Raw genomic sequence first — 113,910 nt, 5'->3', positions numbered from 1 at the left:
TCTATAAACATGGCGACACCTCGCCCGTAACGCCCGAAGACGTTGCCAATTGCGCGCCGCTGACATCAGAAGCGGGCATTGACGACGCGCTTGATATTGTGGCGGAAGGGCGGTTCGGCGAGATCGGGCCAATTCTTGCCAAGCTGGAAGGTCAAGGCGTCCAACCGGTGCGTTTGTGCATCGGGGCCAACCAACATTTCCGCAAGCTCTTCAGCGCGGCCAGCGACCCCGGCGGTCCGGAAGCGGGCCTCGCTCGGGCGCGGCCGCCGGTGCCCTATATGCGCAAAGACCGGCTGGCCCGACAGGCGCGCGGCTGGGGGGCGCCGAAGCTGGAACAGGCCCTGAAACTTCTCACCGACACGGATTTGCAGCTGCGGTCGTCCCAGCCGATCCCGCAGATGGCTTTGGTAGAACGCGCGATGATCCGGCTGGCGATGATGGCGCGCAGTTAGCGCTTGGCATAGTCCGCCGCCGCTTGCCCGGCCCATGCGCCCGTCGCCAGGCATGCGGTGATCAAATAGCCGCCGGTTGGCGCGTCCCAGTCCAGCATTTCCCCGGCGACAAACACACCCGGCTTGGCTTTTAACATCAGCTTGCCGTCAACGGCCGACCGCGCAATGCCGCCGGTCGTCGAAATCGCCTCGTCAATCGGCCGTAAGCCGTGGGTAGCAATCGGCAGTGCTTTGATGACGCCTGCGAATTCCGCCGCTTGCGCGGGGAAAGGTCGCGAGAATTCATTCAACAACCCGATTTTGGCGGGGTCCAGTTTCAGCGTTTTGCGCAAGTAGGTCCCAACGCTCATTTTTCCGCGTGGTTTAGCCAGACGCCCTGCAACTGCCGCTTCTGACAGGTCAGGCATAAGGTCCATGCTCAGCGCCGCGCCGTCCCGCAAAGCGGCGCTCAACGCGTAGATCCCGCCGCCTTCAATCCCTGTCTTTGACAATACAATCTCGCCCCGACTGCGCAGCGTGCCGGCGCGAAGCTCAATGTTTTTGACCGGTGACCCCAAATGCCGCTGCATGTGGTCAGACCATCCGACGGAAACGCCGCTGTTAGAGGGCGCAAAATCCACCAAATCCACGCCCTCGCCCTTCATCGCGTCAGACCAGGCGCCATCAGACCCCAGTTTTGACCAACTCGCCCCGCCCAACGCCAATACGACCACATCCGCGGCCACGGTTTGCAGGCCCTCCGGCGTATCAAACGCGGCGCTGTCATCGCGAAACCCCGTCCACCTCCAGCGTAGTTTCCGGTCCACGCCCAAACCATCGAGCCGTTGCAACCACGCCCGCAAAAGCGGCGATGCTTTCATGGCTTTCGGAAAGACCCGACCGGTAGAGCCGGTGAATATCTGTTGATCCAGATCCTCCGCCCAGGCCATGACCTCGGCCACGCCAAACTGCGCAATCATAGGGGCAAGCCAGTTGGCGCTGTCGCCATAAGCCGCCAGAAATGCGGCGTCCTTTTCGTTTTTGGTCAGGTTCAGGCCCGACTTCCCCGCCATCAGGAACTTCCGCGCAACAGACGGTTTTTGGTCGGCCATCGTCACCGATAGCCCGGCCTTCGCCAAAACCTCGGCCGCCATCAAGCCCGCAGGTCCCGCCCCTATGACCAAAGCGCTAGGCATCAATCATCCGCTTGATTGCTGCCACATGGCTGGCGTCAGCGGCCACGCAATCCGCCGCGAGCTGATGCGCGGTTTCCATCAGGTGCTCAGGGTCGGTAATCCGGTCAATCAGTCCCCATTCCAGCGCTTCCGCCGCCTCGATCTTCTGGCCGGACATCAAGATCATCTTGGCCCGCGCTGGGCCAACCAGCGCCGCCAATCGTTTTGGGTCACTTGGTTGTGGCAAAAACCCCAACCGCATCACCGGGTAAAACACCTTCGCCGTCGGCACTGATATGCGCAGGTCACAGGCCAAGGCCATTCCGCAAGCGCCACCTGCCAAGGTGCCATTTAGCGCGGCAATGCTCAGGCCTTTGAAGCCGGTAATCGCAGATGATAACCGCTCCCAAACCGGATCGGTGGCCAGCCCGGCCTTGGCCGCCTCAAGGTCGGCCCCGGCGCTGAACACCTTGCCACGGCCGGTCAGGATCAAGACTTTCCCGTCGCATTCTTCTATGGCGTCGGCAAGCTCAGCCAGCATGTCGCGGGTCAGGGAATTGGCCTTGTCGGGCCTGTTGATCGCCAGCGTCAGCACGTCCCCGGTCTGGTCAATTTCGATCATCGGTCTCTCCTGAAAAGGTTGCGGCCAGCCTAACACAATGCGGCACCACTTGCGCCACCCCACGCATGGCACTACCTCATCACTACCATTGATACAGGAGGCCACATGGCCCACTCCCTCTCTGACTTATCGCAGCAGCTTTTGAAGATGGCCAAATCCGCGGGCGCGGATGCGGCCGACGTGCTGGCGGCTGATGGTCGCTCGGTCTCAATAGACGTGCTTGGCGGCAAGCTGGAACACGCGGAACGCTCGGAAGGGTTGGAGGTCGGGTTGCGGGTTATGGTCGGGCAAAGGCAGGCCTGCGTGTCCTCCTCCCTGATCGACCCTGACACGCTGCAAAATATGGCAGAACGCGCCGTGTTCATGGCCAGCGAGGCGCCTGAGGACCCCCATATAGGGCTGGCGGATGCCGCACAGCTGTCGCAGATCACGGACGCCGCGGCGCTTGATCTCTATGACGCATCCGCTGAGCCCGAGGCGCAGGCGCTGGAAGAAGATGCCAAACGCGCGGAAGCGGCAGCCCTTGCCGTCAATGGCGTCTCGCAGGTTCAATCTGCAAGCGCGGGATACGGCACCCGCCGCATCCATCTGGCAGCGTCCAACGGGTTTGCGGGCGGGTACCAACGCTCCAGCCGGTCCACGTCTTGTGTTGCCATCACCGGGGAAGGCACGGCGATGGAACGGGATTATTTTGGCGAAGCTCGCATCTATCAGGCTGACCTGCCCGATGCCGCGGATATCGGCCGCATAGCAGGCGAGCGCACGGTCAAACGCGCCGGCGCACGAAAGCCCAAGACAGGCGCCTACCCGGTGATCTTTGACGAACGTGTCGCGTCCTCCTTGATTTCCCACCTGCTTTCCGCTGCCAACGGCGCGATGATCGCACGTGGGTCCAGTTGGCTAATGGATGCGATGGGCGAGATGGTGTTGCCCAAGGGCCTGGACCTCATCGAGGACCCGCACCGGGTGCGCATCTCAGGCTCGAAACCGTTCGACGCTGAAGCGCTGGCCACAGCCAAACGCGACATCATCAAAGACGGTGTTCTGCAAAGCTGGACGCTTGATTTGGCCAACGCCCGCAAGCTTGGGATGCAAAGCACCAGCAGCGCGGCGCGCGGCACGTCCAGCCCGCCTTCGCCATCGATTTCGAACATCAGCCTGACGCAGGGCGACATGACATTGGACGAGATGCTGAAGGACATGGGCACGGGGCTGCTGGTGACCTCGATGATCGGCTCCACCATCAACCCCAATACCGGCGACTATTCGCGCGGGGCATCAGGCTTCTGGGTCGAGAACGGCGAACGCGCCTACCCCGTCAACGAATGCACCTTGGCGGGAAATCTGCGCGACATGCTGCGCTCTATTCGTCCTGCCAATGACGGGCGCGCCCACCTGTCGCGCGTTGTCCCTAGCCTCGCGGTTGAGGGGCTGATCCTTGCCGGTGAATGAAGACCTTCAACTGCTGATCGACGCCGCGCATGCCTCTGCCAAGATCGGGCGGTCGTTCTTTCGCGACGACCCCGAGGTCTGGAACAAGGACGACAACCAAGGCCCGGTGACCGAGGCCGATCTGGCCATCGACGCCATGCTCAAATCCGAGCTGCTGGCCAGCCGCGCCACCTATGGCTGGCTGTCCGAAGAGACCGAGGATGACGCGACGCGACTGACCCATGACCGCGTCTTCATCGTCGATCCAATTGACGGCACCCGCGCATTCATCGCGGGCGAACGCAGCTGGTCCCACTCGCTGGCAATTGCGGAAAACGGCCGCGTCACATGTGCGGTGGTGTATGTGCCTATGATGGACCGGCTCTACACCGCGTCGGAGGCGGAGGTCGCAATGCTGAACGGGGAGCCGATCAAAGCCACCCTGCAATCGAACCTCGACGGGGCGACGGTGCTTGCCGCCAAGCCCAACCTCAGAGATGAGTTCTGGACCAACGGCGCGCCCCCTCTGGCACGCCACTTCCGCCCGTCGCTGGCCTACCGGCTCAGCCTTGTGGCGCAGGGCCGGTTTGACGCCATGCTGACGCTGCGCGACTGCTGGGAATGGGACATCGCGGCGGGGGAACTGATCGTCCGCCAAGCCGGCGGCATCGCGTCCGATATAGCCGGTAAACCGCTGCAATTTAACCGTCCCCGGCCGATGAATAATGGCTGCGTCTGCGCCGGGCCGAACCTGCACCCGCAGCTGCAATCCCGCCTCAAGCTCAGCTAACCTAAAAAGGCGCATCACCTGCACGATACCCCCTGTAACGTGCGTCGTGGTTCCCCTATGGTCACCGCGACAACAAATGGAGCCAAACCCATGACACAACGTCTGCATCTGGTCTTCGGCGGCGAGCTCGTCGACCCCACTAAAAACGCCTTCAAGGATGTTGGCGACATCCACATCGTCGGCATGTTCCCGGATTATGATTCCGCCTACAACGCCTGGAAATCCGAGGCGCAGCGCACCGTGGACAATGCCCATATGCGTTACTTTATCGCCCATATTCACCGTCTGCGCGACGAAGAAACACCTGCAAGCCCGACCGAAGAGCTCGGCAACTAAGCGGGCTGTCAGGTGGCATTCTCCATCGGCTTGGCGGCCTATCTGGCAGTGTCGAACCGGCTGGTGGGCTTTGCCAATCGCAAGCTCGAGGCCAGACTGGCAGAGGGCAAAGAACACCCTGACCGTATCGCGGAACGACGCGGCGAGGCCTCGTTGCCCCGCCCCAAAGGGACGCTGGTGTGGTTTCACGCGGCCTCCGTCGGCGAGTCGTTGTCACTGCTCAACCTGATCGAACAGATGCTCGACGATTTTCCCGACCTCAACGTGCTGATGACCACCGGCACGCGGACTTCTGCCGATCTGATCCAGACCCGACTGCCGCCCCAGACCATCCACCAGTTTGTACCCCTTGATGCGCGTCCTTTCGTGCGCAAATTCCTCGCGCATTGGCAACCTGACATTGCCATCTGGACCGAAAGCGAACTGTGGCCCGCCCTCATCGCAGAGACGAAAAAACGCGGAACGCCGATGTTGCTGCTGAACGCGCGCATGTCGGAAAAGTCGCATAAGAAATGGCGGTGGTTGCCGGGCGCGGCCCGCGTACTTCTGGGCAGCTTCGACCGGATATTTGTGCAGGACGAGACGACCGCAAACTACTTCCGGAAACTTCGCGTTCAAGGCGACAAGATCGAAGTCACCGGCTCCCTCAAGGAAAGCGGCGGCGCGCTGCCTCACAACGAGGCTGAGCGGTTACGTCTGTCTGACCAATTGAAAACCCGACCCGTCTGGCTCGCCGCCTCGACACATGAGGGCGAAGAGGAACTGGCCGCCATAGCCCATGCGCAGGCGATCAAGGCGTCACACCGATTGCTCCTGATACTCGCCCCACGGCATCCGGAACGCGGACCGGACATTGCGGCAATGCTCAGGGATAGGGGATGGAATGTCTCGGTGCGATCAGAAGGCGCGGACCCGGAACCTGCCACCCAGATCTATCTGGCCGACACATTGGGCGAGATGGGGCTGTGGTACCGTGTGGCCCCTGTCACTTTCCTTGGCGGCTCGCTGGTCGAAATCGGTGGGCATAACCCCTACGAACCTGCAGCGCTTGGGTCAGCCATCGTGCATGGCCCCCATGTCGCAAGCGCGGAAGAAATATATGACCGGTTGGACACATCCGCGGCGGCCAAACAAGTGGTGACTGCGGAAGAGCTTGGCGAGGTAATCGTAGAGCTGTTGGAGCCCCACCGCGCCGCCGCCCTCGCCCATGCGGCTTGGGAGGTGACCTCTAGCGGTGCGGGCGCGACAGACCGCGCCCTGGCCGAAATCACCGAGATGATCGACCATGTCGAGGCGCAGCCATGAAGGCGCCCGGCTTCTGGTATCGCCCGCCCGGACTTGCTGCGCGGGCCTTGGCACCGCTTGGGGCGCTCTATGCGAACGTCACGGCGCGGAGGTTGGCCAAGGCGAATTCTCTTAAGCTTCCCGTGCCTGTGATCTGCGTCGGCAATATCAATGTCGGCGGCACCGGGAAAACCCCGACTGTCATCGCCCTTGCGCAGCGCCTGAAAGACCGCGGGATGTCGCCCCATATCGTATCGCGTGGGCATGGCGGGTCGCTGGAAGGACCGCTTCAGGTGTCCGAACAGAAGCACAGCGCGCAAGAGGTCGGAGACGAGCCGCTGCTGCTCGCGGCTTTTGCCCCCACGTGGATCGCGCGCGACCGCGCGGCAGGCGCGCAACAGGCCGTTGAGGCCGGGGCCGACGTCATTCTGCTGGATGACGGGCATCAAAACCCCTCGCTGCACAAAGACATCTCTATCGTCGTGGCCGATGCCGCTCGTGGTTTTGGCAACGAACGCGTCTTGCCAGCAGGCCCACTGCGCGAACCTGTTGACGTCGGCTTGGCGCGCGCCGATGCGCTCCTCAGTATTGGCGGCCCAAAGGCGCAGGGGCGGTTTGCCGGGCTGCACCATTTCCCGGATCGTTTGCCGCATATGACGGGCCAGCTCGTGCCGCTGGAGACGGGGATGGATTGGACCGATCTGCGCGTCTTGGCATTTGCCGGCATTGGCATGCCCGACAAGTTTTTCGCAACCGTCCGCGCCCTTGGGGCCGACATCGCCAAGTCAGAGCCGCTGGATGACCATCAGCAGCTATCCGACGCGCTGCTGACGCGTCTTGCGTCTGAGGCAACGTCTCTGGGCGCACAGCTTGTCACAACAGAAAAGGACGCGGTGCGTTTGCCCGCGTCCTTCAGATCACAAGTTCTAACGGTGCCGGTCAGGCTCCAAATTGACGATTGGGCCCCGTTGGACGCCCTGATCGACGCGCTCTAAAGCTTCGCGTCCAGCAACGCTTTCAGGTCGTCATAGGACATGTTGGATTCCAGCTTGCCGTCGATCACAAAGCTCGGGGTCGACCGCACGCCATCGGCTTGCGAGTTTTCCTGAAACACCGCCGTCATCGCGCGCGCCTTCTCACCATCTTGCAGGCACGCATCCAGCTGCGCGTCGGTCAAACCTGCCAACTTGCCCATCTTCTTCAGGTTTGCCGCGATCTGCGCAGGCTCACCTTGGGTCCAAGTGCGCTGGTTTTCATAAATCAGGTCGACCAACCCAAAGAACCGGTCCTCGCCACCGCACCGCGCCATCATGCCCGCCCAAAGACCCGGGCCGTCGAAATAGACCTCGCGATACACGAATTTCACCTTGCCGGTGTCGATGTAGTCCGCTTTCAGCTGCGGGAAGACATCTTTGTGGAACCGCTGGCAATGCGGGCAGGTGTAGGACGCGTATTCGATAAAGGTGATCGGCGCGTCCTCCGCACCTATCGTCATTTCCTTCACCATGGAGGTGTCAATATCAGACGTGGTTTGCGCCTGCGCAGAGCCAAGCTCTGTCACGCCGGGCGCGGCATCCCGGTTCATCACGAAGAAGCCGCCTATGGCGACGGCCACCACGGCAAGTCCTGCCAGCAGAAGGTTGCGGTTCATGTCAGTTCCCTTTCGATGCGCCTTTGCGCGACAAATAGTTCTGGCTCAGCGTTTCTAACGCGGCCTTCAATCCCTCGTTCTCAACGCCATCCGTCATCGCGGCGGAGGCGCGTTTGACCTCCTCGCTCACCGGCGGCTTCACCTCTTCGGGCGTGTCCTCAAACATAACGCGGCCTTCGTGGAACCCAACCGGCGCGGTCTGCGTGATAGCGACGCGGCTGATGGCGGAATAGCCGTAGCACGCGTTCACCCGCTCGCGTATCTGCGGCAGCTGCATCTGCACCAAAGGCGCATTCGGCCCGGTGGTCAGCACCGTCAGCACCGCCCCAAACCCGTCGCGCGAGTAGCCAATCTTCACCGGCGTCGCCATCTTGGACAGGTCGTCGCCCACAATCTCCGCCCAATGGGTCAGCAGCCGCATCACCGCAAAGCCGCGTTTTTCGCCCGCCGTTTTCACGCGGTTCTGGATCAGCCCCGACATGGACGCAAAGCCGCGGCCCCGACGGGTCGGGCTCTTGGTCTTGGGATATGTCTGCTTTGCGGCCATAGCACCCTTTTCAAGCGGCAGCTTTAGTCTACCCTTCAGGACAATGCGAGGCACTAAAAACCCAACACCAAGGAACATAAACTTTGCGTGAGACGCCAGACCCCCAAACGCTGCTCGACTGGTACGATGTGCATGCCCGCGCCATGCCGTGGCGCACGCCGCCCGCCGACAAGCAGGCCGGAATACGGCCGGACCCCTACCGCGTGTGGCTGTCTGAGATCATGCTGCAACAAACCACCGTGGCGGCGGTCAAAGACTACTTCGTCAAGTTCACCAGCATCTGGCCCACTGTCGCGGACCTCGCCGCGGCTGAAGATGCGGACGTCATGGCCGCGTGGGCGGGCCTCGGCTACTACGCCCGCGCCCGCAACCTGCTGAAATGCGCGCGCGCGGTTGTTGCCGATCACGGCGGCGCCTTCCCCGATACCGTGGAGGCGTTGCAAACCCTGCCTGGCATCGGCCCCTACACCTCTGCCGCAATTGCCTCCATCGCCTTCGACCGGCAGGCCACTGTGGTCGACGGCAATGTCGAACGCGTCATGTCGCGGCTCTACGCGGTCGAGGACCCGCTCCCCACCTCAAAGCCAGAGCTGACCAAGTTGGCCGCGGCGTTAACGCCCACGTCACGTCAGGGCGACTACAATCAGGCGGTGATGGATCTCGGTGCCACCATCTGCTCCCCCAAAAACCCGGCTTGCGGCATCTGCCCGTGGAAAGACCCCTGCAAGGCCCGCGCCCTAGGCACCGCGGCAGAGCTGCCGAAGAAGCTGCCCAAAAAGGTCAAACCCACCCGCAAGGGCATCGCTTATGTCGCCCGCCGCCCTGACGGCGCGTGGCTCCTTGAAACCCGTCCCGAGAAGGGGCTGTTGGGGGGTATGCTCGGTTGGCCCGGCTCTGATTGGAATGAAGACCCGCAACCCCACCCCCCGATTGAAACCCAATGGCAAGACACTGGTATGGAGGTGCGCCACACCTTCACGCATTTTCATCTCAAGCTTCAGGTCCTTACCAGTTGGGCCGAAACAGAGCCTGAACGCGGCCAATTTGTCCCCCACCCGCAGTTCAGCCCCGCCAGCCTGCCCACCGTTATGCGCAAGGTTTATGACGTTGCGTGTCATCACGTCACCCTGAATTGAGCGTAAGCCTTCGCTAAGCTATTGTGGCTAAGGAAAAAGCACCCAAGAGGACATCCCAGCCATGGCAACTCTGACATCACAGCAGGTCTCCAAGCTGCAAAACGCGGCACCCTTTTGGCTGGCGCTCGCGTTGATCCCGGTTGTCATGCTCGCTGCTATGCAGGGCGGCTGGTACATCGCTTTGATCCCACTTTTTGGCTGGGGTATGTTTTCGGTCCTCGACACATTCGTTGGCCTGAACACCAAGAACGCGGATTTGGAAACGCCCGAGGAAGAGCTGTTCTGGTACACGCTGGTCACCCTGATTTGGTTTCCGGTGCAATTCGTCACGATATTCGGCACCATGGCCTACGCGCTGAATGCCGATCATCTCTCGACCTCTGAAATCATCTGGCTATTCTTCGGCATCGGGGTCGTCACAGGCTCCGTCGGCATCAACTATTCCCACGAATTGATGCACCAGAAAAACCGCCTGGAACGCTGGCTGGCCGACCTGCTGCTGGCCTCGGTGCTCTACAGCCATTTCCGTTCAGAACATCTGCTCAATCATCACCGATACGTGGCCACGCCAAAAGACCCTGTAACAGCGCGATACAATGAAGGCTTCCATCGGTTCTTCCCCCGCGTGCTGCGCCAATGCGCCAAATCCGCGTGGGATGCCGAGGTAAAAATGCTCACCCGCAAGAGCCTGCCCGCCACAGATTTCTCCAACCCGTTCTGGCGCTACGCCGCGCTGCAATTGGCCTTCCTGATCATCGCCGCGCTTGTCGGCGGCTGGGCCGGCCTGGGCCTCTTTGTTTTCCAATCTTTCGTGGCGATCTGGCAGCTGGAACTGGTCAACTACATTGAGCATTACGGCCTGACCCGCAAACACCTGGGCGACGGCAAATACGAACACGTGCAGCCCCGCCACTCCTGGAACGCTGCGCAAAAGGCCTCCAACTGGTTCCTGATCAACCTGCAGCGCCACTCGGACCATCATTACAAACCCGACCGCCGCTTCCCGCTGCTGCAAACCTATACCGAGGCAGACGCCCCTCAGCTCCCCCACGGCTACCCGGTGATGACAATGGCCGCGATGGTGCCGCCACTCTTCCGGCGCATCATGAACCCGCGTGTGCGCAAATGGCGGGCAATGTATTACCCAGAGATCACCGATTGGTCGGCTTACAAAACGGCGACCAACCCAATGCCCCGCTAACCCTTTCCATGTTCGGAAATATCCTGAGGGGTTTGCCCGTGCGGCTGGGGAGCAAAGCTCCCCAAAGAGCACAATCAAACGAGCGTGCGCAGCACCCAATCAGGGATCGTCGCCGACCCTCACCAATTGCTTGCCGAAATTGCCGCCCTTCAGCAGTTCTATAAACGCCGCGGGGGCGTTCTCCAGCCCGTCAGTGACGCTTTCTTTCACCTTGATCGTGCCATTGCCAACCAGCGGCCCGACCTCCTTTTGGAATTGGCCCATCAGGTGGAAATGGTCGAAAATGATGAACCCCTGCACCCGCAGCCGCCGTGTCAGGATGTTGCGCCAAACCGCTGGCAGGGGCTGCGCCTCGGCAATGCCCTGACCGGAATACCACGAAATCGCGCCGCACAGGGCGATCCGCCCGCCCGTGTTCATCCGCGTCAGAACCGCCTCCAAGGTTTTGCCGCCAACATTCTCAAAATACACGTCCACCCCGTCTGGTGCCGCGGCTATCAAAGCCGCCGCCAGCTCTTTTGCATCCATCGCGCGGTGGTCCAGACAGATGTCATATCCCAACTCGGCCTCGGCAAAGGCGCATTTTTCCGGGCCGCCCGCAACGCCAATCACACGCATGCCCTTGGCCTTCGCCAGCTGACCCACCATGCCGCCCACAGCACCCGTCGCGGCCGAGACCACAATCGTCTCCCCCGCTTGCGCCGCCGCGATCTCGTTCAAGCCCACCCAGGCGGTGATCCCCGGCATCCCCAACGCACCCAACGCCGTCGAAATTGGGGCCACATCCGGGTTCACCTTCCGCACACCTTCCCCGTCCGAGATGGCATGTGTGGTCCAGCCAAACTGCGCGGTGACAATGTCGCCAACCGCAAATCCCGCATGGTTAGACACCAATACCTCTCCCACGGCCCCGCCTTCCATCACCCCACCAATCGCCACCGGCTCCGCATAGGATTTGGCGTCATCCATCCGCCCGCGCATGTAGGGGTCCAGCGACAGCCAGATCACCCGCACCAGAAATTCCCCCGCACCGGGGTCCGGCATAACCCGGTCCACCAAAGCGAAATTCTCAGGCACGGGGGAGCCGGTCGGGCGCGAGGCAAGGGTGATCGATTGGGCGGTGGTCATGGCAAATCCTCTTTCAATGCGCCCCAACCCTACCCCCATCCCACAGATAAAAAAATGCCCTGCCTCTCTTGGGAGAAGGCAGGGCTTAGGTATGTGCCGGCGACGATGGCCGCAGGCACGGGCGGTAACTGTTGAATTTCGAAAACGGCTTAGTTCATCTCCGCGCGGACTTGCTGGCGCAGCAGGTCAATCGGGACCTTCTTGCCGTCCTTTTTGTAGGCCCAGTAGGTCCAACCATTGCAGCTCGGCGCGCCTTCCAGCGCGGCCCCAACCTGATGGATAGAGCCTTTCACGTCGTCGCCAATCAGCGTGCCGTCGGCCCGCACCTTGGCCTTGTGACGCCCGTTCAGGGACCACAATTCTTCACCCGGCGACAGCATCCCTCGCTCCACCAGAACACCAAATGCCACCCGCGGCTCGGCCCGTTTCGATTGCGTCACTTCCAGCGAGGACCGGTCAAACTTGCGCACGTCCTTCAGCCGCTTCTCAGCAACCTCGCGATAGGCTTTCTCCCGCTCGATCCCGATAAAGTTGCGCCCCAGCTTCTTGGCCACGGCCCCGGTGGTGCCGGTCCCAAAGAACGGATCCAGCACAACGTCGCCCGGGTTGGTCGTCGCCACCAGCACGCGGTGCAACAAGGATTCGGGTTTCTGCGTCGGATGGGCTTTGTCGCCATCCTCATTTTTCAGACGCTCATGCCCGGTGCAAATCGGCAGAACCCAGTCGGACCGCATCTGCACACCCTCGTTCAGCGCCTTCAGCGCTTCGTAGTTAAACGTGTATTTCGACCCTTCCGACTTGGACGCCCAAATCAGCGTTTCATGCGCGTTGGTCAGCCGTTTGCCGCGGAAGTTGGGCATCGGGTTCGACTTGCGCCACACCACGTCGTTCAGCATCCAGAACCCTTGGTTCTGCAGCTCGTGGCCGACGCGGAAAATGTTGTGGTAGGACCCGATCACCCAAATCGCGCCGTTGGGTTTCAACAGCCGCTTGGCGGCCTTCAGCCAGGCTTGGGTAAACTCGTCGTAACGTTTGAAGCTGGCAAACTGGTCCCAGTCATTGTCGACCGCGTCCACTTTGGAATTGTCCGGGCGATGCAGGTCGCCGCGCAGCTGCAGGTTGTAAGGAGGGTCGGCAAAGATCAGGTCGACAGACGCCTCCGGCAGGCTGTTCATAGCCTCGATGCAGTCGCCATCCATGATCGTGTTCAGCGGCAACGCTTCATGCGTCACCTTGGTGAGTTTTCCCATCGTCTGCCCCGAATGTAGCGCCTTGGTGGCGTCTGTTCATTTGTTGGGTACAGGATGATTCAAACCGATTCGCCAGTCAAAAACTATAAGTTTCAATTACTTACAAAAAATCATCGACACAAGATATTGTGGACCGGTTTGTAGGAACGCCGATGATGTGGTGTTACGCCGTGTTGCTCTAATGCACTGATATGCTCTTTGGTCGGGTAGCCCATATTTTTGCCCCAATTGTAGGCGGGGTATTGTTGCGCCAATGCACTCATGATCCGGTCCCGGGTGACTTTCGCCAATATCGACGCCGCCGCAATCGACTGGGATCGCGCGTCGCCCTTTACCAACGGGGTGGAAGGGTGCGCCAAATCGGCGGGCACCCGGTTGCCGTCGACCAGAACGTGGCCGACGCCCTCGATCCCCGCAACCGCGCGGCACATCGCCAGATGCGAGGCGTGGTAGATGTTCAACGCGTCGATCTCCTCGACACTGGCCTCGGCGATGCAAAACTCTGTCCGCGCGCAAATCTCGTCAAACAGGGCCTCGCGCTTTTTCGCGGTCAGCTTCTTGGAATCGTTCAACCCGTCAGGGATGTCGGACGGGTTCAACACAACCGCCGCCGCCACCACCGGCCCTGACAACGGTCCGCGCCCGGCTTCATCCACCCCGGCCACACCGGAGACACCATCCGCGATCAAAGCCGCCTCAAATGAAAAATCTGGTCCCATAGGCCGTTCAAACACCGGCCAGCCCGGAAACGCAAAGAGAAAGGGGGCGACCTTGGCGGCCACCCCCAACTGCTCGGCCTCGTTATAGCTCAAGCGCGCCACCCTTGGTTGCGCAGGCACCGCTTGGCATAGAAGTAGCGCGGGCCGCTATTGGTCTTGTTCTGGCGCAGGCATTTCTGCGGAAGCTGGGCATTGGCATGACGCTGCATGCACCGCGCGCCGTACACCTCCCGTTGGCCGCGATGGGTCCAGGTTTCCCGTATGCAGCGCTGCGGAGCGACTTTGTATTGGCGCACAGGCGATCGATGCTGATGTTTGCGCGGGCCGTTGCCAAAGCTGTCATAGGTGCGCGTGACCGTCTGGCGCGACTGTTTGTTCTGTTTGACCTGATTGGCAATCGCGCCCAGCACCACCAGACCGGCGATGACCTTCAGGACATCTTCATCGGCTTGGGCAGGCGCGGTCGTCGCGGTCAGCGAGGTGGCAGCAAGTGAGACGCTCAATATGCTTGCAAGAAAAGTGCGTTTCATGGGGTCTTCCTTTCGGGCTAGATCAGGTTTCAGGTGCGGCCGTCTTGACCGGACACCACAAATCTGGCCGCCGTGCTGGCGCTAAACAATTTCACCACGCCGCTACCGGCTAACGGGCGTTTGTTATTGAATAACCGGCGGCTCTGACCCCATGTGAGCCTCATGAAACATCGCATCACATATCTGGCCGCGCTTATGTTCGCGGCGTCGATCAGCAGCGCGCATGCCGCGTGCTACGCTGACTACAAAGCCAAGAAGGACAACCCGTTGCAGCTGCATTACGGGGTGATCCAGGTTGCAGACAGCGTCTGCGCCGGGCAATCCAGCGCCGCCGCTGCTATCGCGCCGCGGCTTGCCAATCAGGGCTGGACCCTGCTCAATGTGCTCAGCGTGTTTGACGACAATGGCCTAGCAGGAAGGAAAGCCAGTGCGGGACAGTACTATCTCCGCTTCTAAGCTGACGCCTGCGAGGGTGATCGTCATTGGCGTTGCCGCAATTGTCGCGATTCTGATGGTGGCCGCGCTGGTCCTGTTTCTGAACCTGCCCGACGCCAACGCATTCAACATGCGGGTCGAACGGCTCTTCGTTGAAAACGACACGTTAACGGGCGAGGCCGAGATCAAGCTGCTCGAAATCCTCGCAGGCTCAGGCACCGCATTTTCCGAGACCTTGGCTTCTTACCGCTTCATCATCTTCGTCTTGATGGTGTTTGCAACCGCGCTGCTGATCGCCACCCTGGTGTCTCTTGTGTCTTTGGTGGGCCTCGCCCGCCGCATGGCAGAGGTCGAAAAATCCGGCATTCAGGTCAACACGCTCACCGTGCATCGCGGCGAACGCATCGTGCAGATCAACGACATGGAGTTCAAACTGACCGAGGCCGCTTTGGAAACGCTGTCAGTTCTGGCCGAGGCTCGTATCGACGATGACATCTTGTCGGGCGTCGAGATTGAAAGCGTGATCACCGGCAAGCCTCAGCTCGAGTGCGACGAGGCCGCCGGCGCCGTCCGCATCAAACGCCTCCGCGACCACTTGGGCAACCAGATGATGAGCGAACTTCTGATCAAGAACATCGCCCGCAAAGGGTACGTGTTGGCGGTCGAACCCGCCTCAATCCGCATGGACTGAGCCGCCGTTAACCCCTTTTGTCACGACCCGCTGTCGGTACGGGGTGTGTACAGTGTGTGTACACCCCGTGTACGCGGTTTTTCGCCCCCTCAGCCCGTTAACCATCCCCAGAAACTGGCGACCCCGGCAGGATTCGAACCTGCAACCTGCCCCTTAGGAGGGAGTTATTCATGTTATTATTCCTATTTTGATTTCAGTTATTTACTATTATTTTTGGCTCTCGAATGTACGAGTTTTGTGCGAAACAGCGCTCTTATCTCTGCTTCATCGGTCTCGGAATGGGCATACACCCTCAACGGCAAAGACACGTCAGACCAACGACCAGCCTCAGCAGCGGTTACTGGGTCCACTCCCTGTCGCACAACTAGTTCGGTATAGAATCCATGTCTGCCAGCCGCATGGGCCGAAAGATAAGGTATACCAGCGGCTTTGCAGATCGTCTTCCAACGCCCGTTGTAACCGGTCGAACTCCCGTAACCGAACAAGCGTTCTTCCATGAATCCACCGGTCTTCCGATTTTTTGGCCGTTTGGGCTTCAACGCCGTGATCTCCTCCATCATCTCTGGACTGACGGCGACCAGGCATTTGGGATGACCTTTTTGGGCTTTCAGGCTAACCGCAAGCGAGTCCGGGAAGACTTCCGCAGGTTTCACAGAGACAGCCTGATCTATCCTTGCGGCTGTTTCAAACATGAAGCGAACAAGTGCTGCATTATAGGGGTCAGCCTCCCGACAGAATGCTTCAATCCACTCTCTTGTTGCTGGGACTCGCTTTACGCGGCTTGTTTTCCCGCGCCTGGTGTCCTGAGCGACAACTTCGCTTGTTTTGAAGGCTCGAACTTTCAGATAAGGTGTTCTCTTCAGTTCGTGGGCATTGTTAACAACTGCACGGACTGGTGTGATTATCTCCCGCAACCATGTATCGGCAGACACGTCTGGCATTAGCTTGGGACCCAAGCTTTTGAGAAAAGCGCCGGTGATGTCGGATAATGGCTTCTCTCCGATTTCGTCGAGCAACTTCTCTATTCGAGCGGCAGTCTTCGGGTCAGGGTCATAGAGCTCGAGGGCATCCAGGAACCTGAGAGCTTTGTCTTCTCCAACAAGATGCTTTCGGATTTGGTATTCCGTTTCCTGAGCTATCCAGTCCCGCGCGCCAGCTTCAGTAGTCGACTCCGTGCTTTTTCGATATGGACCGGCGATCGGGCGGCCGTTGTATTCGATCCAACCGACCGCATAGAAGATCCGGTCCCTTTTCCTCGGTTCGAGCGGCAATGGTTGCCCTCCTTCAAAATTGTATCGATTTGGGCCGCCGTGATGATCATTGCGTTGCCAAGCTTGTGGCAGGCACCAATCCGGTTTGCGACGGCCCGAAGTGTTCGTTCAGTTACGTCGATTTCTCGTTCTTTGAGGAGATCGACCCACTGCTTTGGCGTCAGACCAGTATCCAACACCTCAGATCCAAGGCGTTCAGGTACAGTCATCGGAACTCTCCGATTGTTTTCGACCACCTAACGGGCTCTTTGGCACAACCATCCTGCGTTCGATGAACTCCTCAAGAGCTCCGTCAGGAACAAAGAACCGCTGTTTCAGCTTCAGGTGGCGCAACTCATTCGTTGCGATCAGACTCCGAATTGTCTTTTCCGGCCAACCCGAAGCATTTGCCAATTCTCGCGGTGTAGAGAATCCTTCCAAAAGAGCCTCCATTTTCTTGGCGTCTTGGGAACGAACCGCTACAGTTGGGAATGAAGCGGAAGATTCGACCCTTGGTCGCTGATTCTGGTAACAATTGATACCATAAGGTAACGATGAGCAGCCTGCAAGAGCGATTGTCGTCGATAAGAAAAGCAACTGGCATGTCCCAAGCCGCCTTTGGCGCAGACCTTGGGCTGTCTGATCGAGCCTACAAGAATTACGAGCTCGGCATCCGGGAACTTCCGTTAGCAGTGGCCTTGGAAATCTCGGAAAAATACGACGCGAATATCGCTTGGCTGCTTACAGGCGATGGCGCCAAATCAGGGCTAGAAGTGCGGGATGCTATCAAAGCTGCCGTTATAGCAGTCCGGGAACACTTTATTGCAGAAGACGAGATTCCGAGCCCCGACTATGAATCCGACGTCGTTCTTTACGTCTTCGACGAAATACTTCGCGAAGGCGGCCTGAACGTCTCGCGCATGGACGCATACTTTAAAACATTGAGGAAAGACCCAAAATGAGAAACCCATTCATCGAGCAGGCACGCAAGATCGTCGCCCAAGCACACGCGAATGCTAATGCAAATCGGCTCAACTTGGCGAGGACGCGCTGTTTTCAGTTTGCGCTGTCGGCATGCTTCGCAGCTGGTCTGAGCTGGATCGGTTTTGGCGTCATGTTCTTGATCGTTGGATCAGAAATTGGAGCTGCAACTTTCGCTGGGTCAACGATTTTGGCATTTTTCGTCGCTTGGACCGCCACTCTTTGTATGTCTTTTACTGCGCGGCCATCTTTGAATATTTCGGGATGACTGTTCCGCCCCATAGATCTGTTGCACACAAGCGACCAAGTAACTCGCTGAAGGTGTTGCATTGACAGAAGAACAAAAAAAGAAGCTTGAGCAAAAACTCTGGGACATCGCCAACGAGCTCCGTGGGCGGATGGATGCGGACGACTTCCGCGACTACATTCTAGGGTTCATTTTCTACAAGTACCTCTCAGAACGGCTGCATCTCTACATCGACCAAGAGCTCCTGAAATCAGAGGGGCTGACTTTCTCAGCGTTGGATGAGAGTGACGCTGTGCACGTCGGCATGCTCACGGCTGTCAAAGAAGCTTGTATCGAGAGCTTGGGTTACTACCTTCCCCCACGAGAGCTGTTTTCAGCAGTCGCCCAACGCGGGAGCGAACCCGGCAGCTTCATTTTAGCGGACCTGGCCGAGACGCTGAACAACATACAGCAATCGACGATGGGTAATGAGTCTGAAGAGGACTTTGTAAACCTGTTCGAGGACCTCGATCTCAATTCAAGCAAACTTGGCCGCTCGAATGAGGCGCGCAACGCGCTGATCTCCAAGGTTCTTGTCCACCTCGACGCAATCGATTTCCAACTGGAGTCTGCGGATTCGGACGTCTTGGGTGACGCCTATGAGTATTTGATCGGCAAATTTGCCTCAGGCGCGGGCAAGAAAGCGGGCGAGTTCTACACGCCGCAAGAGGTCTCAACGGTTCTGGCAAAAATCGTCACAACCGGCAAAGCGCGGTTGCGGTCGGTTTATGACCCAACATGCGGATCGGGCTCGCTTCTGCTGCGTGTTGCACGTGAGGTCGGCGAGAAAAACATCGCGGACTTCTATGGCCAGGAGCTGAACCGGACGACTTATAACCTTGCTCGGATGAACATGATCCTACACGGGGTGCACTACAGCAAATTTGACATTGAGCAGGAAGACACGCTCGAACTTCCCCAGCATGAAGGCATGACCTTTGAGGCCATCGTTGCAAACCCGCCCTTTTCTGCGAAGTGGTCAGCCAACAAAGTTTTCGAGAGCGACGACCGCTTTGCCGAGTATGGGCGTCTAGCACCGGCCTCCAAAGCCGATTTTGCCTTCGTTCAACACATGCTGCACCACCTGGACGAAGACGGAACCATGGCGGTCATTCTGCCCCACGGCGTGCTGTTCCGAGGTGGCGCGGAAGGCGCAATCCGTGAATTTCTGATCCGCCGCAACTGGTTGGACTCGGTAATCGGCCTTCCGGAGAACATCTTCTACGGCACGGCCATACCGACCTGCATATTGGTTCTGAAGAAGTGCAAAGAGACTGAAGACGTGTTCTTCGTGGACGCCTCGACTTGTTTTGAACGAGGTAAAAACCAAAACACGCTGGGCCAAGGCGACGTTGAACGTATTGTTCAGGCGTATCGTACACGAGCGGAGGAAGAGCGGTTTTCACACCGTGCTTTGCTGGCAGAGATCGAAGAGAACGATTTCAACCTCAATATCCCCCGTTATGTCGACACCTTCGTGCCGGAATCGCCCGTCGATCTTGAGAAGGTGACGAGGTGCATCGAACAAATCAATCTGGACATGCGTGATGTCGATGAGGAACTGCGTGGGTTTTGTGCCGAACTTGGCCTGGAAGCACCCCTATGAACAACTTTGTGCCGGAACTGCGTTTTCCAGAGTTCAAAAGCCCATGGAAGCCTGCACGAGCTGGTGATGCCTTTCGCAACAGTAAAACCAAGGGCGAAGCGGGACTGCCGATCTACTCTGTGACCCAGGACCGTGGGCTTGTCCGTCGAGATAGCCTTGATCGCCATATGGGTGCCGACGCAGCAGACGAAAGTAATCTGCGCGCCCAACCTGGCGATCTGGTCTACAACATGATGCGGATGTGGCAGGGCGCAGCCGGCCTCGCGGCTGAGGAATGCATGGTTAGTCCTGCCTATGTGGTGCTGTCACCCGAGCCAGGAGTATCCTCGAAGTTCTTCGACTACTGGTTTCAAAACCAACACATGCTGCACCAACTGTGGGCCTACTCACACGGGCTGACCAACGACCGCTTGCGCCTTTATTATCAGGACTTTGCCAAGATCCCGCTCGCATTGCCGGATCAACCCGAACAGGAAAAGATCGCAGCAGTATTCGACGCTACCTCATGCAAGATCACCCTTCTGATCGACAAGAAAATTGCGCTGGAGGACTATAAGCGTTGGCTGATGCAGCAGCTGTTTTCGCGTGAGCTGCGCTTTACCCGCGAAGACGGCAATGCCTTCCCGGATTGGGAGGAGCGGCGACTTGGCAAAATGTTCAGCGAACGTTCTGAGCGAGGGAATCCTACGGCAGAACTTTTGTCCGTCACGATGCACAATGGTGTTCGCAGAGCATCGGATGTTGCACGCGCTCAAGAGGCGAGTATTGATCGCTCCAACTATAAATGCGTACGCCCCGGTGACATTGCCTACAATTCCATGCGTATGTGGCAAGGGGCGAATGGTCTTTCAGAATATGATGGCATTGTGAGCCCAGCATATACGGTGGTTACGCCCAGTTGCGGGCAGATACCAAAGTTCTGGGCATACTACTTCAAGTTTCCGCCCCTCGTGAACCAGTTCAGAAAGTACTCTCAGGGATTGACCAAGGATACTTGGAACCTGAAATTTCCGCTCTTTGGCGAAATCAAGGTTATGGTTCCCCACCCCGACGAACAGCGCAAGATTGCTGCCACACTCTTGGCGGCCGACGCCAAAATCAACACTCTGTCACAGAAGATTTCCGAGATGGAGGCCTTCAAAAAGGGCCTTCTACAAAAGCTGTTTGTCTAAGGTTTACCTATGAATACTCAGTCCGAAGCCCAGCTTGAAAATGCCTTAATCCAGCGTCTGAACGATCTGGGCTGGACCTCGGTCGCCATCCCAGACAATGCGGCGCTGGAGGCTAACCTGCGCGCGCAACTTGAGGCGCATAACGGGCTGCAATTCTCGGACGGGGAGTTTCGCACCATCCTCAACTACCTGGGCAAAGGTTCGACCTTTGAGAAAGCCAAGACGCTGCGCGACCGCATGACTTTGCAGCGCGACGACGGCACGACGGCCTATGTGCAGTTCTTCAATGGACGCGAATGGTGCCGAAATCGCTATCAGGTCACTCACCAGATCACGCAAGAAGGCCAATACAAGACCCGCTATGACGTGACGCTGCTGGTGAACGGGCTTCCACTCATCCAAATTGAGCTGAAGCGGCGCGGGATCGAGTTGAAAGAGGCCTTCAACCAGATCAACCGCTATCACCGCCACAGCTTTGGTGCAGGCAATGCGCTGTTCCAGTATGTCCAGCTCTTCGTCATCTCGAACGGCGTGAACACGAAATACTATGCCAACAACCGGCACCAAGATTTCAAACAAACGTTCTTCTGGGCGGATAAGGCCAACAATCCGATCACAAAACTGGAAGCCTTTGCCGACGCCTTCCTGGAGAAATGTTTCGTTTCAAAGATGGTCGCAAAGTACGTGGTATTGCACGAAAGTGATAAGGCATTGATGGTGCTTCGCCCCTACCAGTACTATGCAGTTGAATGCATCCTGGATCGCGTGATGAAGGGCCGCAAGAACGGCTACATCTGGCACACCACGGGCTCGGGCAAGACCCTGACCAGCTTCAAGGCCAGTCAGGTTATTGTCGAAAATCCAAAGGTCGCGAAAGTGGTGTTTGTCGTAGACCGAGCCGACCTTGATTATCAAACAACGAAAGAGTTCAACTTCTTCTCTCCAGGTTCAGTCGACGGCACGGACAACACGAGTGCTCTCGTCGACCAACTTGCCGACCCGGATACCAAGTTAGTCGTCACCACCATACAGAAACTGAACACGGCAATCACACGTGACAAACACGCTACGACGATGGAAGCACTGAAAGATGAGCGCATCGTGTTCGTCTTCGACGAATGCCACCGTAGCCAGTTCGGCGATACCCACAAGAACATCGTGGCCTTCTTCTCAAGGGCCCAGATGTTTGGCTTTACCGGTACTCCGATCCTCAAAGAAAACGCCATTGGAAAGCGCACGACCGCTGTCCTTTTCGACGAGTGCTTGCACCGCTACGTTATCACTGATGCCATCCGTGACGAGAACGTGCTTCGGTTTGCTGTTGAGTATTGGGGAAAACTGCACCGAAAAGACGGCTCTCTGATCAGTGACGAAGAGGTCACAGGCCTCGACCTGAAAGAGTTTTTTGAGGACGAGAGACGGATTGAAGGTGTCGTTGATTGGGTGATCGAAAACCACCACCGCAAAACTCACAACCGGGATTTCTCGGCAATTATGTGTGCAGGATCAGTTGATGCTTTGACCAAGACTTATGATGCTTTTCAGCGAAAGAAGGCCGAAGGGAAGCACGACCTGAAAGTAGCGACCATCTTTACCTTCGCTGCAAATGAAGAGGACGAAGATGCCAACGGACTGATCGGGGAGCCAGACGTTACTGGCGGGCCGATCAGCGAGACCACCAAGCATAGCCGCGACAAGCTGGCTGGGTATGTCGGCGACTACAACGCAATGTTCGGTACGAATAACAGCGTCAAAGATGGCAAAGCCTTCTACGTCTATTACAAGGCGCTCGCGAAACGAATGAAGTGGCGGGATCGTAAGGACTTCATCGATGGCCAAGGCATCGACATCTTGCTGGTAGTCAATATGTTCCTCACCGGCTTCGACGCAAAAACCTGTAACACGCTATATGTTGACAAGAACCTTCGATATCATGGGCTTATACAGGCATTCTCACGTACAAACCGCATTCTTGGCCAGAAAAAATCACAAGGAAATATCGTCTGCTTCCGCAACCTCAAAACCAAAGTTGACGAGGCAATCAAACTTTTCTCGAACAAAGACGCCGACGAGACCATCCTAATTGAGCCGTATCAAGACTACGTAACCCGCTTTAACGAAGGGGTCATGGAGCTGCTAAAGATCGCTGCAACACCATCCGCCGTCGACAAGCTGGTATCTGAAGAGGACCTCATGGCTTTTGTACGGGCGTTCCGAGAGCTGATCCGCATTCGAAACGTGCTGACCAGCTTCGCCGAGTTTAGTGATGATGATCTGTCCATCGACGCCCAACGTTTTGAAGATTTCAAAAGCAAATATCTAGATATCCATGACCGTCTAAAATCAGACCGTGATGACGACACACGTGCCTCAATATTAGACGAAGTCGATTTCGAACTTGAGCTCATTCGACGCGACAACATCAACGTCGCCTACATCCTGGCATTGCTTGCCTCAGTGATAGCGGAACAGCGAGAAGCGGAAGATCCGCTAGATGCGGCAAACAAAACCAAGACGATTCTCGATTTGTTGGGCTCCGAACCCAAGCTTCGAAGCAAGCGCGAGCTCATTGAGGAGTTCATCACAGCCTACCTTCCTATGGTGAGCAGTCCTGAAGAGACCCACGACATATTCGAGGACTTCTGGAGCAAAAAACGCGCTTCTGAATTCTCCAAGATTTGCACTGAGGAGAACCTGAAACCTGAGGGCTTTGCATCCCTACTGGAGAGCTATCAGTTTTCCGGCAAGTCACCATTAACGGACGAGATTGTCGCCGTAATGCTGGAGACGCCTGGTATTCTGCAACGTAAGCAGGCAGCCGAACGGGTAATTTCGCGAATTGCCAGTTTTGTTGAGACCTTCGATGAAGGACTAGGGGATCTTAAATTCACCTAGCATGTGAACAGCTTCGGCAGCGTTCCAACGGTCTCTCAGTTGGGTTCCACCAACTCTACATGCGATACATCGAGCGCTTGGGCCAGTTCGTAGAGGGTTATCACTGTTGGGTTTCGCCGACCGCGCTCAAGGCCACTCAAGTACTGCTGACTAAAGCCTGAACGCTCTTCAACTTGCTCCTGCGTTAGGCCCTTCTCGCGCCGCAGGCGTGCAAAATTATTTCCAACTAGTTTGCGCATATCCATGCGCCAGACCATTGGAAATTACATACTTTAATGTTATCAACTATATTATGTATTTTGCGAATTGAGGTTCCGATGAAGAGCATTGCAATGTTTGCCAACAAGGGCGGCTCTGGCCGCACCATTGCAACGATGGCGCTTGCGTCTGGCCTTCTCGCTCAAGGCAAGCGGGTCGCGGTGATGGATTGCACCGATCAGGCGGGGACAAACCCCAAAGGTAGCCAACCCTCAACATTGCAGAACTGGATAGCGCAAATGGCGGCCTGCAAAGTCCGCCCACCGCAACTGGAGCTGATCGAATGCAGAACACGCGATGAAGTCGAAGACAGTGCGGCAGCGGCTAACGCCCGTGGCATTGATCTTCTTCTGATCGATACAAAGGCCAGGCTGGATGAACCGCAACTTGCGGCGCTTGGGTTGGCTGATCTTATCATTGCCCCTGCTATCAGCCCGTTTGAGGCCAAGTGCATTGTTGAAGGCATCGACCAATATCTCGGAACGCCCGAAGACCTGATGTGCCTGATCACTGGATGTAGAAACGGTGCCGGTGAAGTAGTCGAAACCCGAACAGCCTTCAGCTATCACGCGGTGTTCCACTCGGAGCTACCCTGGGCCGAAGCAATCTCCGATCAGATCCTCAATGGCGATATCGCACTTTTCGTCTCAACACTGGCCTGCAAGCCCGACAGGCCCGGTTTCGCCCGGTATCGCGATGCCCTTGCGGCCTGGAATGCTGTGCAGCGCCTGACCCATGAGGTCGAATGGGCGCTAGACGGTCAGCGTTTGGAGCCCTTCACCGGCGACCAGTCCCCCTATGCATTCAAAAGAAAGGCCGTCGCATGATCCGTACATCGCTGACATTTGGTTTGGCTGCGGCCTCTATGGCGCTCCCGGCTTTCGCGGAGGATGAGCTCACGCCACTCCCTGCACCAGAGGCTCGTCCCTACCCATACGAAATCCTCGGACTGCAACCCGGCGATCCCCTAGGCGATGTTCTGGCCGTCTACGCAGAACGCAGCGATGCTGCTCCAACAAGCGAGAGCGAAGTTCTGCGGGTACAATCCCCAGACGGCAACGTGTTTGAGTTCACCTATCAACAATTCACGCGCATTGGCGATGTTGGCGTAAATGGCAGGCTCGCTGGTGCGGACCAAGATCAGGTGACAGCCACGCTATCGTCCGATGTGATGGAACAACGACCGATGGCGATCCACCGCTCTATGCGTCAGCCAAGCGACGAACTACCCGAACCGCTGGAACTGAAGGCGCAGGTCGAGGGGCTGTATGGTCCTCCGTCCCGTGTCGAGATCGATGGGCGCACCATGACGCTGACCTATGCCTGGAGCACCGAAGGCTTCATTGAAAACCTGGATGCGATTAGGGAACTGATCCATGAGGAAACCCGCACCGAATTGGGGCGAGAGCGCACAATCCGGACGACTTACGAGCTATGCGGCAACTCCCGCCATTATCGCAATGATGTGTCCTACCGCTTTGCCTATCCGCGCGACGATGAGATCAAAACAGGCTGTCTAGCCACCTTCACGGTCACCTATCGTGGAGAGCCCGGCAGTACCCTGATCGGCTTCTCACTGGTCGATTATGAACTCGGCCGTCAGCACATGGCAGAGCTTGATCGACAGATCGTCGAAGCCCTGACCGGCGAGGAAGTCGAAGCCTCGGACATGGACCTGTGATCATGGATAGCCAGATGCAGAAGAAACCGCTATGAGACGCGCATGATCAACAAGCGCAAACATATCACCCAAGACTAGCGCCCGCATATTGGCGGGCGGCTATGAGCCGTTCGCCTCTGATGATCCATCCATCTTTGCACTGCCTCTGACGCCGCCGCCATCGGGCACGCCGGAGAAAAGACATGACCAACTGGTACACCGCAGACCCGCATTTCGGGCATGAGAACGTCATCAAGTTCTGCAACCGTCCATTCCGGTCGGCAAATCACATGGACGCGGTTCTGATGCAGAACCTCTGGGCCATGGTTGGGCCAAAGGATGCGCTGTGGATCATTGGAGATTTTGCTCATGGGCCAAAAGCCAAAGACAATGAGTGGCTGACCAAGCTGTTCAGAAAGCTGCCTGGTGTCGAAAAGCACCTGATTGTCGGCAACCATGACCTGGAGCCGACGCAGGCACTGCCTTGGACCAGCGTCTCACATCTGGCGGAGGTCCGGGATGGACCTCAGCGGCAAGCACACACGCTCTGCCACTATCCGATGATCACATGGAACCACGCCCGTCGTGATGCGCTCCAGATATTCGGCCACGTCCACAACAACTGGAAAGGGTCGCGCAACAGCGTAAACTCCGGTGTAGATGTCTGGGACTTCATGCCCGTGCGTTTCGAGGACATAGCGCGGCGAGCCAAGACTCTGCCTGTGAACAAGCACTGGCAAGACGTCGAGCATAACGCCAAGGAGATATGAGATGTCCCGATCCTACCGGAAGACCTCTATTTGCGGGATGACCATGAACGACAGCGATAAGCTGTTCAAGAAAGCGTCCCACAAACGTGCCCGACGAGCGGTGAATTCGCTCGACCTGCACTTGGACGACCCACCTGCGGAAAAAGCATTTGGCAACCCTTGGGGTGCGCCAAAAGATGGAAAGCAATGGATCGATTCAAAGCGGTTTCCAGAGATCATGAGAAAGTAAGACGGCCTGGACATCCGCGTAACCCCGCAGTTCTTAATTCTTTTTGGCGACTTTCAGGTGTGGGCCGATATAACCGATTTCGAGAACGTTCTGTTCTGTAACTTCTCTAAAATGAGCACGAAAACCATCGGCAACCGTTGAATGAAGCTCATAAACATGGATGTTTCCTGACCCATCGCGAAATTTTCTCAAATTCCCAAACTTATTCATCGTAGCCTCAGATTCAGGTCGTACATCTATGGTGTAAACGGGCCTTTCCAACCAATTTTCCGCCGAGGTTTGCAACTGGATCAATTTTCGCACTGCCTGCTGAAATTGCACAAGGCCAAGAGCCTTAAGGTTTTGCTCAACTGAGGGAACGAACCTAAGGTTGGGAAAAACCTGATTTTTTGTTTCCCAAATTTCGTTTGGTGTTTTCTCACCTAAACCATCATGCAGAATGCTTTGCTTCAACTCCTCGATGTCGTGAGAAAAGATGTTTCCTATCCGGCCGACCGTGACGTCGGTTACACCATCTTTCGTATAACTCACTTCAATGAAGGGCTTGTGCCAAACGGTGTCGTCCGAAGCTGACACCGCTATCCTGTCTGATGCTGTACATAACAATAATGCAAGACAGTCAGGAAAGTCGCAGAGCGACCAAGTGGCGACCCTTTCGAAACTATCATCGTCTAGATCATCTTCCAGCGGTACTTTCTGAGCAATGCTCTGCAGAAATATGCCTTGATCTTTGGTAAGAGGGCGGCTGGTCAGAGTTAGCATGACATCGAAAAGGCTTAGCCCATCTGACAATGAAACTTCATTCACTGGTTTTGCCAATCGCAGCACTTTTCTAGCAACGCCTGCACTTACGAGTTCAGCAATACCTTGACTGATGACCGACAGAGAACTGCAAGCGTTTTCAGCGGTCGCGAACGGCTTCTCTCCACACGCATCGTTGAACGCCAACTCTCGCAACTTTATGAAGCCTTTACAGGGGAAAGTAATCTGGCAAGATTGTCGTCTCTCTGGTCGAAAAACCCTTCCGGCCACTCGGATAGCCTACCATCTTCCAGTACATCAGGACTGATGACTGCGGCCTCGGGCCCAAACCGGGTAAAGAAATGTATGGCAATGTCATCTGGCTCGCAAAGGTTCTCCTTCACCGCCAATCGAACACCATCAAGAAAATGGTCGCTATGTGTCTCGATAATAACTTGAACTCCGGCACGAGACGTCAGTGCCGCCAAAAGTCCTAGTCTTGTCTGACCTCTAGGATGCAAATGCGCTTCTGGATTCTCGATGATGGTAATTCCATCACGTCTAGAACTTAGCAGGGACACGATCACTGGCAGAACATATGATATTCCAAAGCCAACATTGGTGGCTCGAAACGGCTTTGAGGGCACATCCCCCTTTCGCTCAAACGAATATCTTGAAGTGAAGGCATCTATGTCGCTGTATTTGTTGATTTCTAACCTAGTTCCGGGGCTGATTTCATGCATCCAAGCCTCGACTTGGCTCTTTAGCGAAACAGAACTTGAATCACTATGTAGGCGTGGATCATCTTCTTTTAGCGACGAAACCCTTCCCTCAGAAAGTAGCCCAAGAACATATTCACCTTGTGACCCAATCTGGTTTGCCTGCGAGTGCTCTTCAGAGGCTGCAAGCATCTTCCTTGGCCCCAGCCTTTCTGCCGACAAATACTGGAAGGCAGACGTGGAATAGATGGGTGGTGGTCGAAAGCTTCTTTTTTGCCCATCGTTCTGACGGTCAATTTCGATCCAAGAGTTACTGGAATCGTCCCAATATTCGTCAACGCGATTGTTAAATGCTTCTTTTGTCGATGCTGGTTTGAGCGTTTGACTACTTCGATCATATTCATAGCGATACTCTGACCGAAAACTGAGGCCTCCAGATTCTCCAAACTCATACCCAACGGTCAAAAAGTCGTCGTCAGCCAAATCAAAAAAGACGTCTGAGCCAGTACCAAGTTCGATCAGTTCGCCGTTTAGCTTTAAGCGCCGGTTCATTCGATTTTGAAGTCCAAACGACTGACGCAAAAGTAGTAAAGCCTGAATGAGGCTGCTCTTGCCCATACCATTCACGCCGGTCAAAATAGTAAGCCCTGATATGTCAATTTCTGCATCTCGAAAGCACTTGAAGTTCTTAAGATGCATCGACGATAAAGAAGTCATCATTCCAGCACTCGCGCAATAAGATCTTCGATGGCTTGAAAGCGTTTATGTACTCGCGCAGGGACATTTGTTGAGTTCGTTATAGCAGCTTCAAACTCACGATCATCGCGAAGCAATTCGGAAAATGCAGTTTGCACTGCATTGCGGCGAGAGAGGAGTACCTCCCCTTGTTCTTGGGTCAGCTTTGCCAAGCAGACGCTCCAAATCTCAAATAGTGGCTTACTTATCGGTTTACGAGGATCTTCAATGCTATACCGCTTCCGAAAGGCATCATCACCAAACACGTTCTTTGCTAAGACCATGGATCGCCTGAACGCATCTGACGCAGCACCCAAGTCAGCATTTTCCATGCGGTTGAGGGCTTTCATCGTAGTATTTAGAAACCCATCCAAATCGTTGTTCTGATACTGTTCCCAATGCCGGAGCCAAAATGCTAGGAAGCGCAAAACGCATTCACGGTCCAACATTCTTTTTGTCGAAATGCTGCTTTCTGTTGCTGCAAGAAACTCGTTGGAGTTTGCAAGGTTCATCAAGTAGGCTCTTGCAGGCCCCTTATTTAGCGCATGTCTGATCTCTTGGCCATTCAGCGTCATCCCTCCAGTATTGATTCTGCTGAAAATGTTGAACATTACTTCTTCGGGTGTTCCTGGTTGGATAACATTCAAGACCAGCTCAGTTTCCTCGATCCTTCTCTGCATACTTCGCGGAAGGTCATCAAATTTTGATTTATCAAATTGGACTAGGTACTCTAGGCCCGTCAGTTGGAATTGGCCGTGGATAAACGTGTGGATGGTGGATAGCCGCTGAAGACCATCTACAACGGCCCAGTTTTCGTCCTGGTCACAAGCAACATAGAATGCTGGAAGTGGAATCCGCAGCAGCAAAGACTCGATGAGTCTGCTTTTTTGACGCGATGTCCACAGTCCTGAATTACGCTGAAAGTCGGGGAAAAGATCAATTTCTCCGTGAGTTATACGAGTATCCAAGAGGCTAACCGTCTTTGTCTCACGTGCGATCTTGATTTTTTCTGGGTCGAAAGGACGTACGATACCGATGCTACCGTCGTCTTCCAGTTCTTTCTCTACTCCGGAAGGGATCCCATCATCTTCCAGCACTTCTTCGACAACGCGATGCGCGGAGGTATCTTCCATGTCCGATTGTCTCCTTTGCGTTTTGATCCTCGCTTCCCCTGATGAGTGATCAGCAATGGATGAGGTAATTGCGGCACAAATGCTATCCGTATTTTGCAATCACATAGGGATCACTAGGCATTTTAAGCAGCTTTGGCAATCTCATAGCAGCCAGCAAACCCAACGTACTACGCTGTCGAAGAGGCAGATTTACGATAGTAGGCGGTCTTAATCATGTAGAAATATAACTTCAGATTTCAGCGTGACTGCAACCATCGAACGGTTAGGGCTTAGGACCTGAAGGCAAAAGTGGTTGCGTACTTTTCTTTGGCTGAGCCGACTCGTTTCTGGGTTCGTTCGACGGTAAATTTTGTCTATTTAAAAATGACTTAGTTCTACCTACAACCCTTGCAGTCTGTCTTCCAAGTCGCTCAAACGCCTCTCCAAGCCCTCTGTGAACCGTTCGAACTCGCGCCGTAAACTCCCGAACTCGTCCGGCGAAGCACCCGCGCTCTTCAACCCAGCTTCGAAGGTTGCGTTCAAATCCTCGACAGCGCGCAACAATGCCGTTTCGAAGGGCGTCAATTGATGGTGTGACATGGTTTACCTCGTTTTGGCCGTTTCGACGCAGACTTCGCCACCGCCGAGATTGGGCACCGGACAATTGGTTACGGATACGCCGCGCGGAAGGTTGACCACTTGGCCCAAGCCGCCAAGGCCACGGGTCACGCGCGTCCCTTCCAAACCGAAGGTTGCCAGCCCCGGTGTTTCGATTGTTGGCGGTTGCTCTGGAAAGGTCAGCTGCACGGCCATCAAGAGCACCCAGGAGGTCAGAAAGACCCCGGCCAGATAGGTTGGCAGCATCGTCTTCCAGGTCACCGTGCGCCATTCCTTCCGACTCTCTTCCAAAGCTGCTGTCGCGTCCCGAATCTTGCTGGCCTGCGCCTCGATCTCGTGGATCGTCCGGTCGTTGAGTGAGCTGCTCAGCCTTTCGAGGGTGCGCATATCGTGATCGATTTTTCGCAGCGCGGCGTTCAACGCTTGTGACAAACGCCGCTCGAAGTCGTTCAACATCTGCTGGGTTTGCTCTTCGGTGGCGTGGCTTTGCGTCTCCACCTTCGCTTGCAGGCTTTGCAGCAAGGTATTCATCTGCGGTCCAGGTTTCATGGAAAATACGATCCTCTAGTCTGAAAGTGTTTCGGCTGTCCGAGGTTCCGGCAACCCGCATCGTGATCCGAGTGTCACGGCGGCGGGGCTTGCCGCCTTTCGCTTCTTCGGCATCGGTCTTGCGGCGCTTCTCAAGCTGCTTCTCGGTCAACGGTTTGAATTCGAGACCATCCAGTTCGCTCAGAACAGCGCGAACGTCTGCGTGGTTTCGGACTTCGCCAGCCTCGATCTTCTGAAGCATCAGGGTCTGGATGGTTTCTTTGATGCTCTGTCGGTCGCCAAGATCGAAAGCAGGTTTGACCATGCGTTTTCGCTCCTGCTCTTCAGGACTAACCCAGCCTTCGCGGGCATTCCAATAATCGCGAAAGGCGTTGAAGAAGCGTTCCGACCCTGGGGGTGCGGGATTGAACGACCGACCGGCATAGAGTTCGACGCGCGGGATCAGAAAGTGCAATTCAACATTGCCCATGTGCTGGTGACGAACCCAGAGGATGTTCGTTTGGTCTGCTTCGAGCCCGGCAAACGCGGCTTTCTCAAAATCCCGCATTACATTGGTTTGCTCCACCTCTGAGAGATCGTCCTCGGCATGGAACGCCACGACGCCTGATGTGTAGCGCCATTTGCGGGTGTTGCTGTCGATCAGGTGACATGTCAGATCGGGATCGCCGGACAGTACTTCTGGGGCCACATCTCGTAGGACGGTCTTGCCATGGATGCGCTTCCGGTCTTCCGTATAGGCGGCCACCTCCTTGGCCAGGAGGTACTCGACAGCTACCCGTCCTGAACCGTCCCCATGCGTGAAAAAGCGAACCATCATCGGGAATGCTCCGCGACAATCTCAGCAAGCTCGCGGTCCAATGCCATCAACAAAGTGTAGACGGCGATCAAATCGATACGTCGCCCAGCCTTGCGGTCCGTGTGCATGGCGCGTGCGATTTGGTTGAGATTGTTGCCCGCACGCCCGACCGCTGCCAGCAACATTGTATCGACCGCCGGTGGCCGCGCCCGCCGCTGCATCGGTTCAGCAGAGAGGACATGACGAGCGTAGTCGGAGAGAGACCGCTCCTGAGCCTGAGCTTTCCTCAACCACGTCGCACGTTCTTCTTCCGAGCAGCGTACCCGCAGGACCAGCTTACGAACCGCATGCGGCTCCCACTTACTCTTGCTCATGCCAACCACCTGTCCCGCTCTGCGCGTGGGTTTGGGGTCGAGGGGAAAGGGCCTGTCCATTCCCTCGCAAGGTGCGTTTGGCGTAGCCACACGCGTAACCTTGCTCATTCTTCTTTTGGGGCAGACGAAGGCAATTCATGGATTGCCGCCTGATCGGATCAACGCGCTTGTCAGCTCTCCGATCAACCTGTCCAGAACGGCTAGCCGCCCATTTTCTTTTTGCGTCATGCCAGCGAAAGCTGCCGCTGCGTTTTCTACGCCAAACGCGTCGGTCCTTCGTGAATTTCGATCCGCCACGATCAAGCAAAGTGCAGTCCGCATTTCTCCAATCTGCGTGCACCTCGCTCGCCACAATCGCCGAGAGACACCCAGCTCGTAAGCTCGATCATGCGCAGCCCTTGTGATCGCTTGCCAGTCGGGCGGACCACCGCAGGCATACAGATCAATATACTCGGCTAACTGTGGTCCGGCCAGCAGTCGTGCGTGAGTTGGGCTGGTGTTCAAGCGGCGCTCGTCAATCGGTCTCTCAGCCATACGAGTTTTGGTTTTCTTTTCTTTGTTCGTATTGAGTCGGACAGTTTCGTCTGACCCGACGGCCATCTCTGGCTGACTGCAATCCGAAGAAAAATCGGAAAGCACAGCCTCAAGCGCTGCGGCAACCTCTTGCATTTTGGTAATGTCGGTGAGTTCTGTTGGCCGACGACGGGGCAGGATGGTGGTCGCGGCCTCGTCAGCATTAGCGTTGCCCAGCTCTCTGATTTGTCGGAACAGGCCTTGAATTTGCTCACGCAGGCGTTTGTGGTCTTCGTCGGACTGCATCCGGCGACTGACCAGCGAACGAACATACCCCGCCTGTTCGATCAGTGGGGCGAGGTTGATACCCGCCGCGCGTTTGATGACACCATCAATTCGCTCGCCAGATCGGCTCTTGCGCTCAGGGTAGGTGCGGCGGATCAAACCCGCACTAACAAGCTCAGCCTCGATCCGGCTAATCTGTCGCTTCGACAACCCAAAGATCTGAGTAAGCCGCTCCAGAGAATGCCAGATCGCGCAAATCCTGCCGTTGAGGAAATCTGACCGCTGGCAGTTATCAATAGCAAACGTCAGGTAATCCACTGCGCCTTTGGAGAGACCAAGCGAGACCCTGGCCCGTTTGAGAAGCTGTTTCAATTGGAAAGGTGCGATATCGGCGGGCAAGCCGCTGTGAGTCAGCCGTACACTCATGATGCACCACCCCACTGCAACGTGTTGCTTTGAATGATGGTTGCTTCCGAGGCGGTGTTTAAGGTAACCTCACAGAGAAAGCTGGACGCTTTTGCTTTAGATTTGATCCCGGTTTCGGTTGCCGCCGAGCCGGGATTTTTCCATTTATTGGGACTCCAAAATCCCTTGCCCGGCGGATCGGCCTGTACGGGTTTTGTACCGATGTTCTTTACATGTTCTCGTACAGAAGCTGCAAAATCCTGCATGATCTTGCAAAGCAGACATACGTAGAGGGCGCAATACCCTGTATTTATTGGCAGTTTTGGTGACCCCGGCAGGATTCGAACCTGCAACCTGCCCCTTAGGAGGGGGCTGCTCTATCCAGTTGAGCCACGGGGCCGCGCCCGTGCCGTTTTGCTGAATTCCATTGGGTTAGGCAACAAAAAAGGGAACGCGAATTTGGCCCAACGCGTCCCCTTTCCAGTGGTTGCGCTCAATTCGGAAATTGAGAGAACCTATCTTTGTTACCGCTAACGTACCCAACCAATCGGCTTTGGACAAGCCCCTGTTTTGACGTTATCAATGGACATCTACCTGTTACAAAGGCGTCCCGATTTGACCAGCCGTTCTGACCCGGATTACCGCCCGAACCTCACCCTACGTGACGTGTCGGAGGCCTCCGGCGTCAGCGAAATGACCGTGAGCCGTGTTTTGCGAAATCGCGGCGAAGTGTCTGAGAAAACACGAGAAAAAGTGCTCGCGACCGCGCGGGAACTGGGCTACGTCCCCAACAAAATCGCCGGCGCATTGGCGTCCAACAACGTCAATCTGGTGGGCGTCATCATCCCGTCGCTGTCCAACATGGTGTTCCCGGAGGTGATGATGGGTATCTCGGATGTGCTGGACGGCACGCCGTTGCAACCTGTTGTCGGCGTTACGGATTATGAGCCGGACAAGGAAGAGCGCGTCATTTTCGAGATGCTGTCCTGGCGCCCTACCGGCCTGATCGTTGCGGGGCTTGAACACACCGATGCCGCCAGGAAGATGATGGAAGCCGCAAATATTCCAATCGTTGAAATCATGGATGTCGACGGGCCGGCCGTCGATGCCTGCGTCGGGATTTCCCACGAGCGCGCGGGGCGCGAAACCGCCACGGAAATCCTGAAACGCGGTTACCGCAAAATCGGTTTTCTTGGCACTAAGATGCCGCTCGACCACCGTGCGCGTAAGCGGTTCGAGGGGTTTAGCGCCGTATTGCGGGACGCCGGGCTATCGCTAGCGGATGAGGAATACTATTCCGGCGGATCCGCTTTGGCCAAGGGCCGTGAGATGACGCAATCCATCTTGTCGCGCACAAAGGATTTGGATTTCCTGTATTATTCCAATGACATGATTGGCGCAGGTGGGCTGCTATACTGCCTTGAAGAAGGCTATGATGTGCCAGGCGACATCGGCATGGCGGGGTTTAATGGCGTTGAACTGATTGACGGGCTGCCCCGCCGTTTGGCCACGATGGACAGCTGCCGCGTCGAAATTGGCAGGAAAGCCGCCGAAATCATCGCCTCGGCGCTCGACAAATCAGCGCCAATTGTCGAGCGGCGCCTAGAAATTTCGCCGGTTTTTGCGCCGGGCGACACAGTTCGATAACTGCGACAAAGCGCCAAATCTTACCGAAATCTTCATAACTCGGGCGTAGTCCTTTTCGCATTCCCTAAATGAATCGAATTTGAGGCACGTTTCATGGCCAACGGTAAGCGTTGCGCAGCGGGAGACATCTTGGACGCGGCGATGCCTTACCTTCGACGCTATGGCCGCGCTTTGACCGGATGCCAGACCACCGGAGACACGCTTGCCGCCAAAGCCCGGCGCAGCGCACGCACAATGCCGCTTCCTCTTTCAGCCAGGGCAGTTCGCATCCTGATGTTCACTGAACTTCACAATGCGTGGTCTGAGCTGCGCGCGCATTCCCTCAGCCAGAGGGAAGCGCGTCGGCGGATGGGGCGACTGACCAGAAACTCGCGCGAGACGCTGTTGCTGCGGGCAATCGAAGAGTTTTCCTTTGCGGAAATTGCCAAAATCCTGAATCTCGACGAGGCCCAGGCCGAACAGCTTTTCGAAGTTGCCCTCGCGGAGGCGCCTTACAAAAGCGGCACGCGCGTGCTGATTGTGGAGGATGATCCAATGGTGGCCATGGATATGTCGGCCTGCCTATCGGACATGGGATGCCAAGTTGTGGGCGTCGCCCGCACCGCCGCAGAGGCCGTGGAACTGGCAGGAAATTCGCCGCCAGAACTGATAATCGCAAGCCTATTGCTGGCCGACAAGTCATCGGGGTTAGAGGCTGCGCGCAGGATCACCGCCCAAAACCCCCGCACCGACGCGGTCTTTGTCACCCCCTACCCAGAGCGGCTTCTAACCGGCACCACCCAGGAGCCGGTTTTTATCATTACGACCCCTTACCTGCAGGATCAGGTCCGCAGCGCGGTAACGCAATCTTTCCTACTGAGCGGGCTTTAGGCCTTGCCGGGGCGCGGGCCGGCAAAAAACCAAATGATGAACCCAATGATCGGAAGAAACAGAACCAGAAGGATCCACAGCACCTTCGTCCCCGTTTCGACGGAGGAATTGATGATGGAAACGATGGCCCAGATGGCAAGGCCGAAAACGATAAGGCCGCCCAGTGATTGCATCATGATGTATTGCTCCTGCTCAGATTGCTGCGCACCAATCCTAACAGCTTTGCAACCCCACGACAAAGCGCCGCTCCCCCGCGGGGTCGGCACCAGTCATCACATTCTTTTCGAAGAAAAAGTGGTGAGCCCTGATGGGTTCGAACCATCGACCTACTGATTAAAAGTCAGTTGCTCTACCAACTGAGCTAAGGGCCCACGAGGGGTGCTTCTAAGAACGCCCGCGCAGGCGGTCAACCCCAAAATCCGTGCATTCGCTTTCAAATGCCCCGGAACGCGACTATATGGCGCTTCATGCAACATGACACTGCATCAAAAGGCCTGCCATTCATGAAGATGCATGGGCTCGGCAATGATTTCGTGGTTATCGACCAACGGGATGGCGACGCTGTGGTTGACGCGGCCTTGGCCCGCGCATTGGGCGATCGGCACCGTGGCGTGGGATTCGACCAGCTCGCCGTTTTGACCGCACCGAAAGATGCCGACATTGCGCTGACCTTCTTTAACGCAGATGGCTCCGTTTCCGGGGCCTGCGGCAACGCCACACGCTGCATTGCCCAATATGAAATGACGCGCCTTGGACGCGACGCGCTCACGCTGAAAACGGAACGCGGCGTTCTGAGCGCTGTGCAGGTGGCGGATGGGCTGGTCGGCGTCAATATGGGGCAGCCGATGCTGGACTGGGCCGATGTGCCACTGGCGCAGGAAATGGACACGTTGGCGCTGCCAATTGACGGCGCGCCAACCGCGACCGGCATGGGCAACCCGCATTGCACGTTCTTTGTAGATGACGCTGAGACGGTTGATCTGGAGGCGCTTGGACCGCTTTTCGAACACCACGAGCTTTTCCCCGAACGCACGAATGTGCAATTCGCGTCCCTTATCGGTGAAAATCACCTGCGGATGCGCGTTTGGGAACGGGGCGTCGGGGTAACTTTGGCATCCGGGTCCTCTTCTTGCGCGACCGCCGTTGCGGCCGCCAGAAAGGGTCTAACTGGGCGACAAGTGGCCATTGATCTTGATGGTGGGCGGATTGACATAGACTGGCGCGAAGACGGTGTCTGGATGACCGGACCAACGGCCCATGTGTTTTCCGGACATTTGACACCCACATTTTTGGCCAACATCTGATGACTTCCAAACCGCCGATATTTGCCACTCTCGGCTGCCGCCTCAACAGCTACGAAACGCAAGCGATGAAGGAACTGACCTCGGCCGCAGGGGTCGAGGATGCGGTGATCGTCAACACCTGCGCCGTCACCGCCGAAGCTGTGCGCAAGGCGCGCCAGGAAATCCGCAAACTGCGCCGCGACAACCCCAACGCGCGCATGATCGTCACCGGCTGCGCCGCGCAGATCGAACCCGAAACCTTCGCCGCCATGTCCGAGGTCGACCACGTCATCGGCAACACTGAAAAGATGCAGGCCCAGACATGGGCCAATTTTGGTGGCTTCATCGGAGAGACCGAAAAAGTGGTCGTGGACGACATCATGTCCGTGACGGAAACCGCATCCCACCTGATTGACGGCTTCGGAACCCGGTCGCGCGCCTACGTGCAGGTGCAAAACGGCTGCGACCACCGCTGCACCTTCTGCATCATCCCCTATGGCCGCGGCAATTCGCGGTCTGTGCCTGCAGGCGTTATCGTCGACCAGATCAAACGTCTCGTAGATCGCGGCTTCAACGAAGTTGTGCTCACCGGTGTGGATCTCACCAGCTGGGGCGCGGACTTGCCGTCCGAGCCAAAGCTGGGCGATCTGGTCATGCGCATCCTAAAACTGGTCCCCGACTTGCCCCGCCTCCGCATCTCTTCCATCGATTCGATCGAGGTGGACGAGGCCCTGATGCAGGCCATAGCGTCTGAACCGCGCCTGATGCCCCACATGCACCTGTCTCTGCAGGCCGGCGACAACATGATCCTCAAGCGCATGAAACGACGCCATTTGCGAGACGACGCGATCAAGTTCTGCGAGGACGCCAAAAAGCTGCGCCCTGACATGACCTTCGGTGCCGACATAATCGCGGGCTTCCCAACCGAGACGGAGGAGATGTTCGCCAATTCCCTCAAGTTGGTCGCTGACTGCGATTTGACTTGGCTGCATGTCTTTCCTTATTCACCGCGCCCCGGCACGCCCGCGGCAAAGATGCCTCAGGTCAACGGCAAGGCGATCAAAGACCGCGCGGCGCGCCTGCGCCGGGCGGGTGCCGAACAGGTCAGCCGCCACGTCAACGCGCAGATTGGTCAAACTCACCACGTGCTAATGGAAAACCCGCGCATGGGCCGCACTGCGCAGTTTGCGGAGGTCGTGTTCGATAACGATCAACCCGAAGGTCAAATTGTGATCACAAAGATCAAGGACGTGGCCGGAACGCAGCTGGTCGCATGAGGCCGATCCTGTACAGTTTCCGCCGCTGCCCCTATGCGATGCGGGCGCGATTGGCGCTTGTTTCTGCGGGGATAGAGACTGAATTGCGGGAAATCCTGCTTCGCGACAAAGCCCCTGAGTTTCTTGAGGCCTCCCCCAAAGGCACCGTCCCCGTGATCGTAGCGAAGGATACCGTGATCGAGGAAAGCCTAGACATCATGGACTGGGCGCTTGCACAAAACGACCCAGAAGGCTGGCTAAATTTCCCGCCGGAAGGCCGCGCGCTGATCGCGGAATGCGACAGCCCGTTCAAGACCGCGCTTGATCGCTACAAATACCAAAACCGCCACCAAAGCGACCCTGAACTAGAACGCCAAAACGCTTCCGTCTTTCTGCGCAAGCTGGACGCACAGCTCGGCAAAAAGCCCTACCTCTATGGCGACCATCCGACCTTGCCTGACATGGCAACCGCTACTTTTGTGCGCCAATTCGCCAACACCGACCGTGCGTGGTTCGACGCACAGGACTGGCACAACCTGCGCCACTGGCTTGACGCCTTCACCGAAAGCGACCGTTTCGCGCATATCATGGGCAAATATCCGAAATGGCAGGCCGGGGACCCGGTCACCGTCTTCGCGTAAGGGTACAATCCCGCACTTGGACGGCGCTGCGCACGCCGCTAGGGTCCCGGGCAAAGGACCCGAGAAGATGCACCCCAACCCCACTTTCCGTACCGAAGACCCGCAGCGCAACATTGATTTTGCGCGCGAGCGGGCGTTCGGGACGCTCGCCATCAACGGCGAAGACGGGCCGCACACATCCCACATCCCTTTCCTGCTGGATCCAGACGGCACATCGGCAGAGCTGCACCTCGTGCGCTCGAACCCCATTGCGCGGCTATGCAAGAACCCGCTGCCTTGCGTCATCACCGCGCTCGGGCCGGACAGCTACATCTCTCCGGATTGGTACGAGACCCCGGATCAGGTCCCGACGTGGAACTACGTTTCGGTCAGGATCACCGGCGTTTTGTACCCGATGCCCACGGAAGATATGCACGCGGTGCTGGACAGGTTGTCCGAGCATTTTGAGACCCTATTATTGCCAAAAAGGCCTTGGACTACGTCCAAATTGACCGACGGTGTGATGGAAAAAATGATGCGGATGATCTTGCCCTACCGGATGGAGGTGACCAAGATCGAAGGGACATGGAAGCTTGGCCAGAATAAGCCCGACGAAGTGCGGGTCAAAGCCGCGCAGGGCGTCGCGGCCTACGGGCAGGGGCAAGAAATTGCGACACTCGCCGCGCTGATGCGTGGCGCGAAATAGACACGAAAGACAGTCAGGACAGATCATGATTCTATACGACAATCCCGCCTCTCCCTTTTGCCGCAAGGTGCAGGTTCTGGCACGTGAAACCGGGCAGATTGACCAGATCGAAATCGCGCATTCCGTCGGCTCTCCGGTCAATTCGGAAAAGATGCCGACCGACCACAACCCGCTTGGCAAAATCCCAACCCTGACGCTGAATGACGGTGCTGCGCTTTTCGACAGCCGCGTCATCTGCCGCTATCTGGACGACCAAGATAGCGGGAAATTCTATCCAAGCGGCAAGCTTTATGAAGTCCTGGCGCTGGAGGCCCTGTCCGATGGCATCATGGATGCGGCGGTCTTGATGGTGTACGAGCACCGTGCGCGCCCCGAAGGCGAACGCTCCCCCGCCATGATCGAAGCGCAATGGGCCAAGGTCACCCGCGCATTGGACCATCTTGAGGCCAATGGCGTCAGCGGCGGGTTTGACATGGGCCATATCGCCTTGGGCTGCGCGCTGGGTTACCTCGATTTCCGCCATGCCGACCGCAATTGGCGAGACGGCAGGCCCAGGCTCAGCGCGTGGTTTGAAACCATCTCCACCCGCGACGCCATGGTGGCGACTGAGCCCCACGCCTAATGCAGATCATACGACTTCCAGACACTTCTGATCTCAGTACCTGCCTTGCGATCAGGCGGGTCGTCTTCATCGAAGGCCAAAACGTGCCGGAACAGGAAGAGGTGGACGGCAAAGACCCCGATTGCCTGCATTACCTGCTGCATATGGATGGAAAACCGGTGGCGACCGCGCGCGTTTTGCCGCTGGACGGGGCCGCCAAAATACAACGCGTCGCGGTGCTGAAAGAGGCGCGCTCAGCCGGAACAGGGTCTAAATTGATGCGCTATATCCTTGATGACCTCAAGGCCGACGGCAGATTTGACACGGCAGTCCTTGGGTCCCAAACCCATGCCATCGGCTTTTACGAAAAACTCGGGTTTGAGGTCTTTGGCCCTGAATATGACGACGCCGGCATTCCACATCGTGACATGTCCCTTACGCTTTAGTGCAGCTGTCGCGTTGCCTCGCCCAGCGCGATCCCGGCGGCAATCGCGACATTCAGGCTGCGACCGTCGCCAGGCATGGCGATGCGGATGACATGATCTGCGCAGGCCGCGACCGTGTCGGGCACGCCGGCGCTTTCGCGGCCCAGCAACAAACAGTCCTCCGGCGCAAAGTTGAAATCCCACAAGTCGGTCCGGCCTTTGGTGCTCAGCAAAATCAGCCTACCTGACCGCTTCTGTTGAAACATGTCCCAATCATCATGATGTCTGACATCGGCCTTTTCGCCGTAATCCAGTGCCCGCGTGCGCAGCAACTTCATCGAAAACGGGAAGCCACAGGGTTCGATCACGTGCAACGGGGCGCCAAAACACACGCCAAGGCGTACCAATGACCCCAAATTGGGCGCTAAATCTGGCTGAAAAGCCGCAATTTGGACCTGGTGCGACAATTGGCTTGCCTTCTTATGGTTTCCACTCTGGACGACTCCCCTAGCTTGACTGTAACAACCGCGCGAGGGCGTCCGCCACATGGCTGGGCGTTACAGGAATATGCCCGGCGCGCCAGGCAGACAATGGAGAAGTTTCCGTGTCCCAAGCAGACGATCATAGCGGCAACACACGCCGCGACTTTCTTTACTACGCAACGGGGGCCGCAGGCGCGGTCACAGCAGGTGCCGCAGTATGGCCGCTGGTGAATCAGATGAACCCATCTGCCGATGTGCAGGCCCTTGCCTCCATCGATGTTGATGTCGCGGATGTTGAGCCCGGCACGCAGATAACGGTCAAATGGCTGGGCAAGCCGGTCTTCATCCGCCGCCGTTCCGCCGAAGAAATTGAAGAGGCCCGCGCCGTCGCGCTGTCCGACCTGCCCGACCCCGTCGCGCAGAACGACAATCTTGGGTCCGAGGCGGACGCCGCCGATGCGAACCGCACGCTGGACGAAGCCGGTGAATGGCTGGTCATGATGGGTGTGTGCACCCACCTCGGCTGCGTGCCTCTGGGAGACGCAGGCGATTTTGGCGGCTGGTTCTGCCCGTGCCACGGGTCGCACTACGACACCGCAGGCCGCATCCGCAAAGGTCCAGCGCCGACGAACCTGCCGGTTCCGACTGCGGTCTTCACATCTGACACTGTCATCAAGCTCGGTTAAGGGAGAACACGAACATGGCTGGTATCCCACACGACCATTACGAACCAAAAACCCGCGGCGAAAAATGGGTGAACTCCCGTTTGCCCGTCATTGGCCTGCTGTATGACACGCTGATGATCCCCACGCCCAAGAACCTGAACTGGATGTGGATCTGGGGCATTGTGCTGACCTTCTGTCTGGCGCTGCAAATCATCACCGGCATTGTGCTGGCGATGCATTACACGCCGCATGTCGACAACGCCTTTGCGTCGGTCGAGCACATCATGCGCAATGTCAACGGCGGCTACATGCTGCGCTACCTGCACCAGAACGGCGCATCGCTGTTCTTCATTGCGGTCTACATGCACATTTTCCGTGGTCTCTATTACGGCTCCTACAAGGCCCCACGCGAAATCACGTGGATCATCGGCATGATCATCTACCTCGCCATGATGGGCACCGCCTTTATGGGCTACGTGCTGCCATGGGGTCAGATGTCCTTCTGGGGCGCGACCGTTATCACCGGCCTGTTCGGTGCGATCCCGGGCGTTGGTGAGATGCTGCAAACGTGGCTCCTAGGTGGGCCCGCGGTGGACAACGCCACGTTGAATCGCTTCTTCTCGCTGCACTACCTGCTGCCCTTCGTGATTGCCGGTCTGGTCATCGTCCACATCTGGGCGTTCCACACCACCGGCAACAACAACCCGACCGGGATTGAGGTGCGCCGGACGTCCAAGGAAGAGGCCAAGAAAGACACGCTGCCGTTCTGGCCGTACTTCGTGATCAAGGACCTGTTTGCGCTGGCCGTGATCATGGTGGTGTTCTGGGCCATCGTAGGCTTCATGCCAAACTACCTTGGCCACCCCGACAACTATATCGAAGCGAACGCCCTGGCGACGCCGGCCCACATCGTGCCGGAATGGTACTTCCTGCCGTTCTACGCGATCCTGCGGGCCTTCACCGCTGAGGTCTGGGTTGTGCAGCTGACAACCTTCCTGACCGCTGGCATCGTTGACGCCAAGTTCTTCGGGGTTGCCGCCATGTTCGGCGCGATCGCGGTGATGGCGCTGGCCCCGTGGCTGGACACGTCTTCGGTCCGCTCCGGCCGGTACCGCCCGATGTTCAAATGGTGGTTCGCGCTGCTGGTGATCGACTTCATGGTGTTGATGTGGGTCGGGGCCCAGCCTGCGGAAGAGCCATACGCGACGATCTCTTTGATCGCGTCGGCGTATTGGTTCGCCTACTTCCTGATCATTCTGCCGTTACTCGGGGTGATTGAGAAGCCGTTGCCGCGGCCTGCGACCATCGAGGAAGACTTCGATGCGCATTACCCTGCCAAAAAAGACGCTGCTTCGCAGCCCGCTGAGTAAGAGGAAGAACCCAATGCTCAAGAAACTCTCACTCGCAACGCTGGCAATTGCCGGTCTCACCTCCGCCGCGATCGCGGCGGGTGGCGAAGGTAAAATCAAGGACAAGGACTTCAGCTTTGAAGGCCCGTTCGGAACCTATGATCAAAACCAGCTGCAGCGCGGCTTGAAGGTCTACACACAGGTCTGTTCCGGCTGTCACGGGTTGAAGTTTGTGCCCCTGCGGACCTTGTCCGACGAAGGCGGGCCACACCTGCCCGAGGATCAGATGAAGGCGTATGTCGCCGAGTTGTTTATCGCGGACGAACCCGCCAACCAGCACCTCTATGATCCCGATCTGGAAGAGCTTCGGGCCTTGAAGCCCACCGACAACTTCCCCGCCGTGAATTCTGCAGGCGCGCCTGACTTGTCGCTGATGGCCAAGGCTCGTGCGGGCTTCCACGGCCCCTACGGCACCGGGATCAGCCAATTCGTCAACGGCATTGGTGGTCCGGAATACATCTACTCTCTGCTGACCGGCTATACCGGCGAAGAGAAGGAAGAGGCGGGCGTAACGCTCTATGAAAACACCGCCTTCCCGGGTGGCTGGATTTCCATGGCGCCGCCGCTCTACGGTGATGACGTCGAATTTGACGACGGCCACGACACGGACCTGTCGCACATCTCCGAAGACGTCTCCGCCTTCCTGATGTGGACCGCAGAGCCCAAGCTGATCGCGCGCAAGCAAACCGGCTTCGTCGCTGTGTTCTTCCTAACGGTGCTGTCTGTGCTGCTGTACCTGACCAACAAAAAGCTCTGGGCCGCCGCCAAACGTAAAGAGTAAGCGTCCCCACAAGATCTTCTAAAGGCGTGCCTTCGGGCGCGCCTTTTTTGTTGCGCCGTTCTGCCTGCTGAAATCCCGCTTAGTCGTCTCGCCCCGGTTCGTTCGCATTGTCACAGAACAGGGCAATCTTGTTGCCTTGGGGGTCGCGCACATATCCAACGTAGAAATGCGCGCCATAGGCGTCACGAAACCCGGGCTGGCCCTCATCGGCGCCACCACCAGCAAGCGCGGCGGCATGCAGATCACGCACTTTGGCCTGACTGCTCACCTCAAAAGCCACCATTGCCCCATTCCCGGCAGAGGCAGGCCCGCCATCAAAGGTCGGTTTCACATAAAAATCCGGCAGCATCGGACGTTGATTAGGCTCTATTGGCAGCGCGTAGCTTAGGCCCTCGGGCCCTTCTTTCACCCCATAGCCAAGGGCTGGCAGAAACGCCGAATAGAACCGTTTTGCGCGTGCGATGTCGTCAGCACCAACCGTGACATAGGCAATCATTCCACCAATTCCTTTCCCAACTCCGAGCATTGCGACCCGCACAGGCTAAGCGAACCGGAAGTCCGTCACAAGAAGCGCCAGATACCGCTCGCTTTTTGCGTCAAAATGATGTAACGTGTATTCACATCAAGAAATTTAGGAGAAAGGAGGCGCCCTTGGGGGATTGTCTATAATTATCGTGTGTCTTGAGCTGCTCTTTGTGTGGCTCGTTTATTTCGCTTTCGGTGTCGCGACGGAGCATAACCTGCCCATCTGGTTGACCGCCCTTCTGGTCATCATCATCGACCGCACCGTGACTTCCATAACATCATTGGCCCGACGCAGGCGTGACCGCCTGAAGGCGTAGCTTGGCTTTTCGGCGGGTGCCGTTTATCTGGTTTCCTAATCAGGAGCACCCACATGTCGATCAACAGCTTTGGCCATCTTTTCCGCGTGACCACCTGGGGCGAAAGCCACGGACCCGCCTTGGGTGCCACGGTTGACGGCTGCCCGCCAAACGTGCCGCTGACGCCAGAGATGATCCAAGTCTGGCTCGATAAGCGCAAACCCGGACAAAACAAATACACCACCCAACGGCGCGAAGCCGACGAGGTGAAAATATTATCCGGCGTGTTCGAAGGCAAAACCACCGGCACGCCCATCCAGCTGATGATCGAAAACACCGATCAGCGTTCGAAGGATTACGGCGACATCGCCGAAAAATTCCGCCCCGGCCATGCCGATATCACCTATTGGCAGAAATACGGCATCCGCGACTATCGCGGCGGCGGCAGGTCCTCGGCCCGCGAAACGGCAGCCCGTGTTGCCGCTGGCGGCGTTGCCCGTGAAGCCATCAAGATGCTCGCACCCGGAATCAAGATAACCGGATACATGGTGCAAATGGGCGAATATAAGACCGACAAGCGCGACCTTTCCCAAATCGACCAGAACCCGTTCTGGGTGCCTGACGCCGATGCGGCAGCCACATGGGCGGACTATCTCGACGGGCTGCGCAAATCCGGCAGCTCAGTGGGTGCGATGATCGAGGTCGTCGCCTCCGGTGCACCCGCAGGTCTCGGCGCGCCGGTTTATGCCAAGATCGACACCGACCTCGCCGCTGCCATGATGTCGATCAACGCCGTCAAAGGCGTGGAAATCGGCGCAGGAATGCAGGCCGCGATGCTCACCGGAGAAGAGAACGCGGATGAAATCAGCATGGGGCCAGACGGCCCGGTTTACAGCTCAAACCACGCAGGCGGCATCTTGGGCGGCATATCCACCGGTCAGGATTTGGTGGTGCGTTTTGCGGTGAAGCCGACAAGTTCAATCCTGACGACCCGCAGGACCGTGACCAAATCCGGCGAAGACACCGAGATCATCACCAAAGGCCGCCACGACCCCTGCGTCGGCATCCGCGCCGTTCCCGTGGGGGAGGCGATGATGGCCTGCGTGATCCTTGACCACATCCTGCTGCATCGTGGTCAGAATGGCGGCAATCAGGGCGCTATCGGGTAGCCTGCTTGGAAAGCTGAACCGCCAAAATGCCGGCGGTGATGACCGCGACCCCGATCAGGTCCCAAAACCCCAGGCTTTCTCCCAGCAGAACGGCCGCAATTGCGACCCCGAAAAACGGGTTCAAAAAGTGAAACGTCGCCGCCTTCACCGCCCCAATTCTGGCAACCAGAACGAACCAGATAAATGTCGCGATAATCCCCGGAACAATTGCCGTGTAGGCAAAGGCCAGCCCCAGCGGCACATTCCAGTCAATCCGCATGTCCTCGAAGACAAACGCCACAACACCCAAAACGGCGGCACCCACCAACATCTGCAAGCCAACAACCATCATCAGGTTCCCCCCGGATGACGCCCCCCGCATGGCCAACGTCGCCACGGCCAAGGCCAGTGCCGCGATCACGCAAAGACTGACCCCAACCAGATCAATCCCGCCTTGCAAGCGCGCGCCCATAATCAGCGCGACACCGGCGAAACCCACAATCAAACCGACGACGCCCAGCAACGGCAACCGATCGCGCAAAACCACCCATCCAATCAGCCCGACCAACAGCGGCATCGAAGACGCGATGATCGCCGCCAAAGACGCTTGAACCGTCTGCATCGCTACAAAGTTCAGCCCCAGATAAATCGCGTTCTGGCAGATCCCAAAGATCACCACCGCCCGCCACTGCCCCTTGGTCAGGCGCCAGTTCTGGCCCAGCGCCCAGGCGATGCAAACCGCGATCACCCCGGCAATTAAAAACCGCAGTGCTGACACCGTCAGCGGCGGCGCTTGAGTGACGATAAATCGCGCCGAAGTAAATGCGCTCGACCAGATCAACGCGAAGGCCAGCCCCATCACAATCGCTTTGAAATCCACGCACCGCTCCTGGCTTCGTTTTGGCGAAAATACTCCCGCCGGAGGCGCAAAGATCAGGCGCGCCGGCAGGCGCACAATCAGGCCAAACATCGCAAAAGAAAAGGGCCGCCCGAAGGCGACCCCAAATTCTCTAAGATTGCGAGAAGGCGATTAGCCGTTCACGCTGTCCTTCAGTGCTTTCGCGATGGTCATCTTGACCACTTTGTCCGCGTCTTTGTGGATCTGCTCGCCCGTGGCGGGGTTGCGGACCATGCGTGCTGGACGCTCGCGGCAGTAGATTTTGCCGACGCCTGGCAAAGTCACGGCGCCGCCGCCGGACACTTCGCGAGTGATGATGTTGATGATACCTTCCAAAGCCGCAGTTGCGCCTTTTTTGTCGGTGCCTGCTTCTTCAGCCAGTGCTGCGACCAGTTGTGTTTTGGTCATTGGTTTCGACGCCATGAGCTGTCTCCCTCTTAAATCTTATCCCCAATCGGTGGGGGCTTATTGGGCGAATCTAACTGAATATAGAGGCGGACCACAACGATTAGTGTGCCAAAAGCCCTATTTTTCTGCGTTTTTCTGCCATTTCGGAGGGTTAGAGGAAGGCTGTTTCCTCAAAACTGCGCAATTTCCGCGAATGTAGCCGCTCCAACGGCATCTCTGACAGCCGTTCCATAGCCCTAATTCCGATCAAGAGGTGTCGCGCAACCTGCGTTTTGTAGAATTCTGAGGCCATGCCCGGCAGCTTCAATTCGCCATGCAGCGGCTTGTCGGAGACGCACAACAATGTCCCGTAGGGCACGCGGAACCGGAATCCATTGGCCGCGATCGTGGCGCTCTCCATGTCAAGCGCAATGGCGCGGGACTGGCTCAACCGGTGCACCGGCCCCGACTGGTCGCGTAATTCCCAGTTGCGGTTATCAATGGTCGCGACAGTACCCGTCCGCATGATCCGCTTCAGGTCGTAGCCTTCCAGCTCGGTCACTTCCTCAACCGCGTCCTCCAAAGCAATCTGCACCTCGGCCAGCGCGGGGATGGGCACCCAAACGGGCAGGTCGTCATCCAGCACATGGTCTTCGCGCAGATAGGCATGGGCGAGGACAAAATCACCAAGCGATTGCGAGTTCCGCAACCCCGCGCAGTGCCCCACCATCAACCACGCGTGCGGCCGCAACACCGCAATATGGTCGGTGGCCGTTTTGGCGTTGGATGGACCAACGCCAATGTTGACTAGCGTGATCCCGGACCCATCGGCTTTCTTCAAGTGATAGGTTGGCATCTGCGGCATCTTTTCGGTCACGGGAATTGGACCGTCATGGTCGGTCAGCACGTGGTTACCGGTGCTCACAAAGGCCGTGTAGCCACTGTCCGGATCAGCAAGCATCTGGCGCGCGTAGCCCTCGAATTCCTCAACGTAGAACTGGTAGTTGGTGAACAGCACATGGTTCTGAAAATGCTCCGGGTCGGTCGCCGTGTAATGCGCCAGCCGCGCCAGCGAATAGTCGATCCGCTGCGCCGTGAACCCCGACAAATGGTTGCTGCCATCGGGGTGGGTCATGCTGTGCCCATTCACGATGTCATCATTGGTCGTGGACAGGTCCGGCACGTCAAACACGTCACGCAACGTGAACGACATAGCGCCGTCTTGCGGCACGGTCAGATCGGGGTCGGCAGCGGCGGCAAAATGCACCGGCATAGGCGTATCGGATGCGCCAATCTTCACTTCAACCCCATGGTGCTCGATCAACAGCCGGATCTGCTGCTTGAGATAGCTGCGGTAAAGATCGGGTCGGGTGATGGTTGCAGAATAAGTTCCCGGAGACGCGACATGCCCAAAACTCAGCCTGCTATCAACCTGCGCAAAGGTCGTCGTGGTCAGCCGGATTTCCGGATAGAAAGCACGGTAGCGTGCGGTAGGCGTAGCGCCGGCAAGTGCAGCCCCAAACTTGGCCGTCAGGAACCCTGTCGCCGACATATACAACTCGCAAAGCCGGTCGACCGCCTTTTCAGGGTCGGAAAAGAATTCCGCAGCGGGTGTTTCGACGGTTTCTACGGGCAGGTCGGCGTCAGATTTAATCATTCAGTGTCCTCAAACAGTTCTGTCATTTCAAATTTGGTCACATCCACCAGACCCAGATCAGAGATCCGTAACTCCGGGATGACAACCAATGCCAGCAGCGAGTGCTGCATATAGGCGTTGTTCAATGTGCAGCCGCAGGCCTGCATGGCCGCGACCATTTGGTCGGCCTTCGCGGCCACGTCTTTGGCAGGGCTGTCGCTCATCAGGCCCGCAATCGGCAGTTCCACCAGTGCCAGTTCCGCGTCATCCTTCCAGACGGTGACGCCGCCGCCGACCTCGCCCAAACGGTTGGCCGCCTTGGCCATCATCTCGCGCGACGTTCCGATCACGATCATATGGTGACTGTCATGCGCCACGGTGGAGGCCATGGCCATCTCGCCTGTATAGCCGAAGCCCTCGACCAACGCGTTGACCACGTCGCCTGTGGCGCGATGCCGTTCGACAAGCGCAATTTGCGCGATGCCACCTTGTGCTGAGATTAGTCCCAGTTCCACCTGAACTTCACGCTTCAACGCTTTTGTAGGCGCTTGATTTTCGACCACGCCAATCACATTGGCGGTCAGTTGTTCAGCCTGTATTGGGGCATGTATCTCAAAGTCTGCCGCATCTAGTGCCTTGCCCAGTCTCACTGTCTGCCGGGCGTCAGTGGGCCAATCCAAATGCGGGCATTCCGTCGTGATCGTACCGCCCTCGGCCACCACCTTGCCCTGCGCCATCACCCATTCAATCGGCAGTGTCTCAAGGTCAGACGTTAGAATCACATCCGCGCGGCGGCCCGGGGCAATGGACCCCAGCTCCCGCTCCAACCCGAAATGCGTCGCCGTATTGATTGTGGCCATCTGCAGCGCAATCACCGGGTCACATCCGCACGCAATCGCGTGGCGCACCACCCGGTTCATATGCCCGTCATTGACCAACGTGCCGGAATGGCAGTCATCCGTGCACAGGATGAAACCGCGTGGGTCCAACCCCTTTTTGGTCACCGCAGTGATCTGCGTTTCCACATCATACCAGGCGGAGCCTAGGCGCATCATCGACCGCATCCCCTGCCGCACCCGCGCAATCGCGTCCGCCTCGCATGTGCCTTCGTGATCATCCGCCGGCCCACCTGCCGCATAGGCATGAAAGTTTGGGCCAAGATCGGGCGAGGCATAATGCCCACCCACCGTCTTGCCCGCCTTCTGCGTCTGCGCAATCTCCGCCAGCATCTGCTGGCTGCCGTTCACAACTCCGGGGAAATTCATCATCTCCCCCAAGCCTATGATCCCCGGCCAGGACATGGCCTCCGCCACGTCATCCGGCCCAATCTCATAGCCGGTCGTCTCCAACCCCGGGGCGGACGGCGCGCAGCTTGGCATCTGAGTAAAGATAGAAATGGGCTGGATTAGACCCTCATCATGCATCAGCCGTACACCGGGCAGGCCCAAAACATTCGCAATCTCATGCGGGTCGGTGAACATTGTCGTCGTGCCATGCGGGATCACCGCGGCGGCAAATTCGGCAGGCGTCAGCATCCCGCTTTCAATATGCATATGCCCGTCGCAAAGCCCGGGGATCATGTAGCGCCCCTGCGCCTCAACGATCTCGGTATCAGGTCCAATGCAATGAGAGGCGTCTGGCCCACAATAGGCGAACCGCCCGTCGGCAATCGCCAGATCATGGCCTTCCAGCGTCTCACGGGTGTGCACATTCACCCAAATGCCACCACGAATAACCGTGTCCGCCGCTTCGCGTCCTGCCGCCACAGCCACCAGCCGCGCCGCACATTCCGCCCAAGTTTTTAATGAGGTCTGTTCCATGTACCAATTGTCATGACTAATCCGGCAAGCGCAAGTCGCAAAAATGCTAGCGCGGCCGCGACCGGCGTGATTACGTACCCCAAACGGGAGGCTCTCATGGACGGCACACGCAACAATATCGAACACTGGCAGGAGCGCGTCGATCTGGCCGCCGCCTTCCGCTGGACCGTGAAGCTGAACATGCATGAAGGCGTGTCCAACCACTTTTCCCTCGCCATCAATGACGACGGCACCAAGTTCCTGATGAACCCCAACCAGATGCATTTCAGCCGCATCAAGGCGTCCGACATGCTGGTCATCGACGCCAACGACCCCGCAACTCTGGAAGGCCCAAACGCCCCCGATCCGACCGCTTGGGGCCTGCATGGTGGGCTACATCGCCACTGCCCACATGCGCGCTGCGCCATGCATGTGCATTCCGTGCACGCCACGGTGCTGGCCTGTATGAAGGACAAGATCCTCCCCCCGCTGGAGCAAAACGCCGCCATGTTCTACGACCGCCAGGTGGTTGACGACAATTACGGCGGGCTGGCGTTTGAGGAGGAAGGCGAACGCTGCGCGCAGCTGTTTGATGACCCCAAGAAGAAGGTCATGATTATGGGCAACCACGGCATTATGGTCATTGGGGACACCGTCGCGGAAACCTTCAACCGCATGTATTTCTTCGAACGCGCCTGCGAGGTCTATATTCGCGCGCTGCAAACCGGCCAGCCGCTGTCGATCCTGCCCGACGAGATTGCCGCCAAGACAGCCGACGAGATCGAAAACTACCCTGAACAAGATATCCGGCATCTGGCAGAGCTGAAGGCACTGCTGGATGAAGAAGGCTCTAACTACGCTGAGTAGGACCCCACAGACATGCAATACGGCCTGAACGAAGAGCAGGAGATGATCGTCTCCACCGTGCGCAGCTTTGTCGAAAAAGAGATCTATCCGCACGAGGATCTGGTCGAACGCACAGGCGAGGTCCCCGCCGAAATCGCGCAAGACATCAAGCAAAAGACCCTCGATCTGGGCTTTTACGCCTGCAACTTCCCAGAGGAAGTCGGTTGCGCGGGCCTGTCCCATTTGGATTTCGCATTGGTCGAACGCGAGCTTGGACGCGGGTCGATGGCGTTGAACCATTTTTTCGGTAGACCTCAGAACATCTTGATGGCGTGCGAGGGGGATCAAAGAGAGCGCTACCTTATGCCTGCAGTGCGCGGCGAAAAAATGGACGCGCTCGCGATGACCGAACCCGGCGCGGGCTCCGATGTGCGCGGCATGAAATGCAACGCAGTGCGCGACGGGGGCGATTGGGTGGTGAACGGCACCAAACACTTCATCTCCGGTGCTGAACACGCTGATTTCATCATCGTCTTTATCGCGACCGGCGAGGACGACACCCCGCGCGGCCCCAAAAAACGCATCACCACGTTCCTCGTGGATCGCGGCACACCCGGCTTCACCATCCGCGACGGATACAAATCGGTGTCGCATCGCGGCTACAAGAACATGATCCTGGAATTCGACGACTGCCGCCTGCCCGACGCGCAGGTTTTGGGGCAGGTTGATGGCGGTTTCGCCGTGATGAATGAATGGCTCTACGCCACCCGTATCACCGTCGCCGCCATGTCCGTAGGGCGCGCGCGCCGGGTCTTCGACTACGCGCTGAACTACGCCGCCGAGCGGGAACAATTCGGCCAACCTATCGGCAAGTTCCAGGGTGTCGGATTCCAAATCGCCGATATGATCACCGAAATTGATGCCGCTGACCTGCTAACGTTGGCAGCCGCAGACCGGCTGGACAAATCCATGTCGTCAAACCGCGAAATCGCCTCGGCCAAACTCTATGCCACGGAAATGCTGGCCCGCGTCACCGACGCCGCGATCCAAATTCACGGCGGCATGGGTTTGATGGATGACTATCCGCTGGAACGATTCTGGCGCGATGCCCGGGTTGAACGCATCTGGGACGGCACTTCAGAAATTCAGCGCCACATCATCGCCCGGGACCTCTTGCGTCCACTCGGCGCTTAAGCCAGCGTTAAGGCTAATGGCCCCCGTTTCGACATGCCTTCGGCGAGGATATTTTAAACATGGAAAGACAGACTGAGCCTTCAGTACACGGTCCAGCGCCCTGTGTGATCCACTCAAACAGGGCGCCTTTCCACGTTGCGGCCATTGGCGTCCCCGCCTGTACCGCCCTCCGAAAAAAGCGCGCTGACCCTAATATTTTGTTACGTTCCATGTTTAAAAATATCCTCCCCGAAGGGCCGCGCTGATGCAGCCGCTGCTCCGCTTGTTCAACCCAAAATCCATCGCGGTCATTGGCGGCGGGGCATGGGGTGAAGCCGTTCTGCATCAAGCGCAGAAGTTTGGCTATGTCGGCACACTCTACGCAATCCACCCCAGCAAACCCGAGGTGGCTGGGGTTAAGGCTTGGACAGGCGCGCATTTGTTGCCCGAAGCACCAGATGCCGCCTTTGTCGGTATCAATCGTGAAGCAACGGTCGGAGCCGTCGAACGATTGCGAAAGAAGGGCACAGGGGGTGCCGTCTGCTTTGCTTCAGGATTTGCGGAGGCAACCGCCGAAGACGCCAGCGGCGCAGACGCACAACAGCGATTGTTGCGCGCCGCCGGTGATATGCCGATCCTGGGGCCCAATTGTTACGGCTTCATTAATGCGCTTGATCGTGTCGCGATATGGCCGGATCAGCACGGTCTGGTTCCGGTGGACAGCGGCGTCGCCATCCTGACGCAGTCGTCCAACATATCGATCAATCTCACGATGCAGATGCGCGGTCTTCCCATTGGGTACATGGTGACGTGTGGCAACCAAGCGCAGCTTAGCCAAGCCCATATTGCGGAAGCGCTTTTGGACGATCCGCGCGTCACCGCTATTGGCCTGCACATTGAAGGGTTTTCCGACCTGCCCGCGTGGGAGCGGTTTGCCGCAAAGGCCCATGCAGCGAAAAAACCTGTGGTCGCCCTGAAGGTCGGCGCGTCCGAACAAGCCCGCACCGCCACCGTGTCCCACACCGCGTCCCTGGCGGGGCAAGACAGCGGCGCGCAGGCCTTTTTGGATCGGCTGGGTATCGTGCGCAGTCCGGACCTTTCCAGCTTTCTTGAGACATTGAAGCTGTTGCACATGACCGGCCCATTGGCGTCCCGCAACATAGCGTCAATCAGCTGTTCGGGCGGGGAAGCCTCGCTTGCCGCCGATATCGGAAAGGCAAAGGCGGTTCGCTTCCCGCCACTAAACGACCGACAGAAAACGGACCTGCGCGCCGCACTTGGGCCTAAAGTGGCGTTGGCCAACCCGCTCGATTACCACACCTATATCTGGCGCGACGAGGACGCGATGACGGCCGCCTGGTCGGCAATCGTTGACCCCGCTCTGGCGCTGACAATGATTGTTGTGGATTTCCCACGCGCCGACCGATGTGACTCAGCGGATTGGGATTGCGCCATCAACGCCGCGCTGCGCGTCAAGGCGGATACCGGGGCCAACATTGCGATGGTGGCCTCCCTGCCAGAACTGATGCCGGAAGAGGTCGCCCACAGACTAAGCGCGGGCGGCGTTGTGCCGATGAACGGTTTGCCTGCGGCTTTGCAGGCCATGGCGGACGCACAGCGCAAGGCACCGTCTGCCGCAGCGTTGCTTCAGCCTGGCCCGGACCGTGACGCGGTTTTGCTCAGCGAAGCCGACGGCAAACGGGCGCTCTGGTCCTATGGCCTCGCAATCCCAGGTGGCACTTTGCTGCGCGACCGCACCGACCTGTCCAACGTGACAGATTTGCGCTTTCCGGTCGTCGCCAAGGTGCAAGGGCTCGCCCACAAAACCGGGGCGGCGGGCATCGCGCTTGACCTGCAATCCGTACAGGACATTGCCGACGCATTGCCAAGACTGGCAGAGGGCGCAGTCCTGATCGAAGAGATGGTGACCGATGTGGTTGCGGAACTGCTTATCGGCGTCGTGCGCGACCCCGCCCATGGCTTCCTGCTAACGATCGGCGCGGGGGGCACTTTGGCGGAGCTTTGGGACGACACCGCCTCCCTGCTCATCCCCGCCAGCGATGATGATATTGCGGCGGCGCTCGACACCTTGCGCATTGCGCCATTGCTGTCGGGTTACCGTGGCAAACCGCCGATCGACCGTAAAGCGTTGCTTGACGCAATCAACGCGGTGCAGGCTTATGTGACCGACCATGCCGACACCTTGGCTGAGATTGAGGTGAACCCGCTCCTCTGCACCCCAACCGACGCCATTGCTGCGGATGCCCTGATTAGGAAAGCCCCATGACCAACCCCATTCAAACCCACCGGGATGGCCCCGTTCTGCTGGTCACGCTGGACCGCCCCAAGGCCAATGCAATCGATCTGGCGACCTCCAAAATCATGGGTGACGTGTTCGCCGATTTCCGCGACGACCCCGACCTGCGCGTCGCCATCATCACCGGCGGCGGGGACAAGTTTTTCTGCCCCGGTTGGGACCTTAAGGCCGCCGCCGACGGCGATGCGGTCGATGGGGACTACGGGGTTGGCGGATTCGGCGGGCTGCAAGAGCTGCCAAACCTGAACAAGCCGGTCATCGCCGCTGTCAACGGCATCGCATGTGGCGGCGGGCTGGAACTGGCGCTCAGCGCCGATATCATTCTGGCCGCCGACCACGCCAGCTTTGCCTTGCCCGAAATCAAGTCAGGCACAGTCGCTGACGCCGCGTCGATCAAGCTGCCCAAACGCATCCCGCATCACATCGCGATGGAGCTGCTTTTCACCGGCCGTTGGTTCGACGTGGAGGAGGCGCATAAATGGGGCCTGGTTAACGAGATCGTCCCTCAAGCACAGCTGCTCGACCGCGCGTGGGAGATGGCGCGTCTGCTCGCCTCCGGCCCGCCGCTGGTTTATGCCGCGATCAAGGAAATCGTGCGCCACGCCGAGGACCACAATTTTCAGGACACGATGGACCAGATCACCGGGCGCAAGTTCAAGACTGTTGATACGCTCTATTCCAGCGAGGATCAGCTTGAAGGCGCCAAGGCCTTCGCCGAGAAGCGCGACCCCGTTTGGAAGGGCCGCTAAGCCTTCTTGAACACCGCGATCACGGCTTTGTCTTCAGCATGGCCATCATCGCGAGTGCCGTCATAAATGATCGTTTCATGCAGGAATAGACCCTGTACCTGATTGGACAAGGCATCGAACTTGGTCGCAAAGCCGCGCGCCTCGAAATGTTCTGCATTGATGGTCAGGGCGAACAACGCGCCCGGTGCTGATACCCGCAGCAACTCGTCAAACGCCTCCGGCCCGACATGGCCGTGGGTGAACGTGCCGGCGCTGACGACGCCTTGATAGGTCCCGTCTTCTACGTCCAAGACTCCTGTCAGATCGCCTTCAAACAGGTTCTCATAACAGTCCTTCATCGCAGCCTCCGCCAGCATGGCAGATGAAATGTCGGTGCCGTCAATCGGCGCGACCCCCAGCGCGTTCAGCGCGACGCCCACCAAGCCGGTCCCAGCGCCCACATCCAACACGGGGCCTTTGCCATCCGCGCGCGCGAACGTCTCCGCCACAGCCTCCGGCAATTGATAACCGGACGCTGCCGCGAAACTGTCATCGTAGGTTTCCGCCCAGTCCGAATACAGCTTCAGCGAGTCTTCAGGCGTCTCAAGCGCATACGCGCCATCCAAATCCGGCTTGGTCACGACACAAACTCCTCCGCGCTATAGCCTTGCAGGAACAGCAAAGCGGTCAGGTCGCCATGGTTAACACGAAAATCAGCCTGCGCCTGCACAGAAGGCTTCGCATGCAGCGCCACACCCATTCCCGCGCGGGTCAGCATGCCCAGATCATTGGCGCCGTCACCCACAGCGAGCACCTCGTCATCGGTCAGGCCCAGCTTGGCGGTCAGGTCGTCCAGCGCCTCCACCTTGGCTTCCTTGCCAAATATGGGCGGGATCACGTCGCCGGTTAAAGCTTCGCCTGTGATCACAAATTGGTTAGAGCGATGCTCATCAAACCCAAGATGCTCCGCAACGGGGCCCGTAAACGCGGTGAACCCGCCTGAAACCAATGCTGCATAGCCGCCCGACGCTTTCATCGTTGCCAGCAGTGTTTTGCCACCGGGCATGTAGGTGATGCGTTCAGCCAATACCGACTCTAACACAGCCTGATCTAGCCCTTTCAGCAACCCAACGCGTTCCCGCAAAGCCCCTTCAAATTCTATCTCGCCGTTCATCGCGCGGGCAGTAATCCCCGCGACCTGCGCACCAACGCCGGCATAATCAGCCAATTCGTCAATGCATTCCTGCTGGATCATCGTGCTGTCCATATCCGCCAGCAGAAGCCGCTTCTTGCGGCCCGTCGAAGGATGCACCAACACATCTACTTTCAACTCCTGCAGGTCCGCCCACACGCTGTCTAAATTGTCCGGAACACTCGCCAACCCAAACTCCGCCGCCACGTCCGGCATCAGCCAAACCGCATCACCGCCGCCCCACGCGTTGCGCAGCGACTCGATCAGCGCGGGCTCCAGCACTGGCGTCTCAGGGTTGGTTAACAGCGAGGCCACAAACATGGTTAAGTTTCCAATCGTGTACAGAGATGTCGCAAAAAGTCGGTCGGTTGCCGCTATAGCCCCCGATTTGCTGTTGTGGAACCCGAAACCGCCGAGTATCCCCACAGGTGGGACACCCTTCCCCAACGAAGGGCATATATCTGTGAGGATACCATCAATGGCTACTACTGCTCCGGTCACGCGGCCGGCTAATCCGCGTTTTTCGTCTGGCCCCTGTGCCAAACCCCCCACATTCGAATTGAACAAACTTGCAGACGCGCCCCTTGGCCGTTCGCACCGCGCGGCCCCCGGCAAGGCGAAGCTGAAAGAAGCGATCGACCTGACCCGCGAGATCCTGCAAGTCCCCGACGACTACCTGATCGGCATCGTGCCCGCATCCGACACTGGTGCCTACGAAATGGCGATGTGGAACCTGCTGGGCGAACGCCCGGTGGAAATGCTGGCATGGGAAAGCTTCGGCTCTGGCTGGGTCACCGATGTGGTCAAACAGCTGAAACTGGACGCCGAAGTGAAAACTGCCGAATACGGCGAGATCGTCGACCTTGCCACCGTCGATTTCGACAAAGACGTCTGCTTCACCTGGAACGGCACCACCTCTGGTGTGCGAGTGCCATCCAAGGACTTGATCCCCGCCGACCGTGACGGATTGACGCTCTGTGACGCCACCTCCGCCGCCTTCGCGATGGACCTGCCATGGGACCGTTTGGACGTCACCACATTCAGCTGGCAGAAAGTGCTGGGCGGGGAGGCCGCACATGGCGTGCTGATCCTCAGCCCGCGCGCCGTCGCGCGCCTGGAAAGCTACACCCCCGCATGGCCGCTGCCCAAAATCTTCCGCCTGACGAAGGGTGGTAAATTGATCGACGGCATCTTTACCGGGGCCACGATCAACACGCCGTCGATGCTCTGTGTCGAGGATTATATCTTCGCGCTGAACTGGGCCAAATCGGTCGGTGGCTTGAAGGGCCTCATCGCCCGCGCTGATGCGAATGCGAAAGCGGTGAACGACTTTGCCGATCAGACCGACTGGCTCGCCAATCTTGCAGTTGATCCGGCGACGCGGTCGAACACGTCTGTCTGCCTGAAATTCACCGACGCGCGGATTACTGATAGCGCAGCTTTTGCCAAAGCGGTTGCCAAACGGCTGGACGAGGCGGGCGTTGCTTTTGATATCGGTGCCTACCGCGATGCCCCCGCTGGTCTCAGGATCTGGTGCGGTGCGACGGTCGAAACTGCGGATATCGAGGCGCTGATGCCCTGGATCGAACATGCAGTCGAGCTTGAAATCGCAGCCCAAAGCCAAGCCGCCTGATCTTCAAACCTGTCACGACGGGGTGTGTACGGACTGTGTACGCCCTGTGTACGCGAAATTTCCAATCTCAAGGAGCGCCACAATGGCCCCCAAAGTACTCGTATCCGACAAGCTGTCTGAAACCGCCGTCCAGATTTTCCGCGAACGCGGCATCGACGTGGATTTCATGCCCGACCTTGGCAAAGACAAAGCCAAATTGCTGGAACTGATCCCGCAATATGACGGCCTCGCCATCCGGTCCGCGTCCAAAGCGACCGAGAAACTTATCGCCGCCGCAGACAATCTCAAGGTCATCGGTCGCGCAGGGATTGGCGTGGATAACGTAGATATTCCAGCGGCTTCCAAGAAGGGTATCATCGTGATGAACACCCCCTTCGGCAACATGATCACCACGGCTGAGCATGCCATCGCAATGATGTTCGCCGTCGCCCGTCAAATCCCCGAGGCGTCTGCCTCAACCCATGCCGGCAAATGGGAAAAGTCCAAGTTCATGGGGGTCGAACTGACCGGCAAAACCCTTGGCGTTATTGGCGCCGGCAACATCGGCGGCATCGTCTGCGAACGCGGCGTTGGGCTGAAGATGAAGGTCATTGCCTATGACCCGTTCCTGTCCGAGGAACGCGCCGAAAAGCTGAACGTGACCAAGGTGGAATTGGACGAGCTTTACGCCCGCGCCGACTTCATCACCATGCACGTGCCCGCCACCGACAAGACCCGTGGTATGATCTCTGCAGAAGCTATTACCAAGATGAAAACCGGCGTCCGCATCGTGAACTGCGCCCGTGGCGGTCTTGTGGATGAAGAGGCTTTGGCCAACGCCCTGAAAGCCGGAAAAGTCGCAGGCGCGGCCTTCGATGTCTTCGCCGTGGAACCCGCAACTGAAAGCCCTTTGTTCAATCTTCCCAACGTCGTAGTCACCCCGCACCTCGGCGCCGCAACGACCGAGGCGCAGGAAAACGTGGCGCTGCAAGTGGCCGAGCAGATGTCTGATTACTTGCTGACCGGTGCGGTATCGAACGCGCTCAACATGCCGTCCGTGACCGCCGAAGAAGCCAAGGTCATGGGGCCATGGGTGAAGCTGGCCGAACACCTTGGATCGTTCATCGGTCAGATGACCGACGAGGTGCTGAAGGAAATTCAGATCACCTATAACGGCTCGGTTTCCGCGATGAATCTGGAGGCCCTCAATTGCGCCGGTGTCGCCGGTATCATGAAGGCCACCAACCCTGACGTGAACATGGTCAGCGCGCCTGTCATCGCCAAAGAACGCGGCGTGAAGATCAGCACCACGACGCAGGACAAGTCGGGTGTCTTCGACGGCTACATCAAGATCAACGTGGTCACCGACCAGCGTGAACGCTCCATTGCGGGCACGGTCTTCTCGGACGGTAAGCCACGATTTATCCAGATCAAAGGCATCAATATCGACGCCGAGATCGGACAGCACATGCTGTACACAACCAACGAGGATGTCCCCGGCATCATCGGCACCTTGGGTCAGACCATGGGCGAAAATGGCGTCAACATCGCGAACTTCACCTTGGGCCGCGCCGGTGCCGGGAAAGAGGCGATTGCGCTTCTCTACGTAGACGCCCCCGTGCCCTCGCCAATCCTGAAACAGCTCGAAAACACGGGGATGTTCCAGCAGGTCAAAACTCTGCAATTCGACGTGGCCTAAGGCTTCGTTTTGGTAAAAATACTCCCGCCGGAGGCGTCCAGTTTCCGGCGGTCACTCCTTGCGAATAACACCTGTGATGGCCCCTGCACCAAGGGCCGTCACAATCCAGCCAATGGCTTTGGCAAACCACCGCATCCACCATCCGGCGCGCCCCCAGTCGGATCGTGACGTCGACGGTGCCCAGGCCGTTTCCTGACCCAATGACACAATCGGGACGACCAGATCAGCTGCGTATGCGTAGCCGTTGAACGTCTCCCAATCCTGGCCGGCCTGGCCAACCGACGACCAAAATGCGCCCGGATTTTTGGGATGCGTTTCGGTGGCTGAAATCCACCCAGCCGACACCAGCACAGGCGCAGCATTCGGCGTCATATCGCCCGCGTCCCATGTGCGTTCAAAGAACCATCCAAGCCCGAGTATCAACGCAATTGCGATAACAACAGCGCGTGCGGGTCGGAACCCATAGCCGATTGTGTATCGCAGCAGCAGATCGTTCACCCATGACAGCGCACGCCAAACCGCAAAGCCGCCGCGTTCCGCTGACAGCCGCCGGTTCTCCGCCTTCAGCAGCCTCTCCTTACGCATCAACACAGTCCGCGCGTCATTGCGATGCCCCATGCGCGCCATCACATTTGCCAACTGCTCATAGGGTTGCGCGGTAAAGGGCGTGTCCTGAGGCCGTCTTGCCAACCATTCAAGCCGCGCCTTCACATTGGTCTGCGCATGGCGCGAAAAATCGCTATAGGTGAAGCCATCCAACCGGATCGGATAGGCCGCACCGGGGCCGACGGGTTCATCTTTCAGGCGTTCCGCGTGGCCGCCTGCAAGGTTGAATATCCCACGCGAGATTTGGTTGTCCTGCAGATACAAAATTCCACCAATCCGCGCCCTTGCAAGGCTGATCGCGATGTTGGAGCCGTGCTCCTCTGTCGCGCCGAACACCGCGCCGTTCAAGGCGCTATCGTTCAGCGTGATGGCCGTGTTGGTCAGGAAGAAGTCATGTTCCACCCTCGCCGACGACAGAAATATCTGCCCCGTGGTCACCAGCGACGTCTCGCCATCGGCATATGGGTAGTTTCCCAAAAACACCGATCCCCGCACCCGTAAAGAAGGCGCGAATATCGCGTCCTGCGCCGAGCTTTCGATCACCGCATCGCACAGTTGCAGATCGCCATTGACAGTGGCCCCGGACAAGCTGATCTCGCCTTCAATATGCGTTCCTGCGCGGAAATAGATCGACCCCGAAAAGGTAGCGTTGTCCGCCGATACTCCGCCAATCCGGCACCCAGAGATATGCAAGCCCCGCAGCCGGGCATTCGTGAGATTCATCGGCTCCACAAGGTGGCAGGCCGACAGCGACACGTCGCGGTTGCAGTCACAGCCCTGCAAATCCAGAGACCCCGTCACCCACGCCCCGCGCAACCGAATGCCCTTGTCGTGCAGCGGCATCGAAATCAGCAGGAACCGGACCAAATCAGCCCGCACTTGCACCGCATCAGAGCTTTCGCTTGGCAGGGTCCCATCCGCCAGCACCGTACGGTTCGGCAGCCCGGCTTCGTCAATCATTTTTTGTTCAGCAGGGGAGAACGGTTCGAAATCTTTCAAGTCCATCATGGCGCGAACCAAAGCATGCCACCTGCCAGCGGGCAACACTCAACGCGCAAGTATTCAGATGCGCAAAACTCTGTGGCGCGCAGACCAGCGTCACGCCGCGTCACTGTTACACCGTTGGCCGATTGCGCTACACTGGCGCAAATTTTGAAAGGATGACCTCATGACCGATATCGTAATCCTCGGCGGTGCGCGCACCGCGATTGGTACATTCGGCGGCGCGCTGGCCGGGACCTCCCCAATTGATTTGGGCACCACCGTCAGCAAGGCCGCGTTGGAGCGCGCGGGCGTCGCTCCGGATCAGATCGGCCATGTTGCTTTTGGCCATGTCATCAACACCGAACCCCGCGACATGTACCTGTCTCGCGTAGCTGCGATGCAGGCCGGCGTGCCCGACACTGTTCCGGCGATGAACGTAAACCGCCTTTGCGGGTCCGGCGTGCAAGCAATCGTATCGGTCGTGCAATCGCTGATGTTGGGTGACGCCGATTACGGGCTTGCCGGGGGGGCAGAAAACATGAGTCGGTCACCCTACATCCTGCCGCAAACGCGTTGGGGCCAGAAGATGGGGGACGCGGGCGCTCAGGACATGATGTTGGGCGCGCTGAATTGCCCGTTCGGGACGGGTCACATGGGCGTCACAGCCGAGAATGTCGCCAAGGAACACGACATCAGTCGCGACGCACAAGACGCGTTTGCGTTGGAAAGCCAGAACCGCGCGGCCGCGGCGATTGAGGCGGGTCACTTCAAGGACCAGATCACCCCAGTCGAAGTGCGGGTGAAGCGCGACATGGTGAATTTTGATATCGACGAGCATCCCAAGGCCTCCACCTTGGAAACCTTGGGCGGGCTTCGCGCGGTGTTCCAGAAAGACGGCACAGTGACCGCTGGCAACGCGTCCGGCATCAATGACGGGGCCGCCGCGTTGGTCTTCGCGCGCGCCGAGGCGGCGGAGAAGGCCGGTCTGATCCCCCGCGCCCGCGTTATCGGCTACGCCCATGCCGGCGTGCGGCCTGAGGTGATGGGCATTGGGCCTGTCCCCGCTGTGGAAAACCTGCTCGCCAAGACGGGACTCAAGGCCACCGACTTCGACGTGATTGAATCGAATGAAGCCTTCGCTGCGCAAGCGCTCGCCGTGAACAAAGGGTTGGACCTTGATCCCGCAAAGGTGAACCCGAATGGCGGCGCGATTGCGTTGGGTCACCCGGTTGGCGCGACCGGCGCGATTATCACCGTGAAAGCGATGTATGAGCTAGAACGCATCGGCGGTCGCAAGGCGCTCATCACCATGTGCATTGGCGGCGGTCAAGGTATCGCCCTAGCCATTGAGCGGATCTAGTCAACAAACACATCCGTCTTGGTAGACCGCCCCTTGGCGTCCACAACCGTCACAGTCAGATAGCCGCGCCCCGTCTCGGCTATCTCCATTTGGCGGTCCCAACTTTTGACCGCAACAGGTTTGCCATTGGCCAGCCAACTGAACGGCGGTGCGCCGTTCCTGATCTGAACGTAAAGCCCACCCCCGCCTGCCGCGATCCGCGCACCATCTGGTGGAAAGGCGATTTGCGGCCGGTTTGGGTCAGCCAGAACCTCGCCCGTGCCTTTGAACATGCGCAGCGGCTTTGGCAATTCTGCATTGCTGATCAACAGCGCGTCAGGCGGCGCGGCGGGCAAAGGGTCGGGTTGGCTCTTCAACCGCTCGAAAACCTGAAACAGCACGGGCGCTGCAAGTTCCGCGCCAAACGCCCCGGGGACGGGCGTGCCATCGGGCCGCCCCATCCAGACCCCCACAACATGCTTGCCGTCATAGCCGATCGCCAGCGTGTCGCGGTGACCGTAGGACGTACCCGTTTTGTAAGCGATTTCCTGGCCGCGGGCATTCGCGGGCGGCGCGATACCCGACAGGATGTCGGTTACGTACCACGCCGCGCGTTTGCTCATGAGGCGGGCCGAGCTTTGCGGGTCAGAAGCCACCTCTATTAGGTCCAGGCTTTGCCCGCCGCGCGCTAGCCCGGCATATAGCTGCACGACGTCATACAGGTTGATACCCAGGCCGCCCAACCCGACCGCGAGACCTGGCTGATCGCCGGGGGTTTCGACCGCCGCCCCGCTTTTGCGGAGCGCGGCAGAGAAATTGGATGGCCCAATGGCATCCAGAACGCCAATTACAGGCAGGTTCAGCGATAGTTGGAGCGCTTCGCGCACACGTATCTGGCCCCGGAACTCGCCGTCGAAATTCTGCGGTGCATAATTGCCAAAGCCCTGCGGGCGGTCATTGATAATGGTCTCTGGGTGGATCATCCCGCGCTCAAACCCAAGCCCATAGATCAGCGGCTTCAAGGTCGAACCCGGCGAGCGCAGCGCGCGCGTCATGTCAACGAACCCTTCGCGTGTTTCGTTACGAAAATCCGGCGATCCGATCGAGGCAAGCACCTCGCCCGTTTGGTGGTCCGCCACTACAATCGCAACCGACAGGTGTGGATCAAGTGGCCGCACGGTTTGCTTGGCCAGTCGCTCAAGACTGCGTTGAAGTGGCCCGTCTAGCGTTGTCTCTACCCGTGTTGCGGCCCCATCAGCGATCAGCCGGTCCGCCAAATGCGGCGCTTGAAGCGGAAATGGCCTGCGCGTTCGTGTCGGCGCTTCCGTCAGCGCCGTTTCGGCGGTTTCGAGGTCGATGACGCCCGCGTTTCGCATCCGCTCCAAAACACGATCGCGGGCTGCGTGGGCCGCTTCTGGGCGCCGGTCAGGGCGGCGCGATTCAGGCGATTGCGGCAAGGCCACCAACAGTGCGGATTGTGCCGGGGTCAGTCTGCGGGGTTCCTTGCCGAAATAGGCCAATGACGCCGCACGCACCCCTTCGAGGTTCCCGCCAAATGGGGCGCGTTGCAGATAGAGGTTGAGGATCTCCTGTTTCGACAGCCGCCGTTCCAACGCAAGAGCCAGCCGTGCCTGACGCAGCTTGCCCTCCCATCGGCCCGTGCCGCTTTCTTCCAACAGCCGCGCGGTTTGCATGGTCAATGTGGATGCTCCGGAAACCATCCGCTGATACCGAACCGCCTGCCCAACGGCGCGGCCCAGCGCAATCAAGTCTACGCCTTTGTGCCGATAGAATCGCTTGTCCTCATAGGCCACCAACATCGCCAGATAACCCGCATCGACCGAGGCCACATCTGCATGCAAGCGCCAACGTCCGTTATCCACTTGGTAGGCCCGCAACAGGTCTCCGTCGCGGTCCAGAACCTCGGTTCCCGTCTCGATCACCAAAGGTGGGATAACGGTCGCATCGACCCAGTCATCGAACTGGTCACGTCCCGCCGCTGCCAACACCAGCAACACCGCAGTTCCGATTATGGCGCGGTGCCATCTCACTTGGTGACGACCACACGTCCAGTTGCGGTCCGCGCGCGGAATTCGGGGCGGTACATGTCTTCGACGCTGGCCGCAGGGTGGTGATAGCTGCCCGGCGCAATGGCGCGCACGATATAGGCCAGCTGGAACGCGTCTTTGCCGCCATGGTCGACCGCCGTCAGGAACCGGTCCTGCCGGAACTCGGTGTTGCGTATGCGATTGCTAATGTTCAGCCAATTCAGCGACCTCACGTCCCCGCTTTGCAACAGGTTGGGGTTGTCGATCTCGAAGCCAGCGGGCAGCGGGTCGTTCACCATCAACCGCCCCTCACCATTGTTGAACGGCTGAACTGTCAAAACGGCGACCAGCCTTTCGCCCGATGCGACTTCCTCCGGGGACGTCGCTTCACCTTCCAAGGTGTAATACTCACGGTCGATCCGATACCCGTTTCCGCCTTGCGGTTCCGGCTCAGACGCCACGCCGAAGGTGGTCATGGTCACGACAGTGTTGGAGGCGCCGGTGTTGCCGATCGCAACCGGCGTCAGCGCATCTTGTTCCAGAACCTGCACCAGCGGTCCTTGCACCGGTGACCCGTTCAGCGTGAGCGTGTTGTCGGAGCGAGCAAGCAAGGCGTTCGCGGCAAGCAACGACCACACGGATTCCTGCGTTGAGCGGCCAGACACGTCACCAATGCGTGGCGCAACCTGTGCAGATATCCGGTCGACATTCACCGCGTTTGACCCTGCTTCAACCGCCAATGTCAGCACAGCCGCCGCGTCGCGCAGGTTGGTGCCGTAGTCGTCACGCCAGCGTTGCCCTTCGGGGCGCGCTTGCTGCAACCGTGCGTCCGCCAGGCGGAACATCGCGTCCGCCCTGGTTGGATCGCCATATGCCGCCAAAGCCGCACCGATTTGAGCAAGGGCCATCGGGGACCCAAAACTATCGGCCTTCACATCGGCGTAGTAGCGAAGATCGCCGATTGCCGCGGCACCTTCGCGGGCCAATACCAACAGACCGTAGGCAAGCCCTTCGCCGCCATCCTCGAAATCCGGCGCGCTATTCACCTGATTGCGTAGGTTATCCAAGGCCTGGCGAAACGCGATTTGGGGGACGTCATGGCCTTGCGCATTTGCGCGGCTGAGGAAATCGGTCACGTAGGCGTCAAGCCACATGTCCCCGCGCTGAGCCCTCCACAGGCCGAACGCCCCGTTGGAAGACTGGTTGGTCAAGACCCGGTCGACCGCCTGCTTGATCCGCTCCGCAATATTGTCCCGCGCATCAAGGTTCATCGCATGCGCCACCTGATCGAGATACAGCAGCGGCAGCGCCCGCGATGTGGTCTGTTCCGTGCAGCCATAGGGGTAGCGATCAAGCGCGTCCAACAGACCCGGCGCGTCGAAACGGGCCAGCGGTCCCGCAGCCACGGTCGCCCGCGCCGTGCCGGGCAGGAAGCCCGCAAAGGCGTTCTGGTCCAGAGTGAAGGTGCCCCCAGCGGCCAAGTCAAATTGGGCGCGACGCTGAATAACCGGATCATTGCGCATGATTGGCAGGATAAGGTTCTTACGTAGCACATTGTCGTCCGGCGTCACCAAGGTGATGGACACGGTGGCGATACCAGTCCGCTGCGCTTCAATTGGGACCGCAAAGACCTGCTTTTGTTTGTCGCCGAGTGTGACCGCTGTCGGCGCTGCTCCAAGGTCAATCCCAGATGCGGTCACTGTCACGGGCATCTCTCCCGTTGCGCCGGTCGCGTGAACGATTTCCAACAACAGTTGGCTGGCATCACCCGGAGCCAGGAACCGCGGCAGAGTGGCCGTGACCACGACAGGGTCGCGCACCAGAATGTCTTTGGTTGCCTCCCCAACCGCGCTGTCAGACCAGACAACCGCGCTCAGCCGCACGGTGCCGTTAAATTCCGGCAGATCGAACTCCGCCCGCGCGACGCCATCGGTGCCCACCGTCACGGGACCAGAGACATAGGCCACCAATTCTTCCGTCGGAGGAGGCGCTTGGGAGGACAATCCGGCCTGCGCGTCACCGCCGGAGCGTACCGTGCCCAGCGCACCTGTTTGGCCGTCAATGAGGCGGCCATAGATGTCACGCAGCCCCATCCCGAGCTTGCGTTGCCCGAAATAGTGACCCGTAGCGGACGGCGGCTCGAATCCCGTCAGGTTCAATATGCCAAGATCGACCGCGCTGATCATTGCGTAGGCCGTTTCTCCCTCAGTAATGCCATCCACTTTCAGCGCGACCCGCATCGGACCGCGTGGCGCGGCCTCGTCCGCCATGTCGAAACTGGCGGTCAGCTTGGCATCAGCCGGGTCAACCGGTGCATAAGATAGGCCGAGCGCACGGGTTGGCGTTTGATCTGCCTGCGACGTCAACGGTTGCACCACCTGAGCCGCGACATAGACGCCAGCACCCCAATCGTCAGTCACAGGCAGCTCGATTAGGTTTTCGCCCTCGGTCACTTCCACGGTTTTCATGTCCACCAAACGGTTCGACATGACCGTCACCAATGCGGTTCCAGGGCTACGTGGCACAATGCGGAAGGTCGCCGTTTCCCCGCTGCGGTAGCTGTCTTTGTCCAACGAGGCTTCCAACACGTCAGGCGTAGCGCTTGCATCCGCAGCGCCGTACCACCCAGCTGAGAATGAGACGGAGCTGGCCACATATGGCCCGTCTATCCGTTCCACCTTGATCTCGTATTCGCCCCACTCGACCGGTGTACTGACCGTCGTGATTTGGTCAGGCGATAGCGTTGCCTCGCCAGTGGCGATGCGCTTGCGGGTCGTAATCGGATCCCAGTACCAACTTCCGTAGCTGGAATACCATTGATACCGGGTACTGACGCGGTTGACGGTCCAGCGCACTTGCATGGATTGGCGCGTCAGGTCCGGGCCGACCGCCACCAGATTGAAGCTAGCTTCCGTGTCCTCTGGTATCACCCCGTCAGCAAGCGGCTTGATCCCAATCAGCGGCGTGTCCGCCAGAACCTGCTTGGTCAGCACCCGCTCAACCGGGCGGTTGGAGCCCTCACGGACGCGGGTCACAATGCGCGCCTCTAACGGCTGCATGACCTCTTCGAGCTCTGGCAATTCGATCTCAAGACTGGCTGCACCTGCGTCATTCGTTCTGACGCCACCCTCCAGAAAGCCGCGGCGCGCCTGCAAGCGCTGATCGTGGCGTCCAAATTTGTAGCCGTCGAATCCGTCAACAGCGCTAGCCGCACGTAGGATCACATCGCCGTCGATCGCCAGATTAGACCCCGGCGCGCCAAAGAGGTAGTCCGCCTGAACACCAAGCTGGGGTAGGCCATTTTCCAACGAAATCGGGCCGTCCGGCATACTCAGTTCAACGTCAATTCGTTCCGGCAGGAAGTCTTCGACGAGCACCCTGGCCTCGGCAAGTGGGGCGGCGTCCACATCGGCGAACATGCCGATTGTCCACGTGCCGCGCGGCACCGACCCCGACAGCGGCATCGCGAAAACGCGCCCGCCCGCGCCTTGATCGTCCAATGTCGTACGGCTGTATTCAACACCGTCAGGCCGCGTCAGGATCGCCGTAAGCGCCATGCCCTCAATCGCATCCGCCGTCCCGTCGCGCGCCAAGGCCAGGGCGTGGATCGTTTCGCCTGCTCGGTAAGCGCCTCGCTCAGTTGTCATGAAAACATCAATTGGCGGCGCAGCAGGGCGGCCTTCAACGCCGCGATCGGACAAATCGAATTCGGGGTCGGTCAGACTGAGGAACGAAAAATCGTCGCCATTCTGGACCGTCAGAAGTCCGGGTCTTTGCCCTCCGGTGCCGCGCGACAACCCTGCGTCGAAACGCGCATACCCGCCTGCATCCGTGGTCACGCTTCCCAACACGGCGTTGGATCGTGACAGCAGGCTGACCTCGGTTCCGGCCTTCGCGCCTGCATCGGACAGACCGCGCACAAACACGTGCAGGCCGTCGACGCCCGACATGGTGGTCACCCCAAGATCGCTGATCACAAACCATTGGGTGGCGGGCGGAGTGTCGTATTCATCGACCCCGGGCACCTTGGCCTGAAGTGCGTAGACCCCCGGCAGCAGATCACCAACAATTTCGCCAACGGGCAGCCGTGTCGTGACATCTTGGTTCAACTCAGTTTCGACCGCACCGGTCCCGGTCCAAATCTCGGACCCGACCTCGCGCCGGAACTCATTGCGCTGGTACTCGCTTAGCGGGCGGCCGAAGTAACCTTCCTGCATGGTACGCAGGATGTTGCGGTCGCTCACGCGGTAAAGTGTCAGCTCCAGTTCAGGCGCGTTGATGGCGACAACTGGAAGCGCCATCTCACCGGCCGCAGGCAGAACATACGCCCGCCCGGGAAACCGCACGTCCGGCTTGCGGTCGCGCACGTATTGCGTGATTTCAATCGACTTCTGCAGCGCTTCGCCGGAGGCCGCAGGCAACCCTTGGCGGAAGGTGAAGCTGTACCGCTCCCCGTGCTGCAACCCGGCGATGCAAAGCGCCCGGCCCGAGGCCTCGATGCTGACCCCGGGCACTTGGGATTTGACGTAGTCAGCGTATTCCACCGTCTTGTCCAGCTCTTCCGAGAAGTTGGCGCAAATGCGGGGTTCCAACGCGTCGCTTTCCACCTGCGTTTCGGCAAGGCTGAACCCAAACAGACGGATCACGCGGTCCAACGCTTTGCCAATGTCATCGCGCGGCGAGATGTCTTGCGCCAGCCGCAACGGTTTGATCGCCTCCTTGCCGCGGCCAGTGGCTTCCAGGCCGCGCGCAATCAAGGCAAGCGCATTCACCTGCTGTGCTGAATTCTCCGATCTCAGGTAGGAGTTAACGGAGGCAAGATACCCGGTTTGGCCAAACTGCCGCCTTTTTTGGCTGTTTTCACGAGCCACGGAATACGCGTCGCGGGCGTATTGGTCCCAAAGATCGGCGCCGTCCGACAACGTTAGCGCGGCCCCCATGAACTTCAGCGCCACTTCCGGTTTGCCGGCATTTCGGTCCCGCAAGGCGGCATCAATGTATTGCTGGGTCGTGTATTCATTTGCGACATAGAGGTCCGACAATTTCAGCGCCTGCTCAACTGCAGCGATCAGATCGCGTTCCGGCAGGAATGCCAAATCTGCACCACGCGCATCAGCGCGCGCCACTGCCTCGGATGACGCTTCGAGTACGCGAGCGGAAATCGCCCCTTCATAAGGTTCCGTCCGTTCGACATTTGACTTGGGGAAACAGGCATTCGACTTCTCGTTGAAGGTGAACGCCTTGCAATTGTCGTCTGCCAAACAGGCCCGCTGGCAGGCCCCTAGGGTCGTATCGAAGATGTTTGTCAGATCGCCGCCGTAGAAATCCACATTTCGGGTCAATGACAGTCTCCGGTCGGGGATCAGCCCATCCGCGAAGGCCATTTGGCCTATCAGAAGCGACACTAAAAACACGATCCCGGAACGGCGAAACATCTCAAAAATCCTTCTTCTGTATGGGTTCAGGTTGGCACGGTCAGCCTGAGTCTGGCAACCGCGGCCCTTCGCGATTTCAACATTAATCGCCCGTTCACCTTCGTCATCCATTTTGGCGACGGATTAAGAATCTCCGACGAATGGCCCCATGGACCTTATTGAGCTGCAACAGGATCTGGCGCAGGAACGTCGCCGCAGGCTGGCGGCAGAACGGCTGCTTGAACAAAAGCAGGCGGAGCTGGGCGCCGCCAACCGCCAGCTTTCTGATCACGCACTTTCCCTGTCCGGACAGATTATTGACCAGCGTAAGGTTGTGTCTAACCTGAAAGGCGAAAACAGCCGCGTCAGCGAGGACCTGCACCGCGCGGAAACCCGTGTTGTCGCGGCGGAACGCCTTCTTTGGGCCGCCTTGGAAACCATTCCCGACGGGTTTGCGTTGTTTGGACCGGATTTTCGTTTGATCGCGGCGAACGGCCCATATCTGCGCGTTTTCGAAGAAACGTCAGGCGTTGCGCCGGGCGACAGCTATCAAGCGATACTCGACATTTGCCTGGACGAAGGCCTGGTTGACCTTCAAGGCGAAGACGAAGACGCATGGTATGACTTCATGCTGGACCGCTGGGACACTGACGACATCGCGCCGACAACTTTGCGATTCTGGAACGGCATGTATGTAAAAATGATCGACCGGCGGACATCGGATGGTGGCATAGTGTCCCTCGCACTCAACATCACCGACACGATCGCACGCGAAGAAGAGCTGCGTCTGGCCCGAGACAAGGCACAGGCCGCCGACCGCGCGAAATCTACATTCCTCGCCAAGATGAGCCATGAGCTGCGAACCCCCATGAACGGCGTCGTAGGCATGGCCGACCTCCTGCTTGGGCGGGAACAAGATGACGAAGCCCGGCTCTATACGGAGACCATCCGCAATTCGGGCGACGCCCTGCTTGAGATCATCAATAACATTCTCGACTATTCGAAGCTGGAAGCGGACAAGGTCGAACTCAGACGAGCGCCGTTCGACCTTGAGGCGATGACGCAGGACATCGTGACGCTGGTCGCCCCCTCGCGTCAGGAAAAGCCCATCACGTTGCATTTGGATTATGATGAGGCGCTGCCAAGCTCGTTCATGGGGGATGGCGGCCGCCTGAGGCAAATCATCATCAACCTTGTCGGCAATGCCATAAAATTCACCAAAGCCGGATATGTGGTGCTGCGTATTAGCGGCCAACACTCGGATTCCGAGGAAGGCGTTGCTCTGAACATTTCGGTAGAAGACAGCGGCATCGGCATTCCGGAGGACAAGCGCGACCACATTTTCGGGGAATTCAATCAAATCGAAGATGACGCCAACCGCCAATATGAGGGGACAGGCCTTGGGCTAGCAATCACCAAAAAGCTGATCAGCGTAATGGGCGGCAAGCTGTGTGTTGACAGTATTGAAGGTGAAGGGTCTTGCTTCAGCTTCGAGCTGAACCTGAAGCCTGTCGGCGCAGTTCCAGACAATTCGGCCGTGCCACAGCTGAACCCCGCCTGCCCCGTCCTGATTTGGATTGGCAACCGAATGGATCACCACCTTGTCGAGCAGCAGCTGAGGTCAATGGGTGCGGAAGTCTGGACTGCAATGACCGCATCAGAATTCGACCTCGCGCTGAAGCGCCGTCGCCCGCAGATCGCATTTTGTGCCATAGGCCGGGTGGAAGCGGCCGCAGCAATTCTGGCCAAATCAGATCGACAGATCCCGCTGATTACAGTTGCGACCACGCCAGATGACAAGGCAGATTTGCCCAAGCCATTTATCCGCTCTGACCTGAGAAGCGCGTTGGATGCCGCGATCTGTGACAGGGTGCCAAGCTGCACGGATGAGACGGTTGATCACACGATCCGGGTGCTCGCGGCCGAAGACAACACGACAAACCAACTGGTGCTGACCAAGATGCTTGACGGTTTGAAAATCGACCTCGACATGGTTGGTGATGGTCTGCAGGCGCTCGAATCCTACGAGAGCGCTGCCCCCGACCTCATTTTCCTGGACATCTCAATGCCACACATGGACGGAATGGAAGTTGCCCGCAGGATCCGAAAGCTGGAACTGGACAGCGGAGCACCGCGCACACCGATCGTCGCTATGACAGCGCATGCCCTTGCCGGGGACGAGACCCGAATCCGCGACAGCGGCATCGATCACTACATGACCAAACCTTTGAAGAAGGAATTGCTTTGCGGCCATGTCACAGCCGTCGCCGCCAGCCTTGGCCAATCTAGGACAAAAACCGCGAGCTAAGTTGCATCTTACCCGTTTCTTTGCCGTCCCAGTTGGTAATGGGACCCGTCAGTCGCTTAACAGCCGCCGGATGCGCTGCATCCAGCACCCCGTACTTCACCAACAAGCCCGCAATCGCACATTCTGCCGCCCGGGTGCCGCCATCTACGATTTTGACTGCAATTCCCAGTTCTCGCTCTGGCAGAATGGCCACAAACACCGCCTCGGCGCCGGTCTTAATCGCCACTTTGTGATCCATCGCGCGCATCAGTTCGGTGCAAGCACGCCCTTCGCCTGCCACCAAGTCGGGATGCGCCCGCATCGCATCAACTAGCCTGGCCGCGGCTTTGCCACGTGCAGTGCCATCGTCGCCCTTGGCCATCCGCGCCATGGCCCTCGCAAGACCCGTCAATGTCGTGGCGTGGTTGGGGGCGGAACAGCCGTCAACGCCAAAGCCGGGCGACGTGATACCGGTCATATCTTCATAGGCTTCCAATACGGCGCACTGCACGGGGTGGTCGATCTCAACATATTCTGGCCCAGCTCCCAAATGCTGCCCAAGGGTCAAGAAACCGCTGTGCTTGCCGGAGCAATTGTTGTGGCATCGGCAAGGCGCTTCACCGGCAGTGATCAGTCCATTTCGCGCCGGCAGGTCGGATGGCTCCTGTGGGCCGCAGCGAAACGCATCGTCATCCAGCCCCAACTCGCCCAGCCATGTTTTCACCAGATCAGTATGGATCGCCGCGCCATTATGTGACGCACAGGCCAAGGCAAGTTGCTCTGTCCCCAGCCCAAATGCATCCGCTGCACCGCTTTCAATCAGCGGTAAGGCTTGCAGCATCTTCGACGATGACCGCGGCAACATCACAAGTTCGGGATCGCCCCACATGTCGACCACAGCACCAGAGGTGTCGCAAACCACCGCATGGCCCATATGTTGCGACTCAAGCACTGGGCCACGCCATATTTCGACCATGTTCACAGCCTGTGTCATATGGGCCTCCTGTAAGGGCGAAAATCCGCCAATGGGCCTTCCCCAAAGGCTGGATTTCAGGTTAAACTTTGTCCATCGTTGAGAGTAGTCGCTCAGCCCGGATGATACGAGGCCAAAAAGGCCCAACCGGCGAGCCAGAGGCAGACACAGCTGGAGCTGTAAAAGAATGAAGACATTGTTGAAAAGCGCGGCTATCTCCGCGTCGGTAATGCTCACCACGGGTGCGGCATTTGCACAGGAACAATCCACCAATCGCGTGAACGCCGTCACAGACTGGAGCGTGTTTGTCGAAGATAACCCGACCCAATGCTGGGTCGTCAGCAGCCCCAAGGAAACGGTGAACACCAAAGACGGCCGGGTGGTCGCGGTGAACCGTGGCGACATTTTGATGTTTGTCAGCTATTGGCCGGGTGCGGGCAAGCTGGGCGAGGTCTCCTTCACCGGTGGGTACCCGTTTGCCGACGGCTCTACGGTGACGCTTGATATCAGCGGCAACAAATATGAGCTGTTTACTACCGGTGAAACAGCTTGGGCCGCGTCTTCCGATGACGACAACAAGATCATCACCGCCATGAAACGCGGGGCGGATGCAACCATGTCCGCGCGATCAACACGCGGCACTCAAACGCGCGACAAGTTCTCCTTGCGTGGCTTCACCGCCGCTTTGGAAGACGCTGAAAAGCGCTGCACCAGCTAATATTGCACTACAAACGTCAAAGGGCAGCTGCCAGGCCCTTTGACGATTCATCAACACATCCGGGATAAACCCGGGGGAAACAGGCAGGCCCCAATGAACAACGACACGCAAATTCCTCAGCCGAATTACCGATCCGGCACCCGCCCGGTGTTTCGCCTGTCGGAGGCTGGTTTGACCGTCGGTACGTCAGTTATGACACCCAACGGACAGATTTCTGTGGAGGAGTTGAAAGGCGGTGACCGGGTCCTGACCAAGGACCATGGGTACCAGCAGGTGCGTTGCATCGCCTTTCGCGATGTCGATCTGACCCAGAATGAGGACCAAGCCCCGATCCGACTGCGCGCCGACTGCATCGGACATGAAAGGCCAGTCAGCGACCTTTTCCTTGCCCCCAACCAACGTATTGCCATGCGGCACCCGATGTTCGACTTGATGTTCGGCGCCCGCGAAGTTGTGGCGCGGGCTGGCGATCTGACCCATCTCGCAGGTGTCGATCAAATGCAGGGCTTGCGGGGTATTACGTATGTGATGCTCGGATTCCGCCGACCGCAGATGGTCTTCACAGGAAGCTTGGTGCTGGATCTTGGCGCATCTGATGGACCTCCCCCGCGCCCTGTTCTGTCTTCGGAAGAGGCCAAGTTGGCCTGTTCGATGCTGGCACCGGCACCGGCAAGCCATCTCGAAATAGGTGTGCCGCTGCACTAACCGCTGGTCTTCCCCAGCGGACGGGGTGTTCCTCAGGCCGATTCCCCCCTATATGCCAGCCATCACAGACTGGACCCCGCCATGACCGCCTCTGCACCGATTACCCAAGACGTTCTGACGTTCCCGCGAAAACTGCCGGATGGGCCCGCGAACCTGATCGGGCTGACCCGGGAGCAATTGCGCGAGGCGCTGCTGGCTGCCGGCACGCCAGAAAAGCAGGTCAAGATGCGCGCCAACCAGTTGTGGCAATGGCTCTATCAGAAAGGTGTTCGCGATTTCGAGGAGATGACCAATCTCTCCAAGGATTACCGGGCGACTTTGGCAGAAAATTTCGTGATTGCGTTACCTGAAGTCGTTACCCGCGAACTCAGCGAAGATGGCACCCGCAAGTATCTGGTGCGGATTGCTGGCGGCCATGAGGTGGAGGTCGTGTACATCCCTGAGGAAGGACGTGGGACGCTGTGTGTCTCCAGTCAGGTCGGCTGCACCCTGACATGTTCCTTTTGCCATACCGGCACTCAGAAACTCGTCCGCAACCTGACAGCAGGAGAGATCATAGGTCAGGTGATGCTGGCGCGTGATGATCTGGGAGAGTGGCCGGAACCCGGCCAAGGCCCCGAAGACAAGCCGCGCTTACTGTCCAACATTGTTTTGATGGGCATGGGCGAGCCGCTCTACAATTTTGAAAACGTGCGCGACGCCATGAAAATTGCGATGGACCCGGAAGGCATCTGCCTGAGCCGCCGCCGCATCACCTTGTCGACGTCGGGCGTCGTGCCTGAAATCGCGCGAACTGCACAAGAAATTGGCTGCCTTTTGGCGGTTTCCTTCCACGCCACAACGGACGACGTGCGCGACAAGCTGGTCCCAATCAACAAACGCTGGAACATTGAAGAACTTCTCGAAGCGCTGAAAGAATACCCAAAAGTGTCCAATAGCGAACGGATCACGTTCGAATATGTGATGTTGAAAGGTGTAAACGACAGCGATGAAGACGCGCGGCGCTTGGTCTCGCTGATCAAGGGCATACCTGCCAAGATCAACCTGATCCCGTTCAACGAATGGCCCGGAGCGCCCTACACGCGATCAGATTGGAAGCGCATCAAAGCCTTTGCCGATATCGTACACGACGCCGGTTATGCCTCCCCAATCCGCAAACCGCGGGGCGAGGACATCATGGCCGCGTGCGGCCAACTTAAGTCCGCAACGGAGCGGGCGAGAAAGTCGCGCAAACAGATCGAAGCGGAAGCGGGCATTGGCAACGGCTCGGCCTAGGAAATATTAGCAGGGCCATGCCATCGGAATATGGCGAGAGTTAAGAAAAAGGCGGTGAGAAACTCACCGCCTTTTCTTTATTCTGTGGTCTGGCGTCGCTTAGCTGGAAGCTGCTGCAGCTGCGATCACGAGGAACAGCAGTGGGACGAGGATGCCACCAGCCGAAGAAGACGTTTCAACTTCGATCGGATCTTCGATGATCGGGTCGGACAGGCCGCCCGCAAATGCGGTGGAAGCTGCCAGGGAGAATGCGGTTGCAAGTGCGATTTTTTTCATTTCAAGTTCCTTTAAGATACGCCTGCTGGATCAAGACTATCCGATCCATACACAGGCACCCAAGACTGTATCTCGTCATCTTGTTTAATCAGGTCAGTCCTTTTTTGACAATGGCAGCGCCATAGACACAAGGGTCCGGCGGCTCGTTTGTCGTCAAATAAGCAACACTTGTGTACCGATTCTGGCCTTACCAAATACCTCGGCAATGTGCTCGTTGTAGAGCCCAATACAGCCATTTGACGATTTGCGGCCAATTTTGCGCGTGTCATGCGTCCCGTGGATCCGATAGTAGGTCCAGGTCAGATAGAGCGCGTGGGTGCCCAACGGGTTGTCCGGCCCGGCCGGAACGAAGTCGGGCCATTCCGGGTTCCGCTTTTTCATGGCGGGGGTCGGGCTCCAGGTCGGGCCATTCACTTTCCGCACGACAGATGTTCTTCCGCGGCGCGTTAGATCTTCGGACAGCGGAACGCTGGAAGGGTAGAGTTTGTAGCCACCGTCTTCGGTCCACATGTGCAGCGCGCGGCTCGAGATATCCACGAGGATCGCGCCCTTGTTCAATGTGTTGAAGTAGGGCTGCCACTCCAAAGAGCGGAAACTTGAGATGTTGCGCCGGGCAACTTCCACAGGTTCCTCTATGACAGGCAGGGTCTGCGAGATCGCAGGGGACGCCAACCCGGCAGCGGCGGCGCCAATCAGAAAGCCACGACGGTCAAACGACGAATTCGATTTCTTGCTCATAGTAATAGCCCCACAAATGAGATCACCGCTCTTTTATGGCGTTTTAGCCGCAGTCGCAAATCAAACAATCTTGTGATCGGCCAATTTTTACCGGCCCGTTTGCGCCCCTCGGCGGAACGGTCTAAGGAGAATCGGAAACTTAGGGGTGGCTACAAATGGCACGTATTGTTCTTCTACTCGTTGCATCGTTGTTTGCACTGGCAGCCTGCGAACCCACCGGGCCGTCAATCGGGGCCGATGGCCGCCCTCTGCCGAAAATCTACAGAATTAAGGCGTCCGACACGGCAAAGATCCAGTTCCGCGTCTTGGATTCAGTCAATGCGCTGCGCGCCGGTGCCGGGCAATCGCCGCTGGAGCTTAACAGCCAACTGAATGCCGCAGCCGCAACACATGCGCGCGACATGTCGGTTCAGAACCGGCCTTGGCATTTCGGTTCTGACGGGTCATCGCCGTTGGACCGCGTTGCACGCGCAGGCTACCCCGGCCAGCTGATCGGCGAAAATATCTCTGAAACCTATGAAGACGAGACAGCGACACTTGCCGCATGGATGGACCTTCCTGACACCCGCGATGTCATTTTGTCGCCCCGCGCGCGGAACCTCGGCCTGTCATGGTTTCAGGAAAAGAATGGCAAGATCTGGTGGACACTCGTTACCGGTAGCTAACACGTTGTCCCGCTACGGAAAGATGTCGACTGTCGTCCCGTTTTTGACCATCGCGTAAATCTGACGCATCTCGCGATTTGACACCGCGATGCATCCGGCGGTCCAGTCAGGCCCCCTCGGCCCCACAAGGTTGGGCTGCCCATGAAAGAAGATGTCACCACCCGGCGGCTTACCCAATGCTTTGGCTTCCGCAATGTCACGCGCATTGGGGTAGTTGATGCCAATCGAAAGGTAGAAAGAGCTGTTCGGGTTGCGCCGGTCGATGAAGTATCGCCCTTCCGGGGTCCGGCCGTCACCTTCGAATTGTTTGTCTCCAACCGCGCCAAACCCCAAATCAACATTGTAAGTCTTAAGGATGCGTTTTCCGTGGAACAGATGCATGATCCGTTCCGACTTGAAGACGACAACCCGGGTCACCTCGGGGCCATTGTATTTAATGAATTTATTCTGCCCGCAGGCTGACAAGAATAGAAGCGCGGCCAGCACAACCCCACGAAAAATGACCGAATTCATACCAAACAACCGTCCCTGATTTTTGGCCTGTATACCGCAAATCGCCGCGTTCGGGAATCTTTGAAATGAGCGCCTCGCAGCGCTAACGCGTTTGTGAACGCCCCTCCGACGCCAACAATGCCTGAAGACCCGCCCGGTAATCAGGGTAAATCAGACGAATACCAAGCTCTGACTTTATCAAGTCATTTCGAACTTTCTTTGACTCGGCATAAAAGCTGCGCGCCATTGGCGTCATGTCTGCTGTCTCAAAGTCCACTGCAGGTGGCACGGGCAAGTCGAGCAGCTCAGCCGCGTATTGAATGACATCTTCGGGTGGCGCAGGGTCGTCGTCACACAGGTTGTAGATAGCCCCGGCCCGCGGAGACGTGATGGATGCGGCAAGAACCTGGGCAATGTCTTCAACATGAATGCGGCTAAAAACCTGCCCTTCCTTGATGATGCGGCGGGCAGTTCCATTTCTGACCTTGGAAAAGGGGCCGCGGCCTGGGCCGTAGATACCAGCAAGCCGGAATATGTGCAGCGGAAAGCCTGCCTCGGACGCCAGCAATTGCCACGCGGCTTCCGCCTGGACCCTCAGCTGTCCCCGTTCTGTGCTGGGTGAAAGCGGCGTGCTTTCATCGACCCACCCGCCTTGGTGATCCCCATAGACGCCGGTTGTCGACAGATAGCCCACCCATTTTAGCCGTGGGGCCTGGCGCGCTATGGCACCAGCCATTTTGGCAAGAACCGGGTCACCGTCCTCATTTGGTCCAGCAGAGATCAGAAGGTGCGTCACATCATCAAGCTGAACCTCGGCTTCGCCACCAGGCCAAATCACGGGGCTAACACCTGACAGGCGCAAGGCACCGGCCTTTTCTTCTGTTCTGGTCGTACCAGTGATGCGCCACCCCCCCTGCGGGAGCAGCAGGCGCGTCAGCGCTTTGGCAGAATATCCGTGACCAAAACTGAAAAGATGATCTGTCATCGCAACCTCTCAACTGCCCAGCGCGCTGCGTCGGCTACAGTGTCGTCCTGATCCTGCGTCAGAGCTTGAGCATCAGGCAATAGATCAACGGAGCCAGAATTTCCGATGGCATAGAGCACATTCCGCACGAACCGGTTGCGACCTATGCGCTTGATAGGCGATCCTCTGAACCGCGTCCGGAACGCAGTGTCATCCAGCGCAACCAGGTCTGCCAGGTCTGGCAGAACCAAATCCTCCCGCGCGGCGTATCGCACCTCCTGCGCGTCTTGGGCAAACTTGTTCCACGGGCAAACCGCCAAACAATCGTCGCAACCGTAAATCCGGTTTCCCAGCTTTTCGCGCAGGTCGTGATCCACCGGCCCGTGATGCTCGATCGTGAGGTAGGAAATGCAGCGGCGCGCATCCAGCTGGAACGGTGCAGGAAACGCATCTGTCGGGCAAACATCAAGGCAAGCACGGCAGCTGCCGCAGTTTTCCTGCGCGGCCTCGTCCGGCTCAAGATCAACTGTTGTAAAAATTGCGCCCAGGAAAAACCAGTTTCCGAGATCGCGCGACAACAGGTTGGTGTGTTTGCCTTGCCACCCCAGACCAGCCGCCGCAGCCAGCGGCTTTTCCATGACCGGAGCGGTATCGACAAACACCTTAATTTCGGCGCCGTCGGCCTGATCAATCAGCCATCTGCCAACCCGTTTCAGCCGCTTTTTGACCAGATCGTGGTAGTCGCGATTTCGCGCGTAGACAGAGATGTTGCCCCGTGCCGGATGGGCCAGATTGTCCATCGGATCATGATCGGGCGTGTATGGCTCTGCCAACATCACAACCGATTTCGCCTCGGGCCAAAGCGCCGTTGGATTGCCCCGCCAGGTCTTGCGTTCTTCCATCCAGCCCATCTGGCCGTGACGGCCAGCATCAAGAAACGATTGCAGCCGCCCGACTGTTTCGGGAATTGCGTCAGGCCTGCAGACCCCAAAGGACGCAAACCCCTCCGAAAGCGCCTGATCCTTCAGCCGTGCTTTGAGGCTCAAAAATCAAGATCCGAGTAATGCGGCGGCTGCGGGAACCCTGAAACCTGATCTGCAAGGAGCGACCGGAAGGCAGGGCGCGACTTGATCTTGGCGTACCAATCTTTGACATTGGCATTCCGGTTCCAATCGATGTCCCGAATGTAATCCAGACAGCTGAAATGGGCTGCAGCGGTAAAGTCCGCAAGGCTCATCTGATCGCCAGCCAACCAACGGCGTTGGTCCAGCAGCCACCCCATGTAATCGATGTGGTATTTGATCTTTTGGGCGCCCAGTTTCACATTGCGACTTTCGGGATAGCCTTGCCCCATGATCTTCTTGTTAACCCGCTCATAAAGCAGCTTAGACGTCACTTCATGATGAAACTTGTCGTCGAACCAAAACACAAGGCGGCGCACCTCAGCCCGATCTTCCGGCTTTTTGGGCAGCAGGGGCGGGTCCGGCAGAACCTCTTCAAGATATTCGCAAATTGCCTGACTGTCGCTCAGCGTTTGGCTGTCGATCTTTAGGACGGGCACTTTGCCGGCAGGGTTTCGGCGCATGAACTCAACCGACTCTTCCCAGTAACGTTCCTCGACCAGCTCGACCTCGACCTTCTTTTCGGCGAGCACCAAGCGAACTTTCCGGCAGAACGGGGACAAAGGCACGTGGAACAAGCGGTTCATTGAAAAAATCCGGTCAGATCAGAGGCGTTTATCTGTCATCGCAATCTTGCAGGGGTTTTTCAACCTTCGAAACATGCACTGCGGCCATCTAGGCGGATCGTCTCTGCGCCTGAGTTAATCTGCCGGGCGCGCTTTTTGAGGAACGCTGTCGGGCGTTTTGCAGACCTTCCTTTGGGATTCGGCAGTACCGCCGCCAAAGCCGCAGCCTGACGCGCACTGAGATCTTTGGCGTCGACACCAAAGTACCATGGGGCTGCCGCAGCGACGCCGAAAACGCCTTCGTCAAATTCAGCAATGTTCATATAAACCTCGAGGATACGCCTTTTGGTCCAAATCGCTTCCACCACCGGCGTTAGCGCTGCTTCCATAGCTTTGCGGACGTAATTTCTACCATGCCACAGGAACGTATTCTTGACGGTCTGCTGCGAAACCGTCGACGCACCGCGGCCGCCGCCGTCTTCAAGCGCATCGCGGATCGCCTGCATGTCAAAGCCCCAGTGTTTGCAAAAATTGGCATCTTCCGCGGCCACGATAGCACGGGGCATATGGGGCGAAATATCCTCGAAATCGCGCCACTCCCGACGTATCCCGTCAAGGCGCGCGCTTTCTTGCAATATGTAAATTGTCGTCGGTGGGTTCACAAACGCGTACAGCCCAATCAGCAGAAAAACCGCCGCGATGACACCCAAAAGTGCACGTCCGCCCCACTTGAAAATGAGGTGAGGAACGACCCCGATCCACCAAAAAATCGACCGGTTAGGTTTCTTCTTTTTTGCTGCCTTTGCCACGGGTGGACCCTAGACCGAACCCTTGTCACGTCCAAGTGATCCGTTGGATTTGGCGCATGTTCTCCATTGACCGTGTTGGGCGGAAAGCACAGGTTTGGGGCATGAAAAATCGCATAACCCAAATCGCCGCGCTTGTGCTTGTCACCGTATCTGCAGCCTTTGCGCATAGCGGGGTCAAAGACCCCCAGGTTCTTGCCCGTATGCACGTCATGGGTTTGGTGGCCGACGACATGGAGGACCTTGGTGACATCCTCAAGGGCCAAGCACCATATGATGATCAGTTTGTCCTGGACCGAAGCACGCGCATTCTGGAGCATGCGCGCCAGATTGAGGCCTTGTTCGAGCCAGAGGCGACCGACCCGAAGACAGAGGCGAAGGATACGATCTGGACTGATTGGCCCGGATTCTTGGAAAAGGCACGGGACATGGAGCTGGCGGCACAGGGTCTCACCGAAGTTCAATCGGAGGCTGAGTTCAGGCAAGCGTTCGCCGCGCTTGGCAAAACCTGCTCAGCTTGCCACGCGGACTACCGGATCAAGCTTAACTAGCGGCAGGTCACGCTGCTGACCCGTCCGAACTCATCAATATCGATGGTCAGCCGATCCGGGCTAAAGTCGAAACTTATGGCGTCGCCGGGCCGCAAAATGCGGGTGGCTCTTGGCAAAGTTACGCTCGAAAGCACCGACTCGTTCCGGCCCAGCAGATTCTGAAAGTTCTCCGCGCCGCAGGTCGGCACGCCGTCATATTCCGCCGGATCAGCGTTGGGCTGCCCGCAGGCCGCAAGGAAGCCTGCAGCAAACAGTCCGGCAAATACCGCTCTAGCCACAAATCACCCGTGTAATGATGCCGTCTTCATTGACGTAGAAATTCACGCGGTTGGCGACATATTCTTGGGTCAAAATTGTTCCCGGCTTCACAATCCGCGCGTCGCTGCCCGTTGGAATGGCCACGTCGGACTGAAGCTGGCCAACGAAACCCGCGTAACGATCCAGCTTGCATGTGTCCGGCAGCCGCTCTTCAAGTCCGGAGGTGTTGGTAGGTTCTGTCAAGTCGCCATCAATCGAAGCATCGGTCGTGGGGGCACAGCCGACCAATACCAGAGGAATGATATATCTCAGTTTCATAATCTGCTCCCGCCGTTCAGGATCAAGTGCCGGCCAACTATTCGATTGGCCAATTCGGCACCATAAGACACGTCTTTCGCAGGGGAGTTCAATGCCCAACTACGGCGCAACATGCGAGGGAATTGATTTCGCCACCAGTTTGCAAGATGCTGCCGATGAAAAACATGCATGATTAAGGGATACCCGAGATGCGCACCAAAGCTGCCGTTGCCATAGCCGCTGGAAAGCCGCTGGAGATTATGGAGGTCAACCTCGAGGGGCCAAAGCACGGAGAAGTGCTGGTCGAGATGAAGGCCACTGGTATTTGCCATACGGACGAATTTACCCTGTCCGGTGCCGATCCGGAGGGGCTGTTCCCGGCGATTCTTGGTCATGAAGGCGCAGGGGTTGTCGTTGAGGTTGGCCCTGGCGTTTCTAGTTTGGAGGTCGGCGATCACGTCATTCCGTTGTACACACCTGAGTGTCGCGAATGTGAATATTGCCTCAACCCAAAAACAAACTTGTGCCAAAAGATCAGGTCCACCCAAGGGGCTGGTTTAATGCCTGACGGGACCTCTCGTTTCTCAATGCTCGATGGTACACCGATTTTGCACTACATGGGCTGTTCGACATTCGCCAACCACTCCGTTGTGCCTGAAATTGCTTTGGCGAAGGTCCGCAAGGACGCGCCATTTGACAAGATTTGCTACATTGGCTGCGGCGTAACCACCGGGATCGGCGCGGTCATCAATACCGCCAAAGTTGAAATCGGATCGCGCGCGATTGTCTTTGGCCTCGGCGGCATTGGTTTGAATGTGGTGCAAGGGCTGCGCCTGGCCGGGGCTGATCAAATTGTCGGCGTTGATATCAATGCAAGCAAAGTGGACATGGCCAAGAAATTCGGCATGACCGACTTTGTGAACCCAACCGAGGTAGACGGCGATCTGGTGGCCCATCTGGTGGAGCTTACCGGCGGCGGTGGTGACTACACGTTCGACGCAACCGGCAATGTCGGTGTGATGCGCACCGCGCTCGAGTCAGCTCATAAGGGCTGGGGCGAAAGTGTTATCATTGGCGTGGCTCCTGCTGGTGCAGAGATTTCGACGCGGCCGTTCCAGCTGGTGACCGGGCGCGTGTGGCGCGGCACGGCATTTGGCGGCGCTTCAGGCCGCACGGACGTTCCCAAAATTGTCGATTGGTACATGGACGGCAAAATCGAGATCGACCCGATGATCACCCACACCATGGGGTTGGATGACATCAACAAGGGGTTCGACCTGATGCATGCAGGCGAATCCATCCGTTCGGTCGTGCTGTATTAATCAGACGCCGTAGCGCGCCAAAAACGTATCGACCGCGGCTTCAATGACGCGGTCGATTTCATTTTGGTCGGGTGTTTCAATCAGGTTGAACACCATCTTCACGAAGACATCGGCCTTCATCAAAGCTTCAAATTGCTGGGCGGCCATGCGGACATCATCGATCTTCAGCTCGCCTCGCGCCACAGCTTCATTGAAATATGCGCTGAGCCGGTCTTCCATCAGCTGCGGGCCGGACATGTAGAATTCTTGCCCCAGCTCCGGGAAGCGATCCGACTCGGCCACGCAAATGCGGAAAATGCGATGCGCAAAGCTGGATGTCAGAAATTCCATCATGCTTTTGGAAATCGCCGTCAGCATCTCGCGAACGGGCAGGTCGGATTGTTCAACCTGTAACGCGCGGTCCGCCTGACGCGCGCATTCCTCTTTCGCGACCTCAACGAAGAGGACACGTTTGTCAGGGAAATAGCTGTAGAGCGTGGCCTTTGATACGCCCGCCTCTTTCGCGATGAGGTCAACGCTGGCCCCCTCAAACCCTTCGGCGAGAAACACTTTACGGGCGCCGGCAACGACTTGGTCGTATTTTCGGCCGCGTTTTATTTCAGGTGCGGTTCCGTCCAAGGGGGTGCCTCCAGAGGGTAAATTCAGTCCTAACTTAGACGGAACGGTTCAGTTCCATCAAGCCTGTCGATTACTTGGTAGGTAAAATAGTGGTGGGGGCGGACCGGGATCCGCCCCCAAAACCCGGAGTTTCCCTCGGGTTAGTCGTCCGAGCGAGCCTTCATCTTGGTCAGCTCGTCGCGGGAAAATGTGCCACAGTCTTCGGTCGCCACGCCGGCTGATTTCTCAAGCTGCGTGCATGTGGTCAGCGGTGTTTGTGCAGCACGGGTCGGCACTTCGGTTTGTGTCGCGAACTGCAGGTGGTGCGGCTGATAGTTGAATGCGGTGCCTGCCAACGTTGGGGTGGCGGACAGGAATGCAGCGGTGCCAGCTGCAAGAAAAAGGGCGGTGCGGTAGGTCATTGGGTGTCTCCTAAAAAGTAAACCGTTCTGTTCATATTTTGGTAACTAAACCGAGTCGTTCAGTTTTTCAAGGTAAAAATGAACTGTTCGGTTCATTTTTTTCTCAACCTGCCTCAACCGCCTTAAAAACAAGGTGTTCAATTCGATAGCGCGCGCGCAAAGACGCTGCTAACGTGCCGCCAATGCTGGAGATTTTCTATAAAACCCTGCCGTTCTTTGCGCTGATTGCCGTCGGCTACTGGGCAGGGCGCACCAAGTTTTTCAGCGAGGAGGCGACCGCCTATCTGACGAAATTCGTCTTCTACTTCGCCCTTTCGGCCATGTTGTTCCGTTTTTCCGCCAACCTGTCCCTGCGGGATGTCTACGATCTTCCTTTTGTGCTGGCCTACTTTTGGGGCACGGCATTCGTGTATCTGATTGCGACCGGCGTTTCTCTGATCCGGCGGCTTCCCGTTGAACAGGTTGCAATCGAAGCCCAATGCGCGGTGATCGGCAATGTGGGATTCCTGGGCATACCGATGCTCGCGCTGTTGATGGGCGAGGCCGCCGTCGGGCCCATCATGTTGATCCTGGCCGTAGACCTGATCTTTTTTGGCAGCCTGGTGGTGATTTTGATCACCGGGTCGCGCGACGGGCGGGTGTCGCCTGCGATCCTGAAAACAGTTGGCCTTGGGCTGATAAAGAATCCGATGATCGTTTCAATTGTCCTTGGGTTCGCATGGTCCGCGTTCGCGATACCGATCCCCGGTCCAATGAATGAATTTCTCAGCATCCTAGGTGGCGCGGCCACGCCAGGTGCTTTGTTTGCCATTGGTGCATCGCTGGCCTCCAAATCGGCGGAACGGATCGAGGTCGCCGGATGGTTGAGTTTCTGCAAGCTCGTTCTGCATCCTGCAGCCGTCGCGTTTGCGGCTCTCATGGTGTTCCAGGTGGATAGATACGCGGCGGCCGTGATGATTGCGGCCTCAGCCTTGCCGGTCGCGGGCAATGTCTACATCATCGCGCAGCATTACAGCGTCGCGCCTCAGCGGGTGTCCGCAAGCATTCTCATTTCAACGGTCATCAGCATCGTGACCGTTTCCCTTGTCATAAGCTGGGTCGCCGTTTAGCCCTAAACCAAATCGCTAAGGAAAAATCGATGGAAACCGTTTCGGAAAATGCGTGCTTCGGGGGCACCCAAGGGGTCTATACCCATGCCTCGAAATCCACGGGCTGCGACATGACGTTCGCGGTGTTTCTCCCGCAGGAGGCACGCGACGGACCAGTGCCGGTGGTGTGGTACCTGTCGGGACTGACCTGCACGCATGAAAACGCGATGACCAAAGCCGGCGCGCAGGCCTGGGCGGCCGAGCACGGGTTGGCGTTGATTTTTCCTGACACCTCCCCACGCGGCGATGATGTCGCCAATGACGACGCCTATGATCTTGGCCAAGGCGCAGGGTTTTATGTGAACGCAACGCAGGATCCATGGGCGCCCCACTTTCAGATGTATGACTACATCACCAAGGATCTGACCGAATTGGTCTTCGCTGAGTTTCCACTCGACCAGAGCCGCCAAGCCATCACCGGTCACTCCATGGGCGGTCATGGCGCATTGACGATTGCGATGAAGGAAAGAGGGCGCTTCGCATCCGTGTCTGCCTTCTCGCCCATTTGTAACCCGACAGCGTCGGACTGGGGCAAGAAGCAGCTGGGCGCGTATCTGGGCGATGATGAAACCAACTGGGTGGACCATGACGCCACGCTGTTGATGCTGAAGGATGGCTTCGACGGGCCTATCCTCGTTGATACTGGCACCAAGGATCAGTTCATCGACCTGCTGATGCCGGAATCCTTTGCCGCTGCGGTATCCACCATACGCCAGCAAGCGATAATCCGGTACCAACCGGGCTACGATCATTCCTATTTCTTCGTTTCCTCCTTCATGGAAGACCACATGAACTTCCATGCCGAGGCGCTATACGCATGACCATCAAAGCGGTGATCTTTGACATTGGCAACGTGCTGATCGAATGGCAGCCTGAGCGGCATTATGACCGCTGGATCGGCGAAGAACGTCGCAAGCAGATGTTCGAGGCCGTCGATCTCCATGCCATGAATGACCGTATCGACAGCGGCGAAAACTGGCGGGACGTCATCTACGAAACAGCGGACCAATACCCCGAATGGCGTGAGGAGATCATCGGCTGGCATCAGAACTGGATCGCGCTTGCCTCCCCCGTCATTGGTCATTCCGTACATCTGCTCAGGGCGCTGCGCACCAAGGACATCCCGGTCTTCACCCTGACCAATTTCGGTATTGAGAGCTTCGACTACGCGGAAACGATCTATGCGTTCCTGTCGGAATTCGACCGTCGCTACATCTCTGGCCATATGAAGGTCATCAAACCGGATCCGCGCATCTACGAAATGGTCGAACAGGATTGTAAGATCGAGCCTTCTTCTTTGCTGTTTGCCGACGACCGGGTCGACAATGTCAAAGCCGCCGAAGCGCGCGGTTGGAACGCGCATCTGTTTGAAAGCCCGCAAGGCTGGGCAGACTGTTTGATCGCGAACGGGTTGCTCACGAAAGAAGAGGCCGCCTTTTGACCGCTCCAATTATCTCCTTTGACGACGCGGACCCGCTGTTGAATTGGGCGGCACTTACGGACGCATTGGCGAAAGGGCACACATTTCCCAAGGCAGAAATTGGGGACACGTTTTTGTACCGCAAGCCCGATACATTGCTGTCGCGCGCGGCATGGATAGATGGGTTGGGGCAGGCGGTAAAAACGGCGACGGTGTTTCCTGAAAACGCCAAGCATGGACTGCCCAATATCCACGGCTCGGTCAGCCTGTTCTCGGACGAGACTGGCCAGCTGGATGCCATGATTGATTTCCACCTGGTGACAAAATGGAAAACGGCTGGTGACAGTCTGTTCGCCGCAAAACAGCTGGCCCGGCCTAACAGCAACGCCATCCTTTTGGTGGGGGCGGGAACAGTCGCTGCCAACATGGTCAGCGCCTACCGGTCTCATTGGCCGAATGCCGAAGTGACCGTTTGGACACGCAATGCGGACAAAGGGCAAAGCTTTGCCAACGCGCACAGCGTTGCATTCGAGCCGGACCTGCAGGCCGCCGTGACGCGTGCCGACATCATTTGTTGCGCCACTATGACGACCGAACCCGTGATCAACGGAGCATGGCTTCAGCCCGGCCAGCACCTTGACCTGATCGGCGCGTATCGTCCCGATATGCGGGAAGTGGACGATGTCGCCCTGCAACGCGCGCGGTTGTTTGTCGACAGCCGCGACACCACGCTGGACCATATAGGAGAGCTCAAAATTCCGCTGGCTACAGGGGCAATCACGCCCGCAGACGTTATCGCATCTTTCTACGAGCCCGACGATTTTGTGCGGCGCTCTGACGAAGAAATCACCATTGCCAAAAACGGCGGCGGCGCGCATCTGGACTTGATGACAAGCCGCTACATTCTGGACGCATGGAGCCAAAGATGACTTGGGTTTTGTTATTGCTAATCATTGTCGGCCTGGCCGCCGCACCCGTCATTGCAGAGCGGCTGCGCAAGCCTATGGATGGCGCTGCGCGCAACAGTGCGCCCGGCGAATTCTTCGCTCTGACGGATGGCACCACCCATGTCCATTACCGCGGGCCGGTCCGCGGACCCCTGATCGTTGCCGTTCACGGGTTGACCACTTCTGAATATGTTTGGGACGATATTGCCGCCGACCTGAACGATGTGGGCTTCCGGTTTGTCAGCTATGATCTGTATGGGCGGGGGTATTCGGACAGGCCCTCAGCCCCCCAGGATGAGGCCTTTTTCGTTAGGCAGCTTGAGGAAGTATTGGCAGAGGCCGGCAATCCGGAAAGCGTGATTTTGATGGGTTACTCTATGGGTGCCAGCATCTCGGTCGCGTATGCGGCGAAGCATCCCGACAAGGTGGAGAAGCTGATCCTGATCGCCCCGGCTGGCATGTCTGACACCGTGGACGGGCACGAGAAATTCCTGCGTGACACGCCGATGATAGGCGATTGGGTTGTACGGGTGCTGGGCGCGCGGTCCCGCAGGAAACGTCATGCCGCCACCCGAGAGACCGATCCGAAACGCGTAGAATTTTCTCGCAAACAGCTGGCCGAATCCGACTACCGCGGCTTCCTGCCGGCGGTGTTGTCCAGCGGCAGGCATATGTTGAAGCAAAACCAGGCCGACAAACACCGGACATTGGAAGAAGAGCGGGTGCCGACTTTTGCGGTTTGGGGTGAGGGCGACACCGTTATTCCTTTGACCGCCCTTGGTGACATGACCCAAGCGAACCGCGCGGTTGTGCATGAAACGGTCGCCGGGGCCGATCACGGGCTGCCCTATACCCACCCCAGGCAGGTCGCATCCGCCATCAAGGGGTTTTTGCTGGAAGGTTAGGCTGCCGCCAGCTCGACCCGCTTTTCGCGCACTGGCAGATGCACGATTGCGCTGAAGGCGCCGACGCCGATGCCGACCCACCAGACCATGGTGTAGTCGCCGGTTGCGTCATACAATCTGCCGCCGAGCCAGACGCCAAGGAACGACCCCAGCTGGTGCGAGAAGAAGACGATGCCGTAGAGCGTGCCCATGTAGCGCAGCCCGTAAATGTGGGCGACCAGACCGCTGGTGAGCGGCACCGTGGCAAGCCAGAGCGATCCCATGGCGAGGCTGAAGATGATCACCGTTGTCGGCGTCATCGGCACCATGATGAACCACAAAGCAACCAGCGTTCGGCCGGTGTAAATGCCTGCCAATAAATACTTTTTTGTGTACTTCTTGCCCAGATAGCCCGCCAGAATTGTGCCGCCGATATTGGCCAACCCGATCAGCGATATTGCAAGCGCGCCGAGGCCCGAGGTGGTAGTGATGCCCATGCCCGCCAGCACGCCTCCGGCGGCGATGGGGCCGCAGACCTCGGTGATGAAGGCCGGGAAATGGGCGGTGATGAACGCAAGCTGGTAGCCGCAGGAGAAGAAGCCGAGAAAGATCATCGTGTAGGACGGGTCTTTGAAAGCGCGTTTCAGGACGGTGCCCAGGCTTTCCTCAAGCTCTTGTTTTGACGCCATTTTTGGGGCGCGCATCATGGGCAATGCGAAGAGGGAGGCGAGCATGACGCCTGCGAAAATGATGAAAACGGTTTGCCAGGGGAAGAAGCCCAAAAGCAGCTCGGCGGCGGGCGCACCGATGACCTGACCGGCGGACCCGGCGGCCGTTGCGATGCCCAGCGACATGGACCGGTTTTCGTCGGATGATGCGCGGCCAACGATGGCGAGAATGACCCCGAACCCTGTGCCCGCGATCCCGAATCCTACAAGGATTTCAAGGAGTTGATGGCCGCCGGGCGTGGTGGCGAAGGATGACAGGATCAACCCAGCCGCATACATTAACGCACCCAGAACGATGGCCTTGCGGTCGCCCATTTTCTCGGCGATCGCGCCAAATATGGGCTGGCCGATGCCCCAGGCGAGGTTTTGGATCGCAATCGCCAGCGAAAACTCGGCGCGGGGCCAGCCGAATTCTTCGGCGATGGGGATCTGAAACACCCCAAAGCTGGCGCGGATGGCGAAACCGAGCATCATGATGATGCAGCCCGCGATCAGGACGGGCGTAAAAATCGGCGTGCGGTCTTGTGTCATTTCGCGACGGTCGTGGAAATTTCGACGCGGGTCAATTCAGCAATGTTGCGGTTGGGGATCACTGTTTCTAATGATGGCGCGGATATGCTCTTACAAGACACATATGAATCCCGCGTTAAGTCGGGAGATTTAACCGAAGATCTGGCGCAGGTCGCCGCGATCCCATTGCTCGATGCCGTGCTGACGGAGATGGGCAACACCACCAGCAAGAAGAAGTTTCTGGGACTGTTCGGAAGTGACCAGGTGCCCGTGCGTGGCCTTTATCTTTGGGGCGGGGTGGGTCGGGGTAAGTCCATGTTAATGGACCTCTTTTTCGAGGTGGCACCAGAGAAGCGCAAGCGCCGGGTGCATTTTCACGCCTTCATGCAAGAGATCCACGCCGCGATGAACGAGGCCCGCAAAAAAGGTGTAGACGACGCGATTGCGCCTGTTGCGGAGGACCTGGCAAGGGACGTCAGGTTGCTGTGTTTTGACGAGATGCAGATCACCGATATTACCGATGCGATGATCGTCGGACGCCTGTTTCAAAAGCTGTTTGCGGCGGGTGTGGTGGTGGTGGCGACGTCGAACCGGGTGCCGGATGATTTGTACAAGGACGGGCTGAACCGGGACCTGTTTTTGCCGTTTATCGAGCTGATCAAGGATCGGCTTTTGGTGCATGAATTGGCCAGCGAAACCGACTACCGCCAAGACCGGTTGGCGGGGGAAAAAGTCTATTTTTCCCCTGCAAATTCAGAGGCTAAGCAAGCTGTTGAGGGGATTTGGGCTGGGCTTGCCGGAGATGATATTGCACCGCTCAATCTGAAGGTGAAAAGCCGCGATGTGGTGCTGCCTGCGTTCAGCAATGGGGTGGCGCGGGCAGATTTCTATTCGCTGTGCGGCACGGCTTTGGGAGCCGCAGATTACCTGGCGATTGCGGATGCGGTCCGGGTTTTGATCCTGGAGGATATCCCTTTGTTATCGCGCAATAATTTTAACGAAGCGAAGCGCTTTGTGACGCTGGTTGATGCGCTTTACGAGGCGCGTGTCGCCCTGATTTGCACCGCTGCAGACACGCCGGAACGGCTGTATCTGGAGGGCGAAGGCGTGTTTGAATTTGAGCGCACCGCGTCGCGATTACGCGAGATGCAAAGCGCCGACTGGGTGGCGCGTTAACCCCAAATCCCGCGTACACACCCTGTACACACCGCGTACACAGCCCGTCGTGACAGCGTGCCGCGCCACGGAAAAGTTAACGCGTGAGATGACAGATCAGATTAGAGTATTTTTGCCAAAACGAAGCTAGGCGTGGGTCTGCAGAATCCGACCTGCCAGATAGAGCGAGCCGCAGATCAGGATGCGGGCTTGCGGGTCCTGGCCGATGATCAGGTCCGTGGCGGTTTCCGCATCCTTGGCCGCGCGCGCGTCGATGCCTGCGTCAGTGGCGGCCCTGGCGGTGTCTTCGGCGGGGAGCGTGTTGACCTCCCCGGGGATGGAAACGGCGTGCAGGCTGGCGGCGTGTTTTGCGACGGGGGCCATGTAGCCCGCGACGTCCTTGGTGTTCATCAAGCCGCAGATCAGATGGGTCGGGCGCCTCGGCAGGCGCTGCAGCGATTCCGCGAGCGTTTCGGCGCAGGCGGCGTTGTGGCCACCGTCGAGCCAAAACTCCGCCTCTGGCGCGCGGTCGAGCAGCGGGCCGGAGCTGAGGCGCTGCATCCGGGCAGGCCAGGTGACTTGCGTGGCGGCCGCGGTGCAGGCGTCTTCGTCGAAGCCCAAGTGGCGCAGCGCGGTGATCGCGGTGCCAGCGTTTTGGAACTGATGCGCGCCCATGAGTGCGGGGGGCGGCAGGTCGAGCAGGCCGCGATCGTCCTGGTAGATCAGACGCCCGCGTTCTTCGAACGCATCCCAGTGCTGGCCCTGGATCAGGGCGGGGGCGTGGAGTTGGTCCAGCTTTGCCTCGATCACCTCCATCGCGTCGTCGGGCTGGCGGGTGATGATGGCCGGAATTTGCTTCTTGAGGATGCCCGCCTTTTCGCCCGCGATTTCGGCAACGGTGTTGCCCAGAAATTGCGGGTGATCGAAGGAGACGGGGGTGATGATCGTGAGCGCTGGTTTGTCGACCACGTTGGTCGCGTCAAGCCTGCCGCCGAGGCCCACTTCGAGAATGCAGTAGTCGGCTTTGACCCTGCTGAAGGCCAACAGCGCGGCGACGGTGGTGATCTCGAAATAGGTGATCTGCTCGCCTTTGTTGGCGGTGTAGCATTCGTCGAGAATTTCGGTGAGATACTCCTCGGAGATCAACTCCCCAGCCAGCCGGATACGTTCATGAAACCGTGCCAGATGCGGGGAGGTGTAGGCGTGCACGGTTTTGCCCGCGCCTTCGAGCCCCGCGCGGATCATGGCTTGGGTCGAGCCTTTGCCATTGGTGCCCGCGATATGGATCACCGGGGGCAGGTCGTTTTGGGGATTGCCGAGGCGATCCAACAGCAGCCAGACACGGTCCAGCACCAGATCCATCACCTTGGGATGCAACGCCATCATCCGCTCCAGGATGGCATCGCTGGACTGCGTCGTCACTTTTTCGCGTCCGCCGTTTCTGCGTCCTGCTCGGTCTCGTCCGGCAAGGAAATTTGATCAGGCGGCGGCGCGGGCAGATCGCCCTTTACCGCAGGATCAAGCCCCAGAAGCATGCGGGTGATGGTGACCAGCTCTTCCTTCATGTCGCGGCGGTGGGTCACCCGGTCCAGCATCCCGTGGTCCAGCAGGTATTCGGCGCGCTGGAAGCCTTCGGGCAGCTTTTCGCGGATCGTTTGTTCGATGACGCGCGGGCCCGCAAAGCAGATCAGCGCGTTGGGTTCGGCGATATGCACGTCGCCCAGCATCGCGTAGGACGCGGTGACGCCGCCGGTTGTGGGGTGGGTGAGGACCACGATGTAGGGCAGCCCCGCCTCTTTCAGCATGTCGACCGCGATGGTGGATCGCGGCATTTGCATCAGGCCGAGAATGCCTTCCTGCATGCGCGCGCCGCCTGCGGCCGAGAACAGGATGAGCGGGCGTTTGAGCATGATCGCGCGTTCGGCGGCGGCGATGATGGCGTTGCCTACGAACATCGACATGGACCCGCCCATGAAGGAGAAATCCTGCGCAATGGCGACAATGGGGGTGCGGTCAATCTCGCCCTCGGCCACCAGCATCGCCTCTTGCTCGCCAGTCTTCTTGCGGGCGTCCTTGATGCGGTCGGGGTATTTCTTCTGATCCTTGAAATGCAGCGGGTCGGCGGTCGGTTCGGGCACCTTTATCTCAGTAAAGATGCCGCCGTCGAACAGCCCGTTGAAGCGTTCGCGCGGGGTGATGACCATGTGATGGTCACAGTTGGAGCAGACGTTCAGGTTGTCGCTGAGTTCACGGTGGAACAGCATGGTTCCGCATTCCGGGCACTTGGTCCACAGGTTCTCCGGCACCTCGCGGCGGGAAAAGATCGAGTTGATCGTCGGGCGGACGTAGTTGGAGATCCAGTTCATTGCGGCCTCATTTCCATGTTGTTCTTGAGATAAGCGGCGCTCATCCGAAATGCAATCACGATGGTCTGAGCCACAGGCGCAGCGCGGCCCAGGACACAAACAGATACAACATGTCGCGCAGCGTCCAGACCAGGCTGAACCCGATATCCGCCTTGCCGAACGGATAATGGTACAGTGCCACCCCACCCAGATCATCCGGCACACCGTAGACCATGATTGCGAAGAAGTTGTTGGCGAAGTGGAAGCCGATGGCCGCGCCCAGATTGCCCGTGACCCGCGTGAGATCGGCGGCAAGCAGCCCGAAGACCCCAGCCCAAAACACATAGCCCCACGTCACCGCCGGCGACGCATAAGTCGCGTCATAGTGGAGCAACCCAAACAGCACCGAGGGCAGCACCATCCAGACGAAGGGATGGGAAAAGCGCACCGCGAGTTGCTGCTGCAGGTAGCCGCGAAACATCAGCTCCTCGGAGCCGACCTGAACCATCAAAAGGGGAAGCGCCCACAGCATATGCGGCAACCACGTCGCAAAGGGCAGGTTGGGCACATAGGGCGGAGCGTTTGAGATCAGCCCACAAAGGGCGAAGATCGCGTAGAGGCCGACAACCACCAGCGCCCCTTTTGCAAAATAGAGCCCGAAGTTGCGGCGCGGGCCGAACAGCGTCTCGACCCTGCGATTGTGCCACGCCGCCATGATGACCACGGCGCCGATGCTGGCGAAAAAGCTGCCCAGCACCAGCGCCACTGCAAAGGGCGTGTCGCCCCGCGACATCATGTCGAAATAGTCGCTGATCCCGTTAGGCTCCGCGCCTGCAGTTGAACCGCCCTCCACCAGCACACCGATGATACCGATGACAAAGACAGCGGCGAAGATCTGGAACAGAAAGCCGGTAACCAGCGCCGCCGCAATACGCCAGAACGCAGGCAAGGCACGCGCGGGGGCGATGAATTCCACAAACTCGGGCGTGCGCCACATGCGACGTTACCCTGCCGGTCTGAGCCAGCGGCGCAGCAGCATCCATGTGATGACCACCACCACCATATCGACCGCCATCAGCGGCATCAGCGTGTCGACATCGTCCATCGTGAATGGCGCGAGGTAGAGCGACAGGCCCGACATCTCCCCCGCGATGGAGACGAGAAACAGCGCGAAGAAGTTGTTGGTGAAGTGGAACCCGATGGCGGCGCCGAGGTTGCCGGTCACCCGCGTCAGATCGGCGGCAGCGAGACCGAAAAGGCCGGTGGCGCAGATGATCAGCACCGTCAGCTTGGGATCGATGGTCGGGTCGGTATGGGCGAGGCCAAAGAGCACCGTCGGGATACCCATCCAGACAATGGGACTTTTGAACCGCGCGGCGAGCTGCTGCATGAGGTAGCCGCGAAAAACCAGCTCCTCCGCCCCGGTTTGGATCAGCAAGAGCGGCAGTGCGAGGGGCAGGTAGGACAGCCATGTGGTGAGTGGCATGTTGGGCAACGGCGCGTCGGGGAAAATCAGCGACACCGCCGCGCCGGAGATCAGAAAGATCAGCAAACACAGACCAACCGAGCGGGTAAAGTTGCGACACGCGGGGCGGAACGGACCGATAAGGGACGCAAGGCCACGGCGGTGGACGGCGGCAGCCGCAACCGCGCCAAGACCCATGAACAGGAACGTCCCCAGCAGAATGAACATGGCCGCCGGGGTAACGGGTTCCGACAGCGCCAGCTGCAAGTTGAACGCGGCGGCAGGCAGGAAGATACCCACCAGCACGAAGCCCACCATGATAGGAATGATGTAGGCACCGAACAGGGCGAGGATGCCGACGATGATCCGCCAGATTTGCGGGTAGTGGCGCGCGGGGGCGATGAACTCTTCGAATTGTGGCGTGCGCATGGGGCGGTGCAGCTTTCTTGCTAGGTTTGGGCTTTGGGTAAGGGGGCAATGTGGCAGTTTTCGGTCAGAATTCGCCGCGTTCGCTGGCTTCGCGCAGATCGGTTTGGAACCTGAAGATGTCTTGCGCCGCGGGGTGGTCGGGGCCGTAGGTTTCTAGCGCGACCATCCCTGCCTCGCTTGAGGCATTGAGCGCGTCCAGTTTGCGGTCGGCCTGCAGATAGACTTGCGACAGGTTGAACAGCTTTGATGCGTATTGCGCGGTGCTGTCTTGTTGATGTTGCCTGAAGAAGTCGATCAGCGCTTCGAGGATGGGGATTGCCGCCTCGGGGCCGTTAGCGGCTTGGGCGACGAAGGCGCTGGTGTCCATGTAATCGGCATAAAGCGGCGGGATTTCCATGGCGGACGGCATGTAGGTGTCCAGCGTCTTTTGCGCCTCATCGACCTGGCCCGCCTCGACCAGATCAACGGCCAGAATGCGGGCCCGTTGCAGGGTCATTTCATGGTTATGGCCGAAGTGGTTTTGCAGCAGCTCAACGCTGCGTTTGCGGTGTGTTAGAGCCTCTTCGCGCCGCTCCTGACCGGCAAGCGCCGTGGCCATGACGTCCAGCCCGTAGCCGACATTGGGGTGGTCTGGGCCGAATTCCGTCTCGAATGTGGTGAGCAATTCGCGGCCCGCTTGTTCCGCCTGCTCGAAATGCCGCCTGCCGTTAAGGGCCTGACCATAGGCAAAGAGCGCCTGCAACGTATCAGGATCGCTGGGGCCACGTTCGGCTTTGAGGGTCTGATACTGCTGCTCCGCCTCGACCATGGGATCAACGGGTTGGCGCTGCTCAGCGGCTTTCTTGCCAAATAGTTTATTGAACATGAAAGGTACGCCTCTGCCAGTTGAATGATGAGAGTGTGTCCCATGCCGCGCCCGATTGCCAGCACGGGACGCAACTGGCGCTTGTGCCTTGGAGACATGGCCTTTATTCCCCTTTGCAACGCTTTACGGGAGGCCAATATGACCGCGAACAAGACCGACAAGACCAATCTGCCCAGCCGCCACGTCACCGAAGGTCCGGCGCGTGCGCCGCACCGGTCGTATTTCTACGCGATGGAGATGACGCAGGAAGAGATTGACCAGCCGTTTGTGGGCGTCGCCACCTGCTGGAACGAGGCCGCGCCGTGCAACATCGCGCTGAACTGGCAGGCGCAATCGGTCAAACGCGGGGTGAAGGAAGCCCAAGGCTCGCCGCGTGAATTTACCACGATCACCGTCACCGACGGGATTGCGATGGGGCATGAGGGTATGCGGTCCTCTCTGGCGTCGCGCGAAGCGATTGCCGACACGGTCGAGCTGACCATGCGCGGGCATTGCTACGACGCGATTGTGGGCCTTGCGGGCTGCGACAAGTCGCTGCCGGGGATGATGATGGCGATGATCCGGCTGAACACCCCGTCGGTGTTCATGTATGGCGGGTCGATCCTGCCGGGCCAGCACGAGGGCAAGGACATCACCGTTCAGGACATGTTTGAAGCCGTGGGGCGTTATCAGGCGGGCGACATGTCGGAAGGCGAATTGGCGGTGCTGGAACGGGTGGCCTGCCCATCTGCAGGTGCGTGTGGCGGGCAGTTTACCGCCAACACGATGGCTTGCGTGTCTGAGGCGATTGGTCTGGCGCTGTTCAACTCGTCCGGCATGCCTGCGCCTTACGAGTCGCGCGGCGAATACGGCGTGGCGTCAGGCAAGGCTGTCATGAACCTGATCGACAAGAACATCCGCGCGCGCGACATCTGCACCCGCGAAGCGTTTGAGAACGCGGCGCGCATTGTGGCCTGCACCGGCGGGTCGACCAATGCCGGTTTGCACCTGCCTGCCATGGCGCATGAGGCGGGGATCGAATTCACGCTGAAAGATGTCTGCGAGATTTTCCGCGACACGCCGTATTTCGTCGACTTGAAACCGGGCGGGCAATTTGTGGCCAAGGACCTCTATGAGGCGGGCGGCGTGCCGGTTGTGCTGAAAGAGCTGCGCAAGGCGGGACTGATCCATGACGACTGCATGACCGCGTCTGGCTATTCCATCGGCGAGGAGATCGAGAAAGTGTCCTCCAAGGCCGATGGCCGCGTGGTGTACCCGATTGAAACGCCGATTTCCGAGACCGGCGGCGTGGTTGGCCTGGAAGGTAACCTGGCCCCGGACGGCGCGATCGTGAAAATTGCGGGCATGACCGAAGAACAGCTGACCTTCACCGGCCCGGCCCGTGTGTTTGAATGCGAAGAAGATGCGTTCCAGGCGGTGCAGGACCGCGCCTATGAGGAAGGCGAAGTGATCGTGATCCGCAACGAAGGCCCCGCAGGCGGGCCGGGCATGCGCGAGATGCTGGCGACCACGGCAGCGCTGTCAGGCCAAGGCATGGGCAAGAAGGTGGCGCTGATCACCGACGGGCGGTTCTCTGGCGCGACGCGCGGGTTCTGCGTGGGCCATGTCGGCCCCGAGGCCGCGCATGGCGGGCCGATTGCGATGGTTGAGAATGGCGACGTGATCACCCTGAACGCGCGCGAAGGGTCGATCTCCATCGATGTCAGCGATGACGTGATGGCAGAGCGGAAGGCCAACTGGAAAGGCGCGCGGGAGACGATCTACGCCTCTGGCGCGCTGTGGAAATATGCGCAGCTTGTGGGCCGCGCGAAGTTCGGCGCGTGCACCCACCCCGGCGGCGCGAAAGAGAAACACGTCTATATGGATCTCTGAACGATGGCAGGTGTTTGGTTAAAGAGTTGCCTCGGACTGGCAGCAAGCCTGGCGCTTGCCGCCTGCGAAGGAGAACTGGCGGGCCTCGCCGGCGGCAGTGGGGCTGCAGATGGCAAACCCGCTGTGTCCAAAGCCGTTGGGCAGCGCGAGGCCACGGTCACCCGCAACAAGGTGCGCCTGACCGCCCCCGACGGGTTTTGCGTGGACCCGCAATCGACCCGCGCCACCCAGGCGCAGGCCTTTGTGGTCTTTGGCAACTGCGCCGCCATCACCGGCAACCCCGAGGAGCCGCAGCCCTATGTGCGCGCCATCACCACCGCCACCGTGACCAGCAGCGGGTTGACCGGCGACGGCGCCGTCGCCCCGCAAGTGGCCAAGCTGAACGCGTTTTTCCGCACCGCTGACGGCCGCGCCGCATTGAGCCGCACCCGCAAGGCCGAGACCGTCACCGTGCTGGACGGCTTCACCGAGCGCGGCACGTTGTTCTTGCGGGTCAAAGACACCAGCCCCACCAGCTTTGACGGCGCGGAGGACAGCTACTGGCGGGCCTATTTCGACGCCGGCAGCTCGGTCCTTGCGATTTCCGTGATAGGGTTCACCAACGCGCCCATCACCAGCGCCGAGGGGCTGGACACGTTGCGCGGCTTCGTCGGTCGCAACCGCAAGCCCATCAAAACAATCACCGCGGATGCTGGCGCAAAACCCACAGGCGGCTGACCAGCGCGCCGTTTATTTCCTTGAAACCATTGTTTGCAATATAGAAACAGTGCTACCGCTTCTTGGTGGAATTTTAGGGTGTTGCGCGCGACATGTTGGACCGGGTCAGAGAGTTTATCAGACGCAGGTTGCATACCCGCAGCCTTGCGCGCTGGGACGCAGCTGCGCGCGACGCCGAAAAGCTGGACCTGTCGCTGCTGCGCCAGATGCGCAGCCAGGCCCGTCAAATGCGCCGCCGCGTCGACCTTGTCACCCACATTGCCGACGGCCGCCTGACCCTGCCCCGCGTTGGGTCCAACGCCATCCCAAAGCCCGCGCAATCCGACTGGGCGTACCGGCCCGAGCTGTGGCGCGGCCCGATCTCGCCAGTGGGGCTTGCCGCCGTTGAAAGCCGCACCCGCATCGGAAATTCGGCCACGCTGTACCACGACTGCTCCATCTCGGAGCTGACTGTACGGCAGGTCCGCAACACCCGCGACGGCGACCTTGCGCCCTTTGGCCTGCGCATGGACGTTTTCAAATTTGACGGCTCCTTCCTGAGCCTTGTGCTGGATCTGCCCGACAGCGCCGTGGACGGGCTGCAGCGCAACCACATCCTGCGAGTGGAAACCGAAGTTGAAATCGAGAAAAGCCTGGAGATTTTCGCCCGGCTGAACATCAAATACGGCCCCAACGTGGAGCAGGTGGTCCGCGAGCTGCCGCTGGACGGCCGCGAGATGATTGTCGAGTTTGACCTTGCCCATACAAAGATCAGCGAAAAGCGGCTGGAGCGCATCTGGATGGACCTGATCTTTGAGGGACCGGAGATGAACGAGATCAACCTGCGCGACGTCACCTTCTCGCGCCGACCGCGTGCGGATTTCTGAGGAGTTTGACCATGGCCGACCTGACGCTTACCAAGACGCGCATTCACGCGGGCCACTACGAGGGGGTTCTGACCGCCCCTGCCGGCCACGACCCGGAGCTCGGCGCGTTCCTCAACGAGCAGCCCGTGGGGGAGCTGGTGCTGACCCCCGACCCAGACGCGGCCGCCACCTGGAATGTGGTGCTGTCCCTGCCCCCCGACATTCTGACCGACGGGATACAAACCTTCCTGCTGGTGGACCAGGCGTCCAACACCACCTTGGACAGCTTCACCGTCATCGCGGGCGAGCCGCTGGACGACGACCTGCGCGGCGAGATTGACCTTCTGCGCGCCGAGCTGGACATGCTGAAGAAAGCCTTCCGGCGGCATTGCGTGGAAACGTCTTGAGGGTTTGCGCTTGCCTTGCGGCAATCGCTACGGCGAGGGGCCAGCCCCTCGCGCTCCCCGGGATATTTTGAACATGGAAAGATGACGCCGCGTTTAGCGTGACGTGCGCGTCAAGTTGCGTCAGATTGGAGCGAGTATTGGAGGATTCCCGATGACCACCTACCCGCATCTGCTTGCCCCGCTCGACCTTGGATTCACCACGTTGAAGAACCGCGTGCTGATGGGGTCGATGCATACCGGGTTGGAGGAAACCAAAGACTGGAACCGGGTTGCCGAATTTTACGCCGAACGCGCGCGGGGCGGCGTGGCCCTGATGGTCACCGGCGGCATGGCCCCCAACCGCGAAGGCGGGGTGTTTCCCGGCGCGGCTGGTTTGTTCAACGACGACGACATCGCCAACCACAAAGTGGTCACCGACCGGGTGCATGACGCAGGCGGCAAGATCGCGATGCAGATCCTGCATGCGGGTCGCTACGCCTATGGGCCAGAATGCGTGTCGGCCTCGGCTATCAAGTCGCCAATCTCGCCCTTCCCGCCGAAGGAGCTGGACGAAGACGGGATTGAGAAGCAGATCGCCGACATCGCGACCGCCGCCGCGCGCGCGCAAGAGGCGGGCTATGACGGGGTCGAGGTGATGGGGTCGGAAGGATACTTCCTGAACCAGTTCCTTGTCACCCACACCAACAAGCGCGAGGACCGCTGGGGTGGGTCCTACGAAAACCGGATGCGGCTGCCGATTGAGGTGGTCAAACGGGTGCGCAAGGCCGTGGGCGACGATTTCATCGTCATCTACCGGTTGAGCATGATTGACCTGATCCCTGGCGGGTCAACCTGGGACGAGGTTGTGCTACTGGCCAAAGAGATCGAGAAAGCGGGCGCCACCATTATCAACACCGGCATCGGCTGGCACGAGGCACGCATTCCGACCATAGCCACCTCGGTCCCGCGTCGGGCCTTTACCTGGGTGACCAAGAAGCTGATGGGGGAGGTTTCGATCCCGGTGATCACCTCGAACCGGATCAACACGCCGGAGGTTGGCGAAAGCGTGCTGGCCGATGGCTGCGCCGACATGGTTTCCATGGCGAGACCGTTTCTGGCTGACCCCAATTTCGTGGCGAAAGCGGCGGCGGGCAAAGGCGCGCAGATTGCACCGTGCATTGCATGCAATCAGGCGTGTCTGGACCATACGTTTTCGGGCATGATCAGCTCTTGCCTGGTGAACCCGCAGGCGTGTTACGAGACTGAGCTGACGATTGAGCCTGCCGCTGAGGTGAAGACCATTGCCGTCGTGGGCGCGGGCCCTGCCGGGCTTTCGACCGCGCTGACCGCCGCTGGCCGCGGCCACAAGGTGACGCTGATCGACCGCGCGGCGGAAATTGGCGGGCAGCTGAACATGGCCAAACAAGTGCCCGGCAAAGAGGAGTTCTGGGGGCTGGTGGATTGGTACCGCGCCATGCTGGACGACAGCGATATCGAGGTGAGGCTGAACACTGAGGCCTCCGCCGACGATCTGGCGGGTTTTGACGAGGTTATCATTGCGACCGGCGTCATGCCGCGCGACCCGCAGATTGACGGCCAGGACGGTCCCAACGTGGTGGGTTACCGCGATCTGCTGCAAGGCAGGGCCACGGCCGGCGGCACCGTCGTGATTATTGGCGCAGGCGGTATTGGGTTTGACGTGGCCGAATATCTGGTGACCGACGACAGCCCCACCGAAAACCTTGAGGAGTGGCTGGAAGAATGGGGGGTGACGGACCCCGAAGACCATCGCGGCGGCTTGGCCCCCGAAGGCCCGCAACCCGAGAAACCTGTGCGGCAGGTGACCCTGTTGCAGCGCAAGTCGGAAAAGCTGGGCAAACGGCTGGGCAAAACCACCGGCTGGATTCACCGTGCGGCGTTGAAGCTGAAGAACGTGCAGATGGTCGGCGGCGTCAACTACGAGCGTATCGACGCAGAAGGTTTGCATGTCTCGGATGGGGAGGCGCGGGAAAACCCGCGTGTTCTTAAAGCGGATACAATCGTGCTTTGTGCAGGCCAGGTGTCCGAACGCTCGCTGGCCGATGCTTTGATCGAAAAAGGGGTCACGCCCCATGTGATCGGGGGCGCGGATGTGGCTGCCGAATTGGACGCAAAACGCGCCATCGACCAAGGAACAAGGCTTGCGGCGACGCTGTAGCCTGCTTCGTTTTGGCAAAAATACTCCGCCCCGCAGGGCCGCTATCGACACAGGGAAACGCTTGTTTCGTCGTTTCCATGCCATAACCAATCCGCATTGAAACCCCTGAATCGTCGCATGTAGTTCACGGTTCTGCCCCATTTGGCCGCAATACACTCCTGCAAACGTCAAGAGTTATTGAGGTGTCCTGAATGGATCGTCTGACAGAAATGGAAGCCTTCGCCACGGTTGTGGACCAGGGTGGATTTACCGACGCGGCGCGCAAGATGGGGATTTCCAAATCCGCCGTCTCAAAGCACGTGTCGTCCCTGGAAAGCCGCCTGGGCGCGCGCCTTCTGAACAGGACGACCCGCCGTGTTTCACCTACGGAAATTGGGCTTGCCTATTATGACCGCGCCCGCCGCGTGTTGAATGATGCAGGCGAGGCTGATGCGCTGGTGTCGTCGATGCAAAGCGCGCCATCTGGCCTGCTGCGCATTTCGGTCGCCACTGATTTCGGGGTGAACCACATGTCGCCCATTCTGGGTGACTTCCTTGCGGACTTCCCTGATATCACAGTGAATATGGTTTTGAACAACCGCTACGTGGAACTGATTTCCGAGGGGTTTGACCTGGCCATCCGCATTGGCGAGATGGAAGATAGCTCCCTGCGTGCACGCAAGCTGACGCAGACGACCAAACGCCTGATCGCGGCACCAAGCTATTTTGAACAATACGGCCGCCCGGAGAAGATCGACGATCTGAACGAGCACAAGCTGCTGCATTATTCCAACCAATCTGCCGGCAACGTCTGGAAGTTGACCGCCCCGTCTGGCGAGAAACGTCAGGTGCGGACCCAAGGTTGGCTGACCGTCAATGACGGGCAATCCCTGCTGAACGCCTGCGTGTCCGGCCTGGGCATCGCGTACTTGCCGAGCTTCCTTTACGCCGACGCATTGGCCGACGGTCTGGTCGAAGAGGCCATGCCGGGCCTGCCAACCGAAGACCAGGGCATCTACGCCGTTTACCCGCCGGGCCGCTACACGCAGCCGAAAGTGCGGACCTTCATCGACTTCCTTGTCGAGGCGTTCAAGGAAAAGGGCCCCGAGACCTGGTAGGCCAAAACAGTTCCCCTCGTGCCGACCGTGGTTGGCGGCACATTACTGGGTCGAGGTGAGTATCGCCTCGACCCGTCTATTTTGGGTGCGGCCCTCTTCGGTCAAATTGCTTGCCACGGGGGCCAGATAACCGACGCCGTCCGCCTCAACCTGCCCGCTTGGGACCCCCAACTTCACCAACCAATTCGCAGCCGCCTGCGCGCGTTTGCGCGACAGGCCGATATTGCCCTGCAGCGACCCTTCGGCGTCGGTGTGGCCGACCAGCGCGATGGTACGGGACGGGTTGGCCTTCAGGTAATCCGCCAGCACCTGCAGCGTTTGATAGCTGTCCTCGGCCAATTCCGACGACCCGGTTTCAAACTGCAGATCCTGCAAGACGGCCGAGCCGCGCGTCTCTAACCGCTCAATCAACGGTCCCAGATTAACAGGCTGAACCGTCGGCCGGACGGTGGGCGTCTGCGTTGTGGTGGTGACCTCGGTCGCGGCCTCTTCCCCGCCGCCGATGAGGATCATCTGCACATAGCCCAGCGTCGCACTACGGCTGACAAAGAGGCTGAGATATTCCGGTACGGCCCCGCCCAGCCTTTGCGCCGCAAGATAGCGGTAATCGCCGAGGTCGATATGCATGTTGGGTTCGGGAAGCACCTCGGTTTCAAACCGGAAATCAAATCCGCCGCATTCCTGCGTTTCGCATTCGTAAAGCAGCTCGAACCCCACCGCCTCGATCTGTTGGCGCAGGTTGTCGGCCACGCCCAGCGTGGTGCCGCTGGCAGATTCGACCTTCCACGCGGTTTGCAGGCGCGGGCCTTCGGCGACCAGCGTTGCTATGGCCCCGTCGCGGAACGGGCCGATGGGCAGCTTGTAACTGGCGAATGCTTCAGTGCCGGTAAAGGTCTGCGTCGCCGGACCCGAGAAGGCCAAATCAAGCGCCGCCACCGGCTGCGCCGCAACGGCCGCCAAAAGATATGGGGCCAGCCGCCTCACCGATGCTTTGCGTGGTAATCAGCGTTGGGGCGCATATCAACCGCAGAGGCCATGCGGTTGGTCATGTTATAGAACCCCGCCGTCGCCGCGATGTCCCAGATGTCGCGGTCGGTGAAACCGACATTGCGCAGACCCTGCCGGTCGCCCTCTTCGATCGTGTAGCTGGCTTCCGTCATCAGCACCGCGAAGTCCAGCATCGCGCGTTGCCGCGCGTTCAGGTCAGCAACGCGGTAGTTCATCACCAGCGCCTCGCCCAATTGCGGATCGCCGGACAGTTCGCGCACCGCCGCGCCATGGGCGACAAGGCAGTAGAAGCACCGGTTCACCGCCGAGACCGCCACCGCGATCATCTCCCGCTCCAGCTTGGTGAGACCCGATTCTGTCAGCATTACATCGTTGTAGAGCGCCGAGAATGCGTTCAGCTTTTCCTCGTCAAACGCGTAGGCCTGCAGCACGTTGGGGACGAGGCCCAATTTCTCCTCGCAGATGGCGAAATACTTGGCCATCCGCTCCGGCAGCGGGTCGAGCATGGGCAGATCAAGGGCGGTGACTTGGGTCATATTGGGTCCTTAGCGTTTCACGCGGTAATGATAACCGTCCTGCGCCGCCATGCCCAGCGAGGCATAAAGCGCGTTCGCACCCGCATTTTGCTCCGTGACCAGCAGCGCAATATCGGTGGCGCCGCGTTCCGCGCCCCATTGCGCGGCGGCGATCATCAGCGACGTGGCCAGCCCGAAGCGGCGCTGGGTTTCGAGAATTTCGAGCGCGTGCACCATGACGCAGCCGTTGTGCAGCCCGACATAAACCGCCCCGCCCGCGCGGTCATTGACGCGGCCCAGGATGCAGGTCTTGTCGCATTCGGCCCGCTCCATGATCGCAACACGGTCGGGGCCGACCCCACCCTCCGCCCAGATGTCGCGGGCCAGTTGCAGCGGCGGCCAGATCGGAAATGCGGTAACCGGCGGGACTTCGCGGGCCGCCAAGCCGTCAATTTCCGCATGGTAGAGCCGGGTCCTGTCCACCAGCTCATAACCAAGTTCAGCAAGGATAGGGTCGAAATTGTGGTCCGGCGACAAGGTGAACAGCACGGGCTGACCCAGCTCTGCCATCCGCGCCTCAGCTTGCCGGATATCATCCTTGCCAACCTCTTGGTCAGAGGACGCCGCCGTCACCCGTTTGCCGCCGCCCTTGCTTTGCCGAAACACCCAGGGCCCTTCGCTGAATTGCCGCTCAGGAGGCCAGGTCGCTTCGACCACTTGCATGAGGCTCGCGCGATCCATCACAAGCCCAACGCTTTTGACAGCTTGGCCGCGGCGGCGAGGAGCACGTCCCGATCCGGGCCGCGGATGACCACGTTTGACCCGTACACGCCGTCTTTCTGGAACGGGTAGGAACCGAAAGACAGTTCCGGCATCTGCGCCGCGACCTCTCCCAATGGGCCTGCGATATCGCCTTCGCCACGCTCCACCCGCAGCGTTTCCGACAGCAAGGGGGCGCCGCCGGTGAGCGTCGGCAGAACAGAGGCGACCATGGCGTTGAACACCTTCGGCACCCCGGCCATCACGTGCACATTGCCAAGCGTGAACCCCGGCGCAATAGACACCGGGTTGTCGATCAATGTGGCCCCGTCAGGAATGCGCGCCATGCGCTTGCGAGCGGCGTTGAATTCCAACCCCTGCCGCTGGTAATGCGCAGCAAGCAACGCGCGGGCATCGTCGCGGATACCCACATGCGCCCCGAAGGCCGCGCCGATGGCGTCAGCGGTGATGTCATCATGGGTTGGCCCGATCCCGCCGGAGGTGAAAACATGGCTGTAGCCCTGAGACAGAGCCTGAACAGCGGTCACGATCCGGTCGTGATCGTCCGAGACGACACGCACTTCCTGCAACCCGATCCCCGCCTCCGTCAGCGCGCCCGCAAGGTGATACATGTTGGCGTCGCGGGTGCGGCCCGACAGGATTTCGTCACCAATAACAAGCATCGCGGCGGTGGGGTTTGGCATGGCGTGTCCCTTCAATTGAGACGAGATGTAACGCGATGGGGTAGAAGCCGCCACCATTCTCTCCTATGTAAGCCGCAAGAAGACGCATGAGGCCCAAGACCATGGACGACACCCACCGGGGACGCATCACCAAGGAAGGCATCCGCATCCACGAGGAAGCGGATTTTGCCGGCATGAAGGCAGCGGGCCAACTGGCCGCACGCATTCTGGATGACGTGGCCGCGTTGGTTGTGCCCGGCACCACGACCGAGGCACTGGACAGGTTCATCGAGGATGAGGTTAAGGCCGCCGGCGCGAAATCCGCCACCATCGGGTACAAGGGCTACAAGCACGCGTCGTGCATTTCGGTGAACCACGTGGTCTGCCACGGCATCCCCGGCACCAAGACATTGAAGGACGGCGACATCCTGAACATTGACGTCACCGTTATCGTCGATGGCTGGTTTGGCGACACCTCCCGGATGTATGTCGCAGGCAAGCTGAACCGCAAGTCGGAGCGGCTGATTCAGGTTACCCATGACGCCCTGTTCAAAGGCATTGAGGCTGTGAAGCCGGGCAACACGTTTGGCGACATTGGCCACGCCATTCAGGCCTATGTCGAGGCGCATCGCATGTCCGTGGTGCGCGACTTTTGCGGGCATGGGCTGGGGCGGGTGTTCCACGCGCCGCCCAATGTTTTGCATTACGGGCGGCCGTCCTCCGGCGCGATTCTGGAAGAGGGCATGTTCTTTACCATCGAACCCATGGTGAACCTGGGCCGACCCGAGACAAAGGTCCTGGCCGACGATTGGACCGCCGTGACCCGCGACAAGTCGTTGTCGGCGCAGTTTGAACATTCGGTCGGGGTGACGGCCAACGGGTTTGAGATTTTCACCCTGTCGCCGGGCAACAAATTTCACCCGACTTACGGCGTTTAACCCGCCCTTAAATCGAATCGTCCGATCTGTTGTGCATGACGGATCAACAATTTGAGTTCTCGGAAACGGCTTTGCCCGGCTTGGAAGCCGCGCGCCTCTCCCCCCATCTGAAGGGCGGCGAAGGGCTGGACGGGCACCGCGCGCGGTTGCGCAGCCGGTTCATGGAACGCGGGTCGGACGCCTTGCCGGACGAGGATGTGCTGGAATTGGTCCTGTTCCGCGCCATCCCGCGGCGCGAGGTCAAATCGTTGGCGCGACGGTTGCTCTTCGAGTTTGGCGATTTCAACAGGGTCATTTCCTCCCCGCCCGCGCGGCTGGCAGAGGTGCAGGGCGTCGGGTCCGCCGTCATTCAGGAATTGAAGATTGTGCAGACCGCCGCCGAAAGGCTGGCCCGGGCCAAAGTCATGCACCGCGAAGTTCTGTCCAGCTGGGACGCGCTGTTGGATTATTGCCAAACCCGCATGGCGCATCTGGAGGTCGAAGAATTCAGGGTGCTGTATCTGGATCGCAAGAACGCGCTGATCGCGGATGAGGCGCAAGGGCGCGGCACCGTGGGTCATGTTCCGGTTTACCCGCGTGAGATCGTGAAACGCGCGTTGGAACTGAACGCATCGGCCTTCATTTTGGTGCACAACCATCCATCCGGCGACCCAACCCCGTCGCACGAAGACATTGCCATGACAAAGGCCGTGCAGGAGGCGGGCAAAGCCCTGGATTTGCAGCTACATGACCACCTGATCATTGGAAGATCGCAACACACGTCCTTCCGCGCGGACGGCCTTATTTGACCCAAACCTCAACCCGCCGATTGATCGCGCGGCCCCAAGCGGTGTCGTCGCAGGCCATGGGCAGCGCCTCTCCAAAGGCGTCACTTTGCAGTTGAATGCGGGAGAAATCCGCAATGGTGGATGCGTCCCGCACCTGTCCCATGACCAACCGCGCGCGGCGCAGGGCAAGCGCCTTGTTAGGCCGCGCCGGACCTTCGCCATCACTGAAGCCCACAAACATCAGGGTCTTGCCATCGAATTCACCCGTCTCCAACGCGCGGCCGAGACGCAGGATGTTCTCGCTGGATTGCACGTCCAGCTTGGTGCCGGATTCGAAGCGAAAGGTCGTCGACAGGCGGTCGCGGTCGCGCAGGGTTTCAACCAGGCGTTTGAGTTCTTCAATTGGGACCTCGTCCCCCACCGCGCTGATCGCATGGGCCAACCGGTCACCTTGGGTGTTGAAGTCCGACGATGTGATCGCCTGATCCACAAAGCCGGCCCGCCGGATCACCAAATCGGCGGAAGACGAAGCCGTGAAATCCATAAACTGGCGTGCGACCAGTGGCAGGCGGCGCGCGGGCGTGAACAACATCAACGGCAACGTCAGCGGGTAATCTTCGGTGCGCAAGGCGGCGACGCTAGGGGCTTGTTCAAACCCGCAAGAGCCAGAGATGCGCACAGGATCGGCGTTGCCAATCTCGCTCAGCGTGGTCAGGCCGATTGCGAAACTGTCCCCCGCGACGGCGTCGGCAAGATCTTCAAGCGCGGGCTGGCGGGTCGCGTTGGATGTCATTGAGACGCCATTCGGGGCCAAAACACGGTCCTCAAATGCTTCCGACAGCCCTGCGTTGGGTGGCGGAGCCTGCACAATGATCGGCACATCAGCGCCGCCAATCTCGGTCCAATTTGTGGCGTTGCCGGAAAACGCGGCGGCCAGCTGTTCCATCGACAGGTCTTTGACCGGCTGGTCAGGGGCGACAATTGCGACCATCCCGTCCAACGCAATCACCCGCGCACGGCGGCCTTTCACCAAATTGCCCGACCCGGATGACGCCGCCATCTGTTCTTCCACCGGGCGCGGTTCACGTAGGACGAGGGCAATGTCGGCCTCTTCCGCGATCAAATCTGCAAAGCCTTCTGACGTGGTCGTGGCGCGCAATCCGAACCGCGCGCGGACACGCTCAGCGTCACTGAGGATGAAAGTGGACTGCGTGTCATCGACCACTTCGCGCGTCAGCGTCAGCTGATTGCGTTCGGCAAAGGCCTGAATGAGCGCGGGGATCAACACATCTGCCATGCGCCGCGTGCCCGAAAAGGTGACGTCGGCGATGAACGCATTCAGGTCGGGACAACCCGGCCCGGCGCAGGTGACGCCCGCGCCATCAAGGGTCAGCGGGCCATAAATTGTATCGACGCGGTAGAACTCGCCATCATAGCTGAGCAACGTGCCGTCGATCCGCACCGACCCGTCGCGGGACGTCAGCGCCACATCCTGCGCAACCGCAGGTGCAGCGCAGAGCAATGCCGCGCATATGATGCGTGAGAAAGGACCCAATTGACCGCCCGACTTAATTCGAGGCGAGTTTCAGGTCTGGGAGGATATTTTTCAACTCTAGATTGTCGCCGATCCGGTCGCATCCCGCAGGGGCGAGCCGCATCGCGTATCGTTGCACCGGACGACCCGGTACCTGCTGCAGGATGCTGGCCTCTTGCGGGATGTTGCAGTTGGTCGCGGTGACTGGCGCAACCAGCCCGAGGCGGATCACGCCCCTTCGGGCGTCAGGCGCAATGCGATGTGACAGCACTTGCGCAACAGCGCCCGACCCGTCGCCCAACGTGACGACATCTACCGGCAAGTGACGTGGCGCCTTGCTGGTCAGCCGTGCATCCGCGCCATCGGACCACGCGACCGCGACGCGCACGTATTCGTAGATTTCGGGGGCAGTGACATCGGTCGTTAGCACTGAATAGTCGTCAAAAACGGCGTCAATTTCAGCGAAATAGGACAATGCGGGGATCTCTGCCCGGGCGTAACCGGTCATCGACAGCGACATGTCGAACGCCAGCCCGGCATAGGAGATCAACACTCGTTCTTCCGGGCGGCAGGGCGCTGCGACCTCGATCAAAAACGTGGCATCAGGGCCCGGCGTGACGTTGATCTGCTCGGCGCAGGCGAGCCCGAACGCGCTGGTATCGGCCTGATCTTGCACCTGCTGCGCGAAATTACTCGGGCTGCCCCGTGAATAGGTGGGCGCAACGGTTTCGAACCGCGCAATCTGGATATCGGGCAGGCTTGGCAGCGCCGCTTCTATGGATGGCACCGGCGGCGTGACCGCAAGTGCAATCGTGTCAGCGCTGGCCCCACCGCCATAGGAAATAGCTGCGCCAAACGCTACGCTTAGAAGTCTGCCCATTTTTGCCTCTCATGTCCGGTTACTCCGGTTTCTTTGAGTGGCCTATAAGGTGCGGGTCGATTGTGGCGAAAATGAGGCAACGTCGCTACGCCGCCCTTATTTTCCTAGCCCAGCTCACCGTGGCAATGCTTGAATTTCTTGCCTGACCCGCAGGGGCACGGCGCATTGCGGCCCGGGTTGCCCCAGGTTGAACGGTCGTTTTCGTCGAACCCTTTGGCAAGTGCGGCAACCGGTTCGGGATCAGCCGCCGCTGCCGTTGCCCCGGCTTCTTGTGCTTGCTGCTGCGCCATGAATTGCTGAATCATCTCTTGCTGCTGCTCTTCGGTCAGCGGCACCACGCGGGACAGCTTTTGCGACACGTCTTCACGCAACCCGTCCAGCATGCTTTCGAACAGCTGGAAGCTGTCATTCTTGTATTCGTTCAGCGGATCGCGCTGCGCGTACCCACGGAAGCCAACGACCGACCGCAGATGTTCCAGCGCCAGCAGGTGTTCGCGCCACTTGCCGTCAATCGTCTGCAGCAACAGCTGCTTTTCGATGTTGCGCATGTTCTCGGGGCCAAAGTCAGCCGCCTTCTTGGCCATGAACTCGTCAGATGCCTTGTACAGCCGTTCGGCGATTTCGTCGTTGTCGACGCCCTCCTCGTCGGCCCATTCGATCACCGGCACGTCGATGCCCAGCTTTTCCATGGTCGCGACATACAGACCTTGGGTGTCCCACTGGTCGGCATAGGTTTTGGGCGGCATGTATTGATCGACCAGATCGTCAATCACCTGATGGCGCATGTCTTGCGCGATCTCGCCAACCTCTTCGGCCTCCATGATTTCCATGCGTTGGCCGAAGATGGCTTTCCGCTGGTCGTTCATCACGTCGTCAAATTTCAGCAGCTGCTTGCGGATGTCGAAGTTGCGACCCTCCACCTTGGCCTGCGCCTTTTCGAGCGATTTGTTGACCCAAGGGTGCGCAATTGCTTCGCCTTCCTTCATACCGAGGGTGGACAGCATCTTGTCCAACCGATCGGACCCGAAGATCCGCATCAGGTCATCTTCCAAAGACAGGAAGAAGGAGGACCGGCCCGGGTCACCTTGACGGCCGGAACGACCACGCAGCTGGTTGTCGATCCGGCGGCTTTCGTGACGTTCCGTAGCCAGAACAAACAGCCCGCCTGCGGCTTTGACCTCATCCTCGGCCTTCTTGTGATCGGCTTCGATCTTGGCGCAGATGGCGTCGGCATCCCCATCCGGGTCCGCTGCCAAGGCTTCCATGATCTGCATCTCGACATTACCGCCAAGCTTAATGTCGGTGCCGCGACCGGCCATGTTGGTGGCGATGGTCACCGCGCCCAGCTTACCGGCATTTGCCACGATCTCTGCCTCGCGCTCGTGCTGGCGGGCGTTCAGGACGTTGTGTTCCACACCGGCCTTGGTCAGCAGCTCGGACAGGTATTCGGATTTCTCAATTGAAGTAGTGCCGACCAAAGCCGGCTGACCGGCTTTATTCGCGGCCTGAATTTCTTCGACGATGGCGGCGTATTTTTCGGCGGCTGTGCGATAGATCGCGTCATGCTCGTCAATCCGCGCAATAGGGCGGTTCGTGGGTACTTCGACCACGCCGAGGCCGTAGATTTCTTGAAATTCCTCCGCCTCGGTCGATGCCGTGCCGGTCATGCCGGACAGCTTTTCATAGAGCCGGAAATAGTTCTGGAACGTAACAGAGGCGAGCGTGACGTTTTCCGGCTGGATGTCGCAGCCCTCTTTGGCCTCGATCGCCTGGTGCAAACCGCCTGACAGGCGGCGGCCTTGCATCATGCGGCCCGTAAACTCGTCAACCAGCATCACCTCGCCGTCGCGGACCATGTAGTCCTTGTCTTTGTGGAAGGCCTTGTGGGCTTTCATCGCCTCGGTCACGTGGTGGACGATGGTGGTGCTTTCGGGGTCATACAGGCTCTGTTCTTCGGGAAGCAGGCCCATTTGGTGCAGCCGCTCTTCCACAAATTCGTTGCCTTCGTCGGTAAAGGTGACGGCGCGGGTCTTTTCGTCCAGCTTGAAATGGTCTTCCTGCACCTCGGGGATCAGCTTGT

General features: G+C 58.7%; 114 protein-coding genes, 2 tRNA genes and 1 pseudogene (2 of these 117 running past the window's edge). 60 read left to right on the top strand and 57 right to left on the bottom strand.

Translation table 11 applies throughout. The features are described from left to right. Positions 1–452 carry the final stretch of a DNA polymerase III subunit delta gene (gene holA, locus Q0899_RS14310; RefSeq protein ID WP_299193640.1) on the top strand. Its footprint begins 571 nt before the window's first position, so only the last 452 of its 1,023 coding nucleotides appear in the window; its start codon lies beyond the left edge, outside the window; the stop codon is at positions 450–452. Here holA and Q0899_RS14305 read toward each other — a convergent pair. Together Q0899_RS14305 and Q0899_RS14300 are read right to left on the bottom strand one after the other, a co-directional pair. Then, positions 449–1,627: a TIGR03862 family flavoprotein gene (locus Q0899_RS14305; RefSeq protein WP_299193638.1), complete on the bottom strand. Its 1,179-nt coding sequence runs from the start codon at positions 1,625–1,627 to the stop codon at positions 449–451. The genes holA and Q0899_RS14305 overlap by 4 nt on opposite strands. Next, positions 1,620–2,228, bottom strand: coding sequence for an enoyl-CoA hydratase/isomerase family protein (locus Q0899_RS14300; RefSeq protein ID WP_299193636.1), 609 nt, complete (start codon positions 2,226–2,228; stop codon positions 1,620–1,622). Before Q0899_RS14300 ends, Q0899_RS14305 begins: the two co-directional genes overlap by 8 nt. A gap of 105 nt (positions 2,229–2,333) precedes the next feature. Between Q0899_RS14300 and Q0899_RS14295 the strand changes: the two genes are divergently transcribed. The 5 genes from Q0899_RS14295 to lpxK all read left to right on the top strand — a co-directional run bounded on the left by Q0899_RS14295 (position 2,334) and on the right by lpxK (position 7,064). Next, positions 2,334–3,680, top strand: coding sequence for a TldD/PmbA family protein (locus Q0899_RS14295; protein WP_299193634.1), 1,347 nt, complete (start codon positions 2,334–2,336; stop codon positions 3,678–3,680). Continuing rightward, entirely contained in the window at positions 3,673–4,449 is a 777-nt protein-coding gene (locus tag Q0899_RS14290) for a 3'(2'),5'-bisphosphate nucleotidase CysQ (protein WP_366942118.1), read from the top strand. Before Q0899_RS14295 ends, Q0899_RS14290 begins: the two co-directional genes overlap by 8 nt. A 90-nt stretch (positions 4,450–4,539) precedes the next feature. Further along, the gene (locus tag Q0899_RS14285; protein ID WP_298295084.1) at positions 4,540–4,785 is read left to right on the top strand and encodes a DUF4170 domain-containing protein; all 246 of its coding nucleotides are present in this window, start codon (positions 4,540–4,542) and stop codon (positions 4,783–4,785) included. Between the two features lie 12 nt (positions 4,786–4,797). Beyond that, a complete protein-coding gene (locus Q0899_RS14280) occupies positions 4,798–6,090 on the top strand; it encodes a 3-deoxy-D-manno-octulosonic acid transferase (protein WP_298361232.1) in 1,293 nt (430 codons plus the stop codon). Further along, a complete protein-coding gene (gene lpxK / locus Q0899_RS14275) occupies positions 6,087–7,064 on the top strand; it encodes a tetraacyldisaccharide 4'-kinase (protein ID WP_299193629.1) in 978 nt (325 codons plus the stop codon). The genes Q0899_RS14280 and lpxK overlap by 4 nt, the downstream gene beginning before the upstream one ends. Here the strand turns inward: lpxK and Q0899_RS14270 are convergent. After that, complete coding sequence (locus Q0899_RS14270) at positions 7,061–7,720, bottom strand: DsbA family protein (protein WP_298295079.1); 660 nt, start codon at positions 7,718–7,720, stop codon at positions 7,061–7,063. The genes lpxK and Q0899_RS14270 overlap by 4 nt on opposite strands. Before the next feature lies 1 nt (position 7,721). Further along, the gene (locus Q0899_RS14265; protein ID WP_298295077.1) at positions 7,722–8,267 is read right to left on the bottom strand and encodes a DciA family protein; all 546 of its coding nucleotides are present in this window, start codon (positions 8,265–8,267) and stop codon (positions 7,722–7,724) included. Between the two features lie 83 nt (positions 8,268–8,350). Between Q0899_RS14265 and mutY the strand changes: the two genes are divergently transcribed. Together mutY and Q0899_RS14255 are read left to right on the top strand one after the other, a co-directional pair. Next, on the top strand, positions 8,351–9,403 hold the full coding sequence (gene mutY / locus Q0899_RS14260; protein WP_298295075.1) for an A/G-specific adenine glycosylase: 1,053 nt from the start codon (positions 8,351–8,353) through the stop codon (positions 9,401–9,403). A gap of 61 nt (positions 9,404–9,464) precedes the next feature. Next, on the top strand, positions 9,465–10,604 hold the full coding sequence (locus Q0899_RS14255; RefSeq protein WP_299193626.1) for an alkane 1-monooxygenase: 1,140 nt from the start codon (positions 9,465–9,467) through the stop codon (positions 10,602–10,604). 99 nt (positions 10,605–10,703) lie between these two features. Here the strand turns inward: Q0899_RS14255 and Q0899_RS14250 are convergent, their stop codons facing one another. The 4 genes from Q0899_RS14250 to Q0899_RS14235 form a co-directional block, all read right to left on the bottom strand. Continuing rightward, positions 10,704–11,732 carry an NADP-dependent oxidoreductase gene (locus Q0899_RS14250; RefSeq protein ID WP_299193624.1) on the bottom strand — a complete coding sequence of 343 codons (1,029 nt, stop codon included), beginning with the start codon at positions 11,730–11,732 and terminating at the stop codon, positions 10,704–10,706. 149 nt (positions 11,733–11,881) lie between these two features. Further along, on the bottom strand, positions 11,882–12,982 hold the full coding sequence (locus tag Q0899_RS14245; protein ID WP_298295069.1) for a site-specific DNA-methyltransferase: 1,101 nt from the start codon (positions 12,980–12,982) through the stop codon (positions 11,882–11,884). A gap of 110 nt (positions 12,983–13,092) precedes the next feature. Further along, entirely contained in the window at positions 13,093–13,701 is a 609-nt protein-coding gene (locus Q0899_RS14240; protein WP_299195382.1) for a ribonuclease HII, read from the bottom strand. A gap of 89 nt (positions 13,702–13,790) precedes the next feature. Continuing rightward, positions 13,791–14,231, bottom strand: a complete 441-nt coding sequence (locus Q0899_RS14235) for a hypothetical protein (protein ID WP_299193622.1) — start codon at positions 14,229–14,231, stop codon at positions 13,791–13,793. Positions 14,232–14,393: 162 nt separating this feature from the next. Here Q0899_RS14235 and Q0899_RS14230 point away from each other — a divergent pair, with 162 nt between their 5' ends. Both Q0899_RS14230 and Q0899_RS14225 read left to right on the top strand, forming a co-directional pair. Next, positions 14,394–14,687 (top strand): hypothetical protein, encoded by a 294-nt coding sequence (locus Q0899_RS14230; RefSeq protein WP_298361217.1) that lies wholly within the window; start codon positions 14,394–14,396, stop codon positions 14,685–14,687. Then, complete coding sequence (locus Q0899_RS14225) at positions 14,659–15,357, top strand: hypothetical protein (protein ID WP_298361215.1); 699 nt, start codon at positions 14,659–14,661, stop codon at positions 15,355–15,357. The genes Q0899_RS14230 and Q0899_RS14225 overlap by 29 nt, the downstream gene beginning before the upstream one ends. 197 nt (positions 15,358–15,554) lie before the next feature. Here the strand turns inward: Q0899_RS14225 and Q0899_RS14220 are convergent, their stop codons facing one another. Then, positions 15,555–16,628, bottom strand: a complete 1,074-nt coding sequence (locus Q0899_RS14220; protein ID WP_299193619.1) for a tyrosine-type recombinase/integrase — start codon at positions 16,626–16,628, stop codon at positions 15,555–15,557. A 533-nt stretch (positions 16,629–17,161) separates the two neighbouring features. Here Q0899_RS14220 and Q0899_RS14215 point away from each other — a divergent pair. The 5 genes from Q0899_RS14215 to Q0899_RS14195 all read left to right on the top strand — a co-directional run bounded on the left by Q0899_RS14215 (position 17,162) and on the right by Q0899_RS14195 (position 23,547). Next, on the top strand, positions 17,162–17,569 hold the full coding sequence (locus tag Q0899_RS14215) for a helix-turn-helix transcriptional regulator (protein WP_299193617.1): 408 nt from the start codon (positions 17,162–17,164) through the stop codon (positions 17,567–17,569). Continuing rightward, a complete protein-coding gene (locus tag Q0899_RS14210; RefSeq protein WP_299193615.1) occupies positions 17,566–17,856 on the top strand; it encodes a hypothetical protein in 291 nt (96 codons plus the stop codon). Before Q0899_RS14215 ends, Q0899_RS14210 begins: the two co-directional genes overlap by 4 nt. Positions 17,857–17,917: 61 nt before the next feature. Beyond that, the gene (locus tag Q0899_RS14205; RefSeq protein ID WP_299193613.1) at positions 17,918–19,480 is read left to right on the top strand and encodes a type I restriction-modification system subunit M; all 1,563 of its coding nucleotides are present in this window, start codon (positions 17,918–17,920) and stop codon (positions 19,478–19,480) included. Then, entirely contained in the window at positions 19,477–20,652 is a 1,176-nt protein-coding gene (locus Q0899_RS14200) for a restriction endonuclease subunit S (protein WP_299193611.1), read from the top strand. The genes Q0899_RS14205 and Q0899_RS14200 overlap by 4 nt, the downstream gene beginning before the upstream one ends. A 9-nt stretch (positions 20,653–20,661) precedes the next feature. Next, positions 20,662–23,547, top strand: a complete 2,886-nt coding sequence (locus tag Q0899_RS14195; protein WP_299193609.1) for a type I restriction endonuclease subunit R — start codon at positions 20,662–20,664, stop codon at positions 23,545–23,547. A 35-nt stretch (positions 23,548–23,582) separates the two neighbouring features. On the opposite strand, the gene Q0899_RS14190 is transcribed toward Q0899_RS14195, so the two are convergent. Beyond that, entirely contained in the window at positions 23,583–23,786 is a 204-nt protein-coding gene (locus Q0899_RS14190) for a helix-turn-helix transcriptional regulator (RefSeq protein WP_299193607.1), read from the bottom strand. Positions 23,787–23,864: 78 nt separating this feature from the next. On the opposite strand from Q0899_RS14190, the gene Q0899_RS14185 reads away from it, so the two are divergent. From Q0899_RS14185 to Q0899_RS14170, 4 genes are all read left to right on the top strand, one after another. Then, on the top strand, positions 23,865–24,632 hold the full coding sequence (locus Q0899_RS14185; protein WP_299193605.1) for an AAA family ATPase: 768 nt from the start codon (positions 23,865–23,867) through the stop codon (positions 24,630–24,632). After that, on the top strand, positions 24,629–25,486 hold the full coding sequence (locus Q0899_RS14180; protein WP_299193603.1) for a hypothetical protein: 858 nt from the start codon (positions 24,629–24,631) through the stop codon (positions 25,484–25,486). The genes Q0899_RS14185 and Q0899_RS14180 overlap by 4 nt, the downstream gene beginning before the upstream one ends. 182 nt (positions 25,487–25,668) lie before the next feature. Then, positions 25,669–26,235 carry a metallophosphoesterase gene (locus Q0899_RS14175; RefSeq protein ID WP_299193601.1) on the top strand — a complete coding sequence of 189 codons (567 nt, stop codon included), beginning with the start codon at positions 25,669–25,671 and terminating at the stop codon, positions 26,233–26,235. Between the two features lie 43 nt (positions 26,236–26,278). After that, a complete protein-coding gene (locus tag Q0899_RS14170; protein ID WP_299193599.1) occupies positions 26,279–26,464 on the top strand; it encodes a hypothetical protein in 186 nt (61 codons plus the stop codon). A gap of 33 nt (positions 26,465–26,497) precedes the next feature. Here Q0899_RS14170 and Q0899_RS14165 read toward each other — a convergent pair whose 3' ends face one another. From Q0899_RS14165 to Q0899_RS14125, 9 genes and pseudogenes are all read right to left on the bottom strand, one after another. Then, positions 26,498–27,412, bottom strand: coding sequence for a hypothetical protein (locus Q0899_RS14165; RefSeq protein WP_299193597.1), 915 nt, complete (start codon positions 27,410–27,412; stop codon positions 26,498–26,500). Between the two features lie 11 nt (positions 27,413–27,423). After that, positions 27,424–28,644: a DUF3696 domain-containing protein gene (locus Q0899_RS14160; protein ID WP_299193595.1), complete on the bottom strand. Its 1,221-nt coding sequence runs from the start codon at positions 28,642–28,644 to the stop codon at positions 27,424–27,426. After that, positions 28,641–29,792: a DUF262 domain-containing protein gene (locus Q0899_RS14155; RefSeq protein ID WP_299193593.1), complete on the bottom strand. Its 1,152-nt coding sequence runs from the start codon at positions 29,790–29,792 to the stop codon at positions 28,641–28,643. The genes Q0899_RS14160 and Q0899_RS14155 overlap by 4 nt, the downstream gene beginning before the upstream one ends. Before the next feature lie 582 nt (positions 29,793–30,374). Then, the gene (locus Q0899_RS14150) at positions 30,375–30,938 is read right to left on the bottom strand and encodes a hypothetical protein (RefSeq protein WP_299193591.1); all 564 of its coding nucleotides are present in this window, start codon (positions 30,936–30,938) and stop codon (positions 30,375–30,377) included. A 148-nt stretch (positions 30,939–31,086) separates the two neighbouring features. After that, positions 31,087–31,485, bottom strand: a pseudogene (locus Q0899_RS19425) (relaxase/mobilization nuclease domain-containing protein); the annotation flags it as partial. Between the two features lie 266 nt (positions 31,486–31,751). Further along, a complete protein-coding gene (gene mobC, locus Q0899_RS14140; protein WP_299193587.1) occupies positions 31,752–32,108 on the bottom strand; it encodes a plasmid mobilization relaxosome protein MobC in 357 nt (118 codons plus the stop codon). A gap of 135 nt (positions 32,109–32,243) precedes the next feature. Then, entirely contained in the window at positions 32,244–33,332 is a 1,089-nt protein-coding gene (locus tag Q0899_RS14135; protein ID WP_299193585.1) for a helix-turn-helix domain-containing protein, read from the bottom strand. Beyond that, entirely contained in the window at positions 33,329–33,577 is a 249-nt protein-coding gene (locus Q0899_RS14130; protein WP_299193583.1) for a hypothetical protein, read from the bottom strand. Before Q0899_RS14130 ends, Q0899_RS14135 begins: the two co-directional genes overlap by 4 nt. Positions 33,578–33,634: 57 nt before the next feature. Next, positions 33,635–33,711: transfer RNA gene (locus tag Q0899_RS14125), tRNA-Arg, on the bottom strand. Between the two features lie 215 nt (positions 33,712–33,926). Here Q0899_RS14125 and Q0899_RS14120 point away from each other — a divergent pair. Both Q0899_RS14120 and Q0899_RS14115 read left to right on the top strand, forming a co-directional pair. Next, positions 33,927–34,958: a LacI family DNA-binding transcriptional regulator gene (locus tag Q0899_RS14120; protein WP_299193581.1), complete on the top strand. Its 1,032-nt coding sequence runs from the start codon at positions 33,927–33,929 to the stop codon at positions 34,956–34,958. 93 nt (positions 34,959–35,051) lie between these two features. Then, positions 35,052–35,828 carry a response regulator gene (locus tag Q0899_RS14115; protein ID WP_298295027.1) on the top strand — a complete coding sequence of 259 codons (777 nt, stop codon included), beginning with the start codon at positions 35,052–35,054 and terminating at the stop codon, positions 35,826–35,828. Here Q0899_RS14115 and Q0899_RS14110 read toward each other — a convergent pair. Both Q0899_RS14110 and Q0899_RS14105 read right to left on the bottom strand, forming a co-directional pair. Next, positions 35,825–36,004 carry a PLD nuclease N-terminal domain-containing protein gene (locus Q0899_RS14110; protein WP_298295025.1) on the bottom strand — a complete coding sequence of 60 codons (180 nt, stop codon included), beginning with the start codon at positions 36,002–36,004 and terminating at the stop codon, positions 35,825–35,827. The genes Q0899_RS14115 and Q0899_RS14110 overlap by 4 nt on opposite strands. Before the next feature lie 119 nt (positions 36,005–36,123). Beyond that, positions 36,124–36,199: transfer RNA gene (locus Q0899_RS14105), tRNA-Lys, on the bottom strand. A 96-nt stretch (positions 36,200–36,295) separates the two neighbouring features. Between Q0899_RS14105 and dapF the strand changes: the two genes are divergently transcribed. The 6 genes from dapF to Q0899_RS14075 all read left to right on the top strand — a co-directional run bounded on the left by dapF (position 36,296) and on the right by Q0899_RS14075 (position 40,740). Then, on the top strand, positions 36,296–37,132 hold the full coding sequence (gene dapF / locus Q0899_RS14100) for a diaminopimelate epimerase (RefSeq protein ID WP_299193578.1): 837 nt from the start codon (positions 36,296–36,298) through the stop codon (positions 37,130–37,132). Further along, complete coding sequence (gene mtaB, locus Q0899_RS14095; RefSeq protein ID WP_298361181.1) at positions 37,132–38,388, top strand: tRNA (N(6)-L-threonylcarbamoyladenosine(37)-C(2))-methylthiotransferase MtaB; 1,257 nt, start codon at positions 37,132–37,134, stop codon at positions 38,386–38,388. Before dapF ends, mtaB begins: the two co-directional genes overlap by 1 nt. Further along, positions 38,385–39,008, top strand: a complete 624-nt coding sequence (locus Q0899_RS14090) for a glutathione S-transferase (RefSeq protein ID WP_299193575.1) — start codon at positions 38,385–38,387, stop codon at positions 39,006–39,008. Before mtaB ends, Q0899_RS14090 begins: the two co-directional genes overlap by 4 nt. Before the next feature lie 67 nt (positions 39,009–39,075). Continuing rightward, on the top strand, positions 39,076–39,693 hold the full coding sequence (locus Q0899_RS14085) for an FMN-binding negative transcriptional regulator (protein WP_299193573.1): 618 nt from the start codon (positions 39,076–39,078) through the stop codon (positions 39,691–39,693). 25 nt (positions 39,694–39,718) lie between these two features. Continuing rightward, positions 39,719–40,315 (top strand): glutathione S-transferase, encoded by a 597-nt coding sequence (locus tag Q0899_RS14080; RefSeq protein ID WP_299193571.1) that lies wholly within the window; start codon positions 39,719–39,721, stop codon positions 40,313–40,315. Beyond that, positions 40,315–40,740 carry a GNAT family N-acetyltransferase gene (locus Q0899_RS14075; protein ID WP_299193569.1) on the top strand — a complete coding sequence of 142 codons (426 nt, stop codon included), beginning with the start codon at positions 40,315–40,317 and terminating at the stop codon, positions 40,738–40,740. The genes Q0899_RS14080 and Q0899_RS14075 overlap by 1 nt, the downstream gene beginning before the upstream one ends. Here the strand turns inward: Q0899_RS14075 and Q0899_RS14070 are convergent. Further along, entirely contained in the window at positions 40,737–41,186 is a 450-nt protein-coding gene (locus Q0899_RS14070; protein WP_299193567.1) for a TrmH family RNA methyltransferase, read from the bottom strand. The genes Q0899_RS14075 and Q0899_RS14070 overlap by 4 nt on opposite strands. A gap of 137 nt (positions 41,187–41,323) precedes the next feature. On the opposite strand from Q0899_RS14070, the gene petA reads away from it, so the two are divergent. Genes petA through Q0899_RS14055 form a run of 3 tightly spaced genes read left to right on the top strand, consistent with a single transcriptional unit; the run spans position 41,324 to position 44,056 of the window. Next, complete coding sequence (petA, locus tag Q0899_RS14065) at positions 41,324–41,887, top strand: ubiquinol-cytochrome c reductase iron-sulfur subunit (RefSeq protein ID WP_298295009.1); 564 nt, start codon at positions 41,324–41,326, stop codon at positions 41,885–41,887. Positions 41,888–41,901: 14 nt separating this feature from the next. Further along, the gene (gene petB, locus Q0899_RS14060) at positions 41,902–43,236 is read left to right on the top strand and encodes a cytochrome b (protein WP_298295007.1); all 1,335 of its coding nucleotides are present in this window, start codon (positions 41,902–41,904) and stop codon (positions 43,234–43,236) included. A gap of 13 nt (positions 43,237–43,249) precedes the next feature. Then, the gene (locus Q0899_RS14055; RefSeq protein ID WP_299193565.1) at positions 43,250–44,056 is read left to right on the top strand and encodes a cytochrome c1; all 807 of its coding nucleotides are present in this window, start codon (positions 43,250–43,252) and stop codon (positions 44,054–44,056) included. Between the two features lie 79 nt (positions 44,057–44,135). Here the strand turns inward: Q0899_RS14055 and Q0899_RS14050 are convergent, their stop codons facing one another. Further along, complete coding sequence (locus Q0899_RS14050; RefSeq protein ID WP_299193563.1) at positions 44,136–44,552, bottom strand: VOC family protein; 417 nt, start codon at positions 44,550–44,552, stop codon at positions 44,136–44,138. Positions 44,553–44,715: 163 nt separating this feature from the next. Between Q0899_RS14050 and Q0899_RS14045 the strand changes: the two genes are divergently transcribed. After that, positions 44,716–44,898, top strand: coding sequence for a hypothetical protein (locus tag Q0899_RS14045; protein ID WP_298361171.1), 183 nt, complete (start codon positions 44,716–44,718; stop codon positions 44,896–44,898). 53 nt (positions 44,899–44,951) lie between these two features. Further along, positions 44,952–46,046 carry a chorismate synthase gene (aroC, locus tag Q0899_RS14040; protein ID WP_299193560.1) on the top strand — a complete coding sequence of 365 codons (1,095 nt, stop codon included), beginning with the start codon at positions 44,952–44,954 and terminating at the stop codon, positions 46,044–46,046. On the opposite strand, the gene Q0899_RS14035 is transcribed toward aroC, so the two are convergent. The 4 genes from Q0899_RS14035 to Q0899_RS14020 form a co-directional block, all read right to left on the bottom strand. Beyond that, on the bottom strand, positions 46,036–46,905 hold the full coding sequence (locus tag Q0899_RS14035; protein ID WP_298361166.1) for a DMT family transporter: 870 nt from the start codon (positions 46,903–46,905) through the stop codon (positions 46,036–46,038). The two genes, aroC and Q0899_RS14035, sit on opposite strands and share 11 nt — an antisense overlap. Before the next feature lie 150 nt (positions 46,906–47,055). Then, positions 47,056–47,346, bottom strand: a complete 291-nt coding sequence (locus Q0899_RS14030) for an HU family DNA-binding protein (RefSeq protein WP_298294997.1) — start codon at positions 47,344–47,346, stop codon at positions 47,056–47,058. Between the two features lie 136 nt (positions 47,347–47,482). Next, a complete protein-coding gene (locus Q0899_RS14025) occupies positions 47,483–48,967 on the bottom strand; it encodes an AMP nucleosidase (RefSeq protein ID WP_299193557.1) in 1,485 nt (494 codons plus the stop codon). Further along, the gene (locus Q0899_RS14020) at positions 48,964–50,766 is read right to left on the bottom strand and encodes an adenine deaminase (RefSeq protein ID WP_299193555.1); all 1,803 of its coding nucleotides are present in this window, start codon (positions 50,764–50,766) and stop codon (positions 48,964–48,966) included. The genes Q0899_RS14025 and Q0899_RS14020 overlap by 4 nt, the downstream gene beginning before the upstream one ends. A gap of 96 nt (positions 50,767–50,862) precedes the next feature. Here Q0899_RS14020 and Q0899_RS14015 point away from each other — a divergent pair, with 96 nt between their 5' ends. The 4 genes from Q0899_RS14015 to Q0899_RS14000 all read left to right on the top strand — a co-directional run bounded on the left by Q0899_RS14015 (position 50,863) and on the right by Q0899_RS14000 (position 55,830). Further along, positions 50,863–51,612: a class II aldolase and adducin N-terminal domain-containing protein gene (locus Q0899_RS14015; RefSeq protein WP_298294991.1), complete on the top strand. Its 750-nt coding sequence runs from the start codon at positions 50,863–50,865 to the stop codon at positions 51,610–51,612. Between the two features lie 12 nt (positions 51,613–51,624). Further along, a complete protein-coding gene (locus Q0899_RS14010; protein WP_299193553.1) occupies positions 51,625–52,785 on the top strand; it encodes an acyl-CoA dehydrogenase family protein in 1,161 nt (386 codons plus the stop codon). Between the two features lie 244 nt (positions 52,786–53,029). Beyond that, positions 53,030–55,051: an acetate--CoA ligase family protein gene (locus Q0899_RS14005; protein WP_299193551.1), complete on the top strand. Its 2,022-nt coding sequence runs from the start codon at positions 53,030–53,032 to the stop codon at positions 55,049–55,051. Continuing rightward, positions 55,048–55,830, top strand: a complete 783-nt coding sequence (locus Q0899_RS14000; protein WP_298294985.1) for a carnitinyl-CoA dehydratase — start codon at positions 55,048–55,050, stop codon at positions 55,828–55,830. Before Q0899_RS14005 ends, Q0899_RS14000 begins: the two co-directional genes overlap by 4 nt. On the opposite strand, the gene Q0899_RS13995 is transcribed toward Q0899_RS14000, so the two are convergent. Together Q0899_RS13995 and serB are read right to left on the bottom strand one after the other, a co-directional pair. Next, positions 55,827–56,450: a methyltransferase domain-containing protein gene (locus Q0899_RS13995; protein WP_299193549.1), complete on the bottom strand. Its 624-nt coding sequence runs from the start codon at positions 56,448–56,450 to the stop codon at positions 55,827–55,829. The two genes, Q0899_RS14000 and Q0899_RS13995, sit on opposite strands and share 4 nt — an antisense overlap. Then, complete coding sequence (serB, locus tag Q0899_RS13990; protein WP_299193547.1) at positions 56,447–57,322, bottom strand: phosphoserine phosphatase SerB; 876 nt, start codon at positions 57,320–57,322, stop codon at positions 56,447–56,449. Before serB ends, Q0899_RS13995 begins: the two co-directional genes overlap by 4 nt. 157 nt (positions 57,323–57,479) lie before the next feature. Here serB and Q0899_RS13985 point away from each other — a divergent pair, with 157 nt between their 5' ends. After that, complete coding sequence (locus Q0899_RS13985; RefSeq protein WP_298361152.1) at positions 57,480–58,634, top strand: phosphoserine transaminase; 1,155 nt, start codon at positions 57,480–57,482, stop codon at positions 58,632–58,634. Positions 58,635–58,716: 82 nt separating this feature from the next. Continuing rightward, complete coding sequence (gene serA / locus Q0899_RS13980) at positions 58,717–60,312, top strand: phosphoglycerate dehydrogenase (RefSeq protein WP_299193545.1); 1,596 nt, start codon at positions 58,717–58,719, stop codon at positions 60,310–60,312. 51 nt (positions 60,313–60,363) lie between these two features. On the opposite strand, the gene Q0899_RS13975 is transcribed toward serA, so the two are convergent. Then, positions 60,364–61,926, bottom strand: a complete 1,563-nt coding sequence (locus Q0899_RS13975; RefSeq protein ID WP_298294974.1) for a hypothetical protein — start codon at positions 61,924–61,926, stop codon at positions 60,364–60,366. A 160-nt stretch (positions 61,927–62,086) separates the two neighbouring features. On the opposite strand from Q0899_RS13975, the gene Q0899_RS13970 reads away from it, so the two are divergent. Beyond that, positions 62,087–63,262, top strand: coding sequence for an acetyl-CoA C-acyltransferase family protein (locus Q0899_RS13970; protein WP_298361147.1), 1,176 nt, complete (start codon positions 62,087–62,089; stop codon positions 63,260–63,262). Here the strand turns inward: Q0899_RS13970 and pbpC are convergent. Together pbpC and Q0899_RS13960 are read right to left on the bottom strand one after the other, a co-directional pair. After that, positions 63,259–65,292, bottom strand: coding sequence for a penicillin-binding protein 1C (gene pbpC, locus Q0899_RS13965; protein ID WP_299193542.1), 2,034 nt, complete (start codon positions 65,290–65,292; stop codon positions 63,259–63,261). The two genes, Q0899_RS13970 and pbpC, sit on opposite strands and share 4 nt — an antisense overlap. Continuing rightward, entirely contained in the window at positions 65,289–70,724 is a 5,436-nt protein-coding gene (locus Q0899_RS13960; RefSeq protein WP_299193541.1) for an alpha-2-macroglobulin family protein, read from the bottom strand. The genes pbpC and Q0899_RS13960 overlap by 4 nt, the downstream gene beginning before the upstream one ends. Before the next feature lie 148 nt (positions 70,725–70,872). Between Q0899_RS13960 and Q0899_RS13955 the strand changes: the two genes are divergently transcribed. After that, the gene (locus Q0899_RS13955; protein WP_299193539.1) at positions 70,873–73,011 is read left to right on the top strand and encodes an ATP-binding protein; all 2,139 of its coding nucleotides are present in this window, start codon (positions 70,873–70,875) and stop codon (positions 73,009–73,011) included. On the opposite strand, the gene Q0899_RS13950 is transcribed toward Q0899_RS13955, so the two are convergent. Then, positions 72,989–73,984: an asparaginase gene (locus Q0899_RS13950; protein ID WP_299193537.1), complete on the bottom strand. Its 996-nt coding sequence runs from the start codon at positions 73,982–73,984 to the stop codon at positions 72,989–72,991. The genes Q0899_RS13955 and Q0899_RS13950 overlap by 23 nt on opposite strands. 166 nt (positions 73,985–74,150) lie before the next feature. On the opposite strand from Q0899_RS13950, the gene Q0899_RS13945 reads away from it, so the two are divergent. From Q0899_RS13945 to rlmN, 3 genes are all read left to right on the top strand, one after another. Next, the gene (locus Q0899_RS13945) at positions 74,151–74,681 is read left to right on the top strand and encodes an invasion associated locus B family protein (RefSeq protein WP_298294962.1); all 531 of its coding nucleotides are present in this window, start codon (positions 74,151–74,153) and stop codon (positions 74,679–74,681) included. 93 nt (positions 74,682–74,774) lie between these two features. Beyond that, on the top strand, positions 74,775–75,386 hold the full coding sequence (locus Q0899_RS13940; protein WP_298294960.1) for a Hint domain-containing protein: 612 nt from the start codon (positions 74,775–74,777) through the stop codon (positions 75,384–75,386). 81 nt (positions 75,387–75,467) lie between these two features. After that, positions 75,468–76,661 (top strand): 23S rRNA (adenine(2503)-C(2))-methyltransferase RlmN, encoded by a 1,194-nt coding sequence (rlmN, locus tag Q0899_RS13935; protein ID WP_298294958.1) that lies wholly within the window; start codon positions 75,468–75,470, stop codon positions 76,659–76,661. A gap of 99 nt (positions 76,662–76,760) precedes the next feature. Here the strand turns inward: rlmN and Q0899_RS13930 are convergent, their stop codons facing one another. Continuing rightward, positions 76,761–76,937, bottom strand: coding sequence for a hypothetical protein (locus tag Q0899_RS13930; protein ID WP_298294956.1), 177 nt, complete (start codon positions 76,935–76,937; stop codon positions 76,761–76,763). A gap of 153 nt (positions 76,938–77,090) precedes the next feature. After that, positions 77,091–77,675 (bottom strand): L,D-transpeptidase, encoded by a 585-nt coding sequence (locus tag Q0899_RS13925; protein ID WP_298294954.1) that lies wholly within the window; start codon positions 77,673–77,675, stop codon positions 77,091–77,093. A gap of 155 nt (positions 77,676–77,830) precedes the next feature. Here Q0899_RS13925 and Q0899_RS13920 point away from each other — a divergent pair, with 155 nt between their 5' ends. Beyond that, positions 77,831–78,340, top strand: coding sequence for a CAP domain-containing protein (locus Q0899_RS13920; protein WP_298294952.1), 510 nt, complete (start codon positions 77,831–77,833; stop codon positions 78,338–78,340). A gap of 12 nt (positions 78,341–78,352) precedes the next feature. Here the strand turns inward: Q0899_RS13920 and Q0899_RS13915 are convergent, their stop codons facing one another. The 5 genes from Q0899_RS13915 to mtgA all read right to left on the bottom strand — a co-directional run bounded on the left by Q0899_RS13915 (position 78,353) and on the right by mtgA (position 82,292). Continuing rightward, positions 78,353–78,853 (bottom strand): L,D-transpeptidase family protein, encoded by a 501-nt coding sequence (locus Q0899_RS13915; RefSeq protein ID WP_299193533.1) that lies wholly within the window; start codon positions 78,851–78,853, stop codon positions 78,353–78,355. 82 nt (positions 78,854–78,935) lie between these two features. Continuing rightward, positions 78,936–79,817 (bottom strand): SDR family oxidoreductase, encoded by an 882-nt coding sequence (locus tag Q0899_RS13910; RefSeq protein ID WP_299193531.1) that lies wholly within the window; start codon positions 79,815–79,817, stop codon positions 78,936–78,938. Continuing rightward, positions 79,814–80,842: a tRNA epoxyqueuosine(34) reductase QueG gene (gene queG / locus Q0899_RS13905; protein WP_299193529.1), complete on the bottom strand. Its 1,029-nt coding sequence runs from the start codon at positions 80,840–80,842 to the stop codon at positions 79,814–79,816. The genes Q0899_RS13910 and queG overlap by 4 nt, the downstream gene beginning before the upstream one ends. Beyond that, the gene (locus Q0899_RS13900; protein ID WP_298294944.1) at positions 80,839–81,504 is read right to left on the bottom strand and encodes a glutathione S-transferase family protein; all 666 of its coding nucleotides are present in this window, start codon (positions 81,502–81,504) and stop codon (positions 80,839–80,841) included. The genes queG and Q0899_RS13900 overlap by 4 nt, the downstream gene beginning before the upstream one ends. Before the next feature lie 59 nt (positions 81,505–81,563). Further along, complete coding sequence (mtgA, locus tag Q0899_RS13895; protein WP_299193527.1) at positions 81,564–82,292, bottom strand: monofunctional biosynthetic peptidoglycan transglycosylase; 729 nt, start codon at positions 82,290–82,292, stop codon at positions 81,564–81,566. 101 nt (positions 82,293–82,393) lie between these two features. Here mtgA and Q0899_RS13890 point away from each other — a divergent pair, with 101 nt between their 5' ends. After that, a complete protein-coding gene (locus Q0899_RS13890) occupies positions 82,394–82,840 on the top strand; it encodes a cytochrome c (protein ID WP_299193525.1) in 447 nt (148 codons plus the stop codon). On the opposite strand, the gene Q0899_RS13885 is transcribed toward Q0899_RS13890, so the two are convergent. Together Q0899_RS13885 and Q0899_RS13880 are read right to left on the bottom strand one after the other, a co-directional pair. Continuing rightward, the gene (locus Q0899_RS13885; protein ID WP_298294939.1) at positions 82,837–83,118 is read right to left on the bottom strand and encodes an I78 family peptidase inhibitor; all 282 of its coding nucleotides are present in this window, start codon (positions 83,116–83,118) and stop codon (positions 82,837–82,839) included. The two genes, Q0899_RS13890 and Q0899_RS13885, sit on opposite strands and share 4 nt — an antisense overlap. Next, entirely contained in the window at positions 83,111–83,416 is a 306-nt protein-coding gene (locus Q0899_RS13880; RefSeq protein ID WP_298294937.1) for an I78 family peptidase inhibitor, read from the bottom strand. The genes Q0899_RS13885 and Q0899_RS13880 overlap by 8 nt, the downstream gene beginning before the upstream one ends. 188 nt (positions 83,417–83,604) lie before the next feature. Between Q0899_RS13880 and Q0899_RS13875 the strand changes: the two genes are divergently transcribed. Next, on the top strand, positions 83,605–84,717 hold the full coding sequence (locus Q0899_RS13875; protein ID WP_298294935.1) for an S-(hydroxymethyl)glutathione dehydrogenase/class III alcohol dehydrogenase: 1,113 nt from the start codon (positions 83,605–83,607) through the stop codon (positions 84,715–84,717). On the opposite strand, the gene Q0899_RS13870 is transcribed toward Q0899_RS13875, so the two are convergent. Then, positions 84,718–85,335 carry a TetR/AcrR family transcriptional regulator gene (locus tag Q0899_RS13870; protein WP_298294934.1) on the bottom strand — a complete coding sequence of 206 codons (618 nt, stop codon included), beginning with the start codon at positions 85,333–85,335 and terminating at the stop codon, positions 84,718–84,720. A 140-nt stretch (positions 85,336–85,475) separates the two neighbouring features. Then, positions 85,476–85,736: a hypothetical protein gene (locus Q0899_RS13865; protein WP_298294932.1), complete on the bottom strand. Its 261-nt coding sequence runs from the start codon at positions 85,734–85,736 to the stop codon at positions 85,476–85,478. A gap of 182 nt (positions 85,737–85,918) precedes the next feature. Here Q0899_RS13865 and Q0899_RS13860 point away from each other — a divergent pair, with 182 nt between their 5' ends. Genes Q0899_RS13860 through Q0899_RS13840 form a run of 5 tightly spaced genes read left to right on the top strand, consistent with a single transcriptional unit; the run spans position 85,919 to position 90,156 of the window. Further along, complete coding sequence (locus Q0899_RS13860) at positions 85,919–86,845, top strand: AEC family transporter (RefSeq protein ID WP_298294931.1); 927 nt, start codon at positions 85,919–85,921, stop codon at positions 86,843–86,845. Between the two features lie 29 nt (positions 86,846–86,874). After that, positions 86,875–87,705, top strand: coding sequence for an S-formylglutathione hydrolase (gene fghA / locus Q0899_RS13855; protein ID WP_299193521.1), 831 nt, complete (start codon positions 86,875–86,877; stop codon positions 87,703–87,705). Continuing rightward, positions 87,702–88,325, top strand: coding sequence for an HAD family phosphatase (locus tag Q0899_RS13850; protein ID WP_299193519.1), 624 nt, complete (start codon positions 87,702–87,704; stop codon positions 88,323–88,325). The genes fghA and Q0899_RS13850 overlap by 4 nt, the downstream gene beginning before the upstream one ends. Continuing rightward, the gene (locus Q0899_RS13845) at positions 88,322–89,233 is read left to right on the top strand and encodes an ornithine cyclodeaminase (protein WP_299193517.1); all 912 of its coding nucleotides are present in this window, start codon (positions 88,322–88,324) and stop codon (positions 89,231–89,233) included. The genes Q0899_RS13850 and Q0899_RS13845 overlap by 4 nt, the downstream gene beginning before the upstream one ends. Further along, positions 89,230–90,156, top strand: coding sequence for an alpha/beta hydrolase (locus Q0899_RS13840; RefSeq protein ID WP_299193515.1), 927 nt, complete (start codon positions 89,230–89,232; stop codon positions 90,154–90,156). Before Q0899_RS13845 ends, Q0899_RS13840 begins: the two co-directional genes overlap by 4 nt. Here Q0899_RS13840 and Q0899_RS13835 read toward each other — a convergent pair. After that, positions 90,153–91,394, bottom strand: coding sequence for an MFS transporter (locus Q0899_RS13835; protein ID WP_298361115.1), 1,242 nt, complete (start codon positions 91,392–91,394; stop codon positions 90,153–90,155). The two genes, Q0899_RS13840 and Q0899_RS13835, sit on opposite strands and share 4 nt — an antisense overlap. An 84-nt stretch (positions 91,395–91,478) precedes the next feature. Between Q0899_RS13835 and zapE the strand changes: the two genes are divergently transcribed. Further along, the gene (gene zapE / locus Q0899_RS13830) at positions 91,479–92,549 is read left to right on the top strand and encodes a cell division protein ZapE (protein WP_298361113.1); all 1,071 of its coding nucleotides are present in this window, start codon (positions 91,479–91,481) and stop codon (positions 92,547–92,549) included. 126 nt (positions 92,550–92,675) lie between these two features. On the opposite strand, the gene Q0899_RS13825 is transcribed toward zapE, so the two are convergent. The 5 genes from Q0899_RS13825 to Q0899_RS13805 form a co-directional block, all read right to left on the bottom strand. Beyond that, positions 92,676–93,950, bottom strand: a complete 1,275-nt coding sequence (locus tag Q0899_RS13825; RefSeq protein WP_298294917.1) for a folylpolyglutamate synthase/dihydrofolate synthase family protein — start codon at positions 93,948–93,950, stop codon at positions 92,676–92,678. Further along, a complete protein-coding gene (accD, locus tag Q0899_RS13820) occupies positions 93,947–94,894 on the bottom strand; it encodes an acetyl-CoA carboxylase, carboxyltransferase subunit beta (RefSeq protein WP_298294915.1) in 948 nt (315 codons plus the stop codon). Before accD ends, Q0899_RS13825 begins: the two co-directional genes overlap by 4 nt. 55 nt (positions 94,895–94,949) lie before the next feature. Further along, a complete protein-coding gene (locus tag Q0899_RS13815; protein ID WP_299193511.1) occupies positions 94,950–95,870 on the bottom strand; it encodes a CPBP family intramembrane glutamic endopeptidase in 921 nt (306 codons plus the stop codon). 6 nt (positions 95,871–95,876) lie between these two features. Continuing rightward, the gene (locus Q0899_RS13810; RefSeq protein WP_298294911.1) at positions 95,877–96,767 is read right to left on the bottom strand and encodes a type II CAAX endopeptidase family protein; all 891 of its coding nucleotides are present in this window, start codon (positions 96,765–96,767) and stop codon (positions 95,877–95,879) included. A gap of 64 nt (positions 96,768–96,831) precedes the next feature. Continuing rightward, positions 96,832–97,632, bottom strand: coding sequence for a tetratricopeptide repeat protein (locus Q0899_RS13805; protein WP_298294909.1), 801 nt, complete (start codon positions 97,630–97,632; stop codon positions 96,832–96,834). A 138-nt stretch (positions 97,633–97,770) separates the two neighbouring features. Here Q0899_RS13805 and ilvD point away from each other — a divergent pair, with 138 nt between their 5' ends. From ilvD to Q0899_RS13775, 6 genes are all read left to right on the top strand, one after another. Continuing rightward, positions 97,771–99,504 (top strand): dihydroxy-acid dehydratase, encoded by a 1,734-nt coding sequence (ilvD, locus tag Q0899_RS13800; RefSeq protein ID WP_298361107.1) that lies wholly within the window; start codon positions 97,771–97,773, stop codon positions 99,502–99,504. A 3-nt stretch (positions 99,505–99,507) separates the two neighbouring features. Beyond that, positions 99,508–100,221: a hypothetical protein gene (locus tag Q0899_RS13795; RefSeq protein WP_299193509.1), complete on the top strand. Its 714-nt coding sequence runs from the start codon at positions 99,508–99,510 to the stop codon at positions 100,219–100,221. A gap of 92 nt (positions 100,222–100,313) precedes the next feature. Further along, positions 100,314–101,087: a DUF6478 family protein gene (locus Q0899_RS13790; RefSeq protein ID WP_299193507.1), complete on the top strand. Its 774-nt coding sequence runs from the start codon at positions 100,314–100,316 to the stop codon at positions 101,085–101,087. An 11-nt stretch (positions 101,088–101,098) separates the two neighbouring features. Further along, positions 101,099–101,473, top strand: coding sequence for a hypothetical protein (locus Q0899_RS13785; protein ID WP_299193505.1), 375 nt, complete (start codon positions 101,099–101,101; stop codon positions 101,471–101,473). Positions 101,474–101,624: 151 nt separating this feature from the next. Then, on the top strand, positions 101,625–103,649 hold the full coding sequence (locus Q0899_RS13780) for an NADPH-dependent 2,4-dienoyl-CoA reductase (protein ID WP_299193503.1): 2,025 nt from the start codon (positions 101,625–101,627) through the stop codon (positions 103,647–103,649). Between the two features lie 191 nt (positions 103,650–103,840). Next, positions 103,841–104,746 carry a LysR family transcriptional regulator gene (locus Q0899_RS13775; protein ID WP_298294900.1) on the top strand — a complete coding sequence of 302 codons (906 nt, stop codon included), beginning with the start codon at positions 103,841–103,843 and terminating at the stop codon, positions 104,744–104,746. 42 nt (positions 104,747–104,788) lie between these two features. Here Q0899_RS13775 and Q0899_RS13770 read toward each other — a convergent pair whose 3' ends face one another. Genes Q0899_RS13770 through Q0899_RS13755 form a run of 4 tightly spaced genes read right to left on the bottom strand, consistent with a single transcriptional unit; the run spans position 104,789 to position 107,732 of the window. Then, a complete protein-coding gene (locus Q0899_RS13770; RefSeq protein ID WP_299193501.1) occupies positions 104,789–105,682 on the bottom strand; it encodes an OmpA family protein in 894 nt (297 codons plus the stop codon). Between the two features lie 44 nt (positions 105,683–105,726). Next, positions 105,727–106,290, bottom strand: coding sequence for a peroxidase-related enzyme (locus Q0899_RS13765; RefSeq protein ID WP_299193499.1), 564 nt, complete (start codon positions 106,288–106,290; stop codon positions 105,727–105,729). Between the two features lie 9 nt (positions 106,291–106,299). Then, positions 106,300–107,010, bottom strand: coding sequence for an N-acetyltransferase (locus tag Q0899_RS13760; RefSeq protein WP_299193497.1), 711 nt, complete (start codon positions 107,008–107,010; stop codon positions 106,300–106,302). Further along, complete coding sequence (locus Q0899_RS13755; RefSeq protein WP_299193495.1) at positions 107,010–107,732, bottom strand: molybdopterin-binding protein; 723 nt, start codon at positions 107,730–107,732, stop codon at positions 107,010–107,012. The genes Q0899_RS13760 and Q0899_RS13755 overlap by 1 nt, the downstream gene beginning before the upstream one ends. A 101-nt stretch (positions 107,733–107,833) precedes the next feature. On the opposite strand from Q0899_RS13755, the gene map reads away from it, so the two are divergent. Beyond that, positions 107,834–108,649, top strand: a complete 816-nt coding sequence (gene map / locus Q0899_RS13750) for a type I methionyl aminopeptidase (RefSeq protein WP_298294889.1) — start codon at positions 107,834–107,836, stop codon at positions 108,647–108,649. Positions 108,650–108,684: 35 nt separating this feature from the next. Continuing rightward, entirely contained in the window at positions 108,685–109,437 is a 753-nt protein-coding gene (gene radC / locus Q0899_RS13745) for a DNA repair protein RadC (protein ID WP_299193492.1), read from the top strand. Here the strand turns inward: radC and Q0899_RS13740 are convergent. The 3 genes from Q0899_RS13740 to secA form a co-directional block, all read right to left on the bottom strand. Beyond that, positions 109,430–110,905, bottom strand: coding sequence for a substrate-binding domain-containing protein (locus Q0899_RS13740; RefSeq protein WP_299193490.1), 1,476 nt, complete (start codon positions 110,903–110,905; stop codon positions 109,430–109,432). The two genes, radC and Q0899_RS13740, sit on opposite strands and share 8 nt — an antisense overlap. Positions 110,906–110,984: 79 nt before the next feature. Beyond that, positions 110,985–111,830 carry a hypothetical protein gene (locus tag Q0899_RS13735; RefSeq protein ID WP_299193488.1) on the bottom strand — a complete coding sequence of 282 codons (846 nt, stop codon included), beginning with the start codon at positions 111,828–111,830 and terminating at the stop codon, positions 110,985–110,987. Positions 111,831–111,934: 104 nt separating this feature from the next. Continuing rightward, positions 111,935–113,910: the 3' portion of a preprotein translocase subunit SecA gene (gene secA / locus Q0899_RS13730; protein WP_299193486.1), read on the bottom strand. The gene runs 724 nt beyond the window's last position; 1,976 of the gene's 2,700 nt are visible here — the last part of the coding sequence; its start codon lies off the right edge, out of view; its stop codon occupies positions 111,935–111,937.

Origin of the sequence: uncultured Litoreibacter sp. (assembly GCF_947501785.1) — a bacterium.
GTDB lineage: Bacteria > Pseudomonadota > Alphaproteobacteria > Rhodobacterales > Rhodobacteraceae > Litoreibacter.
The sequence above is the reverse complement of the archived record's forward strand: the minus strand, read 5'-3'. Positions and strand labels throughout refer to the sequence as shown.

Bases quoted from the DNA above. Each gene is read 5' to 3' on its own strand.
- Q0899_RS14085 (WP_299193573.1), top strand. From the start codon at position 39,076: ATGCACCCCAACCCCACTTTCCGTACCGAAGACCCGCAGCGCAACATT.
- Q0899_RS14270 (WP_298295079.1), bottom strand. From the start codon at position 7,720: ATGAACCGCAACCTTCTGCTGGCAGGACTTGCCGTGGTGGCCGTCGCC.
- Q0899_RS14250 (WP_299193624.1), bottom strand. From the start codon at position 11,732: ATGACCACCGCCCAATCGATCACCCTTGCCTCGCGCCCGACCGGCTCC.
- Q0899_RS14240 (WP_299195382.1), bottom strand. From the start codon at position 13,701: ATGGGACCAGATTTTTCATTTGAGGCGGCTTTGATCGCGGATGGTGTC.
- Q0899_RS14110 (WP_298295025.1), bottom strand. From the start codon at position 36,004: ATGATGCAATCACTGGGCGGCCTTATCGTTTTCGGCCTTGCCATCTGG.
- Q0899_RS14135 (WP_299193585.1), bottom strand. From the start codon at position 33,332: ATGAGTGTACGGCTGACTCACAGCGGCTTGCCCGCCGATATCGCACCT.
- map (WP_298294889.1), top strand. From the start codon at position 107,834: ATGGACGACACCCACCGGGGACGCATCACCAAGGAAGGCATCCGCATC.
- Q0899_RS13900 (WP_298294944.1), bottom strand. From the start codon at position 81,504: ATGAACCGCTTGTTCCACGTGCCTTTGTCCCCGTTCTGCCGGAAAGTT.
- Q0899_RS14025 (WP_299193557.1), bottom strand. From the start codon at position 48,967: ATGATTAAATCTGACGCCGACCTGCCCGTAGAAACCGTCGAAACACCC.
- Q0899_RS13955 (WP_299193539.1), top strand. From the start codon at position 70,873: ATGGACCTTATTGAGCTGCAACAGGATCTGGCGCAGGAACGTCGCCGC.
- Q0899_RS13840 (WP_299193515.1), top strand. From the start codon at position 89,230: ATGACTTGGGTTTTGTTATTGCTAATCATTGTCGGCCTGGCCGCCGCA.
- Q0899_RS14000 (WP_298294985.1), top strand. From the start codon at position 55,048: ATGACCAACCCCATTCAAACCCACCGGGATGGCCCCGTTCTGCTGGTC.
- Q0899_RS14005 (WP_299193551.1), top strand. From the start codon at position 53,030: ATGCAGCCGCTGCTCCGCTTGTTCAACCCAAAATCCATCGCGGTCATT.
- Q0899_RS14180 (WP_299193603.1), top strand. From the start codon at position 24,629: ATGATCCGTACATCGCTGACATTTGGTTTGGCTGCGGCCTCTATGGCG.
- Q0899_RS13790 (WP_299193507.1), top strand. From the start codon at position 100,314: ATGTTGGACCGGGTCAGAGAGTTTATCAGACGCAGGTTGCATACCCGC.
- Q0899_RS13975 (WP_298294974.1), bottom strand. From the start codon at position 61,926: ATGATGGACTTGAAAGATTTCGAACCGTTCTCCCCTGCTGAACAAAAA.
- Q0899_RS13960 (WP_299193541.1), bottom strand. From the start codon at position 70,724: ATGTTTCGCCGTTCCGGGATCGTGTTTTTAGTGTCGCTTCTGATAGGC.
- ilvD (WP_298361107.1), top strand. From the start codon at position 97,771: ATGACCGCGAACAAGACCGACAAGACCAATCTGCCCAGCCGCCACGTC.
- Q0899_RS14215 (WP_299193617.1), top strand. From the start codon at position 17,162: ATGAGCAGCCTGCAAGAGCGATTGTCGTCGATAAGAAAAGCAACTGGC.
- Q0899_RS13910 (WP_299193531.1), bottom strand. From the start codon at position 79,817: ATGACAGATCATCTTTTCAGTTTTGGTCACGGATATTCTGCCAAAGCG.
- Q0899_RS14055 (WP_299193565.1), top strand. From the start codon at position 43,250: ATGCTCAAGAAACTCTCACTCGCAACGCTGGCAATTGCCGGTCTCACC.
- Q0899_RS13880 (WP_298294937.1), bottom strand. From the start codon at position 83,416: ATGAAACTGAGATATATCATTCCTCTGGTATTGGTCGGCTGTGCCCCC.
- Q0899_RS14200 (WP_299193611.1), top strand. From the start codon at position 19,477: ATGAACAACTTTGTGCCGGAACTGCGTTTTCCAGAGTTCAAAAGCCCA.
- Q0899_RS13865 (WP_298294932.1), bottom strand. From the start codon at position 85,736: ATGACCTACCGCACCGCCCTTTTTCTTGCAGCTGGCACCGCTGCATTC.
- Q0899_RS13780 (WP_299193503.1), top strand. From the start codon at position 101,625: ATGACCACCTACCCGCATCTGCTTGCCCCGCTCGACCTTGGATTCACC.
- Q0899_RS14295 (WP_299193634.1), top strand. From the start codon at position 2,334: ATGGCCCACTCCCTCTCTGACTTATCGCAGCAGCTTTTGAAGATGGCC.
- Q0899_RS14195 (WP_299193609.1), top strand. From the start codon at position 20,662: ATGAATACTCAGTCCGAAGCCCAGCTTGAAAATGCCTTAATCCAGCGT.
- Q0899_RS14090 (WP_299193575.1), top strand. From the start codon at position 38,385: ATGAGGCCGATCCTGTACAGTTTCCGCCGCTGCCCCTATGCGATGCGG.
- Q0899_RS13775 (WP_298294900.1), top strand. From the start codon at position 103,841: ATGGATCGTCTGACAGAAATGGAAGCCTTCGCCACGGTTGTGGACCAG.
- Q0899_RS13785 (WP_299193505.1), top strand. From the start codon at position 101,099: ATGGCCGACCTGACGCTTACCAAGACGCGCATTCACGCGGGCCACTAC.
- radC (WP_299193492.1), top strand. From the start codon at position 108,685: ATGACGGATCAACAATTTGAGTTCTCGGAAACGGCTTTGCCCGGCTTG.
- Q0899_RS14015 (WP_298294991.1), top strand. From the start codon at position 50,863: ATGGACGGCACACGCAACAATATCGAACACTGGCAGGAGCGCGTCGAT.
- Q0899_RS13805 (WP_298294909.1), bottom strand. From the start codon at position 97,632: ATGTTCAATAAACTATTTGGCAAGAAAGCCGCTGAGCAGCGCCAACCC.
- Q0899_RS14030 (WP_298294997.1), bottom strand. From the start codon at position 47,346: ATGGCGTCGAAACCAATGACCAAAACACAACTGGTCGCAGCACTGGCT.
- Q0899_RS14255 (WP_299193626.1), top strand. From the start codon at position 9,465: ATGGCAACTCTGACATCACAGCAGGTCTCCAAGCTGCAAAACGCGGCA.
- zapE (WP_298361113.1), top strand. From the start codon at position 91,479: ATGCTCTTACAAGACACATATGAATCCCGCGTTAAGTCGGGAGATTTA.
- fghA (WP_299193521.1), top strand. From the start codon at position 86,875: ATGGAAACCGTTTCGGAAAATGCGTGCTTCGGGGGCACCCAAGGGGTC.
- Q0899_RS14185 (WP_299193605.1), top strand. From the start codon at position 23,865: ATGAAGAGCATTGCAATGTTTGCCAACAAGGGCGGCTCTGGCCGCACC.
- Q0899_RS14010 (WP_299193553.1), top strand. From the start codon at position 51,625: ATGCAATACGGCCTGAACGAAGAGCAGGAGATGATCGTCTCCACCGTG.
- Q0899_RS14210 (WP_299193615.1), top strand. From the start codon at position 17,566: ATGAGAAACCCATTCATCGAGCAGGCACGCAAGATCGTCGCCCAAGCA.
- Q0899_RS13915 (WP_299193533.1), bottom strand. From the start codon at position 78,853: ATGAATTCGGTCATTTTTCGTGGGGTTGTGCTGGCCGCGCTTCTATTC.
- Q0899_RS14115 (WP_298295027.1), top strand. From the start codon at position 35,052: ATGGCCAACGGTAAGCGTTGCGCAGCGGGAGACATCTTGGACGCGGCG.
- Q0899_RS14235 (WP_299193622.1), bottom strand. From the start codon at position 14,231: ATGAAACGCACTTTTCTTGCAAGCATATTGAGCGTCTCACTTGCTGCC.
- Q0899_RS13875 (WP_298294935.1), top strand. From the start codon at position 83,605: ATGCGCACCAAAGCTGCCGTTGCCATAGCCGCTGGAAAGCCGCTGGAG.
- Q0899_RS13860 (WP_298294931.1), top strand. From the start codon at position 85,919: ATGCTGGAGATTTTCTATAAAACCCTGCCGTTCTTTGCGCTGATTGCC.
- serB (WP_299193547.1), bottom strand. From the start codon at position 57,322: ATGTTTGTGGCCTCGCTGTTAACCAACCCTGAGACGCCAGTGCTGGAG.
- Q0899_RS14075 (WP_299193569.1), top strand. From the start codon at position 40,315: ATGCAGATCATACGACTTCCAGACACTTCTGATCTCAGTACCTGCCTT.
- Q0899_RS14150 (WP_299193591.1), bottom strand. From the start codon at position 30,938: ATGAAACCTGGACCGCAGATGAATACCTTGCTGCAAAGCCTGCAAGCG.
- Q0899_RS13920 (WP_298294952.1), top strand. From the start codon at position 77,831: ATGGCACGTATTGTTCTTCTACTCGTTGCATCGTTGTTTGCACTGGCA.
- Q0899_RS13950 (WP_299193537.1), bottom strand. From the start codon at position 73,984: ATGACACAGGCTGTGAACATGGTCGAAATATGGCGTGGCCCAGTGCTT.
- Q0899_RS14175 (WP_299193601.1), top strand. From the start codon at position 25,669: ATGACCAACTGGTACACCGCAGACCCGCATTTCGGGCATGAGAACGTC.
- Q0899_RS14130 (WP_299193583.1), bottom strand. From the start codon at position 33,577: ATGCAGGATTTTGCAGCTTCTGTACGAGAACATGTAAAGAACATCGGT.
- Q0899_RS14300 (WP_299193636.1), bottom strand. From the start codon at position 2,228: ATGATCGAAATTGACCAGACCGGGGACGTGCTGACGCTGGCGATCAAC.
- Q0899_RS14305 (WP_299193638.1), bottom strand. From the start codon at position 1,627: ATGCCTAGCGCTTTGGTCATAGGGGCGGGACCTGCGGGCTTGATGGCG.
- Q0899_RS14230 (WP_298361217.1), top strand. From the start codon at position 14,394: ATGAAACATCGCATCACATATCTGGCCGCGCTTATGTTCGCGGCGTCG.
- Q0899_RS14170 (WP_299193599.1), top strand. From the start codon at position 26,279: ATGAACGACAGCGATAAGCTGTTCAAGAAAGCGTCCCACAAACGTGCC.
- Q0899_RS14190 (WP_299193607.1), bottom strand. From the start codon at position 23,786: ATGCGCAAACTAGTTGGAAATAATTTTGCACGCCTGCGGCGCGAGAAG.
- Q0899_RS13760 (WP_299193497.1), bottom strand. From the start codon at position 107,010: ATGGATCGCGCGAGCCTCATGCAAGTGGTCGAAGCGACCTGGCCTCCT.
- Q0899_RS13815 (WP_299193511.1), bottom strand. From the start codon at position 95,870: ATGTGGCGCACGCCCGAGTTTGTGGAATTCATCGCCCCCGCGCGTGCC.
- dapF (WP_299193578.1), top strand. From the start codon at position 36,296: ATGCAACATGACACTGCATCAAAAGGCCTGCCATTCATGAAGATGCAT.
- Q0899_RS13945 (WP_298294962.1), top strand. From the start codon at position 74,151: ATGAAGACATTGTTGAAAAGCGCGGCTATCTCCGCGTCGGTAATGCTC.
- rlmN (WP_298294958.1), top strand. From the start codon at position 75,468: ATGACCGCCTCTGCACCGATTACCCAAGACGTTCTGACGTTCCCGCGA.
- Q0899_RS14020 (WP_299193555.1), bottom strand. From the start codon at position 50,766: ATGGAACAGACCTCATTAAAAACTTGGGCGGAATGTGCGGCGCGGCTG.
- Q0899_RS13850 (WP_299193519.1), top strand. From the start codon at position 87,702: ATGACCATCAAAGCGGTGATCTTTGACATTGGCAACGTGCTGATCGAA.
- Q0899_RS14155 (WP_299193593.1), bottom strand. From the start codon at position 29,792: ATGGAAGATACCTCCGCGCATCGCGTTGTCGAAGAAGTGCTGGAAGAT.
- lpxK (WP_299193629.1), top strand. From the start codon at position 6,087: ATGAAGGCGCCCGGCTTCTGGTATCGCCCGCCCGGACTTGCTGCGCGG.
- Q0899_RS13795 (WP_299193509.1), top strand. From the start codon at position 99,508: ATGGCAGGTGTTTGGTTAAAGAGTTGCCTCGGACTGGCAGCAAGCCTG.
- Q0899_RS13755 (WP_299193495.1), bottom strand. From the start codon at position 107,732: ATGCCAAACCCCACCGCCGCGATGCTTGTTATTGGTGACGAAATCCTG.
- mobC (WP_299193587.1), bottom strand. From the start codon at position 32,108: ATGAGCAAGAGTAAGTGGGAGCCGCATGCGGTTCGTAAGCTGGTCCTG.
- Q0899_RS14285 (WP_298295084.1), top strand. From the start codon at position 4,540: ATGACACAACGTCTGCATCTGGTCTTCGGCGGCGAGCTCGTCGACCCC.
- Q0899_RS14160 (WP_299193595.1), bottom strand. From the start codon at position 28,644: ATGATGACTTCTTTATCGTCGATGCATCTTAAGAACTTCAAGTGCTTT.
- aroC (WP_299193560.1), top strand. From the start codon at position 44,952: ATGTCGATCAACAGCTTTGGCCATCTTTTCCGCGTGACCACCTGGGGC.
- Q0899_RS13810 (WP_298294911.1), bottom strand. From the start codon at position 96,767: ATGCGCACGCCACAATTCGAAGAGTTCATCGCCCCCGCGCGCCACTAC.
- Q0899_RS14245 (WP_298295069.1), bottom strand. From the start codon at position 12,982: ATGGGAAAACTCACCAAGGTGACGCATGAAGCGTTGCCGCTGAACACG.
- Q0899_RS13890 (WP_299193525.1), top strand. From the start codon at position 82,394: ATGAAAAATCGCATAACCCAAATCGCCGCGCTTGTGCTTGTCACCGTA.
- Q0899_RS13930 (WP_298294956.1), bottom strand. From the start codon at position 76,937: ATGAAAAAAATCGCACTTGCAACCGCATTCTCCCTGGCAGCTTCCACC.
- mtaB (WP_298361181.1), top strand. From the start codon at position 37,132: ATGACTTCCAAACCGCCGATATTTGCCACTCTCGGCTGCCGCCTCAAC.
- accD (WP_298294915.1), bottom strand. From the start codon at position 94,894: ATGAACTGGATCTCCAACTACGTCCGCCCGACGATCAACTCGATCTTT.
- Q0899_RS13735 (WP_299193488.1), bottom strand. From the start codon at position 111,830: ATGGGCAGACTTCTAAGCGTAGCGTTTGGCGCAGCTATTTCCTATGGC.
- serA (WP_299193545.1), top strand. From the start codon at position 58,717: ATGGCCCCCAAAGTACTCGTATCCGACAAGCTGTCTGAAACCGCCGTC.
- Q0899_RS14080 (WP_299193571.1), top strand. From the start codon at position 39,719: ATGATTCTATACGACAATCCCGCCTCTCCCTTTTGCCGCAAGGTGCAG.
- Q0899_RS14050 (WP_299193563.1), bottom strand. From the start codon at position 44,552: ATGATTGCCTATGTCACGGTTGGTGCTGACGACATCGCACGCGCAAAA.
- Q0899_RS13970 (WP_298361147.1), top strand. From the start codon at position 62,087: ATGACCGATATCGTAATCCTCGGCGGTGCGCGCACCGCGATTGGTACA.
- petB (WP_298295007.1), top strand. From the start codon at position 41,902: ATGGCTGGTATCCCACACGACCATTACGAACCAAAAACCCGCGGCGAA.
- Q0899_RS13765 (WP_299193499.1), bottom strand. From the start codon at position 106,290: ATGACCCAAGTCACCGCCCTTGATCTGCCCATGCTCGACCCGCTGCCG.
- Q0899_RS13925 (WP_298294954.1), bottom strand. From the start codon at position 77,675: ATGAGCAAGAAATCGAATTCGTCGTTTGACCGTCGTGGCTTTCTGATT.
- Q0899_RS13835 (WP_298361115.1), bottom strand. From the start codon at position 91,394: ATGACACAAGACCGCACGCCGATTTTTACGCCCGTCCTGATCGCGGGC.
- Q0899_RS13985 (WP_298361152.1), top strand. From the start codon at position 57,480: ATGGCTACTACTGCTCCGGTCACGCGGCCGGCTAATCCGCGTTTTTCG.
- Q0899_RS13940 (WP_298294960.1), top strand. From the start codon at position 74,775: ATGAACAACGACACGCAAATTCCTCAGCCGAATTACCGATCCGGCACC.
- Q0899_RS14265 (WP_298295077.1), bottom strand. From the start codon at position 8,267: ATGGCCGCAAAGCAGACATATCCCAAGACCAAGAGCCCGACCCGTCGG.